Below are 87,936 nucleotides of genomic sequence, written 5' to 3'. Positions count from 1 at the left end.
CCCCCCCCCCCCCCCCCCCCCCCCCCCCCCCCCCCCCCCCCCCCCCCCCCCCCCCCCCCCCCCCCCCCCCCCCCCCCCCCCCCCCCCCCCGCCCCTCACCAATAGTGTTTGCGACCGCCCACCGCGTGTCCGGCCGCTCCGAGAAGCCACAACACCAGGCCCACGACCAACAGGATCAGGCCGATCGTCCACAGGATCGAGATCCCGAACACGAATCCGAGGATCAGCAGAATCACTCCGAGCGCTATCACGACAACCTCCTGCACCCTCTGCCTGGGGGGACGCTCTGCGTATACCCCCGTACGGCGAGCCATGCGTGCCGCGGCCCGCGAGTTTCGCAAGGCCCCGGCCGCCGGCCCACCCCGCTCACCAGGCCGCGTACAGCGCCTCCGGCGAGCGGTCGATCAGCGTCGGCCGCATCCTCGGCGGCGGCCGGTCCCCGTCCAGCCGCAGCCCGGGCAGCGCCCGCGTGAACACCTCCAGGGTGATGCGCAGTTGCGTACGGGCCAGCCGCGCCCCGGGGCAGGCGTGGGGGCCGTGCCCGTACGCGAGGTGGGGCCGGTTCTCGGGGCGCCGGATGTCGAACGCGTCCGGGCGCGCATACCGCCGCTCGTCGCGGTTCCCCGACCCGAACGCCACGAGGAGGCAGGCCCCCGCCGGCAGGGGCGTGCCGGCGAGGACCACGGGGCGGGTCGTACGCCGCCGTAACGCCTGCAGGGCGGTGTCGAAGCGGGCGCCCTCCTCCACCGCGGCGGGGATCAGGCCCGGATCGGCGCACAGCATGCGCCACTGCCGCGGGTGGGAGAGCAGGTGGAGCAGGGTCGTGGCGATGAGGGCGGAGGTCGTGAGGAACCCGGCGATCAGCAGGTTCTGCAGGTTCGCCACCAGCTCGTGGCGCTGGTCGGGGGTCAGCTCGCCGCGGCCGGGCGCCAGCGCGGCGACCATGTCCGAGCACAGGTCCTCCCGCGGCTCGGCCCGGTGCTCGCGGATACAGCGGTCCAGCAGGTGCTGGAGGGCGACGACGTCCCGCGCGGCGGCCGCCTGCCCGTCCGGCGGCAGCGGCCGGAACAGCAGCTCCTCCGCCCGGTACCCGCCGCGGACCGCCGCGGGCACGTCCGCCGGGTCCAGCCCGATCAGCCGGCCCGCCACCATCCCGGGCAGCCGGCGGGCGTACGCCTCCACCAGCTCGGCGGACCCGTCGGCGGCGAACGCGTCGACGAGGCCCCGCGCGCACTCCCGGGTGTACGGCGCCAGCGCGGCGACCCGGCCGGCGGCCAGGCCGCGGTTCAGCGGGGCCCGGTGCCGGCGGTGGGCCGCGCCGTCGGAGGAGACCACGGTCGGCCGCGGCGCGAACCCGCCGGCGAGGACGGCCGACGCGGGCCCGGCCGGGCCGATGTCCGGGAGCAGGGCGTTGGCGGAGGAGAAGACGTCGGCGCGCCGCAGCACCTCCCGTATGTCCTGGTCGCGGGCGACGAGCCACGCCTCGAACTCCGGCACGTACGTCAGCCCTTCGGCCCGGCGGGCGCGGGCGTACAGCTCGTACGGGTCCCGGTACAGCTCGTCCCGGCTCGCCTGGTCGTGCCATGCCACAGGAGGCCTCCGGATCTGGTCGGTCGGATCGGGTCGGGCGGTGCCCGCGGCAGCCGCCGCGGGCCGTCCCGTGCAGCGGGCATCCTGCCGGGCCGACCGTCCGCCGGGAAGACCGCGTCCGCGCGCCCGGCGCGTCCGACGGCAGGGCCCTACGGCCGCTCCAACCGCTCCCAGAACGCCAGCCGGTGCTCCCGCGCGTAGTCGACCGGCCCGATCCGCCCCGGCGCCAGCGACTGCGTGTGCGGCACGCGCGCTCCGGCCTCGAACGCCGGCCACCGGGGGAGCCCCTGCGCCGCCGGTGTGCCGTCCCGTGCGAAGGCCGCCCAGTAGTCGGCCATCGCGTCCGCGAGCCGCGCCTGGGCCGGCGTGAACCGCCGCCGGGCCTCGGCCTCCTCGAACAGGTAAGGCGCGTCGCCCGAGTGGTAGGCGCCGAAGTCGAACGGCGCGGCCGCCGGCAGGTACCAGGGGGCGTCCCGGTCCGCGAACTCGTAGGCGTACGTCCGCACATGCCGGGCCAGCGCGAGGTGCTGGGCGTACGTGCCCCGCGCCCACATCCGGTCCGTCACCGCCGCCGCCCACGCGTGCGCGGGCGGCACCCGGCCGCCGTCGGGGTACTCGGCGCGGACGGCGGGCGCCCGCGCGGCCCCGAACGCCGTCCGCAGCAGCGCCGCGTACCGCTCCCCGGTGAGCGGCGTCCCCGCCGCGTCGTACATCAGCCCGGCGAACAGCCGGTGCTCGTCCCGGGTCGCCCCCGACAGGACGGGGACGCGCGCGAAGCGGCCCGCGGCGAGCGCCCGCGGCGGCAGCTCCGGCAGCACCTCGCCGCCGTACGCGAACGCCTGGAAGGCGTTCATCACGTACGGCACGCCCAGCACCCGCCCGACCGGCACCGCCCGCAGGCACCGCAGCGCCCGCGCGGCGTCGGGCAGCCCGCAGCCCAGGGCGGCCGCCGTCCGCCGCCCGGCCTCCTCCATCTCCCGCACGGGGCGCCACACGTACCAGGGGTACGCGGGTACGCCCTCGCCCATGGTCGCGGCGGGCATGTCCATCATGCCCTCGCCGCTGGACAGCACGGCGTGCCGGAACAGCCCGCGCGACCCCGGCGAGGCCAGGTGGCCGGTGATGGCGGCGGCGCCGAACGACGACCCGGCGACCGTCACCCGCCCCGGGTCGCCGCCGAACGCGGCGGCGTTGCGCCGCACCCAGCGCAGCGCCTCCTGCTGGTCCTGAAGCCCGAACGTGCCCGAGCCGGGCAGCCCGGGGTGCGCGAACCCGCCGAAGACGCCGAGCCGGTAGTTGACGGTCACGACGACCAGGCCGCGCTCGGCGAGGCGGCGGCCGTCGAAGAACCGCCCGCCGCCGACCGCGCCGTCGCCGTGGACCCACACCAGGACGGGCCGGCGCGCCCCGCCGGCCGGGGCGGTGACGTTCAGGACCAGGCAGTCCTCCCGGACGCTGGCGATCCGGGCGTACGGGTTCGGCACCTGCGGGCACAGCGGCCCCGGCTGGGTGGCGTCGCGGACCCCCTGCCACGGGGCCGCGGGCCGGGGTGGCGCCCAGCGGTGCCCGCCCACGGGCGGCGCGGCGTACGGGATCGCACGGAACAGCCGCAGCCCGCCCTCGGCGGCACCGCGCACGGCGCCCGTGTCGGTGCGGACGACGGGCCCCGGGGCGGCGCCCCCGGCGGGGGCGGGCCCGAGCAGCGCGAGCGCCGCCAGCGCGGCGGCGCAGCGGGCCGGCCTCAATAGACCAGCTTGTACGTGACGTCCTGGGGCATCGGCGCCGGCACGGCCTCGGGGAACGTCAGCCGGATCTGGGTGAAGCGGGCGGTGCCGGGGCGGTCCGGCCAGGGCTCGGGGGCGCTGAGCGTGACCTTCACGGGGTAGGGCCGGAAGCGGCCGGCGGCGCAGTAGGGCCGGCAGTCGTTGACCATGTCGGTCCCGGTGGCCGTGGCGGTCTTCGCGCCCCAGTCGGTCCAGCGCAGGCCGACGAGCCGGTTGTTGCCGTCGCCGCACGCGAGCAGGTAGTCCTCGGGCCGCACCTGGGGCTTCCCGAAGCAGTCGACGACCACGGCGGGCGGCGGTGTCGGCGCAGGCTGCGGCGCGCGGGCCGGCGCGGTGGCCGGTGCGGCCGCCGCGGCGGGGAAAGCGGTGGCCGCGGCGAGCGCCACGGCCGCACCGGCCACCGCGGCCCTGCGGGCCCGGGCTGCGACGGCGGCTGCATGTCGGCGGACTCCGGCTGTGACCACGGGCCCCTCCTTGCCCTCGGCCGCTCCACGCCGCGCCGCGGTGTCCGGCGCGCGGTCCGCGACGCGGGCGGAACGGCGATCCCACACCACCGCCAGCTTCCCCCATCCCCCGTCCCCCCGCACCCGCAGCCGGCCCGGCCCTGGCCGGCGCGCCCGCGCCCCGGCAACGCCGCCTGTACCGCAGCCGCCCGCGCCGGTGCGTGACGGGTGCGTGAGGCGCGTCTCACCGGGCGGGACTTGCCTATGCAACTCGTTGCATAGAAAGATCGGCGGCATGGCGCTCGAACACGCGATCCTCGTCTCCCTCCTGGAGAAGCCCGGCTCCGGCTACGAGCTGGCCCGCCGGTTCGAGCGGTCCATCGGGTACTTCTGGACGGCCACGCACCAGCAGATCTACCGCGTCCTCAAGCGCATGGAGGCCGACGGCATGCTCGCCGTGCGCGAGGTGCCCCAGCAGGGCCGGCCCGACAAGAAGGAGTACTCCGTCGCCGCGCCGGGCCGCACCCTGCTCTCCGCGTGGCTGCACGAGCCCATCGAGCCGGAGAGCCTGCGCCACGACCTCGCCGTCAAGATCCGCGGCGCCGCCTTCGACGACCCGGCCGCGCTGATCCGCGAGGTCGAACGCCACCGCGCCGTGCACGGCGACCGGCTCGCGCACTACCTCGCCGGCGAACTGCGCGACTTCACCGGGCCGGACGCGCCGACCCCGCTCGACGCCGGGCAGGAGCTCCAGCACGTCGTCCTGCGCGGCGGAATCGCGTACGAGCGGATGACGATCGCCTGGCTCGACGACGTCCTCGCCACGCTCCACCGGCTCGCCGCCGCCCCGCCCGCCGGCTGAGCGGCCCGCACGCCCCGGCGGCACCTCCCCGGGCCCCGGCCGCCGGTCCCGGCCCGCCCGCCGAACGGCCCCCGACACCGCAATCGCCCCAGGCCTCCGGCCTTCGACCCACGACCCCTCGGAAGGTGACCCTCCATGGCCGACCCGCTGCTGTTCCACCCGCACACCTACGACCCGGCGCACTTCGACCCCGAGACCCGCAGGCTGCTGCGCGCCACGGTCGACTGGTTCGAGGCCCGAGGCAAGCGCAAGCTGATCGAGGACTACCGCGACCGCGCCTGGCTGGCCGACTTCCTCGCGTTCGCCGCGAAGGAGGGCCTCTTCGCCACCTTCCTCACCCCGGCCTCGGCCGCCGGCGCGGACGAGCCGGACAAGCGCTGGGACACCGCCCGTATCGCTGCCCTGAACGAGATCTTCGGCTTCTACGGGCTCGACTACTGGTACGCCTGGCAGGTCACCATCCTCGGCCTCGGCCCGGTCTGGCAGAGCGGCAACGCCGCCGCCCGCGCCCGCGCCGCCGAACTTCTCGCGCAGGGAGAGGTGTTCGCCTTCGGGCTCTCCGAGAAGACGCACGGCGCGGACATCTACTCCACCGACATGCTGCTGGAGCCCGACGGCAGCGGCGGCTTCCGCGCCACCGGCTCCAAGTACTACATCGGCAACGGCAACGCCGCCGGACTCGTCTCCGTCTTCGGCCGCCGCACCGACATGGAGGGCCCGGACGCGTACGTCTTCTTCGCCGCCGACAGCCGCCACCCCGCCTACCACCTGGTCAAGAACGTCGTCGACTCCTCCAAGTACGTCAGCGAGTTCCGCCTGGAGGACTACCCGGTGGCCGCCGAGGACGTCCTGCACACCGGCCGTGCCGCCTTCGACGCCGCCCTCAACACGGTCAACGTCGGCAAGTTCAACCTCTGCACCGCCTCCATCGGCATCTGCGAGCACGCGATGTACGAGGCCGTCACCCACGCCCACAACCGCATCCTGTACGGCCGCCCCGTCACCGCGTTCCCGCACGTGCGGCGCGAGCTGGCCGACGCGTACGTGCGCCTCGTCGGGATGAAGCTGTTCAGCGACCGCGCCGTCGACTACTTCCGCTCGGCCGGCCCCGACGACCGCCGCTACCTCCTCTTCAACCCGATGACGAAGATGAAGGTGACCACCGAGGGCGAGAAGGTCGTCGACCTGATGTGGGACGTCATCGCCGCCAAGGGCTTCGAGAAGGACAACTACTTCGCGCAGGCCGCCGTGGAGATCCGCAGCCTGCCGAAGCTGGAGGGCACGGTCCACGTCAACCTCGCGCTGATCCTCAAGTTCATGCGCAACCACCTCCTGGAGCCGGTCGACTACCCGGCCGTGCCGAGCCGCCTCGACGCGGCCGACGACGACTTCCTGTTCCGGCAGGGCCCCGCCCGCGGCCTCGGCTCCGTCCGCTTCCACGACTGGCGGCCCGCCTTCGACGCGTACGCCGAGCTGCCGAACGTCGCCCGCTTCCGCGAACAGGCCGACGCCCTCTGCGAGTTCGTCGCCACCATCGCCCCCGACGAGCAGCAGAGCCGCGACCTCGACTTCCTGCTCTCCGTGGGCCAGCTGTTCGCGCTCGTCGTGCACGCCCAGCTGATCCTGGAGCAGGCGCGCCTGACCGGGCTCGACGAATCCGTCCTCGACGAGCTGTTCTCCGTCCTGGTCCGCGACTTCTCCGGCCACGCCGTCGAACTCCACGGCAAGGACTCGGCGACCGGGGCGCAGCAGGCCTGGGCTCTCGCCGCGGTCCGCCGCCCGGTCGTCGACGCGGAGCGCTCGGCCCGCGTGTGGGAGCGCGTCGAGGCGCTGTCCGGTACGTACGAGATGGCCCCGTAGCAGCCTTCCGCCGACGCGCCCGCCCTATGCGGCGGGCGCGTCCGCCGGGGCGGTGCGGCGGAGCACGCCGACCTTGTCGATGCGGTGCTCCGGGTTGCCGAGGGGGTCGCGCCAGAAGTTGCCCGCGGCGTCGTCCTCCGGCGTCGCGCACGTCGAGATCGTGATCACCGCCTGGGTGGGCGCCTTGCCGGGCGCGCCCGGGACCGCCGCGCGCTGCTCGGCCAGCGACCGCTCGGACCGGAACGACGTGCTGCGCGTCGCGGTGATCTCGTACGTGTACCTGACGCCGTCCAGGGTCACGTGCACCTCGGCGCCCGGCTTCACGGCGGGCAGGGCGCGCAGCGGTCCGCCGGCGGACAGCCGGTGCGCGGTCACGAGGAAGTTCCCCACCTGTCCGGGCCCGACCCCGCCCCGCTCGCCGTACGGGCTCGCGGCCACTCCGCGGTCCTGGATGCGGGTGCCGGGGGCGTCGTCGGTGGTCCCCTCGTACGGGACCACCCGCAGCCCGGATATCCCGACGGACGGGATGTCCAGAACGGAGGCCTCCTTCGGCACGGCGACCGGCACGGACGGCGGCGTCGACGGCGGCGGCGACGGCGACGGCTCGGCCGCGGCCGAGCCGGAGGCGGCAGGGGCGGAAGCCGCCGCGGCGGTCCCGGCCCCGGCGGGGGACACGGCAGGGCGGGCCGCCGCGTCCGGGCTGCAGGCCGCGAGCACCGCGGTGGCGGCACCGGCGACCAGGGCGGCTGCCGCACGGGGGGCGAAGATCATGGTCATGGGCTCGTCCGAGGGGGGATCCGCCGGGCCGTACGGGGTGGGGCTGGCCCGGTTCGCCCGCCAGGGTGGCATAGGGAGCACCCGGAACATAAGCCCCACCCCCTGTGACCTGGCCCGCCCGCCGCCCGCCGCCCGCCGCCCGCCGCCCGCCTCCCGCGGCGGGCGGTCGGGCGTCAGCGGGTGAGGCGGTCCGCCAGGCGCTCCGGGCGGGGGCGGCCGGCGCGCCGCGGGGCCCGTCCGGGCGGCGTCGTCCGCGTCCCGGCTCGCCGGCCCGGGGGCGGAGGGCGAAGGCGGACAGGCCGTCGTACCGGGTGTCGAAGGGGCACTCGGGCCAGGCCCGCAGACTGCCCGCGTTCCACCGCTCGGGGTGGACCACCGCGGCGACGAACTTGTTCCGCCCGGTCAGCAGTACACGGCGGAGGCGGTGTCGTTCTCCCGGGGCAGGACGTTGACGCGGTAGCCGTCGTACATGACGTGGGTGTCGCCGTTCCCGTACGAGTCGGAGGTCCAGCGGCACACCACTCCGCTGTCGTTGGACCACGACGACATCAGGTCGTTGAACCCGAGGTCGCCGAGCCAGGGGGCGGCGTCTCCGGCGCGCAGGGCGATGCCGCCGCCCGTGAACTCGTAGTCGCGGTACAGGCAGAGGCTGCCCTGCGGGCAGTTGGAGCCCTCGAAGGTCGTCACGTGTGCGGCCGGTGCCGCCGGGGCGGCCGTGGCGGGCGCGGAGGGCAGGAGGACGGCGAGGGCGGTCGCAGCGAAGAGGGCGGCACGGCGCAGCATCAGACGCTCCAGGGGGAGAGGGGTGGGGGAGTGCCCGCGCCTCCGCCGGAGCGGCGCGCCGGGGCAGGATCAACGTACCGCCGCGTCGATCGCGCTGCGTTGCCGGTGGATACGCGGCGTCACTCCAACGTCGGCGGCGCACATGCGCACAGCTCCTGCGCACACCGCGCACCCCTCCGCACACCAGGGCGCACTCCCGGCGCACCGCCGGGCGCGCCCACCACCCGGGGGCCCTGTCGGCGCCGGCTGGCAGGATCGCCGTATGAGCCTCCCGATTCCGCTGCCGTCCGATCCGAGCACGTCACAGGTCTACCCGGACTGGGCAAGGGCGCACGACCCCGGCGCCGAGCCTGCCGCCGGCGCCCTGTTCGAGACCCTGTGCGCCGGCGCCCGGGCGGCGTACGCGAAGCCCGGAGCCTTCCTCGACGCGATGCGGTGGCAGGCCCGCAGGCTGCCCCCGCCCCATCTGCCCTGGTTCTGGGAGACGGTGGCGCACCGGCTGATCCGCGTCCACCCGCGCAGCGCCGCCCGTGCCCACACGCTCGCCCGCAAGGCGGAGCACGCGCACCGGCTGCCCGCGGACCCGGACCGGCACCGCGCCAACGTACTGCTCCACGCCCGCCACGGGGCCCTGGCCGCCGCCGACCTGAGCGGGCACCAGCCGTGGCTGGCGGCAGTCCTGGAGCCCGCCGCCGCGCACGCGGAGTGGGTACGGGTCCTCACCGCCTGGCCCGCGGCGTCCGCGGACCTGCCGGCCGACCTGGCCGCGCGGGTGCGCGCCTCGGCGCGCGCCGCCGGGCTGGGCACCGCCGAGGACGCCCGGATCCTCGGCCCCCTCGTCGCCGCCGCGCGCGGCCGGGCCGTCCCCGACAGGCTGCTCCTCGCCGTCGCCAAGCTCCTCGCCGCGAACCCTCCGGCCGAGGAGCTGTACGTCCCGCTCCTCGACCTGTTCCCCGAGTCCCGCGGCGACGCCGCCGCCTGGCTGCGCCTCCTGCGGGACTCGGGCGCCGCCGCGGCCGCGGCCGCCGGCCGGGCCGTGCCCGAGGGCGGGCTCCCCGACTGGCTGCGCCGGTACGCCCGCGCCTACGGCCACCGCAAGGTCTCCGGGGGCGGCATCATGCGCCAGCCGGTGCCCGCCGAACTGCTGGAGCTCGTCCCCCTGTTCGCGCCCCGGCTGAAGACGGCCGGCACCCCGGTGCGGCTGCACGAGGACCGCTACCGCCACCCGGGCCTCGACGCCGACCTCCTCGACGCCTGCCTCGCCGCGGGCATCCCCGTCGAGGATCCCGGTCCCGCCGTCCGCCTCGAGTTCTGGGGCGACCGCTCGCGGCGGGACCTCACCGCGCTCGCCGCCGACCCCGTCTTCGGCCCGCGGCTGGAGGGCACCGTGCACTCAGGGCTGCGCGGCGCCGGCACGGCCATCACCCGCCTCCCCGAGAACCCGGGCATCGCCGCCGAGGTGCACCACCGCATCGAGGGCCTCCTCCACGCCCTCCGCGGCGGCGGCCTCGCCGCCGCCGACGAGGCCGTGAACGAGCTGCGGGACCTCCTCGACCGCCCGACCGCCACCGCCCTCGACGGCATCGAGGAAGCCCTCGCCGCGATCGACCTGACGGGCCCGCTGGCCCGCGCCCTGCACGCGGGACTCCCCGAGGAGCTCGGCTGGCCCGCCCTCGACGCCGCCATGGCCGGCTTCCCGCCCGGCGAAACCGTCCAGGTGACGAGCACCTGGCCCGTGCTCACCGTGTACGGCGCCACCCGAGCCGTCGCCGTCGACCACGCGGGCGAGCGCGCCTCCTGCACCTTCCGCGTCCCCGGAGACGCCGTCTCCCACTCCGTGCACCATGTCGGCGGCGACTTCCTCGTCGCCTGGAGCACGGACGAGCGCAGCGCCCGCGGCGGGCAGGCCTTCTGGGCCTCCCGCCCCGAGGACGTCTTCACGCCGCAGCACCGGTCCGGGCTGAGCCCGTACGGAGGCTTCATCCACGGCGGGCTCGGCTACCACTTCGCAACCCCCGACGGCACCGGCCGCCACGACGGCGAGCGCGTCCTGCGCCCCGGCGGCCGCGAGGGCATCGGCGGCCACGACCTGATGCTCGGCGACGGGCAGCGGCTGTGGAGCGCGCCCGTCTTCCGCGCAGACCGCCGCCGCGCCCCCGTCGACCCCCACACCGGCGGGCGCAGCGGCGACGGCCCCTCTCCGGGCATCGGCGGCGCCGGCGAGGCCCCCGACGGCTGGAAGGACTCCGAGGACCTGCGGACCCTGGCGGCGCTCCCCGAGGGAGCGCCGCCCTCCCCGCTCGGACAGGACGGGCCGCTCGCCGGCTGCCGCGTCCTGCACCGCGTCCCGTGGAGCGGCCACTCGCCCCGCGAGTTCCGCCTGGAGTCCGCCGACGGCCGCCGGGCCGGCTACCGCACCCGCACCTGGGGCCGCCGCCCGTGGGGCGTCCTCGCCCTGCCCGCGGGCGGTGAGGACGCCGTCCTGGTCGACGAGACCGCCGTACGCTGCCACTCCGCCGCCGACAACTCGCTGCTGTGGCAGGTCCGCGGCTTCCCCGGCGCCCCCGGCTCCGACTCCCGGGCAGCCACGACCGCCCCCACCCTCGGCGAGGAGGCGGGCCCCGTCCCGCCGCCCGCGTTCTGGCACTTCCTCACCCCGCGCGACGAGACCGCCTCCAAGGCCCTGCGGACCGTGGACGCCGCCGCCGTACGCGCCCTCCTCGACGCCGCCCTGCGCGGCGACCCGACCCCCGCCCTGCCCGGGATCGCCGAGCCGCGCATCGCCGACGGCGTCGCCCGCGCGGCCCGGCTCGCCGCCGACGTGCTGCGCCGCCGCCGGGAACTCTCCCGCCGCGTGGCCCTCATAAGGTCCGGGCCCGTCGCCGACCTGCCCTCCCCCGTCCCTGACACCGTCCTCGTGCCGGCCCTGCGCGGCCTCCTGCCCGAGATCCGCGGGTACGGGGCGCCCGTACCGGCCGCGCACCCCGGGCTGCTGACCGCGGTCGCCGCCGACGGCCGCCACCTGCGCGGGGAGATCGACGACGAGACCCGGCGCCTCGCCCCGCCCGCGCCGCCCGCCGAATGGGCCGTCCTCGTCGGCGGCATCGGCGCCGCGGCCTGGCGGGCCGCCGTCGCGCCCACCGACCCCGAGGAGCGCGCCGCGCTCGCAGCGCTCCTGGAGGTCTGGAGCCGGCAGCCCTTCGCCGAGCCGGGCACGGCCTGGCGCACCGGCCGCGCCCGCGAAGAAGCCGTGGAGGCCTGCCGGGCCGCAGGCGGGACACTGGCCTCCGGCGCGCCCCGCGGCGGGCTCGTCCCCTTCCTCCACTCCGCCGCCGACCCCGCCCCGGACGGCGCCGAGGAGTGCCGCACCGCCGAAGCCGCCGACGACGTACGGCGGCTGCCGCGGCTCCTCGCGCTCCTCGCCGAACGGGGGCCGCTGGCCGTGCCCGCGGAGGCCGTCGAGGCGTTCTGCCGGCGCACCGGCGCCCGCCGGAGCATCGGCCTGCTGGTGCTGGCCGGGCTGCCCGCCCGCGAGCGGCACGACGACCACCGCGCCCTGCTCCGCAAACCGCCGTACCGGCTGACAGGGCCGCTGGTGAGCGAGTACGACGGCCTCGTCCACCGGCTCGGCCCGGACGGCAGGCGCGCCCTCCTCGCCGCGGGCGTCCCCGACGACCCCGCCGACCTGTGGCAGCCCGGCGGGATGACCGCGGCCGCGCAGCGCATGGCCGAGGTGTGGGCGGGACTGCTCGGAGCCGCGGAGTACGCGGACGAGGAACTGGCCGAGGCGCTGGAGGCGGAGGCCGGCCTCGGCGGCGGCTGGGCGCGCGCCCTCCCGGCCGGCCGGGCCGCCGGCGCCTTCGGCGAGCGCGGTTTCGTGCTCGCCGTCCAGCCGTCGGGCAGGGTCCGGGTCCACCTGGCGCGGGAGGACGGCACCCCGGGCGACTGGGTGTCGGGCACCGCGGCGGCCCACACCGCCGCCGCCACCGCCATCGTGTGGGCGCTGACCGAGCGGCCCGTCGGCGACCCCGCCGCCGCGGGCGCCCTACGCCTGTACGGCAGGGTCCGGGCGGTCCTCGACGCCCCCGGCACGCTGGTGCCCGTCCTCTACCCTCCGGCCCCGGCGCTGGCCGATGCACCCGGGTTCGCCCCGTACGCCGGCCCCCTGCCGTGCCCGAAGCCGCTGGACGAGGGCGCGGCGATGCCGCGGCTCTTCGATGACGGGCTGTTCGTCGTCGCGGCCCCGTCCGGCGAGGTCTTCGTGCGGACGGCGGCGCTCGCAGACCCGGAGCGCGTCGACCGGGCCGCCCGGCTGTGCACGGACCTGCGCCTGGACCACCTGCGCGGCCGCCTCCTGGAACTGCGGGACGAACTCGACGGCCTGGCCCGCATCGCCGCCCGCGCCGCCGCGACCCCCGTCCCGGCCGGGGGCTGCGAGAACGACCCGGCGCTCAGCGCACCGGACCTGGTCGCGGAGGTCGCCCGCACCCTGGGCACCGGGCCGGACGCGGCCGCGCTGTACCTCCAGCTGCTGGCGCTGGCCCGGCCCACCGACAAGAACGTCCGCCGCTGGAACGGCTGGACGGCCGCCCGGCACAAGGCGGCCCAGGCCGAGCTCGCGGCGGCCGGCGCGGTCGTCGCCGGCTCGCGGGCGCGCGCCGGGCGCTCCGCCTTCGTCCCGGGGGAGTGGACCGACCTGAAGGCGCCCCACCTGCCGCTGGAGACGGCGAAGACGGAACCGCACCTGGCGCACGTGTACGGCAAGGGGGTCCACAGCCCTTACCTGAGGCTTCTCGCGCCGCGGCCGCCGCACGAGCTGTTCGCCCGGGCCTGGGAGGCGTCCCGTACGGCGTCGTGACGGGCAGCCCCTTGCCGCACCTATCGAAACTCGATAGATTCCCATCGTGAATCGATCGAGGGAGTGGTGATGGGAAGACTGATGGTGCTCGCGCTGCGCTGCGTGCTCGCGCTGCTGCTGGCGGGCTGCCTGTTCGTCCAGGGCGTGATGGTGCCCCTGCTGGCGGCCGACATGGACGGCGGCGGGGGCGACCTCTCCCACCTGCGCGTCCCGTGCATCGTGATCACGGTCCTGGGCGTCGCGGCGGTGGAGGTCGTGCTGGTCTGCGTGTGGCGGCTGCTGACGATGGTCCGCCGCGGCACGGTCTTCTCCCACGCGGCGTTCCGCTATGTGGACGTCATCATCGGCGCGGTCGTCGCGGCCGCCGCCCTCGTCTTCGCCCTCGCCGTCCTCTTCGCGCCCGGGGAGGCCGTGCCGCCCGGCATCGTCCTGCTCATCTGCGGGGTGTCCCTCGCCGCCCTCGGCGTCGCCCTGACGGTGCTCGTCCTGCGGACGCTGCTCCGGCAGGCCGTGGCGCGCGACGTCGAGGCGGCCCGCATGCAGGCCGAACTGGACGAGGTGATCTGATGCCCATCACCGTCGACATCGACGTGATGCTGGCCAGACGGAAGATGTCCGTCGGCGAGCTCGCCGAGCGCGTGGGCATCACCCCCGCCAACCTGGCGGTCCTCAAGAACGGGCGCGCCAAGGCCGTCCGGTTCGCCACACTCGCCGCGCTCTGCGAGGCCCTCGACTGCCAGCCCGGCGACCTGCTGCGCTGGGAGCCCGGCGACGGCGGCCCCGCCGACGGCTGACGTCGGTCTCCGGTCGCGGGCGGGCGGCCGGCCCCGACAATGGGTACGGTGCACCTTCCGGTGGGCCGCGGCCCGCACCCGGTGGCCGGAGCCCGACCCTGCGGTGTCGACAGGCGGCCCGTCCCTCCGTAGAGTCACGGTCCTGTCACCCAGTGCCACCGCCGGGCTGGGGCCTGCCGAGAGGAACCGCCATGAAACGCCGGAGCGCCTCCCTCCTCACCGCCGCCGCCCTGGCCGCCGCACTGCTCGGCGCCGGTGCACCCTCCGCGAGCGCCGCGCCCGGAGGGTGCACGTACACCTCGACGAGCCACCGGCCGGTCCTGAAGAAGGGCAGCACGGGGGCGTCCGTAAAGCAGGCACAGTGCCTCTCCAACATCTGGGGCGGGGTGCCGAAGCTGACCGTCGACGGCGTCTTCGGCGCCAGGACCCTCGACAAGATCAAGTGGATCCAGGGCTGCCACGGCCTCCCGCGGGACGGCGTCATCGGCGCCAAGACCTGGGCCGTCCTCTACGACCCCGTCCCCGACTGCTACGACCCGTACCCGCGCTGACCGGTCCGCGCCGGTCCGCGGGCCGCGCGGGAGATCGGGTGAACGGACCGGCATCCCCCGATTGGCCCGCGGTACCGCGTGGAACCCGTCCCGTATGACCGAGAGCACCAGCCCCCACATCTCCGCCCCGCGCATCGTCGTGCTCGGGGTGCAGCCGGGCGACCCGCCGTTCCGGATCGTCGAGGTCGACGGCGAGGTGGTCGGCACGGCCACCTCCATGACCGATGTCCTCCTGACCGCCGCGTCCGCCGGCCTGACCATCCACGACCTGGACGACCCGGACGCAGTCCGCTGGGTCGGCGGCGGCAAGTACACCTGGACGCTCCACTAGCTAGGGCCTGTACCGGGTGCCCCGTGGAGCAAGGAGCGGCGTTCGGCTCGTGCGCCGAGGGCGGGTGCCGGGCGTCGCGACGCCGCGGGGCAACCCAACACAGGCCTTGGTGCCGGTCAGCCCGCCGGGGCCGCGCCGCGGGGCGGCGGCTCCGTGCGCTGCTGGGCGCCGATCAGGATGTCGGCCTCCTGGCGCAGGCTGTCGCGCCGGTGCGGGACGACGGCCCTGCGGGCCTCGTCCCGCAGTGCGAGCCCGGCCCGCAGCAGGGTCGGACCCGGGACCGGCACCCGCTGGCCGGGCCGCTCCGTGTACGGACGCAGTTCCAGGGCCGCTTCCCGCGCCTCCGGCGAGGCCCCGCGCCGCAGCGACAGGAAGGCCCGGCTCAGCCAGTTCGCTTCGATCTTCACCATGCGGTCGGTCCTACCGGGCCGTGGGGCGCGGCGCCCGCCCCACACCGGAGATTCGTCACGTCTTCGCCCGTTCGTGTGACAGCGCCGCCCGCCCCCGTCCGCCCGCCCCCGTCCGCGCGGCGCGTCCGCCGGCGGGGTGGCGGGAGGATGGCCGGCGGCGGACGGCCCGGTGCGCCTGCGTGAACGCCCGGCCCGCCGCGGCAATGGTTGCCGCCATGCGCCCCTACCGCCCCCGCCCCGTGCAGTGACGGATGCCCACCCGGCCGGCGCCCCCCACCCCGCCCCCGGTGGCGGTCACGGGTGGCAGCCGTGCCTGCTCGCCGGAGCGGTGTTCGCCGTGTGCATGGCCGGCACTACCCTGCCCACCCCGCTCTACGGCCTCTACCAGCAGAAGTTCGGCTTCGACGAGCTGATCACCACGGTCGTGTTCGCCGTGTACGCCGTCGGCGTCATCGGCGTCCTCCTGCTCGCCGGGAACGCCTCGGACACCGTCGGCAGGAAGCCCGTCCTGCTCACCGGCCTCGCGCTCGCCGCCGCCAGCGCCGTCTGCTTCCTCTGCGCCGCCGCGATGCCCTGGCTGTACGCGGGCCGGCTGCTGTCCGGGCTGTCCGCCGGCCTGTTCACCGGGGCCGCCACCGCGTACGTCCTGGAACTGGCCCCGCCGGGCGGCTCCTCCCGCGCCACCTTCGTCGCGACGGCCGCCAACATGGGCGGCCTGGGCTGCGGCCCGCTGCTCGCCGGCCTGCTCTCCGAGTACGCGCCCTGGCCGCTGCACCTGCCGTTCGCCGTGCACCTGGTCCTGGTCGCCGCGTCCGCGGCCGTGCTCTGGGCCCTGCCGGAGACCGTACGGGAGCGACAGCCGCTGTCGGCGGTGCGGCCGCAGCGGCCCGGCGTGCCCGCGCAGGTCCGGGCGGTGTTCGCGCCCGCCGCGACCGCCGCGTTCGTCGGCTTCGCCCTGTTCGGGGTGTTCACGTCCGTCAGCCCCGCCTTCATGGCCCAGTCCCTCGACGTCCACGACCGCGCCGTCAGCGGCTCGGTCGTCGCCCTCGCGTTCTTCGCCTCCACCGCCGGGCAGTCGGCCGCCGGCCGGCTCGGCGTCCGGCGCTCCCTGCCGCTCGGCTGCGCCGCCCTCCTCGCCGGGCTGGCCCTGCTCGCCGCCGCCCTGTGGCAGGACCTCCTCGCCCTGGTGGTGCTGAGCGCGCTCGTCGGCGGGGCCGGGCAGGGCCTGTCGTTCCGCGGGGCACTGTCGGCGGTGGCCGGGGCCTCCCCGCCGGACCGGCGCGCGGCCGTCATCTCCTCGCTGTTCGTCGTGGCCTATGCCGGCATCTCCGTCCCCGTCGTCGGCGTCGGCGTCATGGCGGGGCCCCTCGGCCTGGAGAGCGCGGGCCTGGTGTTCCTCGCCTGCATGGGCGCCCTGGTCGCGGCTGCCGCCGCCTACCTGCTGCGCAGGCCCGTCCGGACGGGGTGACCGGACCGACCGAAGCAGCCGCAGGGGGACGGTGGTCGGCGTGGACCGAACGGTTCGTACACTCGGTCGTCCGAACCCAGGGGGAGACCATGCACACCCGTAGCCTCGCCGGCCTCTGCGCCGCGCTCACCACGCTCTTCGTCCTCACGGCGTGCACCGCCGCACCCGACGACGACCGGCCCGCCGCCTCGGCGGCGGCCACCGCCGCGCCGCCCGCCTCCCCGGGGCCGCGCGCCGTGCAGGAACCCCTGCCGCAGGACCAGAACCTGCTCGCCTGGACCGGCGACCCGAACGACGCGGGCCACGTCACGGCCCAGGCCACGGGCGGCGTCGGCGGCCGCGTCACCCTGGTCCGGCTCGTCCTCCACGAGAAGATCACCTGGTCGAACATCTGGCTGGGGCTCGCCGGGATCGACCCGCAGGCCAGGCTGGCCGACTGCTACCTCGGCGTCTACGACGCCTCCGGCACCCTGCGCGGGGCCACCGCGGACATCTCGCCGCAGCTGATGACCGACCCGATCGCCAAGCCGCTGCCGCTCGCGAAACCGTTCACCGCCGCCCCCGGCACCTACTTCATCGCCCTGCTGCTCAACGGCACCTGGGCCACCAACGGGCTCACCCTCAAGGCCACCGGCGCGGGCATCTCCGTCAACGCCGGGCTGACCCCGCCGAACCTGCGCTACAGCACCATCCTGACGGGGCAGACCTCGCTGCCCGCGAAGGTGGACCTGACCCAGCAGTCCACCAGCACCATCAACACCGGCTGGGGCAGCCAGTGGTACGCCGTCTCCTGACGGCGGCGCCGTGACCGGCGGGGGATTGCCGGTAGGGGTGCACCAGTGGGGTGTACCGCCAGTACACTTGCCCGTGTGAGAGCCACTGCCGTCGTGAAGACCGCCGGCACGGTCCTGGTGTCCGTGCTGCTGACGCAACCCCTGTGGGCGCCCGAGTGGGGCAGCGGCGTCCTCGGCGAGGTCGCGGCGCCGGGACCGCCCGGCGCCGTAGCCGCCGTCCTGGTGTTCTTCGGGCTGGTCGCCCTGTACTGCCGGTCCCTGCAGCGCACCCTGCACCTCGTCCCGCCGCGCGCCCGGGCGGCCGCGCCGCGGTCCGTGTGGTGGATGTTCGCCATCCCCTGCAACTTCACCGAGGACTTCTTCATCGTCCGCGCCGTCGCCGCGTCCCTCGCCTCCGACGGCCGCACCGCGCCCGCCGCCGTCCGCCGCTGGAGGGCCCTCGGCCACGCCTGGTGCGCCCTCCAGATCGTCTCGCTCCTGCCCGGCACCACCGGCCGCGCCGGAGCCGTCGCCGCCCTGCTGCTGTGGGCCGCGCACTGGGCGGAGACCGCCCGCCTGAACCGCCGCCTCGCCGCCGCCCGCCCCGCCGCCCTGCAACCCCGTACGCCGTGAGGTGCACCATGCCCCTGCCCCGCTTCGACCGGCTTCCCGCCGAGACCCGGGCCGCCGTCCTCGCCGTCGCCCGGAGCCACTTCGCCCGTGACGGCAAGGACGCGGCGTCCTTCAACCGGATCATCGCGGACGCCGGAATCTCCAAGACCTCGGCGTACCACTACTTCGACGGCAAGGAGGACCTGTTCGCCGCCGTCGCCGCAGACACCGCCGCCCGCGCCCTGGCCGCCCTCGGCCCCTGGGAGGACGCCGCCACCGAACAGCGGTTCTGGGAGCAGCTCACCGACGGCACGGCCAGGCTCTCCGCGCACCTGCGCGACCACCCCGACGACCGCGCCGTACTCGCCGCCGCCGGCGGCGCCGGCGGCGACGGCGGCTGGACCGCCCAACTCGTCGCGAACGGCCTGCGCATCGGCCTGATCGACCCCCTGGCCGACCGGGAACTCCTCACGGCCGCGACCCGCGCCCTGCTCGACGCCGCCGACGCCTGGGCGCTGGCCCGACCGTCCCTCCCCGCCGCCCGCGCCGCCGAAACCCTGCGCACCCTCCTCACCCGCCTGTGGACCGCCCCCCGGCCCTGACCGGCATACCTTCGGAACACAGGCCGGCACCACACCAATGACACCCCCCGCCCCGTGGGTTGGCGGGCAAGCGTGCAGTCGGGCCCGCGCCCCTCCCGCCCCGGGGGCCTGCGGAGTCACCCTGCGGCACGCAGGAACCGCGCGTCCCGGCCGCGTACGCGCTCCAGCGGCCCGGCCGCACGCAGCACCACGTCCAGCACCCGCTCCGGCTCGGCCGCGTAGCAGTGTGCAAACCACGGCATGTTCGCCTCCACCACCGCCCATGTCCCGTCGGCGAGCCGGCCCACGTCCACGCACACCGCGCTCGGCAGCCCGTCCGCCGCGGCCGCCAGCACCTCCCGGCCGAACGCGCGGGCCCCCGCGTCCAGCGGCTCCGGGTCGAGGCGCCCGTACACCGCGTACCGGCTGCCCGCGGCCACCTCCCCGTCGAGGGCGAACAGCCGGTACTCGGCTGCGAACTCCACGACGGAGCAGACCAGCACGGGCGTCGCCCCGTCCAGGACCTCCGGCCCGGGCAGCCGGGCGACGCCCGCGCCGGCGGCCCCGTACACCGCCGCAGGCAGCGCCTCGATCTTCGCCGACGGCGGCTTGACGAAGCACGGCCCGGGCAGCGCGCGGGCCTCCGCGAGCGTCGCCGTCCGGACCCGCCGCCGCACCAGCGCGTACGGCAGCCCTGCCAGCCAGTCGTCCGCAGGCTCCAGCAGCCCGAGGCCCAGCCCCCCGGCGACCCGGTCGGCCGCCCGGGGGCCGCCGTACCAGTGCACCGGACCCCCCGAGGGCGGCCGCTCCGGGCGCGCGAGGACGGCGAAGCCGCGCCACGCCGCGGCCCGGCCGAGGAGCTCCGCGGTCGAGGTGCGGGGCGTCGGCAGCAGGAGGGCCGGGCGGGGCCGGGCGGGAGCGGTCGGTCGGTTGTCCACGGGAGCCGACCCTACGGACCGCCCGCGCCGCCCGCCCGCGGTTTTCGCGCCGCCGCCGACACCTGAGAGACTGGCACGCACGTGCGAAAGGGGCGTCATGAAGTACGACCTGTCCCGGCGCCTGGTGGTCGGGATCGCCTCCAGCGCCCTGTTCGACCTGGCCGAGTCCGACGCGGTCTTCCGGCAGGACGGCGAGGAGGCCTACCGCAGGCACCAGGAGGAACACCTCGACCGGACCCTCGGCAAGGGCGTCGCCTTCCCCTTCGTCCGCCGCCTCCTCGCCCTCAACGACCTGGCCGACACCGCCGAGGACCCGCTCGTCGAGGTCATCGTCCTCTCCCGCAACGACCCGGACACCGGACTGCGCGTCATGCGCTCCGTCCAGGCGTACGGCCTGCCCATCACCCGGGCCGTCTTCCGGCAGGGCCGCCCCGGCCACCCCTTCATGGCGGCCCTGAACATGTCGCTGTTCCTCTCCGCGCACGGGCAGGACGTCCGCGACGCGGTCGCCGCCGGCCTGCCCGCCGGGCACGTCCTCGCCTCGGCCGGCGGGGACGGGGCCGACGCCGCCGACGACCCCGAACTGCGCATCGCGTTCGACTTCGACGGGGTCCTCGCCGACGACAGCTCCGAGCGCGTCTTCCGCACCGGCGGCCTCGACGGCTTCCGCACCCACGAGGTCCGCAACGCCGCCACCCCCCTCGACCCCGGCCCGCTGCGGAACTTCCTCGCCGGCGTCAACCGCATCCAGCAGCGCGAGGAAGCCGTCCGGCGCGCCGACCCCGCCTACCGGCCGCGCGTCCACGTCTCCCTGGTCACCGCGCGGAACGCGCCCACGCACGAGCGGGCCGTGCGCAGCCTCAAGGACTGGGGGGTGCGGGTGAACGAGGCGTTCTTCCTCGGCGGGGTCGACAAGTCGGGCGTCATCGCCGCCCTGCGCCCGCACATCTTCTTCGACGACCAGGTCACCCACCTGAGCGGGACGGCCGCCGGCACCCCGAGCGTCCACGTCCCGTTCGGCACCGCCAACGAACTCCCCGACGCCTGACCGGCGCCCGGCGTCAGCGGGGCGGCGGTCCGAAGCCGCCCGGGGCGGCGGGGCCGGGACCGAAGTGCGGGGCGCCGCCGCCGAAGCCGCCGAAGCCGGCCGCCTGGCCCCACGGGGCCGGGCCGGCCCCGTACGGCGCGGGCGCGGGGCCCAGCCGCGGCGCGAGGTAGTGGGAGACGACGGCGTGCAGCTGCACCAGCCACTCCTGGAGGCGGGCGGCGCGCCGGTTGTGGACCTCGCAGGAGTACGTGGTGCCGTCGTGCAGCCGGACCGTCACGACGAGGTGGCTGCCGCGGGGGCCCGGACCGTAGGTGATCCCGGCGAGCTCGTCCCACTCGAAGTCCGCCTCCGCGCCCTCCACTTCGAAGACGACACCCGAACCGTCGCAGACCACGCTGTTCCTGCGGTCGGCGATCACGAACTCCGGCGCACGGAGGGGAGCCGCCCCCGGGACGGCCGGCGCCGCGGCCGGGACCGGCGGCATGCCGTGGGGGAGGGGCGGCACCGGCTGCGGCGGGTACGGCGTGGCCGGTGCGCCCGCCGCCGGGGCCTGGGGTGCGGCGGGAGCCTGCGCGGGCAGCGGCGGGGGCGTCTGAGGCGCGAACGGCGCCGGCACGGCCGACGGCGGGGGCGTCTGCGGCGCGAGGGAAGCCGGTACGGCCGGCGGCGGGGGCGTGGCGGGCGCACTCACCGTCGGCGTCCACCCCGGGGCGGGGGAGTCCGCGGGCGCCACCGAGCCGTCCGCCGTCAGCAGGTCCAGCAGCGCCGACGGGGTCGGCCGCTCGGCCGGGTCCTTCGCCAGACAGGCCGCAACCACCGGACGCAGGCCCCCCGGCACCGCGTCCAGATGCGGTGGCTCGTGCACCGACCGGTACATCAGGCCCATCGGGGTGCCCTCGCCCCACGCGCTGCCGCCCGCCGCCGCGACCAGGACCGCCCCGAGCGCGAACACGTCGGCCGCGCCGGTGACGTCGTGGCCCAGCGCCTGCTCGGGCGCCAGGTAGCCCGGCGTGCCGAAGGCCGTGCCGGTCGCGGTCATCCTGGTGGACTCCAGGGCGCGCGCGATGCCGAAGTCGAGGACGCGCGGCCCGTCGTCGGCCATCACGATGTTCCCCGGCTTCAGGTCGCGGTGGACCAGGCCGCAGCCGTGGATGGCCTCCAGCGCCTCGGCGAGCGCCGCCGCGAGGGTGCGCAGCCCCGCCTCGTCCATCGGTCCGCCGGCGGCGAGCCGGGCGGCCAGCGTGGGCCCGGCCACGTACGCGGTCGCCAGCCACGGCGGGTCGCCGTCGACGTCGGCATCCACCACCTGCGCGGTGTGGAAGCCGCCCACCCGGCGGGCCGCGGCCACCTCGGCCCGGAAGCGCTCCCGGAACGCGGGGTCCGCGGCGAGCTCCGGCCGGGCCACCTTCACGGCCACCAGCCGGCCTCCGCGGGAACGCGCCAGGTAGACCGTTCCCATGCCGCCCTCGCCGAGCTTGCGCTCGACGCCGTACCCCCCGATCCGTTCCATGCGCCCAGTATGGCTGCCGCGGCGGGACGCGCCGCCACCAGGGCGGCGGGCCCGGAGCCGCGTCCGCGAACGGTGCGGAACACCGCCTGCGGTGCGGTAGAGTTGGTGTCGAGCCCGCGCCGTGACAGCGGTGGCGGGATCTGCGTTGGTGGTCCAAGGAAAGGCACCCCACTTCCTGTGGGGGGATGCAGGTGCAAGGCCTGCCCAGCGCTCTGCCAGGCCCCGGCCTCCCAAGGGAGACCGGGGCCTTTCTGTGTGCCCGCGCAGGCCCGGCGGCCCCCGGGGGCCCGGCCTGTTGCCCGTATTCCGCCACCTGAAGCGGAACAATCCGTCACCATGGGTGAACCGCCCGCCACCGGCTTGGAGGCCCGTTGATGGACGCCCGAGACATCGCCGATCTCGAGGACAAGGAGTACGAGGACCTGATCGTGGCGAACGCCCACCCCCCGGCCCGCAAGCCCGAGGTGTGGGCGGCCCTCACCCACCCGGACAACCTGGGCCGCACGTACGACATCATCACCAACGTCCACCAGCGCACCGGCAACGTCCTGCGCAAGCGCAAGGCGGAGCGCGACCTCTTCCAGGCGCAGTGCTTCGGGCGCGGCGAGGAGGGCAAGCGGGAGTGGTTCGCCACCCGCGCCGAGTACGAGAGCCGGCGCAAGCGGGCCGCCAACTTCCACCAGATGATCCAGCGGGCGATCTCCGAACTGGGCAAGGTGCAGCGCTCGGTGAACCGCTCGGCCAACCACCGCGTCGCACAGGAGCAGCGCGAGACGCTCCGCAGGCTCGCCCTCGCCGTCCACCGGCACCAGGCGGCCCACGCCCGGGAGGGCGCCGCCGCCCGGAGCGACCGAGAGCTGTGGCGGATGCTGGACCGGCTGACCGTACCGGTCGGTGCCGAACAGGAGCAGGTCCCGCTGCGCACCATGCTCGACATCTACTGGAGCGAGGTGCGGCCCACGGAAGGCCTGAACCCGCCCCGGTCGCCGCGCCCGTAGCGCCCGCGCGGCCGCGCCGCGCCCCCCGCCTCCTCCGCTCACCGCGAACGGCAGGCGCAGAAAGGGGCTTCCGCTTCCGCGTTCGTCAACTATAGTTACGCGTGGCGGGCGTCAACTATAGTTACGCCCGGCGGAAGGAGGCAGTTCCCCGTGGCGGATTCCGACGAAGGATTCGAAGCACCGGAGCCGGCCGGGCGAGGACCCGTCCCGGTCCCGGGCCCCGGCTCCTCCTTCAGCCACCGCCTGAACTTCCTCTTCGACCGCGTACGGCCGCCCGGCGCCGAGGAGTACACCAATGCGCACGTGGCCCGCACCATCTCCTCGTACGGCGAGGACAGCTACACCAGGTCCCACATCAGCCTGCTCCGCGCGGGCAAGCGCACCCCCACCATCACGATGGTGCCCCTCCTCGCCCGCTTCTTCGGCGTGGAGGCCGCCTACTTCGTCGAGGACGAGGTCACGCGGAAGGTCGCCACGCAGTTCGAGATCCTCCGCAAGCTGAAGGAGAACGGCGTCGAGCAGATCGCCCTGCGCGCCATGGGCGTCTCCGCCGCCGGCCAGCGCAAGGTGCTGGCGGCACTCGAAGCCGTCCGCAAGGAGGAAGGCCTGACCGACGACCCCGCAAGGGACCTGCCGTGACCGGCGACCGGTGTCTCCAGGAGAAGGGGAAGCTCCATGTGGCTCAGCCGTCGTAAGGGCGGAACCCGCAGCGAGGCCGACGAAGTCGAGCGCCGCAGCCGGGAGTTCGTCGAAGGCCTCGGCCTGCCCGAGGCCGACAGCGTCCTGGACCTGGTGCCGTTCATGGAGGACCGCCTGGGCCGCACCATCCGCCTCATGCCCTTCGCCTCGGACCCCGCCGACCCCGACTCCCTCGACGCGTCCGCACCGTGCGGCCTCTGGCTCGCCACCGGCGACACCGACTACGTCTTCTACGACACCGCCATCAGCCGCGCCCACGCCGAGATCATCGTCGGCCACGAGTTCGGCCACATGCTCAAGCGCCACCGCGGAGGCACAGCCGTCGACACCGGCAGCCTGGGCGGCCTCATCACCGACATCGACCCCGCGACGGTCCAGCTCGTCCTCGGGAGGACCCGGTACAACGAGCCGGAGGAGTTCGAGGCCGAGATGCTCGGCTCCCTCCTCCAGGAGCACGTGAGCGCATCCCGCCCGCAGGGCATCCGGGAAGCCGACCCGATAGCCCGCACGCTGCTGCGCTGACCGAACAGGGCCCTGTGAAAGACATCCTCCACCCGCTGTGCCTGGCCATCGCCGGCACCGGATTCCTCATCCTGGTGCGCGACCTGGGCAGGCGCCGCCGCGACCCCGCGCTCGTCGCCCTCGCCCTCACCTACGGCTTCTCCGCCCTCAGCTACGCCGTCTCCCTCACCCCCGTGTGGAGACGCGTCGACGGGTTCTTCGGCGTCCCCAACATCGTCGTGCCCATCGCCCAGGGCTTCGTCATCGTCGTCCTCGCCCTCCAGGCGACCGTCCTCGCCCACTGGTCGAAGCCGCCCGCCGAGGCCCGCCGCCGCAGCCGCCGCCTCCTCGCCGCCGCCGCCGGCGTCATCACCGCGATGGCGGTCCTGTTCGCCTCGCTCACCCCGGCCTCCACCCGGCCCACCGACTTCTCCCTGTACTACGCGCACGACCCCGTCTTCCAGGCGTACGTGCTGCTGTACTTCGGCGTGTACAGCGCCGCCGAAACCTACCTGGCCGTCTCCTGCTGGACGTACGCCCGCACCGCCGCCGACCGGTCCATCGCCTTCAGCCTGCGCCTCGTCACCGTCGGCGCCGTCATCACCCTCGGCTACAGCGGCATCCGCATCGCCGCGGTCATCGGCGCGGAGACGGGCTTCAGCGTCAGCCACCTCAACGGCTTCGCCTGGGCCTGCGGCGACATCGGAGCCACCCTCACCCAGATCGGCTACCTCATCCCCACCGTCGCCCTGCGCGCCGCCGGCGCCCGCGACTGGGCCACCGCCCACCTGCGCCACCGCCGCCTCGCCCCCCTGTGGGCCGCGCTCGACCAGGCCGACCCCGGCATCACCCTGCGCCGCCCCTCCGGGCAGGGCCGCGACGTCCTGCGCGGCCGCAGCGCCCACTTCCCGCTGCTGCGCCGCCTCGTCGAGATCCGCCAGGGCCAGAAGCTGATGCGCCGCTACCTCGACCCGGCCGTCCGCGCCGAAGCCGAGGCCCGCCGCTCCGCCGCCGGACTCGCCGGCGCCGAACTCGCCGCCGCCGTCACCGCCGACCAGATCCGCGCCGCCCTCGACCGGCACGCCGCCGGCGACCCCGTCGACGCCCCCGCCGAATACGCCGACGCCGACCTGCCGCTGGCCACCACCGACGACGAGCTGCGCCACCTCCAGCGCGTCGCCGCCCACTTCACCCCGCCCGCGCCGCGCGGCAACCGCACTGCCGGCCGCGCCGCCGACACCACCGACGCCGGCACCGCCGGCAGCGCCACCCCGGGAGCCCGTCCGTGATCCTCCGCCGCACCCTGCTCCTCGCCTCCACCGCCGTCGCCGCGGCCGCGTCCATGGCGACGCTGTCCGCCTCCGCCCGCTCCCGCGGCCCCGCCGGCAACCCCGGAACCCCGCGCCCCGGCCTCCACCTGGCCCCGGCGCGCGAGCAGCTCACCGCCCTTCGCCGACGCGACACCACCAGCCGCGCCCTGCTGGAGCAGTACCTCCGGCACATCGAGACCGCCAACCCCCGCCTCAACGCCGTCGTCACCCTCGACGCCGACGGCGCCCGCGCCGCCGCCGACGCCGCCGACCGCCATCTCGCCCGCACCGGCAAGACCCTCGGCGCGCTCCACGGCCTGCCCGTCACCGTCAAGGACGCCCTGGAGACCAAGGGCGTGCGCAGTACCAGCGGCTCACCCGACCTCGCCGGACACGTCCCCGACCGGGACGCCGACGCGGTCGCCCGCCTGCGCGCCGCGGGCGCCGTCATCGTCGGCAAGACCAACGTCCCCGTCATGTGCCAGGACCTCCAGACCTCCAACCCGGTCTTCGGCACGACGAAGAACCCGTACGACGACACGAAGACCGCCGGCGGCTCCTCCGGCGGCCCCGCAGCCGCGGTCGCCTCCGGCATGACCAGCCTGGAGATCGGCTCCGACCTCGCCGGCTCGCTCCGCCTCCCCGCCGCCTACTGCGGCGTGTACGCGCTCCGGCCCAGCGGCGGCATCGTCCCCACCCGCGGCCACATCCCGCGGCCGCCTGGCTGGCTCTCCACCTCGGACATGCTCACCATCGGCCCCATCGCCCGGAACGCCGACGACCTCGCGGTCCTCCTCGACGTCCTGGCCGGCCCCGCCCCCGCCGAGGCCGCCGCCTGGCGCATCGACCTCCCGGCGCCGCGCCGCGGCCGCCTGGCGGACTACCGCATCGGCATCTGGCAGGACGACCCGTACTGCCACGTCGACGACACCGTCCGCCGGTGCCTCGACGACATCGCCGCCCTGCTGCGGTCCGCCGGCGCCGCCGTCGACGACACCGCCCGGCCCGTCGACCTCCCCGCCAGCGACCGGCTCTTCCAGCGGCTCATGTTCGCCACCGCGAGCGCCACCGCCACCGACGAGGGCTTCGCCGCGGACGTCGAGGCCGCCGAGAGGATCCCCGCCGACGACCCCAGGGGCCTCTTCCTGCACTCGCGCACCATGCGGCACCGCGACTGGCTGCGGGCGAACGAGGACCGCGAGAAGCTGCGCGCACGCTGGGCCGACTACTTCACCACCCACGACGTCCTCATCACGCCGGCCGTCCCGGCCCCGGCCGTCGACGACCAGACCACGACGCCGCTCCCCGACCGGTACATCACCGTCGACGGGGAGAAGCGGCCGTACTTCGACCAGACGGCCTGGCTGAACCTGGCCGGCCACGTCCGGCTCCCGGCCGTCGTCATGCCGGCGGGGCGCACGCCCGGCGGGCTGCCACTGGCGGTGCAGGTCATCGGCCCGTACCTCGCGGACCGGACGGTCGTCGACGTCGCCAGGCACCTGGCGCGGCATCTGCCCGCGCCCGCCCGACCGCCCGTGTTCACCGCGTGACCGGGCGCCCATGACCGGGCTCGCTCTGCCCCCACGGGGGTGGGGCGGGGCGAGCCCGCACACACATGCAGGGCCCGGATACCGACGGGGGATACGGTACCCGGGCCCTGCGATCATCATCATAGTCCCCGCGGTCGGGTTCCGGTCCACCGCGGACCGAGTCGTGCCCCAACTGCCGCCGTTCGGCCCACCGGAGGGCTCCCGTCCGCGTCAGGCGGGGGCAGTGCGGGCGGCGGCGGCCGCCACGGCGAGGAGGTCCGCCTCCCGGTGCGGACGGGCGACGAGGTGCAGGCCGACCGGCTCGCCCGCCGGCGTGAACCCGGCCGGCAGGCTGATCGCCGGATGGCCGCTGATGTTGAACGCCCAGGTCAGCGCCACGCTGAGGGTGTCTCCGGGGCCGTCGTGGCCGTGCGGGGCGTTCGGCGTCGTCGGCGTCGCCACCAACTCCGCCTCCGCGAACACTGCGTCGAGCGCCCGGCCGAGCGCGCCGCGGGTGCGGTCCGCGGCATGCCGGGCAGCGGCGTCCGCCCCGCGCCCGCGCAAGGCCTCCCAGCACGCGGCCGGATCCGGCAGGACCACCGGTACGCCGACGGGGTCGACCGCGCCGGCGCGTGCGAGCGCCCCGAGGTACGCCCGGGCCGTGCGCGCCACGGCCGGCTCCGTCTCCGCGAAGCCGAGCGTCGCCGACCACGCCGTGCGCGGCGGGCGTACCGGGCCGCGGTCCGGCCGGGGGGCGGGCCCGGGCGCGCCGGTGAGGGCGTACAGGTAGGCGGCGGCGTCCTGCGGGTACCGGGCGAGCGGGCCGGAGACGTTCAGCCCCGCCCGGTCGCGCGCCGGCACCAGGCCGTTCGTCGGCTTCAGCCCGATGACGCCGCACCAGGCCGCCGGGATGCGCACCGACCCCGCCCCGTCGCTCCCGGTGGCCAGCGGCACCATGCCCGCCGCCACCGCCACGGCCGACCCCGCACTCGAACCGCCCGGGCTCCACCGCGGGTCGAACGGGTTGAGGGTGGCCCCGCGGCCGGTGGTGCCGTACGTCTGCCAGCGGGTGCCCCGGCCGGGAGTGGACGTCGCGCCCACGGGCACACAGCCCGCGGCGACCAGCCGGGCCGTCTGCAGGGACCCCAGCCCCTCCGTGCCCTTGACGGCCAGCGGCACCCCGGCCAACGGCAGCCGCTCGCCGGCCCGAGCGCGCCGGTCGACGGCGTCGGCGCGCGCGCCCGCCTCCTCGGCCCACACCGCGGTGAACGCCCGCAGCCGACCATCGTGCTCCCCGATCCGCCCCAACGCGGCAACCACGACCTCCCGCGCCGACAACTCCCCGGCATTGACGGCTTCGGCGATCGCGCACGCGGACATTTGCGCCAACTCGTCGGCGGCGGGAGAGGGATGAGGGATGCGCATCCCCCCATGATCGCCGGTGCGGCGGTGGTTTGGTCCATTCGGGGCGGACGCATCCGTCGGGGCGGGCGCGGCGAGTCGGCGCAACCGCCCGCAGGAGCGGGCTCCTGCGGGGCCGCACGCGGGCCCGGGGCCGTGCGTTGCAGGTGCTGTGTCGTGCGGGTGCCGGTGGACGGGTGGAGGCTGGCGTACGGCTAGGGGCAAGGGGGCGCGGGGCGTGCGTGGGGGGCGGGTGGGCGGTCGGTGGGGTAGTCGGAATGCGCGCACGCCCCGCGGGTGAGCCCCGGTACCGGCCGGAGCCGGACGAGGCGGGTGCGTGGGCGTGTCCACACGGGCTTTCGTCACACTCCGCATCTACATTGGGCGCCTCCCCGCACCCTCACTCCCTTCCCCGCTCGGGCGCCTCCGGCGCGTCGAGGAAACGGAACCGCCATGCGAGTGATCGCCTATTTCCTGCACGAGGACGAGGAACAGGCCGCGCTGGACCTGCTCGGCAACACCACCCGGACCGAGAGCTACGTCATCGGGGACATCGCCGAGAGCGCCGTCCCCGAACTCGAACGGGCCGGCCTCACCGTCGACCCCCTGGACGCCGTCAGCAGCGCCGAGACGTCGGCGATGGCCCGCGCCCGGGTGACCGGGCAGCCCCCCGTCGTCGCGGGCCGGGCCGAGCCGGAGGCCCTGCCGCTGCGGCCCGGCGAGCGGGCCTCGTGGATTCTCCAGCTCGGTGAGCCGCTCGTGGAGCCGTACCGGGAGGCCGTGACGGGCCTCGGCGTCGAGATCCAGCGCAGCGTCCCCGTCAACGCCTACCTCGTCACCGCCACCGAAGCGCAGGCCGGGCAGCTCGCCGACCTCGACTTCGTCGTGTCCGTCGACCGCGGCGGCCCCTTCGCCGCCGCGCCCACCCGGATCCGCGCGGAGCCGCCCGCGCCGCCCACCGGGGCCGAGGGCAGGGCCGAAGCCGCGGCCGAGTCGGCGCCCGGCGGCGGTGACGGCCTCCGGGTCTGGGACCTGCGCCTGGCCGACGCCGACTCCCGCGACGCCGTCGTCTCCTGGCTGGAGGAGCGCGCCGAATCCGCGGGGCTGCGGCTCGTCGCGGCGGCGTCCCACCGCGTCCGCCTGGCGCTCCCCGACGGGTCGCCGCTGGAGGCGGAGATCCCGCAACTCCCCGACGTCATCGACATGGTGGAGCACGTCCCGCCGAAGCTGTTCAACGACGTCGCCCTCCGCCTCATGGGCCTCGTCCCGGACGGGGAGGGCAGCGGCGGCCTCCCGTACACCGGCAAGGGGCAGGTCGTCGCCGTCGCCGACACCGGCCTGGACCGCACGCACCCCGACTTCCAGGGCCGCATCGTCGACGTCGTCGCCCTCGGCCGGCCGGGCGACAGCGACGACCCGAACGGGCACGGCACGCACGTCGCCGGCTCCGTCCTCGGTGACGGCTCGGCCTCGCAGGGCCGGATCCGCGGCGCCGCCCCCGAGGCGCACCTCTACTTCCAGTCGATCATGGACGCCGCGGGGCGGCTCGGCGGGCTGCCGCTGTCCCTGGCCGACCTGTTCGAGCCCGCCTACCAGGCCGGCGCCCGCATCCACAGCAACAGCTGGGGCGCCGCCACCGAATCCGCGTACACCGTCGACTCCGACGACGTCGACTCGTACGCCGCCCGGCGGCGCGACATGCTGGTCATCATCGCCGCCGGCAACGAGGGAACCGCCGGCAGCCGCCTCCACGCGCCCGCCGGCTTCGTCGACTGGGCCTCCATCGGCTCGCCCGGCTCCTGCAAGAACGCCCTCACCGTCGGGGCCGCCCGCAGCGAGCGCACCAGCGGCGGCTTCTCCCAGAGCACCTACGGCAGCAAGTGGCCGGGCGACTTCCCCGACCCGCCGATCGGCACGGCACGCATCTCCGGGGACCCCGAGTCGCTCGCCGGGTTCAGCAGCCGCGGCCCCTGCGACGACTTCCGCGTCAAGCCGGAGATCGTGGCCCCCGGCACCGACATCCTGTCCGTCCGCTCCTCCCTCGCACCCGCCCGCCACTTCTGGGGCCTGCACGAGAACAGCCGCTACGCCTATATGGGCGGCACCAGCATGGCCACCCCGCTCGTCGCGGGCTGCGCGGCGCTCGTACGCCAGTACTACGTCCAGGAGCGGCAGACCGAGCCCAGCGCGGCCCTGCTCAAGGCGACGCTCGTCAACGGCGCCCGCAGACTGTCCGGGGCCGACTCGACCGCCGACCACCCGCACTACCACCAGGGTTTCGGCGCCATCGACATGCCGGCCACCCTGCCGGACGGCGAACGGCCCGACTTCGCACTGGAGTTCGTCGACACCTGGCAGAAGCCGGCCAAGCAGTTCCGCCGCACCGGGGAGCGGAAGCGCTTCCAGGTGACGACCCGGTCGGCCGGCGCGCCGCTGCGGCTGTGCCTCGCGTACACCGACCTGCCCGGCCGGGGCCTGCAGAACGACCTCAGCATCATCGTGCAGGCACCGGACGGCACCAAGCACGTCGGGAACGAGGGTCTGCCCAACCGGCTGCTCAGCAGCGACTGCACCAACAACGTCGAGGTCGTGCGGCTCGACTCGCCGCCCGTCGGGACCTACCTGGTGCAGGTCTTCGCCCGGAACCTCCTCGCCGGCCCGCAGGACTACGCGCTCGTCGCCACCGGCGACCTGGACGGGCCGGTCGTCCAGTCGGTGAACTGAACCGGAACGCCTCCGCGCCGGGCGGCAGCCCGGCCCGGACAGTGCCACGCTGGGAGGGAGCGCCGTGACCGGCGCAGCCTCCCGGGCCGGCGGCCGGGCGCTCACCCCGCCCACCCGTGGAGATGCGCCATGTCCCCTGGAACAGAGCCCTGCACACCGCGCGGCCGCCGGGCACTCGCCGCGGCCGCCCTGGCCGCCGGCGTCCTGGCCGGCGCCGCCGCCCCGGCCGCCGCTGCGCCCGCGGCATCCGCCCCCGCCGCACCGCCCGCCCGCGCAGCGGCCGCGGCCACCGCCGTCCCGGGGGCGGCCGCGCCACCGCCGTGCCGCACCGACCAGCTCGTGGCGAACAGCGCCGAGCGGGTCGGCGCCGACCGGTGGCGGATCACCGTCGTCAACGACGGACCCCGCCCCTGCACCCTGCGCGGCCACCCCGCCCTCGCCCTCGCCGGGCAGGGCTCGCCCGACCGCAGCAAGCCGCTCACCGTGACCCGGCAGGACCGCGCGCAGCCCGTGCACCTGCGGGTCGGCGGCACGGCCGCGACCGTCGTCTCGTTCACACCGGTCCTCGGCGAAGCCGACGGCTACTGCGCCTCCGGCGCCGACCCGACGGTCGCCCCCTCGCTCGTCGTCGGCGTCCCGGGGAGCCGCGGAGGCCTCCAGCTCGCACCGGACGACGGAGGCGAGTTCGCCCTGTGCGGCAGCACCGTACGCGCCGCCCCCTTCCGCGCGGCGTCCGCCGGCTGACGCCGGATCCGCGGAAAAATCGTTGCTGCCCGCTCCCGCGCACGCCTAAGGTCGACCGCACCGAACGGCGTGTAGCTCAGCCAGTCAGAGCACCGGGCTTCCTACCCGGAGGGCGCAGGGGCAGGTCCTGCCACGCCGGCTATGAACGACGACGCTGACCAGCAGCACCCGATGCCCTCCGCCCGCCCCGCCGCGACCGTCTCGGCCGGCTACGCCGCCGACCGGTTGCGGCGGGCGCTGCGCACCTCGCTGACCCACGCCGACCCGGCCACACGGTCCCGCGCGGCCGGGCGGATGGAGAAATGGCGCGCGGTGCTCTCGGGCATGGCGGACGGCACCCTGGCGGTCGGCTCCCGGACGCCCGTCGCCGGGCTGCCCGCCTGGGTCACCCCGGAGGTCGTCCGGGGCGGCTTCGCCACCGGAACTCCCGCCGCGGGCGGTCCGCTCGCCCCGTACGAGGAGGAGGCCGCCCGCCGGGCCGGTGTGCCCGCGGACCGATCCGCTCTCTTCGCGCACGCCCTGACGGAAGACGGTCTCGCCGGCCTGTGGCAGCTGCTCGACAGCGGCCGGTACGAGGTCGCGCTGCCCGAGGAGGCGGCCCTGCTCACCGTCGCCTGGCTGGTGCGCGCCGACGACTTCGACGCCGCCGCCGAACTCGTCACCCACCTGTGGCCGTTCGCGGACCGGCTGCGGTTCCTGCCGCGCCCCGCCGACCGTCCCGCCGCCGACCCCAACGCCGTGCACCGCCGCACTGTCGGCGAGGCGGCCGCCGCGCTGCGGGCCCGGCGGCCGAAGGAGGCCGTGGAGGCGCAGCGGGAGGCGCTGTCCGTGTGGCGGCCCTTCGACGACGAACTCCTCGCCTACTGGCTCCCCCGCACCGACGCCGATGCCGCCGCCCCCGCGCGCACCGGCGTACGGGATGGCGCCCGCGCCCCGGGTACGGCGGCCAAGTGTGCCGAGGCCGCGCGCCTGCTGGAGCGCTACCGCACCCTCGCGGCGGCCCACACGCGGTGCGGCAAGCACCGCGACCCCAAGAGCAACACCGGCATCATGCTCCGGGCCCTGGAGGACGCCGCGGCCGGCCGCCCGCCGGAGCCGCGGCTCGCCGGACTGCTGCGGCACGCCGTGGCGTCGGCGGTCGCCAAGCGCGGCCGGCCCGGCTCGCCCCGGCACGCCCGGCTGCGCACCGAGCAGGCCCGCCAGGCCGGCCTGCCGGCGCACCACCGCATCGCCGCGGCCGTCGCCGACCGGCTCGCGGAGCTGGACCAGGGGGCGGGCACGCCCGACGTGGACGGCCCCGTCGCCCCGATCGGCGTGCGCGAGGCCGAGGCTTCCGGCCTGCCCGCCGGCACAGCGGTCCCGCCGCGGCTCCAGCAGGTGGTGTTCGGCGCGCTCAGCGCCCCGCCGGAGACCCTCGTCGCCCGCGGCCTCGTCCCCTCGGCGGAGGTGCTGGCCGCGCTCGTGCCGCAGCTCGTGGCCAACGCCACGGCCGCCCGCCACGCCGACCCGGCGCTGCGCACCCTGGCCGCCGCCACCTACCGGGCGTTCCGCAACCGCCGTTCGCTGCTGCTGCTCCACTACGCGCACCAGGTGCGGGTGGACGAGCTGCCCTGGGTGAAAGCCGTCACCGCGCACGGCGTCGACGCCGACACCGGGGCCCGGGCGCGGGCCGCGGCGCACGCCACGCTGCGCCGGGTCGCAGACCTGGCCGTCGGCGCGTTCCCCGGCACGCTGCTGCCCAATCCGCTGGTGCGCGAGATGTCCCACCTGGCGCAGCAGGCCGAGCTGTCCGCGCCGTTCACCGAGGAGCTCGCCGCCGACATCTTCATGGGAGGCTTCACCCCGAAGTTCCTCGCCGCCGCGCGCACCGCCGCCGACCTCCTCGACGGCAGCCTGTACGCCCGCTACTACGGCGTCGACTGCGCCGCCGTGCGCAGCATGGCCGTCGTCCACGCCGCCGAGGCACTCGGCAGCCCGTCCCGGCGGCCCCGTACGGTCGAGGCGTTCGACCGGCTCTGCGCGGAGCGCGCGGGCGGGGACGCGGGGCGCTCCTGGACGCCGGCGGCGAACGGCACCGTCATCGAGCAGGCGCAGATCCTCACCACGCACAACCTGGCGGTCCTGGTGCGGTACGCAGGCGTGGCGCCCGAGGCCGGGTGGGAGGCCCTGGCGGGGGAGTGCCTGGCGCTGGTGTGCCGGCTCGTCACCCGCGTCCACGGCCACCCCCGCCCCCTCGGGACCCTCAAGGACGCGGCGTACGCGTGGCGGCAGATGCTGTTCCACCTGTCGCTGTGCCCGCCCGACCGGCAGGCGGCGTTCGTGGAGCACGCCGCGGCCGAATCGGCCCGGCAGCCCTGGCACACGGCGGCCCGCCTGGCCCCGGCGGTCGCCGGACTCCGCCTGGTCGCGGCCGGCGGCGCGTTCGAGGCGGACGGCACCGCCCTGGGCGGGCTGGCGCGCCGCTTCCAGGGCTGGACGACGAACGGGCACTGGATGCGGGGCCGCCCGACCGGTTGAGCCGGGCCGGGATCCCGCGGCTCGGGGTGGGGGAGTGGTGTCGCCCACATCCCGAGCCGGCGGTTTCCCAGGCGGCTGTGGTGGTTTGTGCATCGATCCGCAGGATCCTGGCGGCCGCAGCCGTCGAGCCGACGGACCGCACTCCTCCGACGGCGCGTCAGCGCGCGAGGAACTCCGGGCGGTTGTCGGAGCCGGATGGCACCATCTGGCGCGTGGTTCGAACGGCTACAGGGGGTAGGCATGGCGAACACGTACGACTGGCCGCGCGGAGCGGAGAGCGCCGACAGCGAGGCGCTGGAGCACTGGCTGGACGCCCGCGGGTGGGAGGTCGACCCGACGGTGTTCATGGCGGGCGTCCTCGGCCCGGCGGTCCAGGTGCGCCCGGCCGGAGCGGCCGCGTTCGAGGACGAGGCGGGCCTGCTGATCCTGCCGGGTGAGACGGTGGAGTTCGACGGCGGGCGCATGCGCATCGTCCCCCGCCTCGCCGCCGCGGCCGCCCCCGCGTAGAGGCAAGAGCGGGGGACCCTGCGCCGTCCGCCGGCGCCATCCCCGGGATTCCGCCCGGCGCATTGCGGCACGGGGGGCGTCCCGTGGGCCGGCAGAACAACGGGCGCGGGATTCCGGGGCGCGGGCCGGGGCGTGCGCCGTCCGGGCGCGGACGTCACCCGCCCGGCCTACGATGAAACCGCCGGACCGTTCCCCGGTCGCGTCCGTGACGCCCGGGCGGTTCCGGCGTTTCCGCAGGCCGCGGCACCCGCCTCGGGGGACGCACGGGCTGCACGGCCGCCTCCGCCACCGGACGGGAGGGCGCGATGTCCCCTTGTCACGCTGCAGCCGCCGACAGCCGGGTCGTGCGAGTCCCCGCAGGAACTCGCAACACCGCGCACGAGGCCCGGTATTCCGGCTATTGAACGAGCGGGGGGCGTGCAGCGATTTCGTGCGCCCGCGTAAAGCGCCGGTCTTCGCTCCGTGTATGGCGAAATCGTTGTGGCGAGAAATGCATCTGCCATGAATTGGTAATGCCTTGGTAAATTGGGCACTGCTCCTGTGGAGTGGAATGCGCCGCGGGCTTTCCGTCGGACCCCGGCTCTTCCGGGCCCGTGCCCGTGTGTTGTACCACCCGCCCCAGCAGCACATCCGGACCCGACCCGACCACACCGCGCCCCCACGGCACACCCCCCTGCGGGCGCAGGAGGCAGGCCCTCGTGCATCCCTCATCGAAACGGCGCGCCCATGCCGCCCCGATCGACGAACGGGAAACCCCGCCCATGACCGACACCACCTCCGTATGCGCCCCGTTCCGGCGCCCCGCCCTGCTCCGCAAGGAGGCGATGGCCTCCCTCGTCGTCTTCCTGGTGGCCCTGCCGCTGTGCGTCGGCGTGGCCGTCGCCTCCGGCGTCCCCGCCGAACTCGGCCTCATCACCGGCATCGTCGGCGGCATCGTCGTCGGCCTGATGCCCGGCAGCAGACTCCAGGTCAGCGGGCCCGCCGCCGGCCTCACCGTCCTGGTCTTCGAAGCTGTCAGGGAATTCGGGCTCGGCATGCTCGGCGTCATCGTGCTCGTCACCGGACTGCTCCAGGTCGTCCTCGGGTGGGCGCGCTGCGGCCGCTGGTTCCGGGCGATCTCCGTCTCCGTGGTCCAGGGCATGCTCGCGGGCATCGGACTGGTGCTCGTCGTCGGCCAGTTGTACACCGTCACCGGGGCGGAGCAGCCGCCCTCCGGCCTCCGGAAGATCCTCGGGATCCCCGGCCTCCTGGCCGACACCGCCACCAGCGGCCCCGCGCTGACGGCCGCCGGCGTCGGCGTGTTCACCGGAGCCGTCCTCGTCGCGTGGAAGAAGGCACCCGCCCGGGTGCGCGCCGTGCCGGCGCCGCTCGCCGCGGTCGCCCTGGCCACCGCGGGAACGGCGGCCCTGGGGCTGGATGTTCCGAAAGTCGAGGTCAAAGGGCTGCTCGCGGCGATCCAGCCGCCCAGCCTCAGCGACCTCGGCGGCCTCGGCACCCTGGCCGTGCTCGGCACCGTCCTCGCCTTCACCCTCATCGCGTCCGCCGAATCCCTCTTCAGCGCCGCCGCCGTGGACCGCATGCACGACGGCCCCCGCACCCACTACGACAAGGAACTCGTCGCGCAGGGAGTGGGCAACACCGTCTGCGGCGTCCTCGGAGCCCTCCCGATGACCGCGGTCATCGTGCGCAGCTCCGCCAACGTGCAGGCCGGCGCGACGACTTCTCTCTCCCGCGTCCTGCACGGCGTGTGGCTGCTGCTGTTCACGGTCCTGTGGCCGACCGCCATCGGCGTCATCCCGCTCGCCGCCCTCGCCGCCGTGCTCGTCCACGCCGGCTGCAAGCTGATCCCCGTCAAGGCGCTGGCCCCGCTGTGGCGCGAGCACCGGGGCGAGGCCGTCATCCTGTGCGCGACCGCCGCGGCCATCGTGACGACGAGCATGTTCGAGGGTGTGGTCCTCGGGCTGCTGCTGGCCGTCGTGAAGTGCGCCTGGGAGACCTCCAAGGTGCAGGTCACCGTACGGGAACTGGTCGGCGGGCGCACCGTGGTGGCGCTCACCGGCAACGCGACCTTCCTGCGCCTGCCGCACATCCTGGAAACGCTGGAGGCGCTGCCCCGCGGCCGGCCCGTCGAACTCGACCTCACCGGGGTCCGCCACCTCGACCACGCCTGCCGGGCAGCCCTGGAGGGCTGGGCGGAGCGGCACCGCGAAGTCGGCACGGCCCCGGTGCGGGTCAAGGAGCCGGCCGTGCACGAGGTCGGCGGAGCCGGACCGGGGCCGTCGGCGGCAGGCTGACGCGGACCGCCACGCCGGGGCGCCGGAGCCGCCAGGGCGGCCCGGCGCCCCGGCGTCGGCCGCGCCCGGACTCCCTGGCCGGGCCGCTCCAGGACGGCTCGAAACCGGGCCGACTCCCGCCGGAGCACGGATGATTCAGGCCGTCCTTCTGGCCGACCGGCGACGATTCCTTGGTTGTCCCTTGCCCGCTTCTTGGGCTCGCCTTTACTGTCTGGGGGCGGCACAAAGCAGCACTCTCGCCGCAATTCCCCATCTACCGGAGGTATCCCATGGAGCAGCTCATCCGCAAGATGACGCAGGACGACGTCTGGAACCGCTGGGTCGCCGCGAACTCCGCCCAGGGCGCGAAGGACGGGTGCATCAGCGCGTCCCCGAAGTCGGGCTGCATCAGCGCCGCCGGCAAGAGCGGCTGCATCTCCTGACGACCGCAGCACCCGGCACCGCCTGAGGCGGGGCCCCGACGGCCGGCACCGCTCCGGCAGGGGCCGTCCCCTGCCCGCACGGCCGGCCCGACGGCCCCGCCCGGCGGCCGAGACCGCACTCCCGCGCCCCCGCACACCCGAAGGTGGTCATGGACGCCCCAACCGCCCCGAGCGGCACCCCGGACGCCGACGGGCTCCCGTCCCGCGAAGTCCTCGCCTGCATCCGGGACATACCCCTCTACCAGCCCGCCCTCGCCCGCGGCCGCTTCCCGATCCTGGAGAAGCCCGACATCGCCCGCGGCTTCCCCGACAACTGGATGACCCCGCGCCTGGCCGCCGCCCTGGAGGCCGGCGAAGCCGAGTACGTCCTGTCGACCGGAACGAACCACGCCCGGATGCAGCTCATCCGGCCCCCGTACTTCCTGCTCCGCTCCTACTACCGGCTGTGGAGCGAGCACCCCGACCTCGCCCACACCTGGAAGAGCGGCTGCCGGCGGGTCTCGCTGACCACCGTCCTCGCCACCGAGCACGTCGCCCGAGTCAACGCCCGCAAGAACGGCACCGAACCCGCGGCCGTGCCCTCCCTCGACGACCGCAGGCTCGACGACCGCACCCTGTACCTGAACCTGCACCTGGACCCGGCGCACTGGAGCCGCGCCGACGTCGCGCGGATGCTCGCCGAGATCCGCCGGGTGTGCTCCGAACACCCCGACGGCGACTACCACCTGGACTGCTCCGGCCACCACCTGGCCCACCTCGTGCACCGCGCTGAGGCGTTCGGCCTGTGGAACCCCGAGGACTTCCCCCGGCCGGCGAGCATCGTGACCGCCTACGAGTACACCCCGGCCAACGTCCGCCGATACCTCGCCGACCGGTTCGACGTCCCCGTCATCGACCTGTTCGGCAGCACCGAGCTGGGCTACCTCTTCCACAGCGACCGCCACGGCCGCTACCACCCGTACCTGGACCGGATGAGCGTGGAACTCGTGCCCGTCGCCCCCGGCAGCGGCATCCACAGCCTCATCGTCACCAGCATCCGCAACCCGTACATGCCGCTCGTCCGCTACCGCTCCGGGGACTGCGTGCGCACCGCCGACGGCAGCCCCGACCCCGCGAAGATCACCGCCTTCTGCGGGCGCGAGAAGGAGCTCCTCGCCACCCCGCGCGGCCCCGTCGCCCACGCCGACCTCGACGACGTCGTCGCCGCGGCCGCCCCGCAGGTCTTCCTCGCCCGTCTCGGCGTGGCCCCCGGCGGGCCCGCCGCACCTGCCCGGCTCCACTACACCACCTTCGACGGCCGCCCGCTGGACCCCGACCGGGCCGCCGCCCTCGCCTCCGGCCTCACCGCCCTGACCGGCCGCCCGTGTACCACCGGGCACCGGACGCACCTTCCCATCGGCAAGTCCGGCAAGTACCCTTGGCTCGCCGCCCCCGACGACCCGGCCGCGCCCGCCGCGCAGCCGCCGCAAGGAGGAACGGCATGAGCCCCCGTACGAGCCCCGAGGCGCTGCGCGCCCTCCTCGGCCCCGTCCTGCACGAGGAGGCCGTCCGGTACGCCGAGACCCGCACGGGCGCCGGTCGCGCGTATGCCGAGCGGCAGGTCCTGGAGTGCCTGCGCTACCTGCACCTCGTCTCCTCCCACCCCGACCGGCTCGGCGGCCTGTTCCTGCCCGTCGAGCAGGACATCGACGAGATCTGGCACTACCTGATCCTCCAGACCCGCGAGTACCGGGCCCTGTGCGAGGAGCGGCTGCCGGGCCGCTTCTTCATCCACCACCGCAGCATCGGCTACCAGGACTACCAGGCCGATCCGGGGAGGGCGCGGGCCGCGGAGGAGGCGCTGCGCTGGATCCCCCTGTACTGCGCCGAGTTCGGGCCGCTGGACGAGGGCGTGCTGCCGCACTGGACCATCGTCCGCTTCCTGCACGAGAACCTCGGGCTGTCGCTGGCCGAGATCTCCGCACTGGACGCCGCCCCGGAGCCGCAGCCCGAGCCGGCCGCCGCCGGCTGACCGTGAGGGACGGCGGCGGCGTCAGCGCGGGAACGGAGTGAGCGGGCGGTCGGGGGCGAGGGCGGCGGAGATGCGCTGGGCGACCGTCTCCGCCGTGTTGCCCTGCGGGGCCCGCGGGCCGGTGGTCGTCGACACCGCGATCGCGAGCCGCTCCTCCGGCAGGTACGCCTGCACGGCCGCGTAGCCGAAGAACGACGGGTTCGTCATCACCCAGCCGTCCAGGACGATGACCCCGACCCCGAAATGGGCGTCGCGGGTCTGCCGCAGGCACACCGAGGCCGGGCAGTTCACGGTCGCGTGCCCCAACCCGACCGTACCGGGCTCCCGTTGCAGCCGGTACGAGGCGGGGGACAGCAGCTCGCCCGCGCCGACCACCCGCGCCGACCGGGCCAGGTCGCAGACGTCCATGGTCAGGACCGCGCCGGGGGCCGTCGTCCAGGAGGGGTTCCAGTACGTGGAGTCGACGTACAGGCCCTCGGCGTCCTCGGTGAAGGCGTGCAGCACGGGCTCCGGGATGGCCGGCGTGTACGCGTTGCGGGTCTGCCGCAGGCCCGCCGGCCCCATGACGCGCTCCTGGAGCAGCCTGTCCAGGCGTGTCCCGGTGATCCTCTCCAGGGCCGCGCCCAGCAGGACGAAGTTGGCGTGGGAGTAGCTCCAGTCCGTGCCCGGGGGATACCACAGCGGGTGCCGGGTCGAGATCCCGACCAGTTCCCGGGGCGTCCAGTGCCGGTTCGGATCGGCGCTTAGCTCCTTCACGAACACCGGGTCGGTCACGTAGTCGTGCAGCCCGGAGGTGGAGGTGCCGAGCATCTTCAGCGTGATGCGGTCGCCGTCCGGCAGGTCCGGCAGCCAGCGCGACACGGGGTCGTCGAGGCGGACCCGCCCCTCCTCGGCCAGCTGCAGCAGGACGATGCCGAGGTAGACGATGCCGACCGAGCCGGCGCGGAAGTGCATGGCGGGCGTGGCGGGTTCGCCGCTGCGGGATTCGCCCACGGCCCCCGTGACGACCTCCCGCCCGTCCACGGACACACTGAACTGCACCGCCCGCAGGTCGAGTTCGGACTGGGCCCGCAGGACGATGTCGCGGACCTCGCGCGCAGTACCGCCGGCGGAGGCGGGAGTGGCCACACAGCCGTCCGCGGCGGCGGGAACCGCCCCGGCGGGAGCCGCGGCCGGAACCTGCAGAGCCGCGGCGGCCAGAGCGGCGACACAGAGCGACGCAACCCGTCGGCACCTCATACAGGCACTATGCGCCCGCCCCCACCGCACCGCGCGCCGGGCAGCCCCGGCCGCGCCGGGCGGATCCGGACGGGGGAGAATGCCCCACGACATGAAGAGCACCCCGCCTGCGGGACTCCCGTGAGCTCGTACCAGTACCGCCTCCACCCGCCCGAGTCCCCGATGTCCGAGCGCTGCACCGGACTCGCCTGGTGCGCGGGCTGCCGCGTCTACTCCGCGGAGAACCACCGTCAGGTGGGCGCCGCGTAGCACCGGACGGCCACCTTCTGCTCCGGGCTCCAGTCCTGTTCGACTGTGGCCAGAAACTGCCAGCCGAGCCGCTCGTACAAGGCTGCCGCCGCGGTGTCGGAAGCCACCACGTCGAGCACCGGATGCAAGCCGCGGTCCCGTGCGTCTGTGACAGCCCGCGCCATCAGCAGCGCACCGATCCCGTGGCCGCGGGCCCACGGGGCGACGAACAGCCGGTTGACCACGGCGGTCGCGTCGATACCCGCCCCCGCACGAGCGCTCCACAGCCCGGGTGCCGCATCTCCCACCCCGCTCCGGGACAAGCCGATGTGGCCGGCAATCCGGCCGTCCAGTTCCGCGACCCACGAGGCGATGATCGAGGGCGGCGTGAGCCATGCCTCCGGACGGTCGGGCCAGTTCACCGGATAGCCGTCGTGCTCATGGACCCCTGCCAGCACCCGCACACAGTCACCGAGGTCGCGATCATTCCGCTGCCGGACGCTCGGGGGTGCGTCCGGCAGCGGACACGGTCTGAGTCTTCACAGCGGCATGGAAACACACGGCCACAGCACTACGGCAGGGGTGTGCCGCGGGCCGTGGTCCAGAGGGTGTACCACTCCTCGTGCGTGAGGTCGGGGGTGGGGCGCTGTGCCGCGTCGCGGCAGGCGCGGATGCGGGCCGGGTCGGACGTGCCGACGATCGGGGCGATGCCGGCCGGGTGGCGCATCAGCCACCACAGCAGCACCGTCTCGGGCGTCGTGCCCTTCTCCTCGGCCAGCCGGGCCAGCAGCGCCGCCGTGGCCCGCTCCGACGGCGACTCCTCGCGGCCCGTGAACCGGCCCTGCGCCAGCGCGCCCCAGGCCTGGAGGCCGATGCCGTGCTCGCGGCAGAACTCCAGGGTCCCGTAGGGGAAGCCGTTGGCGGCGGCCTGCTGCGTGTTGAGCAGGACGCCCGCCTCCACCCAGTCACGGCTGTGCAGGCTCATCTCCAGCTGGTTGGCCACCAGCGGCACGTCCAGCCGGGCCTGGAGCGCGGCGATCTGCGCGGCACCCATGTTGGACACGCCGAACCGCCGGACGAGGCCCTGCCGGCGCAGCGACTCCAGCGCCTCGGCCGTGTCGTCGGGGTCCGCCAGCGGATCGGGGCGGTGCAGCAGCAGAACGTCGATCACGTCGGTGCGCAGCCGGGCCAGGCTCTCCTCGACCCGGCGCAGGATGCTCTTGCCGCGCAGGTCGTACATGCCCGGCAGGCCGCCCTCGGGGAGGCGGATGCCGCACTTGGTCTGGAGGGTGATCCGGCCGCGCAGCCCCGGGTCGCGGGCGAGGACCTCGCCGAAGACCGCCTCCGACTTGCCGTGCCGGTAGATGTCGGCATGGTCGAAGGCCGTGATCCCGGCGTCCAGGGCGGCCCGTACGGCCGCCTCCGCCGCGTCGATGTCGGCGGCGCCGTACGGCTGGGGCCCCCAGCTCCCGCCGAGGCCCATGCACCCGTACAGCACCCGCCCGGTGCCGCCGCCCGCACCGCCCGCATTCGTCGTCGCCATGCGGCCACCCTAGCCACTGCTGCGGCCCGTGCCCGCCGGACCGCGGGCGGGGTGTTCGCCCGGCGCCGGGCGGGGTAGGCGCGCGGTATGAGCTACGTCCACCCGGGCCGGGACTACGACCGCGACACCCGGTACCTCGCCACGCGGATCACCGCCGACGGCCGCGACGGGTACCCGGTCGAGCCGGGCCGCTACCGCCTCGTCGTGAGCCGGGCCTGCCCGTGGGCGAGCCGGGCCGTGGTCGTGCGCCGGCTCCTCGGGCTGGAGGACGCCCTGCCGATGGCGGTCGCCGGCCCCGTCCACGACGAGCGCAGCTGGACCTTCGACCTCGACCCCGGCGGCCGGGACCCGGTGCTCGGCATCGAGCGGCTCCGCGAGGCGTACCTCGCGCGGGACCCGGCGTACGACCGCGGCATCACCGTGCCCGCCGTCGTCGAGGTGCCCACCGGCAAGGTCGTCACGAACGACTTCGCGCAGATCACCCTGGACCTGTCCCTGGAGTGGACCGCCCACCACCGCCCCGGCGCACCCGACCTGTACCCCGCCCCGCTGCGGGGGGAGATCGACGCGGTGAACGAGGTGGTGTACCGGGACGTGAACAACGGCGTGTACCGCGCCGGCTTCGCCGGATCCCAGGAGGCGTACGAGACGGCGTACGACCGCCTGTTCGACCGGCTCGACCGGCTCGGCGACCGCCTGGCCCGCTCCCGCTACCTGGTGGGCGACACCCTCACCGAGGCGGACGTGCGGCTCTTCACCACCCTCGTGCGGTTCGACGCGGTCTACCACGGCCACTTCAAGTGCAACCGGCACAAGCTCGCCGAGCTGCCCGTGCTGTGGGCGTACGCCCGGGACCTGTTCCAGACCCCCGGCTTCGGCGACACCGTCGACTTCGACCACATCAAACGGCACTACCACCTGGTGCACACGGACATCAACCCGACCGGCATCGTCCCCGCCGGCCCCGACCTCTCCGCGTGGCTCGCCCCGCACGGCCGCGCGGTCCTGGGCGGCCGCCCCTTCGGCGACGGCACCCCGCCCGGCCCCGTCCACCCGCGCGAAGCGGTCCCCGCGGCCCACACGCCCCTGGGCGCAGCCCCCGCCGCCACGCTGTAGCCCGCCGCGCCGGGAGATCGCCCGCGGTGCTTTTTCCGGACCCCGGCGTGCATGGGAGGCGCCGGGGTGGAAAGGGGCCGGACATGAACGAATACGGACGCCAAGGCAATCCGGACCCCGACCCGGCGAGCACCCCGGGGCCGGCCTCGGGCGGTGGTGTGCAGCCGGGTGAGACCCCGCCGGGAGAGTCGAGCACCGCAGGCGGCGCGGGGCCGTACCGGCCGCTCAAGCGGGGCTGGGCGGGCGGACCGCTCACGATCATCGTGGCGGTCGCCGTGCTCTGCGCCCTCTTCTTCCTCGCCTACGCGGTCATGGTCGCGCTCTGAGCCCGGCGGACCGCTCCCCGAGGGCGTGATCCCCGCGGGAATGGAACAGTGGGAGGGGTGTCGGTCGGACGGATCGGAGGGCTGCGGAGGATGTCCACCAGCGGGGAGATGTTCGGGGCGCCGTGCTGGGTGAGCCTGGCCACACACGACCTCGCCTCTGCCGAGGCCTTCTACGGCGCGGTGCTCGGCTGGACCTTCCGCACGACCCGCCTCGGCGAGGAGTTCCGGGTGGCGCTCCAGGACGGGGTGCCGGTGGCCGGCATCGGAGCGGTCGTGCCGCGCCTCGGCATCCCGATGGCCTGGACGCCCTACTTCGCCGTCGAGGACGCCGACGTCACCGCCGCCCGGATCCGCGAGCGCGGCGCCACCACGGCCGTAGGGCCGCTGGCCTTCGCCACCGGACGGGCCGCGCTCGCCGCCGACCGGGAGGGCGCCGCGTTCGGCTACTGGGAAGGCGAGGTCGTCTCCCAGTGGACGTCCGCGGAGGACGGTGCGGCCTGGGCGGAGCTGCACGCACGCGACCCGTTCGCGGCCGCCGTCTTCTACGGGGAGGTCCTGGACTGGGCGACCGGCCGGCCGGGGTCCCTGGACGTCGCGTACGAGCACGACCACGTGGTCGTACGGCGCGGAAGCCTGACCGTGGCCCGGATCAGCGGGGGCGCGGTCGGCGGCGACCCGGACCCGCGGATGCGCCCCCGCTGGCACGTCCACTTCGCTGTGCCCGACCTGGACGAAGCGGCGGACCGGGCGGTCCGGGCGGGCGGCCGGCAGGCCGCGCCTGTCGAGCACACGCCGATGGACCGGCGGATGGTGCTGCGGGACAAGGCCGGCGCGCTCTTCACGATCACCGAGCCCCGCGACGCCTGACGGCTGACCGGGGCGCCACGCGGGGCGTCACGCGGGATGGCCGGCCCGTACGTGCGCCACGTCGTGGAGGGTCAGCAGGTCCCTCGGGGCGGGGCCGGGCGGGGACTGCTCCACCGGGTCCAGCAGGAACCCGACGTGGTCCCCGCCGTCGACGCGGGCGCCGATACGGCCGACGAACCAGGCCCGGGCCCCGTCGAGCAGCGGTGTGCCGTCCGCGGCGGTCCGCCACGCGACCCGGGCGAACTTGTCGACGCGGTCGCCGGTCTCGCCGCCGAACAGCTCGGCGAGCGGCAGCCCGCCGTGGTCCACGACGTGCACGGCGAGGCTTTCGGCGGCTCCCGCCACACGGAAGGTGTGGTTGAGGCGGGAGAGCCACACGACGAAGCGCGGCGGGCGGATGGAGCACTGCCCGGCGAACCCGACCAGGCATCCGGCCCGCTCTCCGCCCGCCTGGACGGTGACGATGCAGACGGTGTCGTCGAACAGATCCGTGAACCGGTCCAGCCCCGTGTCCGGCACGCGCACCACCTCCCGCTTCCTCCCTACCCGCTGCCGCCGCATCGATCCCCGCCCGTGACGGCCCCGCATCCCGGATCCCGGCGGTCCGGGGGAGCGGTGCGGCGGCGGGGCCGGCCCCGGTTGCGGCTCCGCCGGACACGCAGCCGGCTCACCCGCAGCCGCCGCTCCGCCTCCGGGTCCCGGGCCGCGAGCTCCGCGAGCGCGGGGTGCGGCCGGAGGGCGGCCAGCCGGACCCCCACCGGGTCGGGCCGTCCGGCGGCAGGGTCCGGCACCTTCCCGAACCGGTCGAGGAGGACGAGCTGCGCCACGACCGCGAGTCCCGCCGCGACGGCCCCCGCCCACTCGGCCGGGCCGCGCGGGACGCGGTCCGCGACGGCCGCCGCCGTGAACGCCATCCCGCCGATCAGCAGCAGTGCCGCCGCCGCGGCGAGGCAGCCCGGCGGGCGGGGCGGTGGCGGCCGCAGCGCCTGCGCCGCGGCCCGCACCGGCGCGTGGAACTCCCGCCGCGCGGCCAGGAGTCCGGCGTCGCGCCGCTCCACGTTGCCGAGCGCGGTCGGAGCCGTGCGCCGGCGCAGCGCCGCCAGCAGCGCATCGGGCAGCGGATGCCCCGCGCGGCGGTCCGGATCCGCTGCCGCGGCGGTGGGGCGCAGGTTGCCGCGGTGGTTGACGGTGGCGAGCCCGTCCAGGACGAGGCGGGCCGCCGCGGCCTGGAGGTCGTCGCCGTACCGGCCCTGCCCGGAGGCGGCGTGGTACGGGTCGAGTTCGGGCAGCGCGCACCGCTCGACCGCCGCGCGGCACTGCCGCGCGTACCGCCGCCGGCGCAGGACGAGGAGCCCGTACAGCACTGCCGTGAGCGGCAGTTGCACGCAGGCGAGGGCCACGGTCGTCGTCATGCCCCGAGCCTAGGGGGGTGGTGAGAGTCCCGCACGGCGCCCGCGGTGCCCGGCACGCACTCTCGCCGCACCGGCCGACGCCCCGAGGACGCCCGGTACGAGGGCCTTCGCCCGGCACGCCGAGAGCACGCACCGGGCACCGCGGGCACCGCGGGCACCGCACAGGACTTTCGCAACACCCCCTGGTGCCGTGGCCGGGAGGGATCACCGGGTCGCGGCGCCTCGCCGCGTGGGCGGACCCCGCACGTGCGCCCGGTACGCGTCGCGGTCCTCCGTCCTGCGATGGACCGCACCGGACACCGCGCCCCGGCGGGCCTTCCCGGCCGCAGTACCGGGAGCCGGTCCGACGGGGCGCGTACCGCTTTTCTGCGGGCGGTCAGTCCACCAGGACGCCCGGGTTGAGGATGCCCCGCGGGTCGAGGGCCGACTTCACGGCGCGCAGGGCCAGTCCGAAGGGTTCGGGGCGCTGGAGGTCGTAGCCGGGGCGGTGGTCGCGGCCGACGGCGTGGTGGTGGGTGACGGTGGCCCTGTGGCGGTGCAGGACCTCGGTCGCGACGGCTTTCAGGTCGTCCCACAGGGCCGCCTCGTCGCCCGGCCGGCCGGCGGCGAGGACGGTGAAGTAGGGGGCGGCGCCGTCGGGGTAGACGTGCGTGAGGCGGCAGTTGACCGTCGCCGGGTGCCCGGTGGCCTTGGCCGCGGCCGCCCCGACCTCGCCGCGCACCGCCTCGATCAGCGCGGGGATCACGTCCCAGGTGGCGGCGGTCTCGAAGGTCTCGGCGACGGCGCCCATGCGGGCAAGTCCGTCGCGCAGGTAGGGCATCCGCAGGAACGCCGAGCGCCACGCGGCCGCGGCGGCGTCGCCTCCCGCGCTGCCGCCGCCCGCGGTGTCGGGGCGGCCCCCGTGGGAGCGGGCCAGCGCGACGGCCCGGTCCAGCAGGCCGTCGACGGGCGCGTCCGCGGACTCGAAGCCGAGGACGAGCACGGCCGACCCGTCCGCGCGGACCCCGGCCAGCGCCGCCTCCCCGGCGTCCAGGAGGCGGCAGTTGGCGGGTCGGAGGTCGGACTGGGCGACGGCCCGCACGGCGCCGAGGGCGGCCCGGAAGCCGGTGAAGGCGAGCGATGCGGACGCCTTGTGCCGGGGGCGTTCCATGACGCGGACCCACGCCTCCGTGATGACGCCGAGGGTGCCTTCCGAGCCGATGAACAGGCGGTCGGGCGACGGGCCCGCCCCGGAGGCGGGCAGCCGCCAGGAGGCGCTCACCCCGGCCGGGGTGACGACGCGCAGCGACTGGACGCAGTCGTCGATGCGCGTGTGGCCGGTGGCGTAGTGGCCGCCCGCGCGGGTGGCGATCCAGCCGCCGAGCGTGGAGAACTCGAAGCTCTGCGGGAAGTGCCGCAACGTCAGCCTGTGGGGCCGCAGTCGGGCCTCCAGGGCCGGTCCGAGGGCGCCCGCCTGGATGCGGGCGGCGCGGCCGTGCGCGTCGATCTCCAGGACGCGGCCCATCCGGGTCAGGTCGAGGGAGAGCACAGCGTGGTGGCCGTCGCCGCGGTACTCGACGCCGCCGGTGACGGACGAGCCCCCGCCGTACGGGACGACGGCGATCCGCCGGCCGCCGGCCCAGTCGAGCAGGTCCGCGACGTCCCGCTCGTCCGCCGGGTGGGCGACGAGGTCCGGAATGCGGCCCGGGCGGCCGCGCAGCGCCCGTACGACGTCCCGGTACGCCTTCCCCATCGCGTGGGCGGCCCGGACCCCGGGATCCGCGGTCACCAGGCGGGCGAGGCTCGCCGGCGGCTCGGCGGCGGGGCCGCCGATGCGGAGGTCGCGGACGCGCGGCACGGGCAGCGGGCGGGCCAGGGTGCCGGGGAGGCGGGCGCCCATCGCGGCGCACTCGGTGTCGTCCGGGTGGGCGTCCTCATAGCCCCAGCCCCACCAGGAGCGGGTACGGGATGTCGGCTGCGCGGCGGTGCCGGCCATGGCGTGCTCCCGGGATTCAGGAATTTACCCAGCGGTAAATTACTTACTGTTAATATCCGCGGATGGCAACCCCCCGCTCCAAGGCCGGCACCAAGGGCGTCCCCCGCCAGGACCGCCAGCAGCAGATCCTCGAAGCGGCCACCAGGGAGTTCGGCACCCGCGGCTACGCCGCCGCCTCGCTCGCCGCGATCGCCGCGCGGGTCGGCGTCACCAAGACGCTGCTCCACCAGTACTTCGGCACGAAGGAAGCCCTGTACACCGCCTGCCTGGCCCCCGTCGGCGAGCGCATCCTGGGCGCCGTCACCACCGCGGCGGGCTCCGGCACAACCACCGGGGAGACCCCGCTGAGGGTCCTGCGCGGCATCTTCACCGCCCTGGAGGGGCAGCGCGAGGCGTGGTTCGTGCTGTACGACACCACCCTGCCGCCCGGCGGCGAGGCGGCCGCCCGGGCCGCCGAGTACCGCGGGGCGATCGACCGGCTGGCCGCCGGCGGGACCGCCGACCTGCTCCGCCGGGCGGGCTCCGCGGACCCCCTGGACGCCGACGCCCTCACGTATGTCTGGCGGGACGTGGTCGCCACCCTCGTCCGCTGGTGGACCAAGCACCCCGAGCAGTCGCCGGAGGCGATGACGCAGCGCTGCGCGCGCCTCTTCGCGGCCGCCGCCGCCCTCACGGCCGGGGCCGGCACCGGGGCAGGCTGAACGGCCGCCGCTCCGGAGCCGACCGGTGCCCGCCGCCGGCCGACCCTTCGGCCGGATCCGCCCGTTGTGCGCTGCCGCCGGCGCATGAAGACTGGGACCCCCGGTGCAGCCGAGCGGCTCCGGCCCGCCGTACGACGCCCCCAGGAGAGCGCATGGACCCGGCCGCCCCCCGGCCCACCGCCCAGCCCGCCCCCCGGCCCACCGCCCAGCCCGCCCAGCCCGCCCCCGCCGGAGAGCCGGAACTCGACGCGGTCGTCGTCGGAGCCGGCTTCGCCGGCCTCTACCAGCTGTACCGGCTCCGCCGGCTCGGCCTGCGCACCCGCGTCTTCGAGGCCTGCGACGACATCGGCGGCACCTGGTACCGCAACCGCTACCCCGGGGCCCGCTGCGACATCGAGAGCGCGGCCTACTCGTACTCCTTCTCGCCCGAACTCGACCAGGAGTGGGAGTGGAGCGAGCGGTACGCCGCCCAGCCGGAGATCCTGCGCTACCTGCACCACGTCGCCGACCGCTTCGACCTCCGCCGGGACATCACCCTCGGCACCCGCGTCGACCGCGCCGTGTACGACGCGGCCCGCCACACCTGGCGGCTCACCACCGACACCGGCGAGACGGCCACCGCCCGGTTCGTCGTCCTCGCCACGGGCTGCATGTCCGCCGTCAAGGCCCCGGACGTCCCGGGCGCCGACACCTTCTCCGGCCGCACCCTGCACACCGCCGACTGGCCGCACGACGGCGCCGACCTGGCCGGCCGCCGCGTCGCCGTCATCGGCACCGGCTGCTCCGCCGTGCAGCTGATCCCGGTCCTCGCCGAACAGGCCGCCGCCGTCACCGTCTTCCAGCGCACCCCGGTCTTCGCCCTGCCCGCCCGCAACCGGGCCCTGACCGCAGCCGAGACCGCCGAGCTGAAGGCCCGCTACCCCGCCTACCGGGCCGCGCAGCGCCGCTCACGCGGCGGCACCCTCGTCGAACCGCCCACCGGATCCGCCCTCAAGGCCGACGAGGCCGAGCGCACGGCCGCCTACGAGGCCGGCTGGAACTCGGGCCTCCTCAGCGGCCTGCTGCGCACCTACACCGACATCCTCACCGACCGCGCGGCCAACGAGACCGCCGCCGAGCACGTCCGCGCCAAGATCCGCTCGATCGTCGCAGACCCGGCGACCGCCGAGGCGCTCTCCCCGCGCACCTACCCCTTCGGCACCAAGCGCCCCTGCCTCGACAGCGGGTACTACGCCGCCTACAACCGGCCGCACGTACGGCTGGTGGACCTCGCCCGGACGCCCCTCACCCGGATCACCCCCGGAGGGATCAGGACCACCGAGCGCGAACACCCCGCCGACGTGGTCGTCTTCGCCACCGGCTTCGACGCCCTGACCGGCTCCCAGCTCGCCCTGGACATCACCGGCAAGGACGGCCTCACCCTCAGGGAGAAGTGGGCCGACGGCCCACGCAACCACCTGGGGCTGCTCTCCGCCGGCTTCCCGAACCTCTTCACCGTCCTCGGACCGCTCAGCCCCTCCGTCCTCAGCAACGCGGTCTTCTCCATCGAACAGCACGTCGAGTGGATCACCGACTGCATCGCCCACCTGCGCGGCGCGGGCCTCACCGAGATCGACGCCACCCCCGAGGCGGAGGACCGCTGGTGCGCGCACGTCGCCGAGACGGCCGCCGCGACCCTCTACCCGGACACCGCCTCCTGGTACACCGGGGCCAACGTACCGGGCAAGCCGCGGGTGTTCCTCGCGTACGCGGGCGGCGCCGACCGCTACCGGGAGCAGTGCGAGGCCTCCGCGCGCGACGGCTACCGCGGGTTCGTGCTCTCCGCCGCGGCCCCGCGCTGAGCACGGGGCGCGCCCGGCGCGGGCGCGCGCCGCTGGACGGGTGAAACGGGCGCCCCCCGGCAGGGCCGGCGCGACGCCCCGGAGGCGGGGACAAAACCCGAGATCGCGGCCGGTACGGCGGGCCGCCGCCCGGCCCGCCGGCGCACGCCCGCCCGTGCCCGGGCGCCCCGCGCACGGCACTAGGGTCGGTCCGACGCCCGCCCCGCCCCAGCCCGCTGCCCGGGGTGCGGGCGATCGGCGCGTCGAGCCCGGCCCACCCAGGAGGACCCACCGTGACCCCCACCGCGACACCGGTACTCACGCACAAGCTCCGGCACATGTTCGCCCTCCTGGACACGGACCGGGACGGCTACCTCACCGCGGCCGACCTGCCCGCCGCCGCGGACCGCATGGCGGCCGTCCTGCCCGCCGGGCCGGAGAAGGCCGAACGGCTGCGCACCGCCCTGGGCCGGATCTGGGAGGCGCACCTGCGCCCCATGGACGGCGACGGCTCGGGCCGGCTCGGCCTCGCCGCGTACGAGCGCGGCGTCCGAGACGCCACCGCCACCGCCCCCGCCGCCTTCCTCACCGCGGTCCACGAGGCCGCGTCGGCCTGGCTCGCCCTCTGCGACGCCGACGGCGACGGCAGGATCGTCCTCGACGAGTACCTCCGGCTGGGCGAGGCCCTCGGCGGCGTCGCCCGCGAGGACATGGAGGACGCCTTCGCACGGCTCGACCGCAGCGGGGACGGCGGTCTGGACCCCGTCGACGTCCACGCCGCCGTCATCGAGTTCTTCACCAGCGAAGACCCGGAGGCCGCCGGGAACTGGCTGTACGGACCGCTGTGAGGGCCGGCGTCCGGCTCGGGCCGAGGTCACGCCGTCCGGTGCGCCGTGAGCAGCAGGAACTCCCACTCCATCACACCGTCCCGGGTGTGCTCCTCCGCGAGGGCGTCCAGTTCGCGGTCCAGGGCCGCCGCACGGTCGGAGTCCTCGCCCAGGGCCCGGTAGACGGCGATGGTCGGGCCGTAGCAGGTCTTGAAGAAGGTGCGGAAGGAGCCCGGTTCGGGGAAGGCGTCGACGCGGACCGTGCGGCGCCGGGCGTCCACGTCCGTGACGCGGTCGCCGAGCAGCTCGTACACGTGCTCCTCGTCGCCCCACAGCGGAGGCGGCGACGCCCCGGGCGGCGGGGGCGGCGCGTACGGCTTCATCGCCGCGAACATGCGGCCGATGAACCCCTGGGGCGTCCAGTTGGACATGCCGATGGTGCCGCCGGGACGGCACACCCGGAGCATCTCGTCGGCGGCCGCCTGGTGGTGGGGCGCGAACATGATGCCGAAGCAGGACATGACGACGTCGAACTCGCCGTCCGCGAACGGCAGGTGCTCGGCGTCCGCCTCCCGCCAGTCCAGGCCCACCCCCCGCACGGCGGCCACCTGCCTGCCGATCTCCAGCAGTTCGGGGGTCAGGTCGCAGGCCACCACGTCCGCCCCGGCCAGGGCGGCCGGGATCGCGGCGTTCCCCGCGCCCGCCGCGATGTCCAGGACGCTGTCCCCGCGCTGTACGCCGCACTCCCTGACGAGTTGGGCGCCGGCCTCCGGGATGACGTGCGAGGCGACGGAAGGATAGTCGCCCATGGCCCACATGGCCCGGTGCCGGGCCTTCAGCGCGCGATCGGCCGCGACCGCGTCGGTCGCCTCGGACATGGAATCGCCTCCAGGGCTCGGACCGACCCCCCTCCCGAGCATAGGCGGCTCCCCACCCGGCCGCCGTCCGAGCCGGACCGCCGGGCGACGGGGCCGCCCGTCGGCCGTCCGGCTATTCGCCCACGGCGACGTAGCGGGTGACCTCGCCGTCCCACTCCGTCGTGCCGGCATGGCCGGGGCGGACGTCCAGGGCCACCCCGGCGCCTTCGAAGACCTCCTTCAGGCGCCGCCGTTGCGGTTCGCCGATGTAGTTGTGGTGCAGGTCGAGGCTCCGGAGGCGGGTGAGGCGCCGCCGGCCGGCCAGCAGGGCCCGCGCCCCCTCGTCGGTGAGGACGCCCAGCGACAGGTCGAGGTGCTCCAGCCGCCCGACCACCGGCGCGGAGGCCGCCGCCGCGGCGATCTCGTCCTGGATGTCGCTGTTGCGCAGGCCCAGCCGGCGCAGGCGCGGCAGCAGCGACCCCTCGAAGACGGGCGCCAGGTCCCCGATCTCGCAGTCCCCGCCGAACCAGCCCGTCCCGAGCCACAGCTCCAGGTGCTCCAGCGCGGGCAGGTCGCTGCCGGCGACACCGCGCACGGCCGCCGCGGGCATCCCGCCCGTCTGGACGACAAGGGACCGCAGCCGGCGGTGCGCGAGCGCGGGGAACACCAGGCGGCTGCCGCCCCGCACACCGAGCTCCTCCAGCTCCGGGAAGCCCTCCAGCAGCGGGCCGACGTCGCCCTGGGGGATCGCGGATATCTCCTGCTCCCGGTTGTCCATGTCGCCGAGGAACAGGGCCCGCAGGGCGGGGAGCCGGTCCCGGGCCTCCAGTAGCGCGGCCGTGATCTCGTCCGGGCCGGTCTCGACCGTCTCCCGCCAGAAGCCGACGGCGAGCGCCCGCACCCGCGCCGTGTCCACGGCGTCCGCGAACCGCGCGAAGACCTCGGGCCAGGGCTCCCGCGCGCGCCCCGGGTCGGCGGAGATCCGCCACGCGACGGCGTCCGGCTCCGGCAGCGCGGCCGCGCAGCCGCCGTCCCCGTCCCCGCTGCCGGGGAAGTCGTGCACGGGAAGCCCGTACCACTCCGCCAGACGTCCCGGATATCCCATGGTGCTTCGCCCGCCCCTCTTCCGTGTTCCCGGCCGCGGCCGCGGCCGGTGCTGGAGCAGTTGTAGCAAGCGGCACCGACATCCGCCGGACGGCCGGTGTCAGTGGCATGCGTCACAGTGGAGGGGATGCCGAAGCCGGTGGAAGAGGTGGCCCCATGGGGTACGCGATCCAGGCCGAGGGCCTGGCCAAACGGTTCAAGGAGACCCGCGCGCTCGACGGGGTCGACCTGGCGGTGCCCGCGGGCACCGTCCTGGGGCTGCTCGGGCCCAACGGGGCGGGCAAGACGACCGCGGTGCGGATCTTCGCCACGCTGCTGCGCCCCGACGCGGGCCGCGCCGAGGTCGGCGGGCACGACGTGGTGCGGCAGGCGGGCCGGGTCCGCTCGCTGATCGGCCTGACCGGGCAGTACGCCGCCGTCGACGAGAACATGACCGGCACGGAGAACCTGGTGATGATCGGCCGGCTGCTCGGCATGCCCCGCCGCTCCGCGCGGGCCCGCGCGGCCGAGCTGCTCGGCGGCTTCCGCCTCGACGACGCGGCCGGGCGGGCCGTGAAGACGTACTCCGGCGGCATGCGCCGGCGCCTGGACCTCGCGGCCAGCCTCGTCGGCCGGCCCCAGATCCTCTTCCTCGACGAGCCGACGACGGGGCTCGACCCGCACAGCCGCGGCGAGGTCTGGGACATGGTCCGCGACCTCGTGGCCGACGGCATGACCGTCCTGCTGACCACCCAGTACCTGGACGAGGCCGACCGGCTCGCCGACAGCATCGTCGTCGTCGACCAGGGCAAGGTCATCGCCGACGGCACCCCCGACGAGCTGAAGTCCCAGGTCGGCGGCCAGGTGCTGCACCTGCGCCCGCTCCGCTCCGCCGACCTCGCGCCGGCGTGCGCGCTCGTCGCGGAGGAGGCCGGCCCGCACACCAAGATCGAGGAGGAGGTCATCACCGCCCCCGTCGGCGACCCGGCCCTGATGCCGCGCGTCGTGCGCCGCCTCGACCAGGCCGGCGTGGCCGTCGCGGAGCTCACCCTGCGCCGCTCCTCCCTCGACGAGGTGTTCCTGGCCCTCACAGGCCACCGCGCCCGGCCGGAGGCCCCGCCGCCCGGCGACGCCGACGAGCACGACGCGTACGCACCCGCGGGGAGCCCGTCATGACCGGCACCGCCGTCACCGACGCGTTCGCCCCCGCCGGAACCCGCGTGCGGCCGCTCGCCGCCCTCCGGCAGACCGCCACGATGGCCTGGCGCAGCCTCATCTCCGTCAAGCACAACCCGCTCGAACTGGTCGACTACAGCATCACGCCGATCATGTTCGTGTTCCTGTTCACCTACGTCTTCGGCGGACAGATGGCCGGCTCCCCGCAGGAGTACCTCCAGTACGCCCTCGCCGGGATCATCGTCCAGAACACGCTCTTCATGAGCATGTACACCGCGATGTCGCTGAACACGGACCTGACCAAGGGCGTCTTCGACCGGCTCCGCAGCCTGCCCATCGCCCGCTCCGCCCCGCTCTTCGGGCGCATAGCCGCCGACCTGGCCAAACAGCTGTGGGCGATGCTCCTGATGATCGGCCTCGGCACCCTGCTCGGCTTCCGTCTCACCGGCGGCGCCGGAGGCTTCCTGGCCGCGACCGTGCTGCTCCTCGTCTTCGCCGCGGCCGTGTCCTGGACGGCGGTACTGATCGGGATGCTCGCCGGGGACGCCGAGAAAGTGCAGGTGTACGCGTTCACCTTCATCTTCCCGATCACCTTCACGAGCAGTGCGTTCGCCAGGGTCGACACCATGCCGGGCTGGCTCCAGGCCTGGGTGAACGTCAACCCCGTCACCCACCTCTCGGACGCCTTCCGCGGCCTCCTGCTCGGCACCCCGGCCACAGGGCCCGTCCTGTGGTCCCTGGCCTGGGCCGCGGGCATCACCGCCGTGTTCATGCCGCTGGCCATGCGCGTGTACGGATCCCACAGCCGCTGAGGCCCTCACACGGCCCGCGACCCCGCGGCCGTCCTCCACACCATCCGCACCCCGCCCGAGCCCGCGGCCTGACGGCCGCCAGGCGGCCGGGCGGGACCTCAGACGTGGAGCTCCCGCGGGAAGCCGGTCCAGCGCAGTTCGGCCGGGAGGTGGCCGGTGTCGTTGAACAGGACCACCGAGGCAGGCCGCCCGGGCGTGTACCGGATGACGGTCAGCGCCGCATGGGCGTGGTCGACGCCGATCCAGCGCCACTTCGGCGCGTCGAGGGCGGCACGGACGAGCCAGCCGACCAAGAAGTTGTGGGTGACGACGAGTTCGTGGCGCGGCTCAGCGCCCGCGACCGGTCCGGTGAACTCCCCGAGCGCGGCCTCAGCCAGGCCGGCGCCCTGGCTGCGCTCCTCGACCGGGATCCGGCCCAGAAAGCCCATCACGGCCTCCGCCGCTTCCGTGGGCAATTCCCGACGCGCCGGGAGGTGGGGTACGTAGTCCCCGGCCGCGGCGGACGGCCTCAGGGGGACGCCGCGGAGCCGGTCGCCGACCAGCTGTGCGGTCTGTGCGGCTCGGGGGAGCGGCCCGTGGTGGATCGCCGTCAGAGGGACGTCCCGGAGCCGCTCCCCGAGCAGCGCGGCCTGGCGGCGGCCCGCTTCCGTCAGCCCGCTCCCGTCCGCCGCGGCTTCGCCGTGCCGGGTGAGGTACAGGAATCGGGCGGCGGTTGCGGGCATGGGGTCTCCCGGGAGTCGATCTTGTGGGCTCCCGTGGGGGACGCCGCCCCGCGGCATGGCGGTTCCTCCCGGTCGTGTGGGCGGCGGGCCGGGGACGGGCATGTGGCCGCGGCGGCGTCAGCGGTCGTCGGGGCGGGCCGGCATGTCCCGGTCTTCCTCCGGAACCGCCTCGTCGGGGCGGCGGTTCAGCTCCTCCGGGGTCTTGCCCGCCGCCCGGCCCGGCGTCGGGCGTGAGCGGTCCCGGCCCTTGCCGGAGCGGTCGCGCTCCCCGCCCCCGCTGCCGGACTCGCGGCGCGTGTCCTTCGTTCCGTCCATGGCCACGGCTCCCGTCTCTCCCGCCGTGCGGGCGCACGGCGTGCGCCCACCCTCACACGGCCGCTCCCCACCGGCATCTTTTCGCTCACCCGTGGTGATCGGCGCTGCTCCCGCGGCCCCGGGGTGTGCGCCCCGCCCCGCCGGGTAGGGGCGGCGGGGAGGAGACGCACGCCATGGGCCCTGCCGACCCGAGCAACTGGCTTCTGACCGCCGCCCAGCGCGGCAACCCGGACACCCGCCTCGACCGGCGCCACCCCGAGGGCTCGGCCTGGAGCCGGGGGAACGAGGCGCGTCCGGTAATCCACGGAGCCGCCTACTTCGCGGAGCTGCTGGAACGGATCAGCGCCCAGCGCGCTGGCGACCTGCTGCTGTTCACCGACTGGCGCGGCGACCCGGACGAACGCCTCGCGCCCCACCGCACCCACGACGGCCGCACCCCCGGCGGCGACCGCGCCGGCAGCGAGATCGCCGCCGTGCTGTGCCGGGCAGCCGAACGCGGCGTCGTCGTCAAGGGACTGGTGTGGCGCTCGCACCTGGACCGCTTCCAGTTCAGCGAGGCCGAGAACCGCCACCTCGGCGAGCAGATCGAGGAGGCCGGCGGCGAATGCCTCCTCGACATGCGGGTCCGCCCGGGGGGCTCGCACCACCAGAAGCTCCTCGTGCTCCGCCACCCCGGCCGCCCCTGGCTCGACATCGCGTACGCGGGCGGCATCGACCTGTGCCGCAGCCGCAACGACGACGCCGCGCACGGCGGTGACCCACAGGCCCTCCGCATGGCCGACGCCTACGGCACGCACCCGCCGTGGCACGACGTCCAGCTCGCGCTGCGCGGCCCGGTCGTCGGCGACCTGGAGACCGTCTTCCGCGAGCGCTGGGAGGACCCGGCCCCGCTCAGCCGCAGCCCCCTCACCCGCCTGCGGGCCCGCGCGCACCGCGAGGACACCCACGCCGACGGCCTGCCGCCGCAGCCCCCCGACCCCGAGCCCTGCGGCCCCCACACCGTGCAGGTGCTGCGCACCTACCCCAACCGGCTGTTCGGCGGATACGCCTTCGCCCGCGACGGCGAACGCAGCATCGCCCGCGGCTACCTCAAGGCGGTCCGGCGGGCCCGCTCGCTGATCTACCTGGAAGACCAGTACCTGTGGTCGCCGCGCGTCGTCGACTGCTTCGCCCGGGCCCTGCGCACGCACCCCGGGCTGCGGCTGACGGCGGTCATCCCCGCCGTCCCCGAGCAGGACGGCCGGCTGACCCTGCCGATGAACCTGATCGGCCGCATCACCGCCCTGAACGGGCTGCGCCGGGCCGGCGGCGATCGCGTCGCGGTGTACGCGCTGGAGAACCACGCCGGCACACCCGTCTACGTCCACGCCAAGGTCTGCGTCATCGACGACGTGTGGGCGTCCGTCGGCTCGGACAACATCAACCTGCGCTCCTGGACGCACGATTCGGAACTCGGCTGCGTCGTCCTGGACGAGACCCCCGACGGCCGCCCGCCCGCCGATCCGGGCGGCCACGGCGACGGCGCCCGGTCCTTCGCCCGCCGGCTGCGCCTGGAGCTCTCCCGCGAGCACCTCGACCTCGGCCCCGCCGACGACGGCGCGCTCTGCGACCCGGTGGCCGCCTTCGACGCGTTCGCCGCCTCGGCAGCGGCCCTCGACTCCTGGCACGAGGGCGGCTGCCGGGGCCCGCGCCCGCCGGGGCGGCTGCGCCGGTACGTGCCGCCGGAGTTGTCCACGCCGGCCCGGATCCTGGCGACACCCGCCCACCACCTGCTCGTCGACCCGGACGGCCGCCCGTTCCGGCTGCGCCGCCGCAACGCCTTCTGACCGGCCCGGCTGCCCGCCCGCCGCCCGCCGGGCGGCCCGGTGCGCTGTTCTCGCCGCGCAGGACCGCGGTGCTTCGCCTAGGTTGATGCCCGGGGGAGTTCCCGACCCAAGGAGTTCGCTGTGGCTGACAAGGGCAAGATGGAGCAGGCCAAGGGCAAGGCGAAGGAAGCCGTCGGAAAGGTCGCCGGCAACAAGCGCATGCAGGCCGAAGGCAAGATGGACCAGGTCCGGGGCGAGGCCAAGGAGGCCCGCGCCGACATGGACGAACGCGCCCGCGAAGCGGGAGAGCAGATGCGCGGCAAGCACAGGAAGAAGTAGCCGCAGCCCTACGCGCGGCCGCCCGCCCGCAGCGGTCCCGGTGCCCGGCACCGGGCCGCGGCGCGGCGGGCGCCGCCCGTTCCGGGGAGAGCGGCGCCGCCGGCTGCGGCCTGACGCAGGGCGACGGTCATACCGCGGGCCGGTGCCGGGCGGCGAAGGGGCCGCCGGCGGCGAACGCGTGCCGCGCGAAGCGCTCGCCGTTGAGCCGGTGGGGCGCCGCGTCGGGGTGGAGGTTGTCCGGCAGCGGCAGGGCCGCTCGTCGGCGGGGCCGTACAGGATGCGGCCGTCCAGGTGGTGCAGGTGCGGGTCGGCCGGAGAGCGCTCGCCGACGATGCGTGCCGGCTCCTCCCGTACGACGGCCAGTGTCAGCTTCCCCCCGGGCACCTCCCCGGGGGTCGCCGGCGGCCCGGAACGCCGGCCGCCCCTCGGTGAGGGAGGCCGGGTCGAACGCGGTCGGGCCGGGCGTGTCCTCGTGTACCGGGCACAGGATCGGCGAGACGACCAGCAGCGGCGCGTCGGGGCGGCCCTCGCGGACCGTGTCGAGGAACCCGTGCACGGCGGGGCCGAACGCCCGGCGGCGCATCAGGTCCAGGTTGACGACGTCGAGGCCCAGTTTGGGCTGGGGATCCCTGGGGACGCGCCCGCTGCCGGGCCAATCCCGCGCCGGGAACCGGCCGCCGGGCGACCCTGGTGGCCCCGGGCCGGCACGGCCCCCGGCCGGAAGGATCGCCGTGGCGGCAGCACCCGACGAGCAGACCCCCGCGGGCCGGTACGGCGAGGACCTGTTCCCGCCCGACCAGGCGGGCGAGGGCGACCGCATCGACCACGCCGCGCTCGTCTACGACCCCTACACCCGCGAGCGCCTGACCGCCCTCGGCGCCGGCCCCGGCATGCGCTGCCTGGACGTCGGCGCGGGCACCGGTACCGTCGCGCGCTGGCTCGCCGAGGAGGCCTGCGCCGACGAGGTCGTCGCCCTCGACCGCGACACCGGCCACCTCGACCGCCTCGCCGGCCCCCGGCTGCGGGTGCGCGCCGCGGACCTCACCCGGCTGGCCGACGAGTCGGGGCTCGGCACCTTCGACCTCGTCCACGCCCGGTTCGTCCTCATGCACGTCCCCGAGCGGCGGGAGGTCCTCGACCGCCTCGCCGGCCTGCTCAACCCCGGCGGACACCTCGTCCTCAGCGACGCGGCCGACGTCCCGGACCCCGCCGACACCGGCTCCCCGTACCGCCGCACCCTCGACGCCATGTGGCACGCGCTGCGGGAGACCATCGGCACCGACCTCGCCGCCGTACGCGCCCACCCGCACGCCCTGCGCGCCGCCGGCCTGCACGACGTCACCGCGGAACTGGTGTGCCCTCCGCTGCGGCCCGGCACCCCGATCGCCGCCTTCTGGACGGACACCCTCCGCAGGCTCCGCCCGGCCCTGCTCTCCGGCGGCCGCCTCGACGCGACCACCCTCGACGAAGCCCTCGCCTACCTTCAATCCCCGGACCTCGCCGAACTCGCGCCCGGCATGCTCACCGTGTGGGGCCGCCGCCCGTAGCCCGCCGGCCGGCCGGAGGACACGCCGACCGCCCCGCCCCCGGCGTGCGGCCGGTGCCGGGGCGGTGCTGCGGCGGGGCGCGTTCAGTACCGCAGCGCCCTGGCCGTCTGCGCGGTGACGCTGCCCGGCAGGGTGCGCGTACTGCGCGCGGTGGCCTCCTTCCGGCCCTTCGCCGCCACGTCGTCCACGGTCACCACCACGGTGTCGACCGTGCTGCCGTCGCCGTCCTTGAAGTCGACCTGGACCGCGAACGACTTCACCGCGTCGTCGGTGTTCTCCACCGTCACCGGAACCTCCGTGCGCCCGTCGGACGCGGCGGTCGGCTTCCCCAGGGTGACGGAGCCCTTCGCGTCCACGCCGCCCTTGACCTCGTCCAGCTTCTTCCGGGCCTCAGCCGCCGCCGACGCCGCAGCGTCCGCGGCGTGCGTCGCGGCCGCCGAGACCTCCGCCCCGGCCGACCGGACCGCCGACGCGGCACGGGACGCCGCGTCGGAGGCGGAGCCGCCGTTCGAGCAGCCCGCCGCGCCCACGGCGGCCGCCGCGGCCGCCGCCGCCCACACCGCCGCGACCACTCGGCGCCTCACCATGTCCCGCCTCCTCGAAGTCCGCCGTGCCTGCCACCAGCCAACGCCGCCGCCGGCCCGCCGCCCGCTCACCGGGCGCCCAGCAGAGCGCAGGCGAAGTCCTCCTGGACGGTCCGCAGCAGCGCCAGCAGCCGCGCCTTGACCGCCTTGTCGACCTGCGTGTTCACCGCGAAGACCAGGGAGCGCCTGCCGTCCGGGGTGCTCGCGGCGAGCAGGGTGTAGCCGGGGGTGTTGCCGGTGTGCCCGTACAGCTCGCCGCACCGCGTCGTGTACCGGAAGATCGCCGCGCCGGCGGCGTTGGTGCCGGGGCCCGCCGGCTCCGAGGAGCCGCCCGGGATGAAGTCCAGCTGCTCCCTGCGGGTTTCGGCGGAGACGAGGGAGGGGCCGCCGTAGGCCCGGATGAACGCGCCGAGTTCCGCCGGCGTCGTCACGACCCCGCCGGACGCCCAGCTGCCGGAGGCGCTGACGAGTTCGCTGACGTCCTCGGGTTCGGCCGGCGGGCTGACGTCGTACCCGTGGATGTACGGCTCGGGCAGCCGGTACCCCTGCGGGAGGCTGGTCCGGTGCAGGCCGACGGGCCGGTACACCAGCTCGGCCAGGAGCTCCTCGTAGCGGCGGCCCGTCACGGCCTCCGCCATCAGGGCGACCGCGATGTTGTCGGAGTTCGAGTACTCGTACAGGGACCCGGGGGAGAAGCGCAGCGGCTCGTCGGCGACGAAGTCCAGCAGCCGCCGCGAGTCGAACCGGTGGCGCGGGTCGGCGACGACGATCTCCCGGAACTCCGGGTCGGCGCTGTAGTCCGGCAGGCCGCTGGTGTGCCGCAGCAGCTGCAGCAGCGTCACCGCGTGCCAGGCGGCGGGCAGGTGGGGCAGCCGCTCGCCGATCGTGTCGTCGAGGGCGAGCCGGCCCCGGTCGACGAGGCGCAGCGCGACGGCCCCGCTGTAGGCCTTGGAGACGCTGGCGATGCGCAGGTGGTCGTCGGGCCGCGGGGGCCGGCCCGTCGCCAGGTCGCCGGTGCCCGACGTGTACACCTGCGTGCGGCCGTCGCGGGTCAGCAGGGCGATCGCCCCGGGAGGGCCGTCGTCCTGGGCGACGAGCCGGTCCAGCTGCTGCTGGAGGCGGCCGTCCCGCGGCTGCTGCGGCGGTTCGGGGCTGCGGGCGGCCTGCGCGGGCGGCAGCAGGCCGCCGAGTGCGGCGGCGGCCAGGGCGGCGACGGTCAGTCCGGTGCGGAGTCGGTGTCGGCGGGTGCGGATCGGCACGTGCGGTGCTCCAAGGGGCGTACGGAGGCGGCGCGCCCGGGGTGCGGCGCGTGCGCCCGGCCCCGGTACTCCCGCCTGCCTGGTGCTGTGGCCGGAAAGGCCCACTCTGTCCGGCCCCAGCAGTAGCAGCCCGGGCCCGCGGCACCGCGGCGGCGCGCGCCCCGCCCCGCCCGGTTGGCGGACACCCGGCACCCCGCGGACGGGGCGGGCCGGGGCCGCGTACGGGCAGCACCGGCGCTCGGGGGCGGCGCCGGGGCGGCGGCGTTCCCGTCGCCGCGCCGGAGGGGCCGCCGTAGACTGCCGGCAACGCCCGGGACGGCGACAGCCGTCGATTCCTGCGACGGAAAGCGGACGACCATGGCGGCAGCAGTGCAAGCGGAACCGCTCGTCTCGCCGGTCGGCTCGCACAACGAGTGGGACCCGCTGGAAGAGATCATCGTCGGGCGCCTCGACGGCGTGCGGATCCCCTCCCGGCACCCCGTCGTGTCCTGCAACATCCCGCCCTGGGCGGCCCGGCTGCAAGGGCTCGCCGCCGGGTTCCGCTACCCGCGCGTCCTGGTCGAGCGCGCGCAGCAGGAACTGGACGGGTTCGTCACCCTGCTGGAGTCCCTCGGCATCACCGTCAGGCGCCCCGAAGCGGCCGACTACGGGCGCCGGTTCGGCACCCCCGACTGGTCCTCGCGCGGCTTCTGCAACTCCTGCCCGCGCGACAGCATGCTCGTCATCGGCGACGAGATCATCGAAACGCCGATGGCCTGGCCCTGCCGCTACTTCGAGACGCACTCCTACCGCCCGCTGCTGAAGGAGTACTTCCGGGCCGGGGCCCGCTGGACGGCCGCCCCCAAACCGGAACTCGCGGACGCCCTGTACGACCCGGGGTTCCGGGTGCCGAAGCCCGGCGAGCCGATGCGGTACATCCTCACCGAGTACGAGCCGGTGTTCGACGCCGCGGACTTCGTACGGGCCGGGCGGGACCTGTTCGTCACCCGCAGCAACGTCACCAACCGCAGCGGCATCGAGTGGCTGCGCCGCCACCTCGGGCCCGCGTACCGCATCCACGAGATCGAGAGCCGCTGCCGAACGCCGATGCACATCGACACCACCTTCATGCCGCTGGCCCCCGGGAAGGTGCTGGTCAACCCCGAGTACGTGGACGTCGACCGGCTGCCGCCCGTCCTCGACTCCTGGGAGGTGCTCGTCGCCCCCGAACCGGAGCCGATCCGCGACCGCGTCCTGCGGACCGCCTCGCTGTGCGGCAAGTGGCTGAGCATGAACGTGCTGATGGTCGACGAGAAGCGGGTGATCGCGGAGCGGCACCACGTGGGCATGCTCCGCGCCCTCGAACAGTGGGGGTTCGAGCCGATCCCCTGCGACCTGCTGTACTACGCGCCGTTCGGCGGCTCGTTCCACTGCGCGACGCTCGACGTGCGTCGCCGAGGCGGCCTGGAGTCGTACTGCCCCTGACGCCCGGCGGCGCCGTCAGCCGTCCAGGTCGAGGGCGCCCTTGGCGCGGGCGACGGAGGGCTCGGCGGCCGGCCCGCCCGGGTTCTCCCTCGCCGGGGACCGGTCGAGCAGGTCGGCACGGGCCCCGATGTCCGCCGCTCGACTGGCAGTAATTGCCCGTCGGGTGTCACTTCTGCCACTGTTCCGCGGCGGCAGCTGGATGGAGGCTGGAAACCGACCAGCCGCCGGGGCCCCGCCCCGGCGCCCGTTCCCGACCGCAAGGCGCACCGTGACCACCCTTCCCTCATCCCGGCCCCGCCACTCCGACGCTCCCGCCACCGCCGACGCCTCCTCTGCGGCCGCTGCGGTCCTGCGCGGCCTCGCCCTCGACGAGGACCTGAAGTGGCGCATCCCGGCGGACCCGGTCCTCGGCCCCCTGGCCCGCCGCGTGGCCCGCCGCTTCGTCGCCGGGGAGACCCTCGGCGACGCCTGCGAACGCGCCGCCGCCGTCCTGGCGGCCGGCCACCGCGCGAACGTCGAGTACATGGGCGAGAGCTGCCGCGACCCCCGGCGCGCGACCGCCGAGACCGAGGTGTTCACCGAGGCCGCCGCCCGGCTCCCGCCCGGCTGCTCGATCTCCCTCGACCTCTCGCACATCGGCCTCGCCGTCGACCCTGAGCTGGCCTACGCCAACGCCTCGCGCATCGCACGGGCCACCGCCGACACCGGCCGCGAGATGGTCGTCTCCGCCGAGGGCTCCGACCGCACCGACGCCGTGCTGCACCTCCACGAGCGGCTGTCCGCCGAGTACGACCACGTCGGCATCACCCTCCAGGCCCGCCTGCACCGCACCCGCGAGGACCTGCCCCGCGTCCTTGCCCGCCCGGGCCGCATCCGCCTCGTCAAGGGCGCCTTCGCCGAGCCGGAGGCCGTCGCGCTGCCCCGCGAGTCGCCCGAACTGACCTCCCGCTACCTGGAGTTCGCCGACGCCATCGCCGCCTCCGGGCACCTGTGCTCCTTCGCCACCCATGACTGGAGCCTCCTGCACCGCCTCGACGAGCGGCTCGGCGGATCGGGCCGCGCCGACGCCCCCTGGGAGTTCGAGACCCTCCTCGGCCTCGGCCCCGACCGGCTCGCCGCGATGGCCCGGCTCGGGCACCCCACCCGCGAGTACGTCGTCTTCGGCACCGAGTGGTGGCTCTACGTCTGCAACCGCCTCGCCGAGGACCCGCAGCGCCTCCTCCAGGCCGTCGTCGACGCAGCTTCCTGACGGCCGCCGCCCGCCCCGGGGCGCCTCGGCCATGTCGGTGGATCGTGCCGCCCGCCGGGCGCGGGGGACCGCCCCCGGCGGGCCTGCCGGTGTTCACTCGGAGCCGTCAGGCCCCGTACCGCGCGGGGCACCGCACCCTCCGGGAGGCCGGCATGCAGTTCGTCCAGATCATCGACTTCGAGACCGAGCGCATCGAGGACGTGCGCAAGCTGCTGCACGACTACGACGAGCGCGCACGGGCGGAGGGCCGCCAGACCGGCCCGGTCAGCCGCCTGCTGCTGAAGGACCGCGCCAACCCCAACCGCCACCTGGCCGTCGTCGGCTTCGACTCCTACGAGACCGCCATGGCCAACAGCCGCGCCCCCGAGACCGACGCGTTCGCCTCCCACATGGCACAGCTGCTGACCAGGCCGCCCGTCTACGTCGACTGCGACGTCGAGGAGCAGGACGGCGGCCGCAGCTGACCGCGCCCGGCCCACGGCCCCGAGGTTGAATACCGGACGTCCGGCACGGAGAGCGGCCCCGCCCCGGCCGGGCGACCATGGAGGGGTGGAGACGACGGAGCCGACGCGGAGCCGGCGCGGCCGGGACACGGGGCGATGAGTGACCCCGCGGGCATGGAAGGGCTGGTCAGCAGTGCCGCGCAGGCCGCCGGCGGCTGGCTCGGGGCCCTCCCCATCGCCCAGGTCGCCACCAGCGCCGACGGCACCATCGTCCGCTGGAACCGGGCCGCCGGCGACCTCCTCGGCTACGGCCCCCAGCAGGTCATGGGCCGGCACATCGCCGACCTCCTCCACCCGGGCGTCGACCGCACCCTCGGCCGCTCCCTGTGGGAGGCCGCCACCAACCGGCGCGGCGTCATGGGCACCGTCACCGCCTGGCACGCCGACGGGCACCCCCTGGAGCTGGAGATCTGGGCCTGCCCCGTGCCCGACCAGTACCACGGCCCGTCCGCCCTGCTCGTCTTCGCCGCCGACGCGCACGCCGCCCGCCGTATCCGCGGCTCCTCCGCCGTGTGGGACGGCCTCTTCACCCGCTCTCCCGTCGGTATCGGCGTCCTCGACACCGAGCTGCGGTTCCTCCAGGTCAACCCCGCCCTGGAGCAGATGAACGGCCTGTCGCAGGCCGCCCACATCGGGCGGCGGCTCACCGAGCTGCTCCCGGAGGTCAACGCCCAGCAGATGGAGGAGGCGATGCGGCAGGTCCTGGAGACGGGGCTGCCCGTCCTGGACCTGCGCCGCACCGGCCGCACCCCCGCCCGCCCCGACCGCGACCGCGTGTGGTCGTGCTCGTACGTGCGGGTCGAGGACCCCGGCGGCCGCCCGATCGGCGTCGTCGCCACCCTCCTCGACATCACCGAGAAGCAGCACGCCCAGGTCGAGGCCGAGGCCGGTCGGCGCCGCCTGGCCCTGCTCAGCGAGGCGTCCATGCGGATCGGGTCCAGCCTGGAGGTGGAGCGGACCGCCCAGGAACTGGCCGACCTCGCCGTGGGCCGCCTCGCCGACGCCGTCACCGTCGACGTCCTCGACTCCCTCGCCCGCGGCGACGACACGGCCAGCGGCCTTGCCGGCGGCACCGCCCTGCGCCGCCTCGGCAAGGCTCCCCTGACCGGCTCCCCGGTCATCGACGTCCTCGCCCCGCTGGGCCGCACCCTCACCTTCCCCTACACCGCCCCCTACACGCACGCCCTCGCCGCCCGCCGGCCGTTCGTCGTGCCCCGCCTGGACGAGGAGGTCATCGCCCCCGCGGGCCGGCACACCACCCGCCCCGCCCGCCTGCTCGCCCTGGGCGTGCACTCCATGATGATGGTGCCGCTCGTCGCCCGGGAGACGGTCCTCGGCGTCGCCGGCTTCTACCGCACCGGTCCCCTCGGCCCGTTCGCGGCGGACGACGTCACCCTCGCCTCCGAACTGGCCGCCCGGGCAGCCGTCGGCATCGACAACGCCCGCCTCTACCACCGCGAGCACGACACGGCCCTCACCCTCCAGCGCAGCATGCTGCCCCAGCACATCTCCCCGCCGCCCGGCGTCGAGGTCGCGCACCGCTACCTCCCCGCGAGCGACGTCAACGAGGTCGGCGGCGACTGGTACGACGTCCTGCGGCTGCCCGGCGGCCGGGCCGCCTTCCCTCCCGCCCGACCCGCCGCTCGGCGTGGGACACCCCCGCTACACCACCACCCACCTGACCCTGGAGCCCGGCAGCATCCTCGTCCTCTACACCGACGGACTCATCGAGGCCCGCGGCAGCGACATCGACGAGCGGCTCGCCGAACTCACCGGCACGCTCTCCGAGGAACCGCACCCCACCCTGGCCGGCCTCGCCGACGGACTGCTGGCCCGGCTCGTGCCCGCCTCCGCCGACGACGACATCGCCCTGCTGATCGCCCGCATCGAACCGCCCTGACCGGCGGCCGGGCGTGCGCCGCCGCGGACGGCTCACCGTCGGCCATTCCCCGGAGCGCCTAGTTCCTCCCCTGGTGCGGCTCCGCCATGATGAGCGCCCGTCGGGTTCAGAGGGAAAGGACCGCCCATGGCGAGGCCGCGGATGGGACACGGCGTGCTGCGCCGCAAGCCGATCGAGCACATCGACGAGACCGAGGGCACCCCGAGCGAACAGCTCACACGCACGCTCGGGCTGGGGCAGCTCACCGCCATCGGCGTCGGCGGCATCATCGGCGCCGGCATCTTCACCCTGGCCGGCACCGTCGCCAACGGCACCGCGGGGCCGGCCGTCCTCATCTCCTTCCTCATCGCCGGCGTGGCCAGCGCCGCCGCCGCGTTCTCCTACGCCGAGTTCGCCGGCCTGATCCCGAAGGCCGGGTCCGCGTACACCTACGGGTACGCCGTCCTCGGCGAGATCGCCGGCTGGTTCATCGGCTGGGACCTGCTGCTGGAGTACACGGCCATCGTCGCGGTCGTCGCCATCGGCATCTCCGGCTACTTCAACTTCCTCCTGGAGGAGACGGGCGCCGGCATGCCCGTCTGGATGCTGGGCGCGCCCGGCACCGGCGAAGGCCACCGCGTCGACCTCATCGCCGTCGTCCTGTGCCTCTTCACCGCCTACCTGCTCACCCTCGGCATCAAGAACGCCGCCCGCTTCGAGACGGTCGTCGTCGTCCTGAAGGTGCTGGTGGTGCTGCTCGTCATCGTCGTCGGCTTCTTCCACATCGACACCGCCAACTACACGCCGTTCTTCCCCTACGGCGTCGGCGGCGCCATCACCGGTGCCGCCACCGTCTTCTTCGCCGTCTTCGGATACGACGCCATGAGCACCGCCGCCGAGGAGTCCAAGGACGCGCAGCGCCACATGCCCAAGGCGATCCTCTACTCGCTCGCCATCTCCATGGTGCTGTACGTACTGGCCTGCCTCGTCCTGACGGGCATGCAGAACTACACGGAGATCGACCCGGAGAGCGGCTTCTCCACCGCGTTCCAGTCCGTGGGCCTCGACGGGGTGGCCAACATCATCGCCGTCGGCGCCATCATCGGCATCCTCACGGTGATGTTCACGTTCATGCTCGGCGTGACGCGCGTGTGGTTCTCCATGAGCCGCGACGGGCTCCTGCCGCGCTGGTTCGCCAAGACGCACCCGACCCGGCACGTGCCGACGCGCGTCACCTGGATCGTCGGGGTGGGCTCCGCGGCCATCGCGGGGTTCGTCCCGATCGGCGAGGCCGCGGAACTCACCAACATCGGCATCCTGCTCGCCTTCGCCGTCGTGTGCACCTCCGTCATCGTGCTCCGCTACCGGCGCCCCGACCTGCCGCGGCAGTTCCGCACCCCCCTGATGCCGTTCACGCCGGCGATCGGCGTCATCGCCTCCCTCTGGCTCATCACGTACCTGCGGGTGGAGACCTGGCTCCGCTTCGCGGTGTGGTTCCTCGTCGGGTTGATCGTCTACCTCGGCTACTCCTACCGGCATTCGGAGCTGGCAAAGACGCCGCCCGAGGCGGGAGCGGGCGACCGGAACCCGCCCGCGTAGCCGCCGCGACACCCCGAACACGCCGTCGCCCAAAGGCGCTTGGGGGAGTCACCGCGCCGCGCGTGCGGAGACCGCCTGCGCGGCGCGGTGGCGCCGGGCCGGCTGCCGTCAGCCGCCGTGTTCCGCGGTCCGCGGGGCGGTGACCAGGCGGCGGGCCGCCGGGCCGGGCGGTGGCAGTGGGACGGGGGCCGCCCCGTCGTGGTCGTGCCCGTGCTCCCCGAGCGGGCGCGTGCCCTCGGCGGCACGGGCCATCCACTGCCACGGGCCCGCCCCCGCCGCCTCCCGCGGGGCAGCCGCCTCCGGCCCGGGCTCCCGGTCGGAGATCCACGTCGTCAGCGTGAAGCGGTGGTCCTCGAACCGGCCGCTCGGGCAGGTCGAGGGGACGACCTCGTGGAACGCGCAGGACGGGAAGAACACGATGGTGTCGTGCTCCGGCTCGACGGTCCGGTACGTCTCCGCCGGCCGCGCCCTGCCCTCGCCGTCGACGAGGGTGTCGTACAGGCGGAGCCGCCCGCCGCCGAAGCCGCGCGGCCTGCGGTGCAGGTAGTACACCGCCGACAGGGCGGTGCCGACGTCGCGGACCCGGGACGCGTCGGTGTGGATGCCGTAGTGCCCGCCCTCGCCGTGCGCCGTCAGGACCGTCACCGACCGGTCCAGCACCGCCCGCTGCCCCAGGACCTCCTGGACGAGCGGCAGGCAGTCCGCCAGGTGCGCGCTGAACACCTCGCTGGCGACGGGCAGGACCAGCGAGTCCCTGCCCTTGCGGGACACCTCCCCGGTGAGGGGGTCGCGCACCGTGCCGGCCCGGAAGTCCTCCTGCCGGGATATCGCGTACTCCAGCAGGGCGTCGGAGCGCTCGGCGCCGAGGAAGCCTTCGAACCGGCAGACGGGCGCCAGGACGACGAGCGAGGGGGACCACCGGTCGGAGGGAGGAAGAGCCTGGAAGCTGATTCTGGTCGGCTTGGCCGGTTCCATCGCGTATCCGCTCATGGCCCCGAACGGTACGGGCCCTTCCGGCTCCGCCCGCAGGGGCACGCAGGGGCGCACGGGAGTACGCGTTCCCGGCGGCCCCGCCGCCCGGCGCGCGCCGGGCGCTCGACACGCTCCCGTGCGACGCCCACCCGGATCCGCCCCCGCCGGAGAACCAAGGAACCAACTCCCTTGGGGACATGACGCGGACGGACCGAACCCGGTGGCCGACGGCGTGTCCGGCGGCTAGGGTCACCGGGCAGCACCGGCCCCCGTCGCCGTACCGACAAGGCAGTTCGTGACCCGTACCCCCGCAGACCGCACCGCCCCGGCAGGCCCCGCCTCCGGCCGGCCCTCCCGGCTCGTTCGCCCGGCCCGCCCCGGCGAGCTGCCCGCGCTCGTCGAGCACCCGGGCGACCCCGAGCGCAACACCGCGACACGGGCCTATCTCGCCCGGCTCCTCGATACCGCGTGCACCCGCCCCGCGTGGTGCCTCGTCGCCGAAGGCGGCGACGGGCGCCCCGCGGGCAGCGCCGTCCTGTGGACCCTCCCCGGGCAGGAGATCCCGCTGGCCGTCGTGCTGTTCGAAGCGCCCGCGGACGAGCCGGAGACCGCGGCGGCGCTCCTCGACGCCGCCGCTGCCACCGCCTCCGCCCTGGGCGCGACCGCGCTGGAGCACGTCGTGGACGCACCCGCCCAGGCCCCCCAGTTCCAGCGCGACCCGGAGCGCAGGGCCGGCCTGCTGCGGCAGGCCGGCTTCCGGCAGATCCGCGACGGCCGCCGGTTCAGCCTGGACACCGGCCCGGACACCGGGGACCTCCTGCCCCCGGACGACCCCGCGCTCGTCTTCCGCTCCCTCGCCGAACTCGGACCCGAGCCGTTCGCCGCCACGCTCGAAGCCCTCATCGCGGACACGGCGGACGCCCGCCTCGCCGCCGACGTCCGCGACCACGGCGCGCGCCGCGCCGCCGAGCTGCTCTTCGAGGAGACGGCCCGGCTGAAGCACGATCCCGCCTGGTGGGAGATCGGCTACGACGCCGCCGACGGCACCCCGGCCGTGGTCAGCCTGCCCGCCGAGAACCCGCTCGTCGCCGTGATCGGCTTCGTCGGCGTCGCGCCCGCCCACCGCGGCAAGGGATACGCCACAGCGGCCGTCGTGCGCGGCACCCGCATTCTCGCCGCGCACGGCGCCACCGAGATCCGCGGGGACTGCGACGCGGCCAACTCCGCCATGGCGAAGGCGTTCCTGCGCGCCGGGTACCGGGCCGTCGCGGGCCGGCGGGAGTTCAGCCGCGCGCTGTGACCCGCTCCGGCGGCGAGAGGGGCCGGACGCACCCGCGCACCACGGCGAATTCACCTGCCGGTTGTCCGCCCGCCCCCCGCACCGTCCGTCCGGCCGCGAGAGTGTCTCCCGTCCTGCTGATGCAACCCCCGCACAGGAGAAGGAACATGACGACACGTCTTGCGGGCCGGGCCTTCGCGCTCGTCCTGGGGCCGGTCCTGGCCGCCGCGCTGTCGCTGCCGGCCGAGGCCCACGGCGTCCGGGAGATCCACCCGAAGGCCGAGACCGCGGCCCTGTTCGACGACGGGCCGGGCGGCGACGCCGACGCGGACGACCCGGCGATCTGGCGCAACGCCGCCGACCCCGGCCGCAGCCTCGTCATCGCCACCGCGAAGAAGGGCGGGCTGCGCGTCTACGACCTGGAGGCCCGGCAGCTCCAGTCGATTCCCGCCCCGGCCGGGCCGGGCGCCGGCGACGCGCCCGGCCGCTTCAACAACGTCGACCTGGTGCACGGGCTGCGCCTCGCCGGCGGGCGCGCCGACGTCGCCGTGGTCACCGACCGCGGCAACGACCGGCTGAGGATCCACCGGATCGACCGCGACCGGCCGGGCGGCCCCCTCACGGACATCACCGACCCCGCGGCACGGCCCGTGTTCTCCGGTGGGCAGGAGGAGATCAACGAGCAGGCCACCGCGTACGGCCTGGCGACCTGGACCGACCGGAGCACCGGGCGGTCCTACGCGCTTGTCAGCCGCCGCAACCGCACGAGCATCGCCCTGCTGGAGCTTGTGCCGACCCCCGCCGGCACCGTCGGCTACCGGCAGGTCCGCACCATCGACCTGCCGTCGTCCTTCCGGCTGCCGAACGGCACGTCCTGGACGCCCTGCGCCGAGCCCGGCGAGCTGCCGCAGGTGGAGGGCATGGTCGTCGACCCCGCGAACGGCACGCTCTACGCCGGGCAGGAGGACGTCGGCATCTGGCGGATCAAGGCCGATCTCACCGGCTCCGCCCACCTCGTGGACAAGGTCCGCGAGTACGGGGTCCCCGGCACCTACGACGAGGAGACCGAGGAGTGCACGCCGGGCGCCGACCCCGGCTACGGCGGCAGGCGCCTGACGGCCGACGTCGAGGGGCTGACGCTGGTCGCCGAGCCCGACGGCGACGGCTACCTCCTGGCCTCCAGCCAAGGCGACAACCGGTTCGTCGCCTACGACCGGGAACTCGGGGACGACAACGAGTACGAGGGCTCCTTCCGCATCACCGCGGCCTCGGCGGCCCTCGACGGCTCGGAGGCCTGCGACGGGGCCGCCGCCCTGAACGCACCGCTCGGCGCCCGGTACCCCAACGGGCTGCTGGTCGTGCAGGACGGCCGCGAGACCCCCGGCGACGGCGCCCGCGAGGCCACCGGCTTCAAGTTCGTCGACCTGGGCGAGGTCCGCAAGGCCCTCGACTGACCGGACGCCGGCGGCGGGGCGGTCAGGCCGTGCCGAGGGCCGCCGCGCCGAAGGACACGTCGAAGCGGTCGCACCAGATGCTGACGCTGGTGTACCCCGCGGGGTCGGTCCCGGCCGGCAGGGGATAGTTCTGGTCGCCCTTGTTGGCCTTGAGCCGGCCGAGGCTGAGGTGCCGGCCGTCGTCGAAGACGTGCCAGCCGTCCCGGCCCTCCTTGACCGGTGCGTCGGTCAGCCACACGTACAGGGCCGGCCCGTCGCTCGTCTCCAGGCCCTCCAGGCGCAGCGTGTACGAGCCGTCGGCCAGCCGGAGGAGCTTCACCGACCCCGTGGTGGTGTGCTCGTGGCTGACGAACCGGCCGGCCGCCACGGTCTGGGGGCCGGCCGGGGCGGCCGGCGCGGTCCCACCGCCGGCCGTGGGGGAGGGGGCGGCCGTGGCGCTCGGCAGCGCCTCGCGCAGGGTGCGGTCCGTCCACAGCCTCCAGGGCTGGAACCAGTACGCGCCGAACGCGGCGGCGGCGACGCCGGCGACCGCGAGGCCGATCAGCATCCTCCGCCTTCCGCTCCCGAGAGCCGGCATGGAACGTCCTCTCCGTTTCCGCCGCAGTGCGCTCCGGAAGGCTGTCTGCCCCCCGGGGAACGCTCACGTACATCCTCACTGTCAGGCGGCCTTCTGGCCGAGCTGCCAGAAGAGCCGGTTGCGCAGGCATCCCTCCAGGTAGGGGACGCCGTCGGTGTAACCCGAACCGCCCGCGCTGCCCAGCAGGCGCGCCGCGATGCTCCGGTGGGTCGCCTTCCAGCGCTGGTGGCGGTCCTCCAGCCGGCCGATCGCGCCGTGCAGCAGGCCCCACTCCCGAAAGTCGACGCGGCTCGTGCGGCGCAGGTCGACATAGGCGCGGGTCAGGGTGTCCAGGCCGGGGTCCTCCGCCTCGGCCCGCACCGCGGGGACGTCCGCGAAAGCGGCCGACGCCAGCCGGGCGGCGGGCGGCGTCCCGCAGAGGACCTCGAACCGCTTGTACTGCTCGGACTGGATGGCGCTGGCACCCTGGGTGAACCGCCGGAAGGACGAGAAGTGCCCCGGGCGCATCGTGGCGACGAGCCGGAAGAGCGCGGAGGCCCGGCCGACCAGGTCGGCCGCCCTGTCCACCTGCTCCGCGGCCGCGGCAGGGCGGCCGTCCCGCAGCGCCGCGACGGCCGACCGCACCTCGGCGGCGATCGCCGTGAAGAGCATCTCGTGCGCCTGGAGCGCGCGGATGAAGAAGTACTCGTCGTGCAGGACGTACACGGGCTGCACGGTCACGTCGAACCAGCAGCCGGCGCCCGTCGCGGGCGGACGCGGCAGCGCGTCGGCGATGTCGCTCCACCGCGTCCCGGACGGGCAGGCGCCGCCGGGCCCGGCGCCGTCGGCGAGATCCGGGGCGGCGAACCGCAGTGCGTGCCTCAGCCGCTTGCGCAGGACGGCCGGATCGGGCGGATCCCGGTCCGAGCGGTCCCCGCCGTCGACCGCCGCCGTGATCTCGAAGCGGGCGGCGTCGGCGATCAGGAGCGTGGCCAGCCGGTCCGGGCCGGGCGCGCCGCCCCTCCCGTCCAGGACCAGCTCCAGCACGGGAAGCGCGAGGTAGGTGCGGTTCCCGTACACCCCGTCGTGCTTGTCGAGGACGCAGTCCAGGAAGGCGCGGACGAAGGGGCTGCCGGACACCGACGGGCAGGACCGGAAGGCGCTGAGCCGCTCCAGCAGGGGCTGCGGCAGGAAGTGCTTCCCGGTCCGGCGCACCTCCTCCGTCACCCGCTGCGCCAGGTGGATTCCGTCGCCGGTGAACCGGTGGGTGCGGCAGTGCGTCGTCATGGCCCTCGTCTCCTCGCTGGGTCGGGACCCCCGCCGCTCGGCGGGGGGTGGGGAGACTTCGATTAGGCGGCACCGGACGCCGCCCGGTCAGGACTCGGATTCCCGTGGCTTGACAACGGGGCCGGCTGCCCACCCCGGGGGCGGTCAGTCGAGGCAGAACTCGTTGCCCTCGATGTCCTGCATGACGAGGCACGACTCGTTCTCCCCGTCGGCCGGCATGAGGCGGATGCGGACCGCGCCGAGGGCGACCAGCCGCGCGCATTCGGCTTCGAGCACGGCGAGCCGCTCGTCCCCGACAAGCCCGGTGCCGACCCGCACGTCGAGATGCAGCCGGTTCTTGGCGGCCTTGCCCTCGGGGACGCGCTGGAACAGCAGCCGCGCGCCCACGCCCGAGGGATCACTGCACGAGAACCAGGCGACGGGCTCCCCGTCCGGCCGCGACCGCGCGAATTCGTCCCATGTGGCAAACCCTTCGGGCGGCGCCTGCGGGACATAGCCCAGCACCTCGCACCAGAAACGAGCGAGCCGCTCCGGATCCGCACAGTCGAAGGTCACCTGAAACTTCTTGATCGCAGACATCGGGCCACCCTAGCGGCATGCCGGACAGGCCTGCGACCGGTTTCCGGACCGCCCCGCGGCCCGCCGGAGCCGCCCGAACGGGAAATGCGCGGGCCCCGCCGATCGGAAGGATCGGCGGGGCGGGTTCCGAGCTCCCTCGGATTCGGAAACGGAACCGTTCCCGAATCGTGTGGGGGAGGGGCTTCAGCGGGAGGCGCCGAAGTCCTGGGTCCAGTAGTGGTTCGGCTGGGCCAGGCCGACGCCGATTTCCTTGAACGCGCAGTTGAGGATGTTCTGCCGGTGGCCGGGGCTGTTCATCCAGCCCTGCATGACCTGCTCGGCGGTGCTGTAGCCGTAGGCGACGTTCTCGCCGTACGTGCGCCACTCGTATCCGGCGCGCGTGATGCGCAGGCCCGGGTCGGACCCGTCGGACCCGGTGTGGGACATGGTGGCGTGGCTCGCCATGTCCTCGCTGTGGGCCTGGGCCGCCTTGGTCAGCTGCTCGTTCAGGGTGAGGGCCGGGCAGCCGGCGGCCGCGCGCTCCTTGTTGACGAGCGCGAGGATCTGCGCGGCGGCGCCTGAGTCGGGCGCGGCGGTGGGCTGGGCGGGCTCGGGAGCTGCCGGGGCCTGCGGTTCCGGCTGGGCGGTCGGCGGCGGCGCAGGGCGCTCGCGGACGGGCGCGGGCTTCTGCGCGACGGGGGCGGCGGGAGCGGGCGCGTCCTGCACGGCGGGGGCCGCCGGGGCCTCGGGCGCCGCGGGGGCGGCCTCTGCGGCGGTGTGCTGCCAGGCGCGGTACTCGTACCGCTCGGCGGCCCGGGGGCGGGGCGCGTCCTGCGTGTCGAAGCAGGCCATCGCCGCGGTCGGCACGCCCAGGATTCCCGCGGCGCCGAGGGCGACGGCTATTTTCCTGTAGGGCTTTTTCTTCTTCCGGTGCTTCTGCATGTGACCTCATTCGGTGATCGCGAAGCTTCCGGCGGCGGTGACGGAACCCGGCGCCGGAGGAGTGGCCATTCTCAGAAGCCCGGCAAGGCGCTGGCAAGTTCCACCGACTCATTTCCGAGAGAGATCCGGAACGCGGCTTGAATTACGTCGCCGATCATGTATGGCGGCAGGTTCCGTCATTCCGCCCCCGTCTGATGACCTGCCAGGACATGCGCTGAGCAGTGGAGTCCCGGTGACGAGTCGAACCGCCGCGAATTCCTTTTCCGCAGGAGAGGGGAATGTCGCTTCCAAAAGGGACAAGTATGGATATGTCGATCGCCCGGCCCGGCGGGGAAGCCGCCGCGGCCCGCCGGAACGCCGTGACGTATGTCACGGAACCATTCGGGGGCCGCGGGGTTTCAGAGGGTTTCGCTGAGCGAGTCCGCCAGGCGCCGCCGCGCCGTGCGGGTCGCGGGCAGCACGGCCGCGGCCGCCGCGCCGAGCACCGCCGCGCAGACGACCGCCGCCAGGACCGGCACCTGCGGCAGGCGGGCGATGCCGGCGCCGATGCCGCTCGACGCGGCCTGCAGGTCCACGAGCAGGACCCCGCCGAGGGCGCCCGCCGCCGTCCCCACCAGGGCGGCCGCCAGCGCGGTCAGCCCGGCGGCCGTGACGATCGTCGCGCTGATCTGCCGGGGCGTCAGCCCGATCGCCTTCAGCGCCAGCAGGTCCCGGCCGCGGTCCCGGACGCCCGTGCTGACCAGCGTCAGCACCTCCGTCAGGCCGATCAGCGCCAGCACCCCGACCAGGGCGGCGATCACCGCGCGGGCGGGCGCCAGCCCTTCGACAGGGCTCGGGGCCTGCCGGACCTCCAGCGCTCCCGCCGCCGCCCGGCCGACGGCGTCCCGGACCTCCCGCGGGTCGGCGCCGTCGCGCAGTACCAGGGCGTGGTGGTCGGGGCGCAGCCGCGGATCCCGCTCGCGCAGCGCGTCCATGGTCGTGGTGATGACCCGGCCGCCGGACTCCGGCTCGATGGTCCGGCCGACGACGTGGAGGATCTGCGGGCGCCCCGCGACGGTCATCCGCACCCAGTCCCCGACCCGCACCCCCAGCAGGTCCAGCAGCCCCTGCCCGGCCACGGCCTCGTCGGGCCCGCCGGCGGCCCTGCCCTCCACCACCGCGGATGGGTAGGGCTCGCGGGCCGTGCCCAGCCCGCGGAGCGTGATCGTGCCGGTCTGCCCCGGTACGAGCGCCGCCATCTCGGCGCCCGGATGGACCGACGCGACCCCGGGGACGGCTGCGAGGATCCGCTCCGCCTCGGAGTCGGACGGCCCTGCGGGCTGCTGGGCCCGTACGGTCAGCGCGGCCGCCAGGCCGACCTGCGCGGGCCGGCTGCGGAACTGGTCCAGCGTCGACCACGCGACCAGGGCGACGGTGACCAGGGCCAGCGGCAGCGCGAGCCGGGCCACCGCGGCGAGCGTCCTGCCGCGCCGCGGGAACGCCGCCCGCCAGCCCAGCACCAGTGCGGGCGGCACGCGCATGCCGAGCGCCCGCCTGCCGAGCGCCGTCATCGGCGCCGCGGACGGCAGCGCGGCCCGCGCCACCGGCACCGGCGGGACGCGCCCGGCCCGCCACGCCGACAGCCCGGTGGCGGCGGCGATCAGCAGCACCGCACCGCACGGAACGCCGATCATCAGCGCGGTGTGGCCCGGCAGGTCCGGCCACACCTGCGCGGCCTCCCCGATCCGGCCGGGTATCCGGGCGCCCAGCAGGCCGATCGCGGCTGTGCCGAGGGCCACGCCGAGGACGGCGAAGGCCAGGTGCTGCACGAGGAACCCGCGGGTCACCTGCCCGGGCGTGAACCCGACGGCCTTCAGGACGGCGATGTCCCGCAGCTGGCCCCGCACCCGGGCGGCGATGGCCCCGGACGCGGCGAGGGCCGCCGCGAGCAGCGCGCCCACCCCGAACACGGCGAAGACCTGACCGAGGAGCCGGTCGTCCCCGCCGGCCTCGGCCCGCGCCTGCTGCCACTTGGCGACCTGCGCCACCCGGTCGGCGCCGAGCACGGTCACCGCGCGCTGCACGGTGAAGTCGGTGTCGGCGGGGTCCGCCAGGCGCAGCCCGACGCTCTGCCCGACCTGCCCTCCGGCGACCGCGTCGAGGGTGGCGGGGGACACCCAGCCGAGGCCGGGCGCGCCGCCGGGCCGGTAGCGGGTCTCGGCGGTCTCGGCGATCCCGGCCACCCGCAGCGCGTGCGGGGCGCCGTCCGGCCCGGTGACGCGTACGGTGTCGCCCGGCTCGGCCCACAGCGCCCGCGCGAGGTCCCGCTCCAGGACGACGGCGCCGGGCGCCGGGCCGCCGTCCCCGGGCAGCCAGCCGCCCGCGGTGACGAGCGGCCGACCGGTGTGCGGCGGCTCCTCCCCGGCCGCGCGCAGCGTCAGCGGGGCCCGCGTACCGCGCGACTCGGCGGTCGCGGCCGCCGTGCGGAACGGCCCCGACAGCGCGGCGACCCCGTCCAGCCCGGACAGCGCCTCCGCGTCGGCGGCGTCCGCGCCGGCCGGGGCGCCGGCCGCGGGGCGGGTGTGCAGCCAGACGTGGGCGCCCTGGGACTGGTTGAAGATCCGCTGCCAGGGGTTCGCGGCGTACCCGAACAGGGCCCCGGCCAGCAGCAGCGAGGCGATGATCCCGGCACTGGCGAGGACGACGAAGAGGGCTTCGCCGCGGTGTGCGCGGAAGTCGGCGTGCGCCCAGCGCAGCGTGGCCCGCACGGTCACTCCTTCAGGTCGAGGACGCGGGAGACGCCGCCGGGCTTCTCGCGGCGACCGCCGCCGAGCTGCGCGTCGTCGGCGATGCGCCCGTCGAAGAAGCTGATGACGCGGTCGGCGGCGCTCGCCATGCGGGCGTCGTGCGTCACCATCACGATCGTCTGGCCGCGCTGGTGGAAGCGGGAGAGCAGGCGCAGCACCTCGCGGGTGCCCTTGCTGTCGAGGCTGCCGGCCGGCTCGTCGGCCAGGAGCAGGGCGGGGTGGTTGACCAGCGCGCGGGCGAGCGCGACCCGCTGCTGCTCGCCGCCGGACAGCTCGCCCGGCATCGCCCGCTCGCGGCCCTCCAGGCCCAGCTCGGCGAGGAGCTCGGCCCGCGAGTCCCGGGCGGCCTTCGGGGAGGCGCCCGCGAGCAGGGCGGGCAGTTCGACGTTGTCGGCGACGGTCAGGTTGGAGACCAGGTTGAAGAACTGGAAGACCACGCCGATGCTGCGGCGCCGCAGGACCGCCCAGCGGGCCTCGCGGAAGGTGTCGACGCGCTGCCCGCCGATCCACAGCTTCCCGCCGTCGGGGCGCTGCAGGCCGCCGATGAGGTGCAGCAGCGTGGACTTCCCCGCCCCGGAGGGCCCGGTGACCGCGACGAACTCGCCGGGCCGCACGGTCAGGTCCACCCCGCGCACGGCGTGCACGGGCGCGCCCTCGCCGCGGTGCGTCTTGGTCAGCCCCTCGGCGCGCACGATGGGCTCGGGCGCGGGCGCGCCAGGGGCGCCGGCGGCGTCGTCGCTCATTCCAGCTCCTCCTGGCAGCGTTCCAGCCAGTCGAGGTCGGCCTGGAGGTGCAGCATGGCGCCCTCGATCAGCAGTTGGGAGATCTTGTTGTCGCGGTCCTCGGAAGCGGCCAGCTTCGACAGGTCCCGCATGGTGTTGAGGTACTGCCGCCGCTGCCGGTTGATCAGCGCGATCGGATCGGCCATCCCCGACTGCGGCGCGAGGGCGAGCTTCATGAAGAACTCGTCCCGTACCCGGGGCTCCTCGGCGGTGTCCTCGAACCAGGCGAGCACGGCCTCGCGCCCGGCGTCCGTCAGCCGGTAGGTGCGCTTGTTGGGCCGGCCCGACTGCTCGACGTCCTCGCCCTCGATCAGGCCGCTCTTCTCCAGCCGGCCGAGGGTGACGTAGATCTGGCCCACGTTCGGCTGAGGGTACGCGGCGCCCAGGAGCTTCTCAAGGTCCTGCTTGAGCTCGTAGCCGTGGGCGGGGCCGCGGGTCAGGAGTGCCAGGAGCGGCAGACGCACGCCCTCCCCCCTCCTTCCCGCACCGTAGCCGACCGTTGACCCCTGCGGCGGTCCGGTGGCACCGCCTCCCGCCCCGCCCTGCCTGGGCGTCTAGTATCGCCCATGCCTAACAGGTATATATAGGCCGTACTGGTCGGCGACGCAGCCGGATCGTGTACTGGGAGGAACCTGTGCGGTGGATGCGTGCCGCGGGCAGGGCTCTCCTGGTCGCGGCGGTGGTGCTCGCGGGGTACGCCGGCTTCGGCGCCCGCGGCGGCGCCGGCGCGGACGCGGCGGCCCGCGGGCCCCTGACGCTCGCGACGGCCGGCGACCTCACCGACTACCTGTCCCCGCTCCTCGACGAGTGGAACGAGCAGCACCCCGGCGAGCGCGTCACCCTGGTCGAGCTGCCCGACTCCGCGGACGAGACCCGCGCCCAGATGACCAGCGAACTCCGCTCGGGCAGCAGCCGCTTCGACGTGCTCAACATCGACGTCGCCTGGACCTCCGAGTTCGCCGCCGCCGGCTGGATCTCCCCGCTGCCGCGCGACCGCTTCCCGCTGGAGTCCTTCCTGCGCCCGGTCGTCGACACGGCCACCTTCGAGGGCCGGCTGTACGCGGTCCCGTACGTCACCAACGCCGGCCTGCTCTACTACCGCAAGGACGTCCTGGACCGGGAGGGCGAGAAGCCGCCGGGCACCTGGGCGGAGCTGGCCCGGCAGGCGGCCGAGGTCGCCCCGCGGCACGGGCTCGACGGCTACGCGGGCCAGTTCCTGCCCTACGAGGGGCTCACCGTCAACGTCACCGAGGCCGTGCACTCGGCCGGCGGGGCCGTCCTGCGCGACGACGGCGCGCGGGTGGCCGTCGACTCGCCCGCCGCGCGGGCCGGCCTGCGGTTCCTGGCCGACGGCGTCCGGGAGGGCTGGATCCCCCGCGACGCGCTCGGCTGGAAGGAGGAGGAGTCCCGGCGGGCCTTCCAGGACGGCCGGCTGCTCTTCCTGCGGAACTGGCCGTACGTGTACGCGGAGGCGAGCGGGCCGGACTCGAAGGTCGCGGGCCGCTTCGGCGTGGTGCCGCTGCCGGGGCCCGACGGGCCTGGAACCAGCGTGCTCGGCGGCTCCAACCTCGCGGTCAGCAGCCGCTCGCGGCACCCCGCGTCGGCGGCCGACCTGATCTCCTACCTCACCAGCGAACCGGTGCAGCGCAAGGTCCTCACCGAGGGCGCGCTGCCGCCGGTGCGGGCCGCCCTGTACGAGGACCCCGAGCTGGTGCGCGCGTACCCGTACCTGCCGACGCTCCGCGAGAGCGTGCTGTCGGCGGTGCCGCGGCCCAAGAGCCCGCGCTACGACCAGGTCAGCATCGTCGTGCAGGCCGTGGCGCAGGATCTGCTCGCGCTGCGGCAGACGCCCGAGGACGCCGTCGCGCGTCTCGCGCGCGAGCTCGAGGCGCTCACCCGCAAGGGCTGACCGCGGCGGCCGACGCGGCCGGCGAGCACTCCCCACCATCCGCACCTCCTCCAGGGCGCCTACTTACATGTTAGGTAGGCGCCCTTCGTGTGTCGCCTGGTGCATTACGCCCATGCCGGGGCAAATTACCCCACCCAGCAGTCAGTTTCGGGACACACCGTTGACACCTTCCGGTCGCCGCTACTTAACATGCATGCATAACAGCGCACCTGATCAGGGCGCTCTCGCATTCAGCAGAAACAGGTCGACGCGAGATGCTCAGCACCCTTCCGGCCGACTCCGGCCTCCCCTCCCGCCCAGCCGCCGCCCGCGATGCCTGGTGGCGCGACGCGGTGATCTACCAGGTCTACGTCCGCAGCTTCCTCGACAGCACCGGGGACGGCATCGGCGACCTGGCCGGCGTCCGGGCCGGGCTGCCCTACCTCAGGAAGCTCGGCGTCGACGGCATCTGGCTCAGCCCGTTCTACCCGTCGCCGCAGCACGACCACGGCTACGACGTCGCCGACTACTGCGGCGTCGACCCCGTCTACGGCAACCTCGCCGAGTTCGACCGGCTGATGGCGGACGCCCGCCGCCTCGGCCTGCGGGTCCTCCTCGACATCGTTCCGAACCACTGCTCCAGCGAGCACCCCTGGTTCCGCGAGGCGCTCGCCGCCGCCCCCGGCAGCGCGGCCCGCGCCCGCTTCCACTTCGCCCCCGGCCGCGGCCCGGACGGCGCCGAGCCGCCGAACAACTGGCGCGCCATGTTCGGCGGCCCCGCCTGGAGCCGCACCACCGGCCCGGACGGCACCCCCGGCGAGTGGTACCTGCACCTCTTCACCCCCGAGCAGCCCGACCTGAACTGGCGGAACCCGGCCGTCGGCGACGACTTCGAGCAGATCCTGCGGTTCTGGCTGGACCGCGGTGTCGACGGCTTCCGCATCGACGTCGCCGCCGGCCTGTTCAAGCACCCCGACCTGCCGGACTCCGACGACCCCGAGGCCGACGAGCGGGCCCGCGACGCCGTCAACCAGCTCGCCTGGAACCAGCCCGAGGTCCACGGCGTGTGGCGCCGCTGGCGCGCCGTGTGCGAGGACTACACCGCCCGCGACGGCCACGAGCGGCTCCTCGTCGGCGAGGTCTCCGTGCCGACCGCCCGCGAGCACGCCGCGTACGTCCGCGCCGACGAGCTCCACCAGGCGTTCTTCTTCGACCTGCTCAGCGCCCCCTGGGACGCGGAGGCCTTCCGCTCGACGATCTCCGAGGCGATGCGGGACATCGCCGGCACGGGCTCGACCGTCACCTGGGTCCTCAACAACCACGACCAGGTCCGCACGGTCACCCGCTACGCGGGCGAGCCCGGCGTCGAGGGCAGCGGGCTGGGAGCCGCCCGCGCCCGCGCCGCCGCCCTGCTGATGCTCGCCCTGCCCGGGGCCGCGTACGTCTACCAGGGCGAGGAGCTCGGCCTCCCCGAGGTCCTCGACCTGCCCGACGAGGTCCTCACCGACCCGATCTTCCGCCGCACCGGCAGCCGCAAGCACGTCCGGGACGGCTGCCGGGTGCCGCTGCCCTGGTCCGGGCACGCCTCCCCGTTCGGCTTCACCCAGGCCGCGGAGGGCGCCCGGCCGTGGCTGCCGCAGCCCGAGTGGTTCGCCGAGCACGCCACCGACCGCGCCCTCGCCGACACCCGCTCCTTCTGGCACCTCTACCGCGACGGCCTCCAGCTGCGCCGCAGCCTGCCCCAGCTCGGCGACGGCACCCTGCGCTGGCTGGACGCGCCGCCGCAGGTCCTCGCCGTCGTCCGCGGCGACGGCCTGGTCTGCGCCGTCAACTTCGGCACCGAGCCGGTGCCCGCCCCCGTCCCCGGGCTGCCGCTGCTCGCGAGCGGCCCCTGCCCCGACGGCGTCCTCCCCGCGGCGACCGCCGCCTGGTGGACGGGGGAGTTCCCGGCCCCCTGAACCGGCGCGGGGACGGCCTTCTCCCCGCCGGCCGTCCCCGCCGCCTCCCCTCCCTCCGCCCTCCGCCTCATCCACCGTCCTCAGCCCGGCCTCCTCGAAAAGGACCCCCTCATGCGACGACCCGCCAAGACCGCCCGGCGTACGGCGCTCACCGCCGCGACCGCCCTCGTCCTCGCCCTCACCGCCACCGCCTGCGGCGGCGGCACCACCGGCCCCGCGAGCGGTGGCGAGCTCAGCGGCCAGACCGTCACCGTCGCCGGCGTCTGGACCGGCAGCGAGCAGAAGAACTTCAAGAAGGTCCTGGACGCCTTCACCGCCAAGACCGGCGCCAAGACCGTCTTCGTCCCCTCCGGCGACAACGTCTCCACCTTCGTCGGCAGCAAGATCGAAGGCGGCAACGCGCCGGACGTCGTGATGGTCCCGCAGGTGGGGGTCCTGAAGCAGTTCGCCAAGGAAGGCTGGCTCCAGCCCCTCTCCGAGGAGGCCTCGAAGACCGCCGGCGACACCCTCGCCCCCGTCTGGCGCAACTACGGCACCGTCGACGGCACCTACTACGGCCTGTACTTCAAGGCCGCGCACAAGTCCACCGTCTGGTACGCCCCCGACGCCTTCGCCCAGGCCGGCGTCACCGAGCCCAAGAGCTACGCCGACCTGCTGAAGACCGGCCGCACCCTCGCCGACTCCGGCCGCCCGGCCTTCGCGATAGCGGGCGAGGACGGCTGGACCCTCACCGACTGGTTCGAGAACATCTACCTCTCCCAGGCCGGGCCCGAGAAGTACGACCAGCTCGCCCAGCACACGATCAAGTGGACGGACGACAGCGTCGTACGGGCCCTGACCACGCTCGGCGAGCTGTTCAAGGACAAGCAGCTCGTCGCCGGAGGCGCCCAGACGGCCCTCCAGACCGACTTCCCCACCTCCGTCGAGCACGTCTTCGGCCCCCAGCCCAAGGCCGGCATGGTCTACGAGGGCGACTTCGTCGGCGGCGTCGCCAAGGACCAGTTCGGCAAGACGCCCGGCAAGGACGCCAAGTTCTTCCCGTTCCCCGCCGTCGACGGCGGCAAGGCCCCCGTCGTCAGCGGCGGCGACGCCGCCGTCGTCCTCAAGCAGGGCAAGAACCCCGAGGCCGGCATGGAGCTGCTCGAGTTCCTGGCCGGCCCCGAGGCGGCCGCGATCTGGGCCGGCGCCGGCGGCTTCCTCTCCCCGAACGGCAAGGTCGACCCCGCCGCCTACGCCGACGACACCACCCGCAGCACCGCCCGCTCCCTCGTCGAGGCCGGCGACTCCGTCCGCTTCGACATGTCCGACCAGGCGCCGGCCGCCTTCGGCGGCACCAAGGGCGCCGGCGAGTGGAAGATCCTCCAGGACTTCCTGCGCGACCCGTCGGACCCGCAGGGCACGGCCGCCAAGCTGGAGGCCGAAGCCGCCAAGGCGTACGGGAACTGAGGCCCCCCATGGCTCCCACCGCCACCGCCCCCGCCCGTGCCGCGGCCGACCCGCGGCGCCGGGCCCTGGCGAGGAAGCGCCGCCTCGCGGTCGCCTTCGTCCTGCCGGCCCTGCTGCTGCTCGGCGCGCTCGTCGTCTACCCCGTCTTCTTCTCCTTCGGCCGCAGCCTCTTCGACGCCAGCGGCGACCGGTTCGTCGGGGTCGGGAACTACGCGGCGATCCTCCAGGACCCCGCCACCCTCAAGGCCGTCCGCAACAGCACCATCTGGGTCGTCGTCGCCCCCACTCTGCTCACCGGCCTCGGCCTGGTCCTCGCCGTCCTCACCGAGAAGGTGCGCTGGGCGACCGCCTTCAAACTGGTCCTCTTCCTCCCGATGGCCGTGTCCTTCCTCGCCGCCGGGATCATCTTCCGCCTCGCCTACGAGCAGAACCCCGACCGGGGCGTCCTCAACGCCGTCGCCGTCGGCATCCACGACACCTTCCAGGACACAGCCGCCTACCCCACGGCCCGCGCCCGCGAGGGCCACGGCCTGACGGGCGCACCCGGCGGCCCGTACAGCACCGAGGGGACGGTCCGCCCCGGCGGATCGGTCGGCCTCGGACTCGTCGGGGTCGGCCCGGACGCCCTGCCCGCGGCCGCGAAGCCCGCCGCCGCACCGGCGGACACCGAGGCCGGCGCGGACGCGATCACCGGCACCGTCTACCTGGACTTCGCGCCGGGCGGCGCCGGCACCCCCGGCACCGTCGACCCGGGGGAGAAGGGCCTGCCCGGGACGAAGGTCGAGGCCGTACGCGACGGCGAGGTCGCGGCGACCGCCACCGCCGCCGCCGACGGCACGTTCCGCCTGACCGGACTCGCCCCGGGGGACTACACCGTCCGGCTGCCCGCGGCCAACTTCGCGGCCCCCTACCAGGGCGTGGACTGGCTGGGCCCGGCCCTGATCACCCCGGCCGTCATCGGCGCCTACCTGTGGGTGTGGACCGGCTTCGCGATGGTCCTCATCGGCGCCGGACTCGCCGCCATCCCCCGCGACGCCCTGGAAGCCGCACGCATGGACGGCGCCAGCGAGGGCCAGATATTCCGCAAGATCACCGTGCCGCTGCTCGCGCCCGTCCTCACCGTCGTCTTCGTCACCCTCGTGATCAACGTGATGAAGGTCTTCGACCTCGTCTACATCATCGCGCCCGGCCCCGTACAGGAAGAGGCGAACGTCCTGGCCACCCGCATGTGGCTGGTCTCCTTCGGCGGCGGCAACGACCAGGGCCTCGGCAGCGCCCTCAGCATCGTCCTCCTGCTCCTGGTCGTCCCCGCAATGGTCTTCAACATCCGGCGGTTCCGAAGGAGTGGAACATGACCAGCCACGGCACCATCGAGCGCGGCCCCTCCCCCCGGGAGGCGGCGGACGCCCGCCCCGCCCCAGCCCCGGCCCCCGCCCGGCCGCCCCGCCGCCGGGCCCGCATCTCCGGCCTCCTCGGCAGCGGCCTCGTCCAGGGGCTGCTGGTCCTGGTCGCCCTCGTGTGGATCACCCCGCTCGCCGGCCTGTTCCTCTCCTCCATGCGCTCCGAGGAGGACAACGCCTCCGGCGGCTGGTGGACGGCGCTCGCCGACCCGGCCCAGCTGTCCTTGGACAACTACACCGCCCTGCTCGCCGACTCCGGCATCGCGACCGCCTTCGGGAACACCGTGCTGATCTCGGTGCCCGCCACGGCCCTGGTCGTCGGCATCGCGGCACTGGCCGGATACGCCTTCGCCTGGCTGGAGTTCCCCGGCAGGGACGCCGTCTTCCTCGTGGTCGTCGGCCTGCTCGTCGTCCCCGTACAGGTCGGGCTGCTGCCGGTGGCGAAGCTCATGGGCGCCGTCGGGCTGTTCGGCACCGTCGCCGGCGTGGTCCTCTTCCACGTCGCGTACGGACTGCCCTTCGCGATCTTCCTGCTGCGCAACTACTTCGCCGAGATCCCGCGCGAGATGCTGGAGGCCGCGAGGATGGACGGCGGCAGCGAGTGGCGGATCTTCTTCCGCCTCGTGCTGCCGCTGGGCCGCCCTGCCATCGCGAGCCTCGCCATCTTCCAGTTCCTCTGGGTCTGGAACGACATGCTCGTGGCGCTGCTCTTCGCGGACAGCGGATCCCAGCCGCTCACGGTCGCGCTCCAGTCCCAGATCCGCCAGTTCGGCAGCAACATCGGCGTCCTCGCCCCGGGGGCGTTCCTGTCCCTGGTCGTCCCGCTCGTCGTGTTCTTCGCCTTCCAGCGGCACTTCGTCCAGGGCGTGATGGCCGGCTCCGTGAAGTGACCCGCGCCGACGCGGGGGAGGCCGCCCCGGAGGCATACGGAAGGACCGCATCGCATGGCGATGCGGTCCTTCCGCGTACGGTGCGCCCCGTCCGGCCGGGGCGGGGGCTCGGGAGGTCAGCCGGCGCCGCCGCTGCCCCCGTTGCCGCCGCGGCCGCTGGTCTGGCAGCCGGCGCCGACGCAGACGCCGCCGTTGCCGCCCCGGCCGCCGTTCCCGCCGTCGCCGCCGGGCGGGGCCGCCCCGCCGTTGCCGCCGTTGCCGCCGTTCACGCTGCCGTGGCAGGAGCCGACGCAGACGCCGCCGTTGCCGCCGTTCGTCCCGTTGGCCCCCGTACCGCCGTCGGTGCCGTTGCCGCCGTTGGCGCTGCCGTTGCAGCGGCCGACGCAGACGCCGCCGTTGCCGCCGCCGGTCCCGTTGACGGTCCCGTTGCAGTTGCCCACGCACACGCCGTCACCGACCCGGACGGTTCCGTTGCCGACCTTGACGTTGCCGGTGCCCGTCTGCCCCTTGCCGATGATCTGGCCGAGGCCGCCGATCCCGCCCGGCCCGCGGCCGCCCGTGTCACCGGCGGCGGGGGCCGTCGTCGCCGCCTCCGGCGCCTGCACCGGGGCTGCCGAGGCGGCGGGCGACAGGGCGCCGGCACCGATCAGGGCGGTGGAGACGACGAGTCCGAGTCGGAACTTCCAAGAGCGCATGTGCATGGCATTTCTCCTGCCGGTCTGGTGCTGTCCGGGCGGTTGGTGGGTCGGGGGGTCGGGTGTCCGGTGGTCAGGGGCAGAAGGGGTTGGTGCCGGTCATCAGGGCGGGCCAGTTGCCTTCGAGGTAGTGCTTCTTCCAGGTGTCGAGCTGCCGGGTGGGGAG

Annotated in this window: 80 protein-coding genes, 1 tRNA gene and 2 pseudogenes; 51 read left to right on the top strand and 32 right to left on the bottom strand. The window is 75.4% G+C overall.

All coding sequences use genetic code 11. From position 1 onward, the window contains the following. Positions 1–95: 95 nt before the first annotated feature. From ACZ462_RS30650 to ACZ462_RS30635, 4 genes are all read right to left on the bottom strand, one after another. On the bottom strand, positions 96–251 hold the full coding sequence (locus tag ACZ462_RS30650) for a DUF6131 family protein (RefSeq protein ID WP_174250394.1): 156 nt from the start codon (positions 249–251) through the stop codon (positions 96–98). A 115-nt stretch (positions 252–366) separates the two neighbouring features. Beyond that, positions 367–1,590, bottom strand: coding sequence for a cytochrome P450 (locus ACZ462_RS30645; RefSeq protein WP_467805176.1), 1,224 nt, complete (start codon positions 1,588–1,590; stop codon positions 367–369). Between the two features lie 149 nt (positions 1,591–1,739). Continuing rightward, on the bottom strand, positions 1,740–3,335 hold the full coding sequence (locus tag ACZ462_RS30640) for a carboxylesterase/lipase family protein (RefSeq protein WP_467805177.1): 1,596 nt from the start codon (positions 3,333–3,335) through the stop codon (positions 1,740–1,742). Next, positions 3,332–3,838, bottom strand: a complete 507-nt coding sequence (locus ACZ462_RS30635) for a hypothetical protein (protein WP_467882752.1) — start codon at positions 3,836–3,838, stop codon at positions 3,332–3,334. Before ACZ462_RS30635 ends, ACZ462_RS30640 begins: the two co-directional genes overlap by 4 nt. Before the next feature lie 274 nt (positions 3,839–4,112). Between ACZ462_RS30635 and ACZ462_RS30630 the strand changes: the two genes are divergently transcribed. Beyond that, positions 4,113–4,679, top strand: a complete 567-nt coding sequence (locus tag ACZ462_RS30630) for a PadR family transcriptional regulator (RefSeq protein WP_467809959.1) — start codon at positions 4,113–4,115, stop codon at positions 4,677–4,679. A 135-nt stretch (positions 4,680–4,814) separates the two neighbouring features. Beyond that, complete coding sequence (locus tag ACZ462_RS30625) at positions 4,815–6,539, top strand: acyl-CoA dehydrogenase family protein (RefSeq protein ID WP_467809960.1); 1,725 nt, start codon at positions 4,815–4,817, stop codon at positions 6,537–6,539. 24 nt (positions 6,540–6,563) lie between these two features. On the opposite strand, the gene ACZ462_RS30620 is transcribed toward ACZ462_RS30625, so the two are convergent. Together ACZ462_RS30620 and ACZ462_RS30615 are read right to left on the bottom strand one after the other, a co-directional pair. Continuing rightward, positions 6,564–7,316, bottom strand: coding sequence for a class E sortase (locus tag ACZ462_RS30620; protein WP_467809961.1), 753 nt, complete (start codon positions 7,314–7,316; stop codon positions 6,564–6,566). A gap of 402 nt (positions 7,317–7,718) precedes the next feature. Then, the gene (locus ACZ462_RS30615; RefSeq protein WP_467809962.1) at positions 7,719–8,099 is read right to left on the bottom strand and encodes a peptidase inhibitor family I36 protein; all 381 of its coding nucleotides are present in this window, start codon (positions 8,097–8,099) and stop codon (positions 7,719–7,721) included. A gap of 262 nt (positions 8,100–8,361) precedes the next feature. Here ACZ462_RS30615 and ACZ462_RS30610 point away from each other — a divergent pair, with 262 nt between their 5' ends. The 5 genes from ACZ462_RS30610 to ACZ462_RS30590 all read left to right on the top strand — a co-directional run bounded on the left by ACZ462_RS30610 (position 8,362) and on the right by ACZ462_RS30590 (position 14,633). Continuing rightward, the gene (locus tag ACZ462_RS30610; protein ID WP_468253227.1) at positions 8,362–12,957 is read left to right on the top strand and encodes a hypothetical protein; all 4,596 of its coding nucleotides are present in this window, start codon (positions 8,362–8,364) and stop codon (positions 12,955–12,957) included. A gap of 69 nt (positions 12,958–13,026) precedes the next feature. After that, positions 13,027–13,524 (top strand): DUF2975 domain-containing protein, encoded by a 498-nt coding sequence (locus tag ACZ462_RS30605; protein WP_467809471.1) that lies wholly within the window; start codon positions 13,027–13,029, stop codon positions 13,522–13,524. Beyond that, positions 13,524–13,751 carry a helix-turn-helix domain-containing protein gene (locus ACZ462_RS30600; protein ID WP_467809472.1) on the top strand — a complete coding sequence of 76 codons (228 nt, stop codon included), beginning with the start codon at positions 13,524–13,526 and terminating at the stop codon, positions 13,749–13,751. The genes ACZ462_RS30605 and ACZ462_RS30600 overlap by 1 nt, the downstream gene beginning before the upstream one ends. 191 nt (positions 13,752–13,942) lie before the next feature. After that, positions 13,943–14,302 (top strand): peptidoglycan-binding domain-containing protein, encoded by a 360-nt coding sequence (locus ACZ462_RS30595; protein ID WP_467809473.1) that lies wholly within the window; start codon positions 13,943–13,945, stop codon positions 14,300–14,302. A gap of 94 nt (positions 14,303–14,396) precedes the next feature. Beyond that, positions 14,397–14,633, top strand: coding sequence for a hypothetical protein (locus ACZ462_RS30590; RefSeq protein ID WP_467809475.1), 237 nt, complete (start codon positions 14,397–14,399; stop codon positions 14,631–14,633). A gap of 116 nt (positions 14,634–14,749) precedes the next feature. Here ACZ462_RS30590 and ACZ462_RS30585 read toward each other — a convergent pair whose 3' ends face one another. Further along, positions 14,750–15,043 carry a hypothetical protein gene (locus ACZ462_RS30585; protein ID WP_467809476.1) on the bottom strand — a complete coding sequence of 98 codons (294 nt, stop codon included), beginning with the start codon at positions 15,041–15,043 and terminating at the stop codon, positions 14,750–14,752. A 244-nt stretch (positions 15,044–15,287) separates the two neighbouring features. On the opposite strand from ACZ462_RS30585, the gene ACZ462_RS30580 reads away from it, so the two are divergent. The 4 genes from ACZ462_RS30580 (at position 15,288) to ACZ462_RS30565 (ending at position 18,498) form a co-directional block, all read left to right on the top strand. Next, a complete protein-coding gene (locus tag ACZ462_RS30580; RefSeq protein WP_467809477.1) occupies positions 15,288–16,511 on the top strand; it encodes an MFS transporter in 1,224 nt (407 codons plus the stop codon). An 89-nt stretch (positions 16,512–16,600) separates the two neighbouring features. Then, positions 16,601–17,305, top strand: coding sequence for a hypothetical protein (locus ACZ462_RS30575; RefSeq protein ID WP_467809478.1), 705 nt, complete (start codon positions 16,601–16,603; stop codon positions 17,303–17,305). Positions 17,306–17,380: 75 nt separating this feature from the next. Next, a complete protein-coding gene (locus ACZ462_RS30570; protein WP_467809479.1) occupies positions 17,381–17,917 on the top strand; it encodes a hypothetical protein in 537 nt (178 codons plus the stop codon). Between the two features lie 8 nt (positions 17,918–17,925). Beyond that, on the top strand, positions 17,926–18,498 hold the full coding sequence (locus ACZ462_RS30565) for a TetR/AcrR family transcriptional regulator (RefSeq protein ID WP_467809481.1): 573 nt from the start codon (positions 17,926–17,928) through the stop codon (positions 18,496–18,498). A 116-nt stretch (positions 18,499–18,614) separates the two neighbouring features. On the opposite strand, the gene ACZ462_RS30560 is transcribed toward ACZ462_RS30565, so the two are convergent. Continuing rightward, positions 18,615–19,415 carry an ATP-grasp domain-containing protein gene (locus tag ACZ462_RS30560; RefSeq protein ID WP_467809482.1) on the bottom strand — a complete coding sequence of 267 codons (801 nt, stop codon included), beginning with the start codon at positions 19,413–19,415 and terminating at the stop codon, positions 18,615–18,617. A gap of 97 nt (positions 19,416–19,512) precedes the next feature. Between ACZ462_RS30560 and ACZ462_RS30555 the strand changes: the two genes are divergently transcribed. Next, complete coding sequence (locus ACZ462_RS30555; RefSeq protein ID WP_467809483.1) at positions 19,513–20,463, top strand: 5'-nucleotidase; 951 nt, start codon at positions 19,513–19,515, stop codon at positions 20,461–20,463. A 13-nt stretch (positions 20,464–20,476) separates the two neighbouring features. Here ACZ462_RS30555 and ACZ462_RS30550 read toward each other — a convergent pair whose 3' ends face one another. Continuing rightward, positions 20,477–21,973 carry a serine/threonine-protein kinase gene (locus ACZ462_RS30550; RefSeq protein ID WP_467809484.1) on the bottom strand — a complete coding sequence of 499 codons (1,497 nt, stop codon included), beginning with the start codon at positions 21,971–21,973 and terminating at the stop codon, positions 20,477–20,479. 374 nt (positions 21,974–22,347) lie between these two features. Between ACZ462_RS30550 and ACZ462_RS30545 the strand changes: the two genes are divergently transcribed. The 5 genes from ACZ462_RS30545 to ACZ462_RS30525 all read left to right on the top strand — a co-directional run bounded on the left by ACZ462_RS30545 (position 22,348) and on the right by ACZ462_RS30525 (position 27,031). Continuing rightward, positions 22,348–22,971, top strand: a complete 624-nt coding sequence (locus ACZ462_RS30545) for a hypothetical protein (protein WP_467809485.1) — start codon at positions 22,348–22,350, stop codon at positions 22,969–22,971. A gap of 150 nt (positions 22,972–23,121) precedes the next feature. Next, positions 23,122–23,610, top strand: coding sequence for a hypothetical protein (locus tag ACZ462_RS30540; RefSeq protein WP_467809486.1), 489 nt, complete (start codon positions 23,122–23,124; stop codon positions 23,608–23,610). Between the two features lie 36 nt (positions 23,611–23,646). After that, the gene (locus tag ACZ462_RS30535; RefSeq protein WP_467809487.1) at positions 23,647–24,192 is read left to right on the top strand and encodes a hypothetical protein; all 546 of its coding nucleotides are present in this window, start codon (positions 23,647–23,649) and stop codon (positions 24,190–24,192) included. Positions 24,193–24,206: 14 nt separating this feature from the next. After that, complete coding sequence (locus tag ACZ462_RS30530) at positions 24,207–25,460, top strand: MAB_1171c family putative transporter (RefSeq protein WP_467809488.1); 1,254 nt, start codon at positions 24,207–24,209, stop codon at positions 25,458–25,460. Continuing rightward, a complete protein-coding gene (locus tag ACZ462_RS30525) occupies positions 25,457–27,031 on the top strand; it encodes an amidase (RefSeq protein ID WP_467809489.1) in 1,575 nt (524 codons plus the stop codon). The genes ACZ462_RS30530 and ACZ462_RS30525 overlap by 4 nt, the downstream gene beginning before the upstream one ends. 210 nt (positions 27,032–27,241) lie before the next feature. Here ACZ462_RS30525 and ACZ462_RS30520 read toward each other — a convergent pair whose 3' ends face one another. Then, a complete protein-coding gene (locus tag ACZ462_RS30520; protein WP_467809490.1) occupies positions 27,242–28,435 on the bottom strand; it encodes an amidase in 1,194 nt (397 codons plus the stop codon). A gap of 429 nt (positions 28,436–28,864) precedes the next feature. On the opposite strand from ACZ462_RS30520, the gene ACZ462_RS30515 reads away from it, so the two are divergent. The 9 genes from ACZ462_RS30515 (at position 28,865) to ACZ462_RS30475 (ending at position 39,630) form a co-directional block, all read left to right on the top strand. After that, positions 28,865–31,135 (top strand): S8 family serine peptidase, encoded by a 2,271-nt coding sequence (locus ACZ462_RS30515; protein WP_467809492.1) that lies wholly within the window; start codon positions 28,865–28,867, stop codon positions 31,133–31,135. A gap of 129 nt (positions 31,136–31,264) precedes the next feature. Then, complete coding sequence (locus tag ACZ462_RS30510; protein WP_467809493.1) at positions 31,265–31,879, top strand: DUF4232 domain-containing protein; 615 nt, start codon at positions 31,265–31,267, stop codon at positions 31,877–31,879. Between the two features lie 65 nt (positions 31,880–31,944). Further along, positions 31,945–32,018 (top strand) — tRNA-Gly (locus ACZ462_RS30505). A gap of 2 nt (positions 32,019–32,020) precedes the next feature. Next, a complete protein-coding gene (locus ACZ462_RS30500) occupies positions 32,021–34,396 on the top strand; it encodes a hypothetical protein (protein ID WP_467809494.1) in 2,376 nt (791 codons plus the stop codon). A gap of 240 nt (positions 34,397–34,636) precedes the next feature. Continuing rightward, entirely contained in the window at positions 34,637–34,903 is a 267-nt protein-coding gene (locus ACZ462_RS30495) for a hypothetical protein (RefSeq protein ID WP_467809495.1), read from the top strand. 761 nt (positions 34,904–35,664) lie between these two features. Continuing rightward, complete coding sequence (locus ACZ462_RS30490; protein ID WP_467809497.1) at positions 35,665–37,197, top strand: SulP family inorganic anion transporter; 1,533 nt, start codon at positions 35,665–35,667, stop codon at positions 37,195–37,197. Between the two features lie 269 nt (positions 37,198–37,466). After that, entirely contained in the window at positions 37,467–37,619 is a 153-nt protein-coding gene (locus tag ACZ462_RS30485; protein WP_467808553.1) for a hypothetical protein, read from the top strand. 149 nt (positions 37,620–37,768) lie between these two features. Next, on the top strand, positions 37,769–39,103 hold the full coding sequence (locus ACZ462_RS30480; RefSeq protein ID WP_467808552.1) for a hypothetical protein: 1,335 nt from the start codon (positions 37,769–37,771) through the stop codon (positions 39,101–39,103). Next, entirely contained in the window at positions 39,100–39,630 is a 531-nt protein-coding gene (locus ACZ462_RS30475; protein ID WP_467808551.1) for a glycine-rich domain-containing protein, read from the top strand. The genes ACZ462_RS30480 and ACZ462_RS30475 overlap by 4 nt, the downstream gene beginning before the upstream one ends. 21 nt (positions 39,631–39,651) lie before the next feature. Here the strand turns inward: ACZ462_RS30475 and ACZ462_RS30470 are convergent, their stop codons facing one another. Further along, complete coding sequence (locus tag ACZ462_RS30470) at positions 39,652–40,758, bottom strand: serine hydrolase domain-containing protein (protein ID WP_467808549.1); 1,107 nt, start codon at positions 40,756–40,758, stop codon at positions 39,652–39,654. Positions 40,759–40,989: 231 nt separating this feature from the next. On the opposite strand from ACZ462_RS30470, the gene ACZ462_RS30465 reads away from it, so the two are divergent. Continuing rightward, positions 40,990–41,118 (top strand): hypothetical protein, encoded by a 129-nt coding sequence (locus tag ACZ462_RS30465; RefSeq protein WP_467808548.1) that lies wholly within the window; start codon positions 40,990–40,992, stop codon positions 41,116–41,118. Here the strand turns inward: ACZ462_RS30465 and ACZ462_RS30460 are convergent. Beyond that, a complete protein-coding gene (locus ACZ462_RS30460) occupies positions 41,100–41,555 on the bottom strand; it encodes a GNAT family N-acetyltransferase (RefSeq protein ID WP_467808547.1) in 456 nt (151 codons plus the stop codon). The genes ACZ462_RS30465 and ACZ462_RS30460 overlap by 19 nt on opposite strands. Positions 41,556–41,668: 113 nt before the next feature. Further along, positions 41,669–42,640: an aldo/keto reductase gene (locus ACZ462_RS30455; RefSeq protein WP_467808546.1), complete on the bottom strand. Its 972-nt coding sequence runs from the start codon at positions 42,638–42,640 to the stop codon at positions 41,669–41,671. A gap of 87 nt (positions 42,641–42,727) precedes the next feature. Between ACZ462_RS30455 and ACZ462_RS30450 the strand changes: the two genes are divergently transcribed. The 3 genes from ACZ462_RS30450 to ACZ462_RS30440 all read left to right on the top strand — a co-directional run bounded on the left by ACZ462_RS30450 (position 42,728) and on the right by ACZ462_RS30440 (position 44,949). Further along, a complete protein-coding gene (locus ACZ462_RS30450; RefSeq protein ID WP_467808545.1) occupies positions 42,728–43,756 on the top strand; it encodes a glutathione S-transferase family protein in 1,029 nt (342 codons plus the stop codon). A gap of 83 nt (positions 43,757–43,839) precedes the next feature. After that, on the top strand, positions 43,840–44,082 hold the full coding sequence (locus ACZ462_RS30445) for a DUF6480 family protein (RefSeq protein ID WP_467808544.1): 243 nt from the start codon (positions 43,840–43,842) through the stop codon (positions 44,080–44,082). Between the two features lie 90 nt (positions 44,083–44,172). Then, on the top strand, positions 44,173–44,949 hold the full coding sequence (locus ACZ462_RS30440; protein WP_467808543.1) for a VOC family protein: 777 nt from the start codon (positions 44,173–44,175) through the stop codon (positions 44,947–44,949). A 27-nt stretch (positions 44,950–44,976) separates the two neighbouring features. Here the strand turns inward: ACZ462_RS30440 and ACZ462_RS30435 are convergent, their stop codons facing one another. The 3 genes from ACZ462_RS30435 to ACZ462_RS30425 form a co-directional block, all read right to left on the bottom strand. Then, positions 44,977–45,510 carry a flavin reductase family protein gene (locus ACZ462_RS30435; protein WP_467808542.1) on the bottom strand — a complete coding sequence of 178 codons (534 nt, stop codon included), beginning with the start codon at positions 45,508–45,510 and terminating at the stop codon, positions 44,977–44,979. Further along, positions 45,492–46,361 carry a hypothetical protein gene (locus tag ACZ462_RS30430; RefSeq protein ID WP_467808540.1) on the bottom strand — a complete coding sequence of 290 codons (870 nt, stop codon included), beginning with the start codon at positions 46,359–46,361 and terminating at the stop codon, positions 45,492–45,494. The genes ACZ462_RS30435 and ACZ462_RS30430 overlap by 19 nt, the downstream gene beginning before the upstream one ends. 376 nt (positions 46,362–46,737) lie before the next feature. After that, positions 46,738–48,336, bottom strand: coding sequence for an FAD-binding oxidoreductase (locus ACZ462_RS30425; protein WP_467808539.1), 1,599 nt, complete (start codon positions 48,334–48,336; stop codon positions 46,738–46,740). A 62-nt stretch (positions 48,337–48,398) separates the two neighbouring features. On the opposite strand from ACZ462_RS30425, the gene ACZ462_RS30420 reads away from it, so the two are divergent. The 3 genes from ACZ462_RS30420 (at position 48,399) to ACZ462_RS30410 (ending at position 51,705) form a co-directional block, all read left to right on the top strand. Next, positions 48,399–49,037 carry a TetR/AcrR family transcriptional regulator gene (locus ACZ462_RS30420; RefSeq protein WP_467808537.1) on the top strand — a complete coding sequence of 213 codons (639 nt, stop codon included), beginning with the start codon at positions 48,399–48,401 and terminating at the stop codon, positions 49,035–49,037. A 152-nt stretch (positions 49,038–49,189) separates the two neighbouring features. Next, positions 49,190–50,878, top strand: a complete 1,689-nt coding sequence (locus ACZ462_RS30415; protein ID WP_467808536.1) for a flavin-containing monooxygenase — start codon at positions 49,190–49,192, stop codon at positions 50,876–50,878. A gap of 272 nt (positions 50,879–51,150) precedes the next feature. After that, entirely contained in the window at positions 51,151–51,705 is a 555-nt protein-coding gene (locus ACZ462_RS30410) for an EF-hand domain-containing protein (protein ID WP_467808534.1), read from the top strand. A 26-nt stretch (positions 51,706–51,731) separates the two neighbouring features. Here the strand turns inward: ACZ462_RS30410 and ACZ462_RS30405 are convergent, their stop codons facing one another. Both ACZ462_RS30405 and ACZ462_RS30400 read right to left on the bottom strand, forming a co-directional pair. Further along, positions 51,732–52,562 carry a class I SAM-dependent methyltransferase gene (locus ACZ462_RS30405; RefSeq protein WP_467808533.1) on the bottom strand — a complete coding sequence of 277 codons (831 nt, stop codon included), beginning with the start codon at positions 52,560–52,562 and terminating at the stop codon, positions 51,732–51,734. A gap of 112 nt (positions 52,563–52,674) precedes the next feature. Further along, positions 52,675–53,646, bottom strand: coding sequence for an STM4015 family protein (locus ACZ462_RS30400; RefSeq protein WP_467808532.1), 972 nt, complete (start codon positions 53,644–53,646; stop codon positions 52,675–52,677). A gap of 155 nt (positions 53,647–53,801) precedes the next feature. Between ACZ462_RS30400 and ACZ462_RS30395 the strand changes: the two genes are divergently transcribed. Both ACZ462_RS30395 and ACZ462_RS30390 read left to right on the top strand, forming a co-directional pair. Continuing rightward, positions 53,802–54,800: an ATP-binding cassette domain-containing protein gene (locus ACZ462_RS30395; protein WP_467808530.1), complete on the top strand. Its 999-nt coding sequence runs from the start codon at positions 53,802–53,804 to the stop codon at positions 54,798–54,800. After that, on the top strand, positions 54,797–55,612 hold the full coding sequence (locus ACZ462_RS30390; RefSeq protein ID WP_467808528.1) for an ABC transporter permease: 816 nt from the start codon (positions 54,797–54,799) through the stop codon (positions 55,610–55,612). The genes ACZ462_RS30395 and ACZ462_RS30390 overlap by 4 nt, the downstream gene beginning before the upstream one ends. A 98-nt stretch (positions 55,613–55,710) precedes the next feature. Here ACZ462_RS30390 and ACZ462_RS30385 read toward each other — a convergent pair whose 3' ends face one another. Further along, entirely contained in the window at positions 55,711–56,334 is a 624-nt protein-coding gene (locus ACZ462_RS30385; protein ID WP_467808527.1) for a histidine phosphatase family protein, read from the bottom strand. 117 nt (positions 56,335–56,451) lie between these two features. Then, positions 56,452–56,649, bottom strand: a complete 198-nt coding sequence (locus tag ACZ462_RS30380) for a hypothetical protein (protein WP_467808525.1) — start codon at positions 56,647–56,649, stop codon at positions 56,452–56,454. A gap of 173 nt (positions 56,650–56,822) precedes the next feature. On the opposite strand from ACZ462_RS30380, the gene ACZ462_RS30375 reads away from it, so the two are divergent. Together ACZ462_RS30375 and ACZ462_RS30370 are read left to right on the top strand one after the other, a co-directional pair. Continuing rightward, a complete protein-coding gene (locus tag ACZ462_RS30375; protein WP_467808524.1) occupies positions 56,823–58,475 on the top strand; it encodes a phospholipase D family protein in 1,653 nt (550 codons plus the stop codon). Positions 58,476–58,595: 120 nt separating this feature from the next. Next, positions 58,596–58,793, top strand: a complete 198-nt coding sequence (locus ACZ462_RS30370; protein ID WP_467808522.1) for a CsbD family protein — start codon at positions 58,596–58,598, stop codon at positions 58,791–58,793. Between the two features lie 127 nt (positions 58,794–58,920). Here the strand turns inward: ACZ462_RS30370 and ACZ462_RS30365 are convergent. Beyond that, a pseudogene (locus ACZ462_RS30365) lies at positions 58,921–59,409 on the bottom strand (SGNH/GDSL hydrolase family protein); the annotation flags it as partial. A 115-nt stretch (positions 59,410–59,524) separates the two neighbouring features. Between ACZ462_RS30365 and ACZ462_RS30360 the strand changes: the two are divergent. Beyond that, positions 59,525–60,340, top strand: a complete 816-nt coding sequence (locus tag ACZ462_RS30360) for a class I SAM-dependent methyltransferase (RefSeq protein ID WP_467808520.1) — start codon at positions 59,525–59,527, stop codon at positions 60,338–60,340. 83 nt (positions 60,341–60,423) lie between these two features. On the opposite strand, the gene ACZ462_RS30355 is transcribed toward ACZ462_RS30360, so the two are convergent. Together ACZ462_RS30355 and ACZ462_RS30350 are read right to left on the bottom strand one after the other, a co-directional pair. Then, entirely contained in the window at positions 60,424–60,927 is a 504-nt protein-coding gene (locus ACZ462_RS30355; RefSeq protein ID WP_467808519.1) for a hypothetical protein, read from the bottom strand. 65 nt (positions 60,928–60,992) lie between these two features. Further along, on the bottom strand, positions 60,993–62,183 hold the full coding sequence (locus ACZ462_RS30350) for a serine hydrolase domain-containing protein (protein WP_467808518.1): 1,191 nt from the start codon (positions 62,181–62,183) through the stop codon (positions 60,993–60,995). 357 nt (positions 62,184–62,540) lie between these two features. On the opposite strand from ACZ462_RS30350, the gene ACZ462_RS30345 reads away from it, so the two are divergent. The 6 genes and pseudogenes from ACZ462_RS30345 to ACZ462_RS30320 all read left to right on the top strand — a co-directional run bounded on the left by ACZ462_RS30345 (position 62,541) and on the right by ACZ462_RS30320 (position 68,877). After that, complete coding sequence (locus ACZ462_RS30345; RefSeq protein ID WP_467808516.1) at positions 62,541–63,647, top strand: amidinotransferase; 1,107 nt, start codon at positions 62,541–62,543, stop codon at positions 63,645–63,647. Positions 63,648–63,915: 268 nt separating this feature from the next. Further along, the gene (locus ACZ462_RS30340) at positions 63,916–64,896 is read left to right on the top strand and encodes a proline dehydrogenase family protein (protein WP_467808515.1); all 981 of its coding nucleotides are present in this window, start codon (positions 63,916–63,918) and stop codon (positions 64,894–64,896) included. A gap of 152 nt (positions 64,897–65,048) precedes the next feature. After that, a complete protein-coding gene (locus tag ACZ462_RS30335) occupies positions 65,049–65,360 on the top strand; it encodes a hypothetical protein (RefSeq protein WP_467808514.1) in 312 nt (103 codons plus the stop codon). Between the two features lie 135 nt (positions 65,361–65,495). Then, positions 65,496–66,779: pseudogene (locus tag ACZ462_RS30330) on the top strand (PAS domain-containing protein); the annotation flags it as partial. 268 nt (positions 66,780–67,047) lie between these two features. Further along, complete coding sequence (locus tag ACZ462_RS30325; RefSeq protein WP_467808554.1) at positions 67,048–67,299, top strand: SpoIIE family protein phosphatase; 252 nt, start codon at positions 67,048–67,050, stop codon at positions 67,297–67,299. Positions 67,300–67,425: 126 nt separating this feature from the next. Next, positions 67,426–68,877 (top strand): amino acid permease, encoded by a 1,452-nt coding sequence (locus ACZ462_RS30320; RefSeq protein ID WP_467808513.1) that lies wholly within the window; start codon positions 67,426–67,428, stop codon positions 68,875–68,877. Positions 68,878–68,985: 108 nt separating this feature from the next. On the opposite strand, the gene ACZ462_RS30315 is transcribed toward ACZ462_RS30320, so the two are convergent. Further along, positions 68,986–69,867: a 2OG-Fe(II) oxygenase gene (locus ACZ462_RS30315; protein WP_467808511.1), complete on the bottom strand. Its 882-nt coding sequence runs from the start codon at positions 69,865–69,867 to the stop codon at positions 68,986–68,988. A gap of 277 nt (positions 69,868–70,144) precedes the next feature. Here ACZ462_RS30315 and ACZ462_RS30310 point away from each other — a divergent pair, with 277 nt between their 5' ends. Both ACZ462_RS30310 and ACZ462_RS30305 read left to right on the top strand, forming a co-directional pair. Next, positions 70,145–71,149 (top strand): GNAT family N-acetyltransferase, encoded by a 1,005-nt coding sequence (locus ACZ462_RS30310; protein ID WP_467808510.1) that lies wholly within the window; start codon positions 70,145–70,147, stop codon positions 71,147–71,149. A 146-nt stretch (positions 71,150–71,295) separates the two neighbouring features. Continuing rightward, a complete protein-coding gene (locus ACZ462_RS30305; protein ID WP_467808508.1) occupies positions 71,296–72,582 on the top strand; it encodes a phytase in 1,287 nt (428 codons plus the stop codon). A 22-nt stretch (positions 72,583–72,604) separates the two neighbouring features. On the opposite strand, the gene ACZ462_RS30300 is transcribed toward ACZ462_RS30305, so the two are convergent. The 7 genes from ACZ462_RS30300 to ACZ462_RS30270 all read right to left on the bottom strand — a co-directional run bounded on the left by ACZ462_RS30300 (position 72,605) and on the right by ACZ462_RS30270 (position 79,957). Beyond that, positions 72,605–73,129 carry a DM13 domain-containing protein gene (locus tag ACZ462_RS30300; protein WP_467808507.1) on the bottom strand — a complete coding sequence of 175 codons (525 nt, stop codon included), beginning with the start codon at positions 73,127–73,129 and terminating at the stop codon, positions 72,605–72,607. Positions 73,130–73,240: 111 nt separating this feature from the next. Further along, positions 73,241–74,425 (bottom strand): tryptophan 2,3-dioxygenase family protein, encoded by a 1,185-nt coding sequence (locus tag ACZ462_RS30295; protein WP_467808506.1) that lies wholly within the window; start codon positions 74,423–74,425, stop codon positions 73,241–73,243. 144 nt (positions 74,426–74,569) lie between these two features. Then, the gene (locus ACZ462_RS30290) at positions 74,570–75,004 is read right to left on the bottom strand and encodes a VOC family protein (protein WP_467808505.1); all 435 of its coding nucleotides are present in this window, start codon (positions 75,002–75,004) and stop codon (positions 74,570–74,572) included. 183 nt (positions 75,005–75,187) lie between these two features. After that, positions 75,188–75,925: a CAP domain-containing protein gene (locus ACZ462_RS30285; protein ID WP_467808504.1), complete on the bottom strand. Its 738-nt coding sequence runs from the start codon at positions 75,923–75,925 to the stop codon at positions 75,188–75,190. Positions 75,926–76,323: 398 nt separating this feature from the next. Then, positions 76,324–78,672, bottom strand: coding sequence for an ABC transporter permease (locus tag ACZ462_RS30280; protein WP_467808502.1), 2,349 nt, complete (start codon positions 78,670–78,672; stop codon positions 76,324–76,326). Positions 78,673–78,674: 2 nt separating this feature from the next. Further along, positions 78,675–79,454: an ABC transporter ATP-binding protein gene (locus tag ACZ462_RS30275; RefSeq protein ID WP_467808501.1), complete on the bottom strand. Its 780-nt coding sequence runs from the start codon at positions 79,452–79,454 to the stop codon at positions 78,675–78,677. Further along, the gene (locus ACZ462_RS30270; RefSeq protein WP_467808499.1) at positions 79,451–79,957 is read right to left on the bottom strand and encodes a PadR family transcriptional regulator; all 507 of its coding nucleotides are present in this window, start codon (positions 79,955–79,957) and stop codon (positions 79,451–79,453) included. Before ACZ462_RS30270 ends, ACZ462_RS30275 begins: the two co-directional genes overlap by 4 nt. 170 nt (positions 79,958–80,127) lie before the next feature. On the opposite strand from ACZ462_RS30270, the gene ACZ462_RS30265 reads away from it, so the two are divergent. The 5 genes from ACZ462_RS30265 to ACZ462_RS30245 all read left to right on the top strand — a co-directional run bounded on the left by ACZ462_RS30265 (position 80,128) and on the right by ACZ462_RS30245 (position 87,075). After that, positions 80,128–81,402 (top strand): ABC transporter substrate-binding protein, encoded by a 1,275-nt coding sequence (locus ACZ462_RS30265; protein WP_467808498.1) that lies wholly within the window; start codon positions 80,128–80,130, stop codon positions 81,400–81,402. A 254-nt stretch (positions 81,403–81,656) separates the two neighbouring features. Beyond that, a complete protein-coding gene (locus ACZ462_RS30260; RefSeq protein WP_467808497.1) occupies positions 81,657–83,339 on the top strand; it encodes a glycoside hydrolase family 13 protein in 1,683 nt (560 codons plus the stop codon). A 111-nt stretch (positions 83,340–83,450) separates the two neighbouring features. Beyond that, positions 83,451–84,785 carry an ABC transporter substrate-binding protein gene (locus ACZ462_RS30255; RefSeq protein ID WP_467808496.1) on the top strand — a complete coding sequence of 445 codons (1,335 nt, stop codon included), beginning with the start codon at positions 83,451–83,453 and terminating at the stop codon, positions 84,783–84,785. Positions 84,786–84,793: 8 nt separating this feature from the next. Continuing rightward, entirely contained in the window at positions 84,794–86,140 is a 1,347-nt protein-coding gene (locus tag ACZ462_RS30250) for an ABC transporter permease (RefSeq protein ID WP_467808495.1), read from the top strand. After that, positions 86,137–87,075, top strand: coding sequence for a carbohydrate ABC transporter permease (locus ACZ462_RS30245; RefSeq protein WP_467808494.1), 939 nt, complete (start codon positions 86,137–86,139; stop codon positions 87,073–87,075). Before ACZ462_RS30250 ends, ACZ462_RS30245 begins: the two co-directional genes overlap by 4 nt. A 116-nt stretch (positions 87,076–87,191) precedes the next feature. Here the strand turns inward: ACZ462_RS30245 and ACZ462_RS30240 are convergent, their stop codons facing one another. After that, the gene (locus ACZ462_RS30240) at positions 87,192–87,776 is read right to left on the bottom strand and encodes a hypothetical protein (protein ID WP_467808493.1); all 585 of its coding nucleotides are present in this window, start codon (positions 87,774–87,776) and stop codon (positions 87,192–87,194) included. Between the last annotated feature and the right edge of the window lie 160 nt (positions 87,777–87,936).

Source organism: Streptomyces sp. NPDC031121 (assembly GCF_055570615.1).
The sequence above is the reverse complement of the archived record's forward strand: the minus strand, read 5'-3'. Positions and strand labels throughout refer to the sequence as shown.

Bases quoted from the DNA above. Each gene is read 5' to 3' on its own strand.
- ACZ462_RS30355 (WP_467808519.1), bottom strand. From the start codon at position 60,927: ATGGTGAGGCGCCGAGTGGTCGCGGCGGTGTGGGCGGCGGCGGCCGCG.
- ACZ462_RS30405 (WP_467808533.1), bottom strand. From the start codon at position 52,562: ATGTCCGAGGCGACCGACGCGGTCGCGGCCGATCGCGCGCTGAAGGCC.
- ACZ462_RS30290 (WP_467808505.1), bottom strand. From the start codon at position 75,004: ATGTCTGCGATCAAGAAGTTTCAGGTGACCTTCGACTGTGCGGATCCG.
- ACZ462_RS30575 (WP_467809478.1), top strand. From the start codon at position 16,601: ATGCACACCCGTAGCCTCGCCGGCCTCTGCGCCGCGCTCACCACGCTC.
- ACZ462_RS30455 (WP_467808546.1), bottom strand. From the start codon at position 42,640: ATGGCGACGACGAATGCGGGCGGTGCGGGCGGCGGCACCGGGCGGGTG.
- ACZ462_RS30415 (WP_467808536.1), top strand. From the start codon at position 49,190: ATGGACCCGGCCGCCCCCCGGCCCACCGCCCAGCCCGCCCCCCGGCCC.
- ACZ462_RS30625 (WP_467809960.1), top strand. From the start codon at position 4,815: ATGGCCGACCCGCTGCTGTTCCACCCGCACACCTACGACCCGGCGCAC.
- ACZ462_RS30510 (WP_467809493.1), top strand. From the start codon at position 31,265: ATGTCCCCTGGAACAGAGCCCTGCACACCGCGCGGCCGCCGGGCACTC.
- ACZ462_RS30420 (WP_467808537.1), top strand. From the start codon at position 48,399: ATGGCAACCCCCCGCTCCAAGGCCGGCACCAAGGGCGTCCCCCGCCAG.
- ACZ462_RS30315 (WP_467808511.1), bottom strand. From the start codon at position 69,867: ATGAGCGGATACGCGATGGAACCGGCCAAGCCGACCAGAATCAGCTTC.
- ACZ462_RS30260 (WP_467808497.1), top strand. From the start codon at position 81,657: ATGCTCAGCACCCTTCCGGCCGACTCCGGCCTCCCCTCCCGCCCAGCC.
- ACZ462_RS30375 (WP_467808524.1), top strand. From the start codon at position 56,823: ATGGGCCCTGCCGACCCGAGCAACTGGCTTCTGACCGCCGCCCAGCGC.
- ACZ462_RS30400 (WP_467808532.1), bottom strand. From the start codon at position 53,646: ATGGGATATCCGGGACGTCTGGCGGAGTGGTACGGGCTTCCCGTGCAC.
- ACZ462_RS30500 (WP_467809494.1), top strand. From the start codon at position 32,021: ATGAACGACGACGCTGACCAGCAGCACCCGATGCCCTCCGCCCGCCCC.
- ACZ462_RS30275 (WP_467808501.1), bottom strand. From the start codon at position 79,454: ATGAGCGACGACGCCGCCGGCGCCCCTGGCGCGCCCGCGCCCGAGCCC.
- ACZ462_RS30585 (WP_467809476.1), bottom strand. From the start codon at position 15,043: ATGGTGAAGATCGAAGCGAACTGGCTGAGCCGGGCCTTCCTGTCGCTG.
- ACZ462_RS30615 (WP_467809962.1), bottom strand. From the start codon at position 8,099: ATGCTGCGCCGTGCCGCCCTCTTCGCTGCGACCGCCCTCGCCGTCCTC.
- ACZ462_RS30495 (WP_467809495.1), top strand. From the start codon at position 34,637: ATGGCGAACACGTACGACTGGCCGCGCGGAGCGGAGAGCGCCGACAGC.
- ACZ462_RS30610 (WP_468253227.1), top strand. From the start codon at position 8,362: ATGAGCCTCCCGATTCCGCTGCCGTCCGATCCGAGCACGTCACAGGTC.
- ACZ462_RS30305 (WP_467808508.1), top strand. From the start codon at position 71,296: ATGACGACACGTCTTGCGGGCCGGGCCTTCGCGCTCGTCCTGGGGCCG.
- ACZ462_RS30255 (WP_467808496.1), top strand. From the start codon at position 83,451: ATGCGACGACCCGCCAAGACCGCCCGGCGTACGGCGCTCACCGCCGCG.
- ACZ462_RS30545 (WP_467809485.1), top strand. From the start codon at position 22,348: ATGGACGCCCGAGACATCGCCGATCTCGAGGACAAGGAGTACGAGGAC.
- ACZ462_RS30555 (WP_467809483.1), top strand. From the start codon at position 19,513: ATGAAGTACGACCTGTCCCGGCGCCTGGTGGTCGGGATCGCCTCCAGC.
- ACZ462_RS30285 (WP_467808504.1), bottom strand. From the start codon at position 75,925: ATGCAGAAGCACCGGAAGAAGAAAAAGCCCTACAGGAAAATAGCCGTC.
- ACZ462_RS30605 (WP_467809471.1), top strand. From the start codon at position 13,027: ATGGGAAGACTGATGGTGCTCGCGCTGCGCTGCGTGCTCGCGCTGCTG.
- ACZ462_RS30380 (WP_467808525.1), bottom strand. From the start codon at position 56,649: ATGGACGGAACGAAGGACACGCGCCGCGAGTCCGGCAGCGGGGGCGGG.
- ACZ462_RS30450 (WP_467808545.1), top strand. From the start codon at position 42,728: ATGAGCTACGTCCACCCGGGCCGGGACTACGACCGCGACACCCGGTAC.
- ACZ462_RS30250 (WP_467808495.1), top strand. From the start codon at position 84,794: ATGGCTCCCACCGCCACCGCCCCCGCCCGTGCCGCGGCCGACCCGCGG.
- ACZ462_RS30395 (WP_467808530.1), top strand. From the start codon at position 53,802: ATGGGGTACGCGATCCAGGCCGAGGGCCTGGCCAAACGGTTCAAGGAG.
- ACZ462_RS30320 (WP_467808513.1), top strand. From the start codon at position 67,426: ATGGCGAGGCCGCGGATGGGACACGGCGTGCTGCGCCGCAAGCCGATC.
- ACZ462_RS30620 (WP_467809961.1), bottom strand. From the start codon at position 7,316: ATGACCATGATCTTCGCCCCCCGTGCGGCAGCCGCCCTGGTCGCCGGT.
- ACZ462_RS30550 (WP_467809484.1), bottom strand. From the start codon at position 21,973: ATGGAACGGATCGGGGGGTACGGCGTCGAGCGCAAGCTCGGCGAGGGC.
- ACZ462_RS30440 (WP_467808543.1), top strand. From the start codon at position 44,173: ATGTCCACCAGCGGGGAGATGTTCGGGGCGCCGTGCTGGGTGAGCCTG.
- ACZ462_RS30345 (WP_467808516.1), top strand. From the start codon at position 62,541: ATGGCGGCAGCAGTGCAAGCGGAACCGCTCGTCTCGCCGGTCGGCTCG.
- ACZ462_RS30515 (WP_467809492.1), top strand. From the start codon at position 28,865: ATGCGAGTGATCGCCTATTTCCTGCACGAGGACGAGGAACAGGCCGCG.
- ACZ462_RS30240 (WP_467808493.1), bottom strand. From the start codon at position 87,776: ATGCACATGCGCTCTTGGAAGTTCCGACTCGGACTCGTCGTCTCCACC.
- ACZ462_RS30335 (WP_467808514.1), top strand. From the start codon at position 65,049: ATGCAGTTCGTCCAGATCATCGACTTCGAGACCGAGCGCATCGAGGAC.
- ACZ462_RS30590 (WP_467809475.1), top strand. From the start codon at position 14,397: ATGACCGAGAGCACCAGCCCCCACATCTCCGCCCCGCGCATCGTCGTG.
- ACZ462_RS30480 (WP_467808552.1), top strand. From the start codon at position 37,769: ATGGACGCCCCAACCGCCCCGAGCGGCACCCCGGACGCCGACGGGCTC.
- ACZ462_RS30485 (WP_467808553.1), top strand. From the start codon at position 37,467: ATGGAGCAGCTCATCCGCAAGATGACGCAGGACGACGTCTGGAACCGC.
- ACZ462_RS30385 (WP_467808527.1), bottom strand. From the start codon at position 56,334: ATGCCCGCAACCGCCGCCCGATTCCTGTACCTCACCCGGCACGGCGAA.
- ACZ462_RS30390 (WP_467808528.1), top strand. From the start codon at position 54,797: ATGACCGGCACCGCCGTCACCGACGCGTTCGCCCCCGCCGGAACCCGC.
- ACZ462_RS30295 (WP_467808506.1), bottom strand. From the start codon at position 74,425: ATGACGACGCACTGCCGCACCCACCGGTTCACCGGCGACGGAATCCAC.
- ACZ462_RS30475 (WP_467808551.1), top strand. From the start codon at position 39,100: ATGAGCCCCCGTACGAGCCCCGAGGCGCTGCGCGCCCTCCTCGGCCCC.
- ACZ462_RS30490 (WP_467809497.1), top strand. From the start codon at position 35,665: ATGACCGACACCACCTCCGTATGCGCCCCGTTCCGGCGCCCCGCCCTG.
- ACZ462_RS30535 (WP_467809487.1), top strand. From the start codon at position 23,647: ATGTGGCTCAGCCGTCGTAAGGGCGGAACCCGCAGCGAGGCCGACGAA.
- ACZ462_RS30430 (WP_467808540.1), bottom strand. From the start codon at position 46,361: ATGACGACGACCGTGGCCCTCGCCTGCGTGCAACTGCCGCTCACGGCA.
- ACZ462_RS30630 (WP_467809959.1), top strand. From the start codon at position 4,113: ATGGCGCTCGAACACGCGATCCTCGTCTCCCTCCTGGAGAAGCCCGGC.
- ACZ462_RS30565 (WP_467809481.1), top strand. From the start codon at position 17,926: ATGCCCCTGCCCCGCTTCGACCGGCTTCCCGCCGAGACCCGGGCCGCC.
- ACZ462_RS30435 (WP_467808542.1), bottom strand. From the start codon at position 45,510: ATGCGGCGGCAGCGGGTAGGGAGGAAGCGGGAGGTGGTGCGCGTGCCG.
- ACZ462_RS30520 (WP_467809490.1), bottom strand. From the start codon at position 28,435: ATGCGCATCCCTCATCCCTCTCCCGCCGCCGACGAGTTGGCGCAAATG.
- ACZ462_RS30445 (WP_467808544.1), top strand. From the start codon at position 43,840: ATGAACGAATACGGACGCCAAGGCAATCCGGACCCCGACCCGGCGAGC.
- ACZ462_RS30425 (WP_467808539.1), bottom strand. From the start codon at position 48,336: ATGGCCGGCACCGCCGCGCAGCCGACATCCCGTACCCGCTCCTGGTGG.
- ACZ462_RS30245 (WP_467808494.1), top strand. From the start codon at position 86,137: ATGACCAGCCACGGCACCATCGAGCGCGGCCCCTCCCCCCGGGAGGCG.
- ACZ462_RS30595 (WP_467809473.1), top strand. From the start codon at position 13,943: ATGAAACGCCGGAGCGCCTCCCTCCTCACCGCCGCCGCCCTGGCCGCC.
- ACZ462_RS30300 (WP_467808507.1), bottom strand. From the start codon at position 73,129: ATGCTGATCGGCCTCGCGGTCGCCGGCGTCGCCGCCGCCGCGTTCGGC.
- ACZ462_RS30600 (WP_467809472.1), top strand. From the start codon at position 13,524: ATGCCCATCACCGTCGACATCGACGTGATGCTGGCCAGACGGAAGATG.